Below are 111807 nucleotides of genomic sequence, written 5' to 3' on the forward strand. Positions count from 1 at the left end.
ACTGAATTTGATCTGTTTTGCTGCCATTGTTGCTCCTCAGAATTTGAAAGAAATGGAAATTCGCTTGTCTGAATCTGGAAATCAGCCTTCCAGGATCGCCATAATGTCGTCTTCGCGCATCACCAGCAGCTCTTCGTCGTCGATGATGACCTCGGTGCCGGCGTACTTGCCGAACAGCACCTTGTCGCCGACCTTGACGTCGAGGGGACGCACGTCGCCGTTTTCGAGGATCTTGCCGTTGCCGACGGCGAGCACCTCACCCTTGATCGGTTTTTCCTTGGCGGTGTCGGGAATTACAATACCGCCCGGCGAGGTCTTTTCCTCTTCCAGACGCTTGACGATGACTCGGTCGTGCAGAGGACGCAATTTCATGGGCTTCACTCCTTATCTAGGTTGTTGAACTCGGGTTGCCGTGGAATTTGTTAGCACTCGCCTTGTTTGAGTGCTAATAATAGTCGTCCCAGGACGGCTGTCAAGTGCTTTCCCTGATTTTTTCCTTTCGGAGCCCTATGAACGACGAACTCCTGCTTCGCTACAGCCGTCAGATCCTGTTGCCTCAGCTCGACATATGGGGACAGGAAAAATTAATTCAAGCCCGGGTGCTGGTCGTCGGCGCCGGCGGACTGGGATGTCCTGCAGCCATGTATCTGGCGGCCGCCGGTGTCGGGTATCTCACCATCGCCGACGACGATACCGTGGAACTGTCCAACCTCCAGCGCCAGATCGCCCATCACACCGAAGACATCGGCCGCCCCAAGGCCGAATCGGCCGCCGCCACTCTGAGCGCCCTCAATCCCAACGTCAAGGTCGAGGCGCTGTGCCGGCGCCTCGAGGGGGAGGCTTTGATCGAACAGGTGACCGAGGCCGATCTGGTGCTCGACTGCAGCGACAACTTCGCCACCCGCTTCGCCGTCAACCGCGCCTGTGTCCAGACCGCCAAGCCCCTGGTGTCGGGGGCGGCGATCCGCTTCGAGGGCCAAGTGGCGGTGTTCGATCCGCGCCAGCCGGACAGCCCCTGCTATCACTGCCTCTATCCCGACCAAGGCGAAGGGGAGGAACGCTGCGGCCGGAACGGGGTCATCGCCCCTGTCACCGGCATCGTCGGCAGCATCCAGGCGCTGGAGGCGATCAAGGTTCTCGCCGGCATCGGCCATCCCCTCACCGGCCGCCTGCTGATTCTGGATGGATTGCAGATGACCTGGCACTGCGTTAACCTGCCCCGCAACCCTTCCTGTCCAACCTGTGGAGCGCCCTCATGAGAACGATCATCACCGCATGGCTCCTGATACTGCCGGCCACCGCGTTCGCCCACGCCGGCCACTGGCATCTGGACGAGGAAACCCTGGAAAAGATCTTCGGGGCCGCCGACGCGGTCTATCAGTGGTTCGTCGGCAACGCCGTCGTCATCGCCGCCGTGACGCTGGTCGTGCTGACGGTATGGGGCATCGTCTGGTGGCGCCAGCAGGGCAAGGCCGAATAACCTGCCTTTTCGGAGGCCGGGAAGGGCCTGCCGGACCGGAATTCGTCCGTAAATTCAGGCCCGGAGCGGCCTTCCCTGGCCGCAGACAGGCCCTTCCCGGCCTCCTCCCGCAGAAACGATGGATGGCAAGTTCCTGGTCACGGATGGTTGCGCTCCCCCAAAGGGGGTCGTATACTTCGAATCTCGGGAAAATCACAAGATCCTTCAAAGGAGGTACGCGACATGAAGTGGGAAAAGCCCAGCTACAACGATCTGCGCTTCGGTTTTGAAGTCACCATGTACATCTACAACCGTTAATCTCGCGGTTCGATTTTCAGCAAAGGGGTTTCCTCGCGAAGCCCCTTTTTTATTCCCGTAGGACGCCATCATGCTCATCCGTGTGCTCGGCTCCGGCGCCGGCGGCGGTTTCCCCCAGTGGAACTGCAACTGCGACAACTGCCGCCGTCTGCGCCGGGGCGAAATCAACGCCCGCCCCCGCACCCAGTCGTCCATCGCCGTCAGCGAGGACGGGGACAATTGGGTCCTGTTCAACGCTTCCCCGGACATCCGCTTCCAGCTGGAGGCCAACCCACCGCTCCAGCCCAAACGCGGGGTGCGTGACACCGGCATCAAGGCCATCGTCCTCATCGACGCCCAGATCGACCACACCACAGGCCTCTTGATCCTGCGCGAGAGCACCGCGCCGCTGGAGATCTACTGCACCGATCCGGTCCACCGCGACCTGACCTCCGGTTTCCCGGTCCTGGCCATGCTGGGCCACTACTGCGGCGTCAACCGCCATCCGCTGCCCATCGACGGCACCGGGTTCCAGATCCCCGGTTTCGACGATCTGCGCTTTTACAGCCACGCCCTGGTGAGCAGGGCGCCCCCTTACTCACCCCACCGCAACGATCCCCATCCCGGCGACAACGTGGGCGTGATCGTGGAGCAGATCTCCAGCGGCAGAAGGCTCTACTACGCCCCGGGCCTGGGGGAGATCGAGCCCCACGTGTTCGAGGCCATGCAACAGGCCGACTGCGTCCTGGTGGACGGCACCTTCTGGACCGACGACGAGATGAAGCAGGTAGGCAGCGACAAGAAGGCCCGCGAAATCGGCCACCTGCCCCAGTCCGGTCCCGGCGGCATGATCGAAGTCCTGAACCGCCTGCCGCGGGAGACGCGCAGGATTTTGATCCACATCAACAACACCAATCCGATTCTGGACGAAGATTCGCCCGAGCGCCGGCGACTGACCGAGGCCGGCATCGAAGTGGCTTACGACACCATGGAGATTCGCCTATGACGAACCAGCAGCCGTGGTCGCGGGAGGAATTCGAGGCCAAACTGCGCGACAAAGGCAAGTACTACCACATCAAGCACCCCTATCACCTCCTCATGGCCGAGGGCAAGCTCAACGAGGACCAGATCCGCGGCTGGGTGCTCAACCGCTTCTATTATCAGGTGACCATCCCGCGCAAGGACGCGGCGATCATGGCCAACTGCCCGGACCGGGAAACCCGGCGGATGTGGGTGCAGCGCATCCTCGACCACGACGGTCATGGCGACGATCCCGGCGGCATTGAGGCCTGGATCCAGCTGGGGCTGGCCTGTGGCCTGGAGCGGGAGGAGATCACCTCTTTGAGGCACGTCCTGCCCGGGGTGCGCTTCGCCGTCGATGCCTACTACAACTTCTGTCGCACCGCCCCGTGGCAGGAGGCGGTGTGCTCATCGCTGACCGAGCTGTTCGCCCCCACCATCCACAAACAGCGCCTGGCCGGCTGGCCGGAGCTGTATCCGTGGATCAAGCCGGAGGGACTGGCCTACTTCCAGAAGCGGGTCAGCCAGGCCCGCCGTGACGTGGAGCACGGTCTTGCCTTCACCCTCGACTATTTCGGCCAAAGCCGCCAGCTGCAGGAGCGGGCGCTGGAGATCCTCCAGTTCAAGCTCGACATCCTCTGGACCATGCTCGACGCCATGTGGCTGGCCTACATCGACAACAAACCGCCCTACTTCAACATTCAGGAATGAGCCTCGATCCCGACACCCCACTGCGCTTCTCCCCCCTGCACCGGCTGCAGTGGGAGGATGCCCAGCAGCGCCACGTGATCCTCTACCCGGAGGGGCTGGTGGAGCTGAACGCCACCTCGGCGGAGATACTCAAGCTGTGCGACGGCAGGCACTCCCTCAGGACCATCGTCGAAGCACTGGAACGCAAGTACCAAACGCAAGGTCTTACCGACGACATCCGCGAATTTCTGGAGATCGCCCTTGAAAACGGCTGGATCGAAACCGCCGCTTAGCCCGCCACGCTGGCTGTTGGCGGAACTCACTTACCGCTGCCCGCTGCAGTGCCCCTACTGCTCCAATCCGGTGGATTTCGCCCGCTACCAGGAGGAACTTTCCACCGAGGACTGGAAGCGGGTGTTGACCCAGGCCCGGGAGATGGGTGCGGTGCAGCTGGGTTTTTCCGGCGGCGAACCCCTGACCCGCCGGGATCTGGAGGAGCTGGTGGCCCACGCCCACCGCCTCGGTTATTACGCCAACCTCATCACCTCCGGCTACGGCCTCACCGAAGCGCGCATCGCCGCCCTCAGGGAGGCCGGCCTCGACCACATCCAGGTCAGCATCCAGGCCCCGGAAAAGGATCTGAGCGACTTTCTCGCCGGCACCGAGAGCTTCGAGCACAAGAAGCAGGTGGCCCGCTGGGTCAAGCAGCAGGGCTATCCCATGGTCCTGTGCGTGGTGATCCACCGCTACAACATCGAGCACATGGAAGGCATCCTGAAGATGGCGATCGAGCTGGGGGCCGACTATCTGGAGCTGGCCAACACCCAGTATTACGGCTGGGCCCACCTCAACCGCGTCCAGCTGATGCCCACCAGGGCCCAGTTCGAACGCGCCGAGGCCATCGCCCAGGCGTACAAGGAAAAGCTGAAGGGGAAGATGAAAATCTACTACGTCATCCCCGACTTCTACGAGGACCGGCCCAAAGCGTGCATGAACGGCTGGGGCACCACTTTCCTCACCATCGCTCCGGACGGCGCCGCCCTGCCCTGCCATTCGGCGCGGGAGCTGCCCATCGACGAGTTTCCCAACGTGCGGCAGATGAGCGTGCGCGAGATCTGGGAAGAGTCGGAAATCTTCAACCGCTTCCGCGGCTTCGACTGGATGCCCGAGCCATGCCGCTCCTGCGACGAGAAGCACAAGGACTACGGCGGTTGCCGCTGTCAGGCCTACCTGCTCACCGGCGACATAAACGCCACCGATCCGGTGTGCGCCAAGTCTCCCAACCGCCGCCTGATCGAGCAGGCCATCGCCGAGGCGGACAACCCGCCGGAGGCGCCGCTGATCTTCCGCAATCCCCGGACTTCAAAACAGCTGAGCGACGGTTAATCCAATTCCGGTTCCTGCCCCTGTCGGCAAAGTAGACGCTGGAAATGGGTGACCTCCCGCCGGATGAGGGCGGCGTTCCTGCTCGACAAATTGACGAACTTGCCACCGATACGATAACGCCACCCCTTGACGATCGCCCGCACGTTGCGAACCTGCAGATCGAAGGTCAAATGCCGATCCTCACCCACCCGTATCACGCAATAACGGAGTAGATCCAGCTTGCGAATGAACAAATTAGCTTCGAGGATGAAACCGACACCGTTCGGTCCAATATCGTCGATCCAGCCGACGGCCGTCTCCGCCTCAGTATTGTGACCGTGCCCCCGAATATGGATAGGAATCCGCAATTCATGAATCTTGATGCGGAAGAACTCCCGCAACTGTGGATAGAAAACCCGATCAGGGAAAGCGATCCGATAGTGGACCTCATCGCCGTCCTCCTGCACCCCCACCAACCGGCAGTCGAAAGTGATAGTCACGCCCTTGTATTTGCTCATCGCGCGGAATTCCCGCCGGCTTAAAATCACCTCGTGTCCTTCAGGATGGCTGACCTGGTCCAGAAGCAACATGCCCTGCCCTACCCGGAATACCGAAGAAGCGTATTCACTGTCCGGACAATCCGGAAAATATAAAGATACGATTGCACTTTCCCGCTGCAGAGATTCGAGCATCTGCCGTATCTCTTCCCCGTCATAGACGAAATGGGGATTTTCCGATTGATGCTTCGTTTTAGAGGAAACGACAGCCGACTTCCTGCGTCCCCAATTTCGAATCAAACCCAGCAACCTTCCCCCCTCAACTCTCCCCCAGCAACCGGGCACCCGATTCAGTTCGGGACTGCCCATCCGCCCCGTAGCAAACCGGCTGGTGACGCTGCCCGAACAAAATCCCCAGCGCCTGGCGGGTCTGTTCGTTGAGCAACGCGATCATGGCGCCGTTGGCCTCGTTGAGTTCCCGGCAGCGTGCCGTGGCCGTCCTTATCCGATCCCAGACACCCCAGGCATCGGGGACCCCGCGCAGCTTCAGTGCCTCGAACAACTGCTCGATCACGGTTTCCTTCGGCCCTGAAGCAGTGGGCAGCTGGCCGAGACGCTCGTCGATCCGTACCACGGTTTCCTGTTTGGCCTGGGCCAATGAGGACAGCTCGTCCAGCCGCCGGGTTCGCAACACCTCGCACTCCTGCTCCAACAGCGACTGCATCTGCTGAATATCGGCTTCCAGCCGTCCCAACCAGGCCAAAAATCCTTGCTGTCTTTCGTCCATCTGCTTGCTTCCAGAATGATGATTCAGGGCAACTGGCTGTCCAGTTCCAACAGTTTTTCCGCAATCTGCTCGGCATCGATCTGGTAACTGCCATCCTGCAACGCATTGGCTACCCGGGTGACCCGCGCCATATCGATGACATCGGCCCGGCTCAAAGCCTGCTCGGCCTCCTTGAGACGGGTGGCGGTATCGGTCAATGCCAGGGAATCGCTGTCGCTCTGACGGGCCCCCGTTTTGGTTTCGGGCTTGTGCGGCGCCCCTGGCCCGGTATTGGTGGGTTCTAGTTTCCCCGTCAGGGCGCGCAAATTGATCGTCATGTTTACGTCCTCATTGAAGATGTCATCCCGAAGCTTGTAACGGCGGAGGTTGTTGAAAGTTTAGCTCAAAGTTGGACTTGGACTTCGCCCGGGCCTTGAACCACCCCTTCGACGACCTGCCGTGATCGGTCGTTGCGCACCCGTATGCGCTCTCCGCGGGCGCCGTCCATCAACGCATGGCCCTCCATGCTCACTTCGAGCGTTCCCAGGTTCGCCCGGATATGAACCGCCTGGCCCCGGTGCACCAACTTGTCGGCGACCAGCACCTGCGGCTGCAACACGGCACCGGCCGGCAGGGAACGACGCAGCCGCAGGCCGATCACGCGGGACGGATCGGTGAAGTATCCCTGGCGCAGCTTTCCCAGTTCCTGCCGCTGCAACATCACTGCCGCCGCGGTCAAACGCGTGCCCTTGGGAAGTCCCTGACGCAGGGTGATCACCGGCTGGTACACCCGCACGACCGCCTTGGCATAGATCGACCACTGTCTGTCTCCCGGACAGCGCACCCGCACGGACAGGGAACCGGGCTTGACTTCCCCCCGCAAGGGCTCGATCCGCAGTGGTGCTGAGCAAGCGGGAAGATGCAACCGGGGATCGAGGGGCGGGACATGAACGTCAAAATCCTGCCACTGCTGCCGGATGATCGGCGTCAATTGGACAGCGATCGCCTGCCGCACAGCGGCAAGCGATTGCCTCTCGGCCGCCACCGAAACCGTGGTCAAAGGCAGCGACAACAGCAATCCCAGCAAGACCCTTCGCATCGGAAGACCCCTTAACGACGTAAACACACAAGATTTTAAGCAATATATGAGCCATAAAGATCCAACTGAAGCTGGGCCGCCTGCACTCTTGCCAAGCCGGTAGGGGACTTTCACCCCCAACTCCCCCGCGCTACCACAGCTCGGGGAAGTGAACTACAAAAAGAAAGGGGCCTTGCGGCCCCTTTCCCGATACCGAGCAGAAGTTGCTCAGAATTTGAATCCCACGTAACCACCGGCGGTCAGGCCATCGGTGTCGGTATCCTCGACGCCGTTCAGGCTGCTGTCGTCGCCAGGCGTGACGTGGTAACGGAAGTCGGCGCCGATCACGACATTCTTGAAGATATCGACATCGGCACCGGCACCGAACACCAAGCCCGGATTGAGTACCGTCACCCCGTCGGACGGCGGGCTGATGACGTGAATGCCCAGGCCCACTGGAATGATCCATGGCCGAATCATGCTGCCACGCATGAACTTGATCTTGGGAGCAGCAGTCAAGGTAAACTGGGTCACCGTGGAGGTCTCTGGAGTTTTCCCCGGAGCCAGCTGAGTCACCACCACACCCTGGTCGTTATCCGTCAACAAACCAGTTCCCCGGGCAAAGCGCTTATATTCGAACATCACCTCACCGAGCAGGTCGGTCCCTTCCAGAATCGTTCCTTCGGTCATGCCGAACAGATCACGACTCAGAGTGTGCTCGAAACCGGCGCCGATGTAGAAACCATTCTGGCCTTTTGCGGCCCTGGAATTGGGTGAGGGCAGCACATCCTTGGCACGATCGGTCATCATCCGCGCATAACCGCCGCGGAAGAAGATCATGCTTTCACCAGCCGCACCTCCTACTCCGGCCTGTTCCTTCCATTCCTCCAGCTCCATCACTTTCTCGTGATGCATCTGGGAATGGGCCTTGAGATCGGCCAGTTCCTGCTTCAACAGTTTTAGCTGTTCCTCCAGCATGCGGATGCGAGCGTCGGCACCACCGTGATGTTCATGGGCCTGGGCCACCGGCGCCAGGGCGGTTGCGGCGGCTACGGAGCCAGCCATCAGAGCTTTGGTCAGTTTTTTCATTGTCATCCTCCCCTTTGATGGAGTTGTTGTGATCTACCTTTGCTAAAAAGCAACATCCACGCGGGGATTCAATGTAGCAGACAACTTTCATGCTGACAAATGTTTTGTCATAATCTTTCGTACATGCATGCCTGTTTCCAGAGCGCGTGCGAACGCCCCGATCCATACACTGACCGACACGGACTTGTCGCTTAAATACAACGGAGATACCGCGTGCCCACCGTATTACGCAGAGCCTGGTTGGTCTTCATCCACGATCTGATCATGGTCGCCCTGGCCTGGCTGGGCGCTTACTGGCTCCATAACGACCTGCATCCGGTGCCTCCACAGCTGCAGGATCAGGCCCTGCATTGGCTCCCCTGGGTCGTTTGTCTCCAGGGTACGATTTTTTACCAGTTTCAGCTCTACCGCAGCCTTTGGCGTTTCGCCTCCACGCCGGACCTGCTGCAGATCGGCAAAGCCACCTCGATGGGCGCAGGTCTTATCGGCGCGGCCAGTTATATCCAACCGCCTCCATATCCTTTGCCGGCGGCGATCCCGGTTCTTTACGCCTTGCTGCTGTTTCTGGCGGTCAGCGTTCCCCGCTTGATTTATCGCCTGAAAAAGGACAGCCACCGTGAACCGGACAGCGGCAAGCGGGCCCTGGTGGTCGGTGCCGGACGGGCCGGTTATATGTTGATCCGCGATCTGCTGCAAGACAGCGCCCCGGAGTATCGCCCCGTCGCCCTGGTGGACGACAACCCCCACAAACTGGGACGGGAGATACGGGGCATCCGGGTCGTCGGCCCCTGCAGTCAGATCCCCTATCTGGTCCGGCGCTACCACATCGAAACCGTGCTGATCGCCATTCCCTCGGCCAGCGATACCCAGATGCGCCGGATCATCACCCATTGCGAACAGGCCGGCGTCCCTTTTCTAACCCTTCCTTCGCCACGGGAACGCCTGAACCGGAATCAGCCCATTTCCAAGAAAACGCTTCGCCCCGTCAGCATCGAGGATCTGTTGGGACGCGAGCCCACCCGCCTCGACTGGCCTTCGATCCACCGCCACCTGGCGACCAAAACCGTGCTGGTGACCGGCGGCGGCGGATCGATCGGCGCCGAACTTTGCCGCCAGCTGGCGAATCTGCCCATCCACCGCCTGATCCTCTTCGAGCGCTGCGAATATAACCTGTACCGCACCGAGCGTACCTTGCGGGAACACTTTGAATCCACCGAAATCGTTCCTGTTCTGGGCGACATCACGGACAAGGTGGCAGTCAGGGAAGTCCTGGTGAAGTATCGGCCTGAGGTGATCTTTCATACCGCCGCCTACAAACACGTCCCCCTACTGGAAAACCAGGTCAGGGAAGCGGTTCACAACAATGTGCTGGGAACCGCCCGGCTTGCCGAGCTTGCCGTCGAACACGGAGTCGATAAATTCGTGCTGGTTTCCACCGACAAAGCGGTCCATCCCACCAACGTGATGGGGGCGACCAAACGGGGGGCGGAGGTCATCTGCCAGAGTTTCAACCTATTACAGAAAACCCGTTTCGTCACCGTACGTTTCGGCAACGTGCTCGATTCCGCCGGCAGCGTGGTACCCCTGTTCCGGGAACAAATCGCCAGTGGCGGTCCGGTCACCGTCACGCATCCGGAAATCACCCGTTTCTTCATGACCATCCCCGAGGCCTGCCAGCTGATCATGCAGGCGGCCGCATTGGGTCAAGGGGGGGAGATTTTCGTCCTGGACATGGGCCAGCCCGTCAGTATCCGCTACCTGGCGGAACAGATGATCTTGCTCAGCGGCAAACGGCCGGGCATCGATATCGCCATCGAATACATCGGCCTGCGCCCTGGCGAAAAGCTGCACGAGGAACTGTTCTATCCCGAGGAGGATCTTCAGCCCACGCCCTACGAGAAATTGAAGCAGGCCAGCGCGCCTGCCTGCGATCCGAAAATCATCGTCAAGCTGCTGGCCCAAATCCACAGCGCCTGCCAGGAATTCGACATTCCCCAGCTCTACGTCCTGCTCCAGACCCTGGTACCCGAATACCGTCCGGAAGAACCCTCGAGAGAATCGATTCCGACTCACCCCAATCGTAGGAGAACCCATTCATGACCGTCAAAATCCGCACCCTGGACGAAGCCATCGCCCACGCCAAACGCGGCCTCAAGCTCGTCGCCGAGGTCCGGCTGGCCAAGCGGCCGATCACCCTGAAGGTCCATCCGGATCTGGACATCCTGGAAGAACAGGAAGGCTACCTGCTGGGGGCCCGTTTCGTATTTCGCACCGGTGACGGGGCTCAGATCGTCGACCGAGTCTATGTGCTCGGCTTTCCCACCGAAGATCCGGAGGAAACCCTCATCAACCGCAATCTCGCCAACAGTTTGCTCAAGGAGGACTATCGCCGCCTGAAGGAAGCTGGAATCCGACTGCTCGACGAACCCTACTTCGAGGAATAGGGTTTCATTCGCGCCGGGGTTGCCGCAGCCCGAACAACGCGGAACCGATCCGCACCAGGGTGGCGCCTTCCTGAACCGCCGCTTCCAGATCGGCGGACATCCCCATCGACAGGTCCTCCAATCCCAGCGTGTCCCGAAGCTGCCGCAGCCGCTGGAAAGGCCGCCGTTGCGCGTCGAAGTCGACGGCCGGTGCCGGAATCGTCATCAGCCCCCGCAGGCGCAGATTCGGCAGCTCCCGGATGGCGGCGGCCAGCTCGGCGGCCGCTTCCGGCGCCACCCCGGCCTTGCTCGCCTCACCACTGACGTTGACCTGGATACAGACGTTGAGCGGCGCCAGCCCCTCCGGGCGCTGCTGGCTGAGGCGGCGGGCGATCTTGAGGCGGTCCACGGTGTGGACCCAGTGAAAACGGGTGGCGATGGCGCGGGTCTTGTTGGACTGGATCGGGCCGATGAAATGCCAGGTGATGTCGCAATGCCCCAGGGCCTGCTGCTTGGCCAGGGCCTCCTGGAGATAGTTCTCACCGAAATGGCGCATTCCCAGCTGCCAGGCTTCGAGCAGCACCCTTGCAGGCCAGGTCTTGCCCACCGCCACCAGGGTCACGTCATCCTGCCTGCCGGTGGCGTGAAGGGCTTCACCGATCCGCCGCCGGATGCGAGCCAGGCGCTGGGCCAGCGGAGATTCTGAACTATACTTGCCGGTATTCATTCGATCCGATCGCGCTGAGGAGTGATTCATGGACATCGCCGAACTGCTCGCCTTTTCCGTCAAGAACAACGCCTCCGACCTCCACCTCTCCGCCGGCCTGCCACCGATGATTCGCGTTGACGGCGACATCCGCCGCATCAACGTGCCGCCGCTGGAGCACAAGGAGGTCCACGCGCTAGTTTACGACATCATGAACGACAAGCAGCGGCGCGATTACGAGGAATATCTGGAAACCGACTTTTCCTTCGAGCTGCCCGGAGTGGCCCGTTTCCGCGTCAACGCTTTCCATCAGGACCGGGGGGCGGCGGCGGTGTTCCGCACCATTCCCTCCAAGGTACTGACCCTGGAGGATCTGGGCTGCCCACCCTTCTTCCGTGACGTGACCCAGAAACCCCGCGGCCTGATTCTGGTCACCGGCCCCACCGGCTCCGGTAAGTCCACCACCCTGGCGGCGATGATCGACTACATCAATTCCAACAATTACTCCCATATTCTCACCGTCGAGGACCCGATCGAATTCGTCCATCAGAGCAAGAAATCCCTCATCAACCAGCGCGAGGTCCACCGCGACACCCTCGGCTTCAACGAAGCCTTGAGATCGGCGCTGCGCGAGGACCCGGACGTGATCCTGGTGGGGGAAATGCGCGATCTTGAAACCATCCGCCTGGCCCTGACCGCGGCCGAGACCGGCCACCTGGTGTTCGGCACTCTGCACACCTCCTCGGCGGCCAAAACCATCGACCGTATCATCGACGTGTTCCCGGCGGCGGAAAAGGCCATGATCCGCTCGATGCTGTCGGAATCCCTGCAGGCGGTCATCGCCCAGACCCTGCTGAAGAAGATCGGCGGCGGGCGGACGGCCGCCTGGGAGATCATGGTCGGGACCCCGGCGATCCGCAACCTGATCCGTGAGGACAAAGTGGCGCAGATGTACTCGGCGATCCAGACCGGACGCAAGGACGGCATGCAGACCCTCGACCAGCACCTGCAGGAACTGGTGGACAAAGGCGTCATCTCGCGCCAGACCGCCCGCACCAAGGCCGTCAACAAGGCGGCGTTTTAACGGAGGCGGGCCATGAACGTGGAATCCATGCTCACCCTGATGGTGCACAAGAAGGCCTCGGATCTGTTCGTGATCGCTGGCCGGCCGCCGTGCATCAAGGTCAACGGCCGCCTGGAGCCCATCAGCCCCAAATCCCTCAGCGAACCCATGGTGCGCGAGCTGGTGCTCAGCACCATGGACGCGCGCCAGCGGGACGAGTTCGAAAACGCCCGCGAGTGCAACTTCGCCATCGCCATGGAGAACCTGGCCCGCTTCCGCGTCAGCGCCTATTACCAGCGCAACAGCCCGGCGATGGTGATCCGGCGCATCCAGGATTACATCCCCGACGTGGAGGAGCTGAACCTGCCACCGATCCTCAAGGATCTGGCGATGACCAAACGCGGTCTGATCATCTTCGTCGGCGCCACCGGCACCGGCAAGTCCACCTCCCTGGCGGCGATGCTCAAATACCGCAACCACAACAGCTCCGGGCACATCATCACCATCGAGGATCCGATCGAGTACACCCACCAGCACGCCGGCTGCATCGTCACCCAGCGCGAGGTGGGCACCGACACCGAATCCTACGAGGTGGCCCTGAAGAACACCCTGCGCCAGGCCCCGGACGTGATCCTCATCGGCGAGATCCGCACCCGGGAGACCATGCAGCACGCCATCACCTTCGCCGAAACCGGGCATCTGTGCCTGTCCACCCTGCACGCCAACAACGCCAACCAGGCTCTGGACCGCATCCTGCACTTCTTCCCCGAGGACATGCACAGCCAGCTGTTCATGGACCTGTCCCTCAACCTCAAGGCCATCGTCGCCCAGCAGCTGATCCGCTGCGCCGACGGCGAGGGCCGCTATCCGGCGGTGGAGATCCTCATCAACACCCCGCTGGCCTCGGACCTGATCCGCAAGGGCGAGGTCCACAAGCTCAAGGACTTGATGAAGCGCTCGCGCGAACAGGGGATGCAGACCTTCGACCAGTGCCTCTACGATCTCTACAAGGCCGGCAAGATCAGCTACGAGGACGCCCTGGCCGCCGCCGACTCGCGCAACGAGGTGCGGCTGATGATCAAACTGGGGGAAACGGGCGACCTCGACCGGTACGCGCCCGGCGAAGACAAGATGCGGCTGGTGGAGGAGGACGACTGATCTCAGCCCGGGTGGACGATGCGGCCGCCCACCAGGGTGTAACGCACTTTTCCCTTCAGGGTCTGGCCCCAGAACGGGGTGTTGCGGCCGCGGCTGTGCCAGTGGTCGGCATCGACGGGCCAGCACGCCCCGGTATCGATGACGATCACGTCGGCCGGAGCGCCCGGCTGCAACCGCCCGCCCTCCAACCCCAGCACCCCGGCCGGACCTGCGGTCAGCCGGGCCAGGGCCTGAGGCAGCGTCAGGATCCCCTCGTCCACCAGGGCCAGCAGCAGCGGCAGCAGCGTCTCCAGGCCGGCGGCTCCCGGTTCGGTGGCGGCGAAAACGTTCAGCTTGGCGTCTTCCTCGTGGGGGCGGTGATCGGAGCAGACCGCCGTCACCGTCCCTCCGGCCAGCGCCCGGCGCAGCCCGTCGCGGTCGTCCAGGGTGCGCAGCGGCGGCGCCAGATGGACGCTGGCGTCGAAGCCTTCCAGCGCTTGTTCGGTCAGATGGAGCTGGTGGGCGGCCACATCGCAGGTGACCGGCAGGCCGTCAGCGGCGGCAGCGCCGACCATCGCCGCCGCCCGGGCGGTGCTCAGGCAGGAGAAGTGCACCCGGGCGCCGCTGTCGGCCACCAGGGCCAGGATCTGCGCCACCGCCACCGTTTCCGCGCTCGCCGGAATACCCGCCAATCCCAGCCGGGTCGCCACCTCCCCTTCGTGGGCGCAGCCACCGGCCGCTAGCCAGGGATCCTGGGGCCGGACGAACACGGTCAGACCGTAGGTGGCGGCGTATTCCAGGGCCCGGCGCCAGACCAAGGGGTTGGCCAGCGGCCGGCCGGCGTTGCCGACGGCGCGGCAGCCGGCCTCACCCAATGCGTGCATCTCGCTCAGACGCTCGCCCGCCAGCCCGCAGGTCAGCGCCCCCACCGGCACCACTCTAGCCCGGGCGGCAAGTTCGGCGCGTTCGCGGATCAGCTCGATGACCGCTGGGGTGTCCGCCACCGGCTGGGTTTCCGGCAGAGCGCAGACGGTGGTGACGCCGCCGGCTACCGCCGCGCGGGTTTCGCTGGCGATGGTGCCTTTGGATTCGAAACCCGGTTCCCGCAGGCAGACGCTGAGGTCGATGAGACCGGGAGCGATGACGCCACCGCGGGCATCCAATTCCCGCTGCGGAGTGAAATCGGGCGGCGGCGAACCTGTGGCGACGATCTTGCCCTCGGCGATCCAGACGCCACCGGGCGTCAGAGTTTCAGCGACCGGATCGCACACCAGGCCGTTGACGATGGCGAGCTTCATCCCTGAACCGCCCCCAGAGCCAGCGCCATCACCGCCATGCGGATGGCGATGCCGTGGCCTACTTGCTCAAGAATCACCGAGCGGCTGCCGTCGGCCACCTCCGAGGCGATCTCGACCCCGCGGTTGATGGGGCCGGGATGCATCACCAGGCAATCGGGTCTGGCCTGCCGCAGCCGGGCGGCAGTCAGCCCGAAACAGCGGTAGAATTCCCGCTCGCTCGGCAGCAGCGCTCCCTGCATGCGCTCCTTCTGCAGCCTCAGCATGATGACCACATCGACATCCTCCAGCCCAGCGTCCAGATCGTGGCAGACGCGCACGCCCAAGCGCTCCACCGCCACCGGCAGCAGCGTCCGCGGCGCCACCACCCGGACTTCCCGGGCGCCGAGGGTGTTGAGGGCGTGAATCTGGGAGCGGGCGACGCGGGAATGGAGGATGTCGCCGACGATGGCCACGGTCAGACGGGAGAAATCGCGCTTGTGGCGGCGGATGGTGAACATGTCGAGCATGGCCTGGGTGGGATGGGCGTGGCGGCCGTCGCCGGCGTTGACGACGCTGACGTGGGGGGCGACGTGGCGGGCGATGAAATGGGCCGCCCCGCTTTCGGCGTGGCGCACCACGAACATGTCCACCCCCATGGCCTCCAGATTGCGGACGGTGTCGAGCAGGCTTTCGCCCTTGGCGGTGGCCGAGACCGCCACGTTGATGTTGAGCACGTCCGCCGACAAGCGTTTGGCCGCCAGCTCGAAAGTGGTGCGGGTGCGGGTGCTGGTTTCGAAGAACAGGTTGACCACGGTCTTGCCGCGCAGCAGCGGCACCTTCTTGACCTTCTGAGCGGCCACGCTTTCGAAGGATTCGGCGGTGTCCATGATGCGCTCGAGCCAGTCCCGCCCCAGCCCTTCGATGGTGAGGAAATGGCGCAGCCGGCCGCCGGCGTCCAGTTGCAGGGTACGGCTCATGGGGCCTCGACGGTGTGAATCTCCAGTTTCAGGGGATCGGGACCGGTCAGCTTGATGCGCTGATCGGGCCCCAGGGAGACGCGGCCGCCGACGCAGTCCGGCTGGATCGGCAGCTCCCGCCCGTCGCGCTCGATCAGTACCCCCAGGATCACCTGGCGCGGCCGGCCGTAGTCGAACAGCTCGTTGAGAGCGGCACGGATGGTGCGGCCGGTGTAGAGCACGTCGTCGATCAGGATCACGTCGCGGTTTTCGGTGCTCGGCAGCTGGCTCGGGCGCACTTGGGGATGCATGCCGATGCGGGAGAAGTCGTCACGGTAGAAGGCGATGTTCAGCCGTCCCAGAGGCGTATCGATCCCCAGGCGTTCGCGCAGCCGCTCGGCGATCCAGACCCCGCCGGTATGGATGCCCACGAGCAGCGGGTCGTGCAATCCCCGGGTTTCGATCTGGCGGCGCAGGCAGTCGGCCAGATTCTGCAGCAGGGTATCGATGTCCAAAGATTCGGCACTCACGCAGGCGTCTCCTGATGATTGAGCCAGGTCTGCAGGATCAGACGGGCGGCGACCTGGTCGTTGTAGCGGTGCACCTTGCCGGCCCGCAGCCCCACCTCCTCGAACAGCAGCTGGCGAGACTCGAAACTGGTCAGGTACTCGTCCATCACGTGAACAGGACGATGATACCGCCCTTCCAGCTGGCGGCAAAACTTGCGCATCAGCGGCGTCACCGGATTGTCGCCGCCGTCGGCCTGATACGCCATTCCCACCACGAAACCGGCCGGCCGCCAGGTCTGTACCAGACGATCGATCGCCTGCCAGCGCACCGCCTTCTTCTCCGAACGGATCGTCTCCAGGGGGGAGGCGGTGCCGGTGAGGCGCTGACCCACGGCCACCCCCAGTCTGCGGGTGCCGAAATCGAAGCCCAGCCAGGTTTCCGCCTCAGCCATGTCCCACCTGTGACGACATGCGGTCGAGATCGATCCCCAGCCGGGCGGCGGCGGCCTTCCAGCGCTGCGCCGGCGGCAGGTCGAAGAGGATTTCCAGGTCGGCCCGGACGTTGAGCCAGGCGTTTTCGAGCATCTCCCGCTCCAGCTGGCCTGCACCCCAGCCGGCATAGCCGAGGGCGACGAGGAACTTTTCCGGTCCGCGGCCGGCGGCGATGGCCTCCAGAATGTCGCGGGAAGTGGTCAGCCCCACCCGATCGTCGACCGCCAGGGTACCGTGCCAGTCACCCACCGGGGTGTGGAGCACGAAACCGCGCTCCGGCTGCACCGGGCCGCCCAGATAGACCGATTCTGCGGCGATGGCTTCGTCCTCGGGCTCGATCTGCATCGAAGCCAGGATGTCCCTGAGGCGCATATCCTCCAACGGCCGGGAGATGACAATCCCCAGCGCCCCCTCCTCGCTGTGCTGGCAGATGTAGGTGACCGTATGGGCGAAATTGGGATCCTCCAGGGTCGGCATGGCGATGAGAAACTGTCCGGTCAAAGCGGTATGCGTCTTCATGGTCCCATCCTTCAGCGGCCCATGGCCAGGCCGTCGTCGTTGAAGAAACTCCAGGTGCGGGTGATCACCAGAACGTCGGTCTGCTGCGCCAGCTCCTTGGGAAACGGCGCGAACGGCGAGGCCAGACGGACGATCCGCACCGCCGCCGCGTCCAGGACCTTGTAACCGGAGGAGCGGCGGATCTTGATCTTCTTCACCGTTCCGTCCTTGGCCACCCAGACGCTCACCAGCAATTTCCCCGACAGCCTCCGGCGCCGGGCTTCGTCAGGATAGTTGAGGTTGCCGATGCGTTCGACCTTCTTCTGCCAGGCGCGCTCGTAAGCGGCGGCGACGTATTTGTGGGCCCGAATGCGCTCGATGGGGGTCACCCGCTCACCGGCGAAGCGCATGCTGCGGCGGGGCTTTACGTCCAGTTCGGCGATCTGCCGGGCCAGCAACCCGGGATCGAGACGGGGGCTGGGCTGCGGCTGGGGGTTCGGGCGCTGGGGCACCGTCTGTCGTGCCGCCTGATGGGTCAGCACGCGGCGTGGCCGCGGGCGTGCCGGCGGTGGCGGCTGCGGCACGCCGCGGGGGCGGCTTCGGGGTGGCGGCTGCGGCCTGCGGGCCTGCTTGCTGGCGCCGCCGTCGCTGTTTCGGTCTGCCAGATAATCCGCCTTCTCGGGACGCCGGCCATCGGCCTCGGAGACCAGCTCGATGTCCAGGGTGCGCCGCACCGGCGGCGGCGCCGGCAACCGGAAGCGTACCCCGAAAAGGATCGCGGCGTGCAGCACCAGCGCGACCAAGAGCGCCACCAGGAAGCGGTCGCCGGGACTGCCGAAACGGGTCTCCAGGGTCATGGGGACAGACGGGCCTCGATTTCGTTCATCAGCTGGGCGCTGATGTTCAATCCGAATAGTTTATCCAATTCCTGAATGCAGGTGGGGCTAGTGACGTTGATCTCGGTGAGATAGTCGCCGATCACGTCGATGCCGGCGAAGATCAAGCCACGGCGGCGAAGTTCCGGTCCCACCTGATTGCAGATCCAGCGGTCGCGCTCGCTCAGGGGCCGGCCCTCGGCCCGGCCGCCGGCGGCCAGGTTGCCCCGCAACTCCCCCCGGGCGGGAATCCGCGCCAGAGCGTAGGGAACCGGCTCGCCATCGATCAGCAGGATGCGCTTGTCGCCGTCCTTGATTTCGGGCAGATAGCGTTGGGCCATCACGAAGCGGCTGCCGTGGCGGGTCATGGTTTCGAGGATGACGCTGACATTGGGGTCCTCAGGATGCAGATAGAAGATCGAAGCGCCGCCCATGCCGTCCAGAGGCTTCAGTATGATCTCCCCCTGCTCGGCCAGAAAGGCGCGGAAACGCTGCGGATCGCGGGCCACCAAGGTGGGGGCGCAGCACTGGGGGAACCAGGCGGTGAACAGCTTTTCGTTGGCGTCGCGCAGGCTCTGGGGCTTGTTGACCACCAAGACGCCCTTTTGTTCGGCACACTCGAGCAGATAGGTGGCATAGATGTATTCCTGGTCGAAGGGCGGATCCTTGCGCATCAGGATCACGTCCAGGCAGTCCAGGGACTGCACCGTTTCACCCTCGAACGCGTACCAGCGTTGCGAGTCGCGTCTGAGCACAAGACGGCGCATGCGGGCGAAGGTGCGGCCGTCGCGCAGATACAGATCGCCCAGCTCCATGTACTCGAGTTCCCACCCCCGCGCCTGGGCCTCCAGCAGCATGGCGAAACTGCTGTCCTTGTGGATGTTGATGTTCTGGATGGGATCCATCACGATCCCCAGCTTGATTCTCGCGGCGGTCATCGTTTCGTTCGCATTCCATGTTGATCGGGGGCGTCCCATGATAACACTTTCCGTTTTTTGCCCCGCACCACAACTTGCGCTAGAATTGCTCGTTTGAATCGACTGGGTATATCGGGGTTTAGAAATGTCCAGAGTATGTCAAGTGACGGGCAAACGTCCCATGACCGGCAACAACGTCTCCCACGCCAACAACAAGACCAAGCGCCGCTTCCTGCCGAATCTGCACACCCACAAGTTCTGGGTGGAAAGCGAGGGCCGCTGGGTGCGCCTGCGGGTTTCCAGCCAGGGCATGCGTATCATCGACAAGAAGGGCATCGACACCGTGCTTGCGGAAATGCGTCAGCGCGGCGTCAAGATCTGATTCTGATCAGGCCATAAGGAGGATTGAAACAAGCCATGCGCGAAAAGATCAAACTGGTGTCCAGCGCCGGCACCGGCTACTACTACACCACCACCAAGAACAAGCGTAACACGCCGGACAAACTGGAATTCAAGAAGTACGATCCGGTGGTGCGCAAGCACGTGATCTTCCGGGAAGCCAAGATCAAATGACCTCGAACCCCGCCGCGGCGGGGTTTCGTTTGCCTCTGACATCATTCGGCGAACAGGTCTTCCTCCTCGGGCGGCGCCCCGCCGGCGGTCGCTGCACCTTGCCCCTCTCCCGGTTCTGCGGCGAAAAGATCCTGGTCTTCGGGCAACTGCATCTGTGGTTTCCCTTCCGACTTCGGCGCCACCGGCGCTGATTCCTCCGCCATCCGGCCGTCCCAGAGCCACTGCGCCAGCCAGCGGCGGCCACTTTCACTCTGCAGCCCGATCCCCAGCAGCGCCAGGCTCGCCAGCGCGCCTACCAGGGCCCACAGCAGCGGCCCAACCCAGCCACGCCGAGCCGTCTCCCCTTCGCCGCGGGGAATGGGCTGGATCAACGGCAGATCCTCGGGCTCCAAGGCCGTCCAGTCCGCCGGTGGACGCCAGGTCACATCCTTCCCGCCTTCCTGCGCCAATTTCCGGCAACGGGCCTGCAGCACCTCGACCTGCCGGCGCATCGCCGCCACATCGGCCTCGGCCTGCTCCCGCACCATCTCCAATTCCGTCTGCAGCGCCTGGACCCGGTCGTCCCCCTCCATCTCGGCCGCGGCCTCGCAATAATCGCGGATCACCGCCTCCAGTTCGGCGACCCGCCGGCGCAGGGTTTCCGCCTCGGCCTCCAGCGCCGCCTTCTCCTCGGTCCCCGCTGCCTGGGACGCCAATCGGGCCGACAGGGCGCTGTTCTCGGCTTCCAAATCTTCCAGCCGCTGTCGCAGCTGCCGGTTGTGCCGCTGCAATTCCTCCAGCGCCTGGTTATCCTTCTCCGCCGTAAGCACCACCGGTGGCGGGGCTTCGACCCGCCCGGTCTCCTCCCGGACCTCGCCGTTCAGACACTTGGGAGGGACGCTGCCCAATCCGCCTTCGAGCACCGCGGCCTCGAAACCGTGCTTCAGCAGCAGAAAAGCGGCGGCGGCGGCAAGGCGGCCGTCTTCGGAAACGGTGATATAGCGCTGTCCCCGCTGCAATCCGGTCAATTGCATACGCAGGGAAAAGAAAGGAATGTTGAGACTGCCGCGAATGTGACGCCGCCGGAATGGGTCCGGGTCGCGCACGTCCAGCCATTGCGCCCCCTGCTCGGCCTCGCGGAAGGCTGCTTCGAAATTGAGCGAATCGAGCACGGGCTCGGCAAGCAGCTGCAGGAATCGTTCTGGAGAAAGGCGCAACACGACCCCGTCAGTCGCCATGGTCACCGTGACCGCCCGCGCCTGACCGGACAGAATCGCATCCTCCCCGAACATGTCTCCGGGCTTCAGGGTTCCCAGTTTGAACACCTTCCCGCCGGGACGGGGCTGACGGCTGACCTCACACTGTCCGGACCGGAGGATGAAGACGCTGTCGGCCACCTCTCCCTGCAGGATCACCGGTGTGCCGGCCTCCAAGGCCTTCTCCTCCAACCGCTGCAGGATTTTTTGCAGGTTACTGGCCGGCAGCCGTTGGAAGACCGGCGACTTCAACAGCCGGGTCATCCAGTCGCCTTGGGTTTTCTCGGGGTTGCTGTCTGTCATCCTCGTCTCTTCCTGCGGCAGTGCCGGCTTGATGCGCTGGGGATCGATACGGATATAGCGAAGCGTCGTGAGCGCGCGCGCCGTCACCTTACGGGGGCTCTGATGCGCCAGGGGGAAACGGGCGTTGGCGTCACCGGCCTGGAGCTCTTCCATCACGATGCCGCCGGCCTCGAGGGAAACCCTGCCTTCGAGCAGATAGATCCACTCGTGGGCGATCTCCCCCCGTTCGAACAGGATTTCCCCGCTTGACGCTTCCCTTGGGACCAGCGTGTCACACAATCGTTTGCAACTTTCCTGCGGCAGCAGGTGCAGCGGAATGAGCCGGCGAATCTCGGCGTAGTGCACGGAAGGCGTATCGCTCATCGGTTCATACCGCACTCCGCCTGCATCCTGCGAAACCCATTGACTCCCGCTGTTTCCCAAGTAATTCTAGCCCACTCCCGCCAAACGAGCGGTTATCCGATTCACAACCAGGAGTTTCGACATGCGACCGAGAGCCATTTTCCTGCTTTGCTTTGCCGTGGCGGCGATGACCCTACCCAAATTCTTCAACGCCCTGTATGCGATCTTCGTCACCCCGGGGCTGTACTCGGCCGTCTGGCTGATCAGCAACGCGCTGGTGCTGATTTCCTGCTACGGCCTGTGGCAGATGCGCCGCTGGGGCGTCTATCTGTTCCTGGTGGGCTGGGGGCTGAAACTGGCCGGGATCCTGTGGTTCCCGGTGACCCAGGGCCGAAGCCAGTGGCTGTTCTGGTTCCCGCTCATCGTTATGCTGGTGTATCTCGCCGTGGTGGCCCACTACTGGCAGGACATGGACGGCAAGGCGCGGGAAACTGATTGAACGGCTAGTCGGCATCCGGACGGAAGAAGTGGGCAGGACGCTCTATCTCGGGGCGTTCCCCCTGCCGGGGAAGCCGGCCGGCCTGCTGCAATTCCTCCAGCCACAGATCGTGATGCTGCCGGGCCCAGGACAGATCGACCTTCCCTGAGATCATGCCTTCCAACGCGCCCTCGGTGCCCAGGGTGCCGATGTAGATGTGCCCCAGAGAGGCGGCCATGACGATCAGAGCCGCGGCGACGTGGAGGATATGGCTCAACTGCAGGGATTCGCGCTCGAGGCCGAACAGGGGCAGATCGAGAAGCAGGCCGGTGACCGAGACCACCGCCCCCACGGTCATCAGCAGCCAGAACCAGGCTTTCTCACCGGCGTTCATGCGCCCGGCATGGGGATGGCCGCCGCCGAACAGGCCGCCGAAGGACTTGAACCAGTCCCAGTCGATCTTCCGCCACAGGTTGTCGCGGAACCAGGTCAGGCCCATGACGATCAGACAGGCGACGAACAGGGGGCCGATGAGATTGTGGGTAAATTTGGCGATGGCGAGATAGGCGGCGAAGGTCTCGTGACCGATCAGGGGGATCAGCAGCCGGCGGCCGTAGAGCAGGCTCAGGCCGGTAAGGCTCAGGAGGATGAACAGGACCGCAGTAGCCCAGTGCAGCACCCGCTCCCCCAGGCTCCAGCGCAGCACCCGGATGCCGGTGCGGGGCTTTTCCAGCCGCTGGGGACCGTGAAGCAGATGAAACAGCCCCAGAATCAGCACCACACCACCGAGCACCAGCCCTCCGGCCCAGGACAGTGGCCCGTTGCGCCAGCGGCGCCAGACCTCGCCGGAGGCCTGGATCAGCTCGCCGCTTTCCAGGCCACGCACCGCGCTGTAGCCTTCCACCCCTTCGCGCACCTGGCGCCACAGCTCGGCGCGGGGGTTGTTCCAGTCGACGGTCGCCGCCACCAGCCCCACCGACAGCAGCAACAGGACCAGCCCGGTGACCTGCCAGAGTCTGCGGTTTCGTATCGATGACATCACGGCAGCCATGGTCAGCGGTCCGTCTGTACCATCAGCGCCCGTTTGCGCAGGGTTGCAGCATCGGGATAGTGTTCGTGGACATCCGCCTTGCCGGCATACTCGGGATTGCGGTCGAAAACCCGGTCGGCTTCACGCTCGCAGGCAGCCAAGCCGGCAACCACTCCCAGCAAAAGGGTAAAAGCACAGCGCCGCCAAGCGTCTCCGGCCGTCCGGCTGGAGGGCATACCCGGCCTGGATGGCCGGGTTTCGAGCCTACAGGGACGTACGTGCGGCGTCCCGGAAGCCAGACGGCCAGAGACGCTTCCCCACCACTTCATGGTTTCTTCTCCCCATAAGCCGGCCCCCACCCCCACGGCACCTTGGGCTGGGCCGGTTTTTCGTCGCGGTCGGCGCGGCGCACCACCCGCTCGCGGAAGATGTCGGCGATGACGTCGCCGTCGCCTGCCAGCAGGGCCTTGGTGGAACACATCTCGGCGCACAGCGGCAGCTTGCCCTCGGCCAGACGGTTGCGGCCGTACTTCTCGAATTCGGCCTCGGAAAAGTCTTCCTCGGGGCCGCCGGCGCAGAAGGTGCATTTGTCCATCTTGCCCCGGACCCCGAAGGTGCCGTTCTGGGGGAACTGGGGGGCGCCGAAGGGGCAGGCGTAGAAACAGTAGCCGCAACCGATGCACAGATCCTTGTCGTGCAGCACCACCCCGTCCTCGGTGACGTAGAAGCAGTCCACCGGGCAGACGGCAGCGCAAGGTGGGTCGGAACAGTGCATGCAGGCCACCGAGATGGATTTCTCCCCCGGCTGGCCGTCGTCAAGGGTCACCACCCGGCGGCGGTTGACCCCCCAGGGCACTTCGTGCTCGTTCTTGCAGGCGGTGACGCAGGCGTTGCATTCGATGCAGCGCTCGTCGTCACAGAGAAACTTCATCCGCGCCATGGGACTCCCCCTTGCTGTGCCGGGAAAGGGGTTCCAGGGACGCCGCAAGTACATCCCTGTAGGCTCGAAACCCGGCCATCCAGGCCGGGTACGCCCTTCCACCCCTTTCCCGGCACACCAACGCCAGCCCGGTGCCGAGACAGGGAAGGGGAGCCGTTTTTCGGGGTGTACGCGGCCCGGACGGCCGCGTACAAGCCTCCAGGTAAGGATTCACGGCGTCCCCGAAAAACGGGTCCCCTTCCCCACCTTGTCAGAAACTGCTGGCCCATGGGCATCAACCTCCCCGCTTGAGCCGGCACAGGGACACCTTGGTCTCCTGCATCATGGTGACCGCATCGTAGCCATAGGTGAACACCGTGTTACAGGCCTCCCCGCGCACATAAGGGGCAGTGCCCTCGGGATAGCGGGGCTTGAGGTCCATCCCCTCCCACCAGCCGCCGAAGTGGAATGGCATGAACACCGTCCCCCGCGGCACCCGGCGGGTGACGAAAGCCGTCACCAGGATGCGCCCCCCCTCCGGCCCCTCGACCCACACCTTGCCCCCGTGGCGCAGGCCGGCATCGTTGGCGTCGGCCGGATGCACCTCCACGAACATCTCGGGCTGGAGCTCCGCCAGCCAGGGATTGGAGCGGGTCTCCTCGCCCCCGCCCTCGTATTCCACCAGCCGCCCGGAGGTCATCACCAGCGGAAACTCGCGGGAAAAATCGATCTCCTGGATCGAGCGGTACCGGGTCGGCAGGCGGTAGAAACGCTTGCGGTCAGGATAGGTGGGATAGTCCCGGACCAGATCGCGGCGGCGGGTGTAGATCGGCTCGCGGTGAACCGGGACGGGATCGGGGAAGGTCCAGACGATGCAGCGGGCCTTGGCGTTGCCGTAAGGGGCGCAGCCGTGGGCGATCGCCACCCGCTGGATGCCGCCGGAAAGATCGGTCTTCCAGTTCCGCCCTTCCGCCTCCCGCTTTTCCTCCGGCGTCAGGTCGTCCCACCAGCCCAGTTTCTTCAACAATTTGTCGGAGAATTCGGGATAGCCGTCCCGGATCTCCGAACCTTTGGTGTAACTGTCCTCGGCCAGCAGGCTGACGCCGTTGCGCTCCACCCCGAACCGGGCCCGGAACGGCAGCCCGCCTTCGGCCACCGGCTTGCTCAGGTCGTAGAGAATCGGCGTGCCCGGATGCTTGAGTTCCGCTTTGCCCCAGCAGGGCCAGGGCAGGCCGTAGTATTCGCCGTCGCAGGGGCCGCCCTCGGCCTTCAGGGTGGTGGTGTCGAAGGTGTGCCAGTGCTGCTGCTGGTTTTTCAGGCGCTCAGGGCTGATGCCGGTGTAACCGATGCTCCAGGCGCCGCGGTTGATCTCCCGCAGGACGTCCTCGATCACCGGTTCGTCACCCTCGACGCGGATGTTCCTGGTCAGCTCGGCGGCGAAACCCAGCTTTTTCGCCAGCCGGTACATCGTCACGTGATCGGGCTGGGACTCGAACAACGGCTCGATCACCCGATCGCGCCACTGCACCGAGCGGTTGGAGGCGGTCACCGAGCCGCGGGTTTCGAATTGGGTGCAGGCCGGCAGCAGATAGGTGTCGTTCTGGCGCGCGTGCATCACCGCCGACACCGTGGGATAGGGGTCGATGACCACCAAAAGGTCCAGCTTCTCGAAGGCCCGCTTCATCTCCGGCCCACGGGTCTGGCTGTTGGGGGCGTGGCCCCAGAAGATCATGGCGCGGAGGTTGTCCCGCTGGGACAGGTTGGCCTTGTCCTCCAGCACCCCGTCGATCCAGCGCGACACCGGGATGCCGGGCATGAACATCGTCCGGCTCCTGCCGCCCTTGCCGTCCGGGTATTCGGCCGGGTCGAAGCGGGACGAAAGCCAATCGTAGTCCACGTTCCACACCCGCGCCCAGTGGCGCCAGGCCCCTTCCGACAGGCCGTAGTAACCGGGCAGGGTGTGGGCGTTGGGCCCCACGTCGGTGGCTCCCTGGACGTTGTCGTGGCCGCGGAAGATGTTGGTGCCGCCGCCGGCCACCCCCATGTTGCCCAGGGCCAGCTGAAGGATGCACAGGAGGCGGGTCTGGTTGGTGCCGTGGTGGTGCTGGGTGATGCCCATGCACCAGACCACGGTGCCGGGGCGGTTTTCGGCCAGCGTCTTGGCCACCTGACGCACCTGCGCCTCCGGTACCCCGCAGACCCGCTCCACCTCCTTGGGCGACCACTTTTTCGCCTCCTTACGGATCGCCTCCATGCCATAGACCCGGCGGCGGATGAAATCGGTATCCTCCCAGCCGTTCTCGAAGATGTGCCACAACAGACCGTAGACGAAGGCAACATCGCCGCCGGGGCGGATGCGCACGTACTGGTCGGCATGGGCGGCGGTACGGGTGAAGCGGGGATCGACCACGATCAGACGGGCGCCTTTTTCCCTGGCGCGGAACACGTGCTGCATCGACACCGGATGGGCCTCGGCCGGGTTGCCGCCGATGACGAGGATGGCGCGGCTGTTGTGGATGTCGTTGTAGGAATTGGTCATCGCCCCGTAGCCCCAGGTGTTGGCCACGCCGGCGACGGTGGTGGAATGGCAGATGCGGGCCTGATGGTCGACGTTGTTGGTGCCCCACAGGGCGACGAACTTGCGCAGCAGATAGGCCTGCTCGTTGTTGTGCTTGGAGGAGCCGAGCCAGTAGACCGAATCGGGCCCGGATTCCTCGCGGATATGCAAGAGCCTGTCGCCGATCTCGTCGATGGCCTGCGCCCAGGTGATTCTCCGCCACTGACCGTTCACCTTCTTCAGCGGATACTTGAGGCGCTTGTCCCCCCGGCCATGATCGCGCACCGAGGCCCCCTTGGCGCAATGGGCGCCGAGGTTGAAGGGATGGTCGAAGGCCGGCTCCTGCCCCACCCAGACGCCATTTTGGACCTCGGCGATCACCCCACAGCCCACCGAGCAATGGGTGCAGACGCTGCGCACCTGTTTGACTTCGGGCTGGGATGCGACCGACTCTTCGGCCCCGGCCTTGCGCATGAGCTTGAACGGCAGGGCGGCGGCCAGGGATGCGCCGCCGACGGTCACGGAAGTGCGCTGTAGGAAGGTGCGGCGGTCGATGCGTCCGGGGGTGCGGCGTTTCAGCGTCATCATCCCCTCGCGGTCCGATAGTAACGGCGGATGTGGTCGGTCTCGCGGTAGCCGGACGGCTTCTCCACGCCCGGTCCGCCGGGGATTTCCTCCCGGCGCCTTCCCAAAGCCGCGGTGGTGACGGCAACCCCTCCAGCCCCGAGCAGGCTCTGTAGAAAGCGGCGACGTTTCATAGGCGCGCTCCTCCTCGGTTTTTGCCGTCATTAAACCGCCACGGCCACACGGCGTCAACGGCGTTTGCAGTCCTCTCCACGATGTAGCAAACTTTGCCGATTTCCATTTTCCGCAAGGAGATACCATGCTCGACCCCAACCGCTGGTTCACCGAGATCGACGAGGACAACCACAGCGCTTTTTCCCTCCAGATCAAACGCAAACTGCACGAGGAGCAGACCCCGTTCCAAAAGATCGAGATCTACGAAACCGTCGGCTTCGGCAACCTGATGGTGATCGACGGCTTCGTCATGCTGTCGAGCCGCGACAACTTTCTCTATCACGAGATGATGACCCACCCGGTGCTCTACAGCCATCCCGACCCCAAACGGGTGTGGATCATCGGCGGCGGCGACTGCGGCAGTCTGCAGGAAGTCCTCAAACACCCGGAGGTGGAAAACGCCATCCAGATCGAGATCGACGAGCGCGTCACCCGCCTTTCCGAGCGGTACTTTCCGGAGCTGTGCCAGGCCAACGACGACCCCCGCGCTCAGTTGAAATTCGAGGACGGCATCCAATGGGTCAGGGAGGCGCCGGCAGGCAGCGTCGATGTCATCATCGTCGACAGCACCGACCCGCTGGGACCGGGCGAAGGGCTGTTCACGGAAGGCTTCTACCGCGACTGCCTCAGGTGCCTGGGCGACGACGGTCTGTTGATCCAGCAAAGCGAATCGCCCCTGTTCCATCCCCACATCCTCCATCCCATGCGCAAGGCGATGAAGGCGGCCGGTTTCCGGGAGGTGAAGACCCTGTTCTTCCCTCAACCGGTATACCCGTCGGGCTGGTGGAGCGGGACGGTGGCCGCCAAGACGGCCATCGGCCAGCCACGGGAGGCGGACATCCTGGATAAGCCCTTCCCCACCCGCTATTACAATCTGGACATTCACCGCGCCGCCTTCGCCGCGCCCAACTGCTTTCTGGAAGCGGTGGCAAGGGAAGAAAACTGAGAAAAACGGGCGGCCTGCGCCGCCCGTTCAGTCGGGTTTCAGGGACAGGGTTTCAGACTGCTGTAAAAGGCCGCCAGATCGGCGATGTCCCCCTCGCTCAGGCCGGCGGCCATGCCGTTCATCAGCGGGGCCTGGCGGGTCTTGTCGCGGTAAGCCTTCAGGGCCTTCTCCAGATAGGGGGCCTTCTGGCCGGCAAGGTTCGGATAGGAAGTGCCCGGCGCACTGATCCCATTGACGCCATGACAGCCGATGCAACCTTTGCTCTGGGAAATCTTCCGCCCCGCGTCCGCATCGGCGCAAAGGACAGCATTTCCCCACAGGCTGCCGACCATCAATGCTACAATGGAAAAGGCTTTTCTCATCGTTCCTCCTCAATGGACACCCTGCATATGAAGACTGCTGAAGTTTACAAATATCTGGAGCGCATCGACAATCTGCTTCGCGCCGAGGTCCGCCAGGGCGATACCAAACTCCAGCCGGTACAGCTGGAAATTCTCCACTATCTCAGCATCTGCAACCGTCACAGCAACATCCCGGCGGCCGTCACCGAATACCTGGGGCTGACCAAGGGGACGGTCTCCCAGACCCTGACGGTCCTGGAATCCAAGGGACTGATCGAGAAAGTTCCGGACACCCGGGACCGCCGTGTCGTCCACCTGTTCCTGACCGAACAGGGCAAGGCCGTGGTTGCCACTTCCCTGCCGCCGACAACCCTGAAACAAGGGCTGGGCTTCATGGCGCCGGAGGCACGCGAACAGCTGGCCCGGGGGCTGGCCGCTTTGCTGGAGGGGATGCAGGCCGCCCGCCAATACAAAGCGTTCGGCGTCTGTGGCGCCTGTGCGTATCTGCGTGAAACCGAAACCGGCCACTGCTGCGATCTCACCGGCCTGCCGTTGGAAACTGAACAGCTGCGGCAGATCTGCCGCGAATTCCAGCCCGCCGCAGGCGAGGGCGAACAGGCGGCCTGACGCGCCCGGCCGCCGGTGCCGGAAAAGGCCGGCTTGTCGCCGGCCTTTTCGCATCCCTCAAAGGTGATAGGCAGTCTCCTCGTGTTCGGTGATGTCGAGCCCCTCGGTTTCCGCCTCCGGCGTCACCCGCAAACCCAAAAGCCCGTCGAGCAGCTTCAGCAGGGCGAAGGTCCACAACCCGCACCAGGCCCCGACGCTGACCAGCGCCAGCACCTGCACCCCCAGCTGCTGACCGATCGTATGATCTTCGGCCAAACCGAAGCCACCCAAGCTTTCCGCCGCCAGCACGCCGGTCGCCAGCGAGCCGAAAATGCCACCGACGCCGTGAACCGGGAAGACATCGAGGGAATCGTCGATGTGCAACACCCGCTTGATCCACTGGGTGGCGGTGAAGCAGACGCCCCCGGCGAGGATACCCAGCACCAGGGCGCCCGCCGGTCCGACGAAGCCGGAGGCGGGCGTGATGGTGCCGAGCCCGGCCACCATGCCGGTGACCATTCCCAGCACGCTGGGTTTGCCGAAGCGCCACCATTCGATGAACATCCAGGAAAGCACCCCGGCGGCGGCGGCGATGTGGGTGACGAACAGGGCCATGCCCGCCGCTCCGCTTGCGGCCAGGGCGCTACCGCCGTTGAAGCCGTACCAGCCGACCCACAACATGCCCGCGCCCGTGACGGTCAAAGTCATATTGTGTGGCGGCATCGGCGTCTGGGGGAAACCGCGACGCGGCCCCAGCACCAAAGCCGACACGATGGCCGCCACCCCGCAGGTCAGATGCACCACGATCCCGCCGGCGAAATCCATCACCCCCAGATCCGCCAGCCAGCCGCCCCCCCAGACCCAATGGCACACCGGCACATAGACCAGCAACAACCACAGGGCGCTGAACCATAGCACCGCCGCAAAGCGCATGCGCTCGGCGAAACCACCGACCACCAGGGCCGGCGTGATGATGGCGAAAGTCATCTGGAAGGCGACGAAGACGATTTCCGGCAGCGAGCCGCTCAGGCTGTCGGTCCCCACCTGACGCAGAAACACCTTGTCCAGGCCACCGATGAACGCATTGGCCGCACCGCCCTCCCCGAAGGCGAGGCTGTAGCCGCCGATCAGCCACAACACCGACGCCAAAGCGGCGATGGCGACGCACTGCCCCAGAATCGACAGCACGTTCTTGGAACGCACCAGGCCACCGTAGAACAGCGCCAGCCCGGGCAGGGTCATGAACAGCACCAGCGCCGTGGTGGTCAGAATCCAGGCCGTGTCGGCAGCGCTGAAATCGTCCGCCCCTGCCGCCGGCGGCAATGCCAAAAGCAAAACAGGCAATCGTTTCACCATGTCTTCCCTCCGTCAAAGCGCATCCGGGCCGGATTCCCCGGTGCGAATACGGACGACGTTCTCCAGCGGGGAAACGAAGATCTTGCCATCCCCGATCTTGCCGGTACAGGCGGCCTTGGCGATGGCCTCCACCACTTCATCGGTGCGGTCGTCGGTCACGGCCACCTCCAGTTTGACCTTGGGCAGGAAATCCACCACGTACTCGGCGCCCCGGTACAGTTCGGTATGGCCCTTCTGGCGCCCGTAACCCTTGACCTCGGTGACGGTCATGCCGGCGATGCCCAGGTCCATCAGGGCTTCGCGGACGTCGTCGAGCTTGAACGGTTTGATGATTGCGGTAACGAGTTTCATGACACACTCCCCCTTTCGTTGCAAACGGTTCAATATGCCGCAAAAGGGCGGTGAACTCAATTGGCCCGCCGACAGGGCTTGCGCTATGCTTGAAGCATCCACCCTTTTGGAGAATCCCGATCATGCTCGACCCCAAACGTCTCGACGAACTCGCCCAGCGCCTGAGCCAGACGCTGCCCCCCGGCCTCCAACATCTGCGCGAGGACATGGAGAAGAACTTCCGCGCCATCCTGCAAAGCGCCTTTTCCCAGATGAATCTGGTCAGCCGGGAGGAATTCGAGGTTCAGGCCGAACTGCTCAAACGCACCCGCGAAAAACTGGAACGCCTGGAGCGCCAGCTGGCGCAGCTGGAACAGCAACTGGACCAGCACGAATGACATGAGCCTCGCCCGGGTCTACAGCCGGGGACAGAGCGGCATCGACGCCCCGGAAGTGTGCGTCGAGGTGCATCTGGCCAACGGCCTGCCGGGGCTGTCCCTGGTCGGCCTGCCGGAAACCGCGGTCAAGGAAAGCAAGGACCGGGTCCGCGCCGCCCTGGTCAACTGCGGCTTCGAATTCCCCGCCCGCCGCATCACCGTCAACCTGGCCCCGGCCGATCTGCCCAAGGAGGGCGGCCGCTTCGATCTGGCCATCGCTCTGGGAATTCTGGCCGCTTCCGGCCAGCTCCCCGGCGACCGCCTGGCGGATTACGAATTCCTGGGAGAACTGTCCCTCGGCGGCGAGCTGCGCCCGGTCCGCGGCGCCCTGTCGGCGGCGCTGCGGTGCCGCGGGGCCGGCCGGGATCTGATCCTGCCAACGCCGAATGCCGCCGAGGCCGCCCTGGTGAACGACTTGGCCGCGTTCGGCGCCGACCATCTGCTGGGCGTCTGCACCCATCTCCAGGGACGCGACTCCCTGACACCCGCCACAGCGCCTCCGGCAATCGCGGCGGCCTGGCCCGTCGATCTGGCCGAGGTCCGCGGTCACTATCAGGCCAAGCGTGCGCTCCAGGTGGCCGCCGCCGGGGGACACAACCTGCTGATGGTGGGACCGCCCGGTTCCGGCAAGTCGATGCTGGCTCAGCGCCTGCCGACGCTGCTGCCGCTGCTGGACGAGGAGCAGGCCCTGGAGAGCGCCGCCATCGCCTCCGTGAGCGGCCAGCCCTTCGATCCCGCCCGCTGGCGGCTGCCGCCGTTCCGCCATCCCCACCACAGCGCCTCGGCGGCAGCGATGGTGGGCGGCGGCGGGGGTTCGTCCCTGCGTCCCGGGGAGATCTCCCTGGCCCATCACGGCGTCCTGTTCCTGGACGAGCTGCCGGAGTTCAGCCGCAAGGTGCTGGAGACCCTGCGTGAGCCGCTGGAAAGCGGGCGCATCACCCTCTCGCGTGCCGCCCGCAAGGTGGAATTTCCCGCCCGCTTCCAGCTGATCGCGGCGATGAACCCCTGCCCCTGCGGCTTTCACGGCGATCCCGGCAACCGCTGCCGCTGCAGCCCGGCACAGATCCAGCGTTACCGGGACCGCCTCTCCGGCCCGTTGCTCGACCGCATCAACTTGCACCTGGAAGTGAACAGCCAGTCCGGCGACCTGCTGCTCTCCACCAGGCAAGAGCGGAGCAGCACCGAGCTGCGCGAGGAAGTGGTCCGGGCGCGGGAAACCGCCCTGGCGCGCGGCGGCTGCCTCAACGCCCATCTGCCGGTGGCGGACATCGAACGCTTCTGCCTCCCGGACCCCCAGGGCCAGGCCCTGCTGCAGCAGGCCATCGAACGCCTGGGCCTGTCCCACCGGGCCCTGCACCGTGTCCTCAAGGTCGCCCGCACCATCGCCGACCTCGACGGCAGCGAGACGGTGCAGGTCAGACACGTGAGCGAGGCCATCGGCTACCGCCGCCTCGACCGCCGCCCCCTGCCTCAGGCCGCCAGTGCGATCCGGTAACCGGCGAACTTGCGGATGTTGATGACGCCGGTGTCGAAGATCAGATACTGGCCCTTGATGCCGGTGAGGGTGCCTGTGACCTGCGCCTGCCTGTCGAAGTTGAAGGATCTGACCTTGTCCGGATAGCGCAGGACCGGGTAGCGGATGCGGGTTTCGGCCGCCGCCAGCCGCGCCAACCCCGCCCCGATCGCAGCCAAATCTTCGGCCACCCGTTGCAGCAGGCGGTCGCGCTCGGCCGCCAGATCGATGGCCGGCGCCTCGCCCCGGAGCATCTTCTGCCACTGGGTCCGGTCGCTGACGTGCCGCTTCAACGTCACCTCCGCCCGCCCGGCCAGCAACCGCTCGCCCACCTGCAGGATCGGCAGCGCCTGGGTCGCGCCCTGGTCGATCCAGCGGGTGGGAACCTGGACGGCGCGGGTGATGCCCACCTTCAGCCCGGAGGAATTGGCCAGATAGACCACATGGGGGCGCAGGCAGTTGTCCCTGGCCCAGTCCGGCTCGCGGCAGGTCCCCTGATGATAGTGGCATAACTCCGGTTTGACGATGCAGGTGTCGCAGCGCGCCAGTTTGCGCACGCAGGGGAAGCAATAGCCCTGGTTGAAGCTTTTGCGGGTCTTGCGACCGCAGTGGATACAGTGGATATCCCCGGTCCATTCCAGCTTCAAAGACCGGCCGATGAGTGGCGCCAGGGGAATGTCGCACCCCTCCCCCAGAGGCAGACGGTATTCGGCCGTGCCGTCTTCCAGCAGGCGGGTCTTCATTTTGCGCAGGTCGCCGCACTCGTTCATAATGGATGATTTTTCATGGACTTTAAGCGAAGGAGAACCCAGTGGCATTGATGAACGTCTCCTCCGGGGCCAACGTACCCCACGATATCAACGTCATCATCGAAATTCCAGCCTACAGCGACCCGGTCAAGTACGAGATCGACAAGGAAACCGGCGCCCTGTTCGTGGACCGCTTCATGGGTACGGCGATGCAGTATCCCTGCAATTACGGCTATGTGCCTCACACCCTTTCGGAGGACGGCGACCCGGTGGACGTGCTGGTAATCTCCCCCTGGCGGCTGATCTCCGGTTCGGTGGTGCGCTGCCGTCCCATCGGGGTGTTGCAGATGACGGACGAATCCGGCGTCGACGCCAAAGTGCTGGCGGTGCCGGTGGACAAACTCACCCCGCTGTACGCCAAGGTGGATTCCTTCCGCGACATCCCCGAATCCCAACTGGCCCAGATCGCCCACTTCTTCGAGCACTACAAGGACCTGGAGCCGGGCAAGTGGGTCAAGGTGGAAGGCTGGCTCGGGGTCGAGGAAGCCAAGCAGGAAATCCTCGCCAGCATCGAACGCTACAACCAGGCCAAGGAAAAGCCCAACTTCTAAGCCAGCGCCGGGCCCCTCAGCCCGGCGTATTCTTCTCCACCCAGCGCGCCCCGCGCGGGGTCACCTCCTTCTTCCAGAAGGGAGCCCGCTGCTTCAGCGCCTCCATCAGCCAGCGGCAGGCTTCGAAAGCCTCGCGGCGGTGTTCCGACCACACGCCCACCAGAACGATGGGTTCCCCCGGCCGGATGTGCCCCACCCGGTGGACCACGAGCACCGCCGCCAACGGCCAGCGCTGCCGGGCTTCCGCCGTCAGCCGCTCCAGCTCCCGTTCCGTCATGCCGGGATAATGCTCCAGAAACAGAGCTTCGACCTCATCCCCCTGGTTGAAGTCCCGCATGGTGCCGACGAAACAGGCCGTCGCCCCGAAACTGCCGGGCGGCAGGCGCCGCTGCTCGGCCTGCAGGAGCGCCCAGGGATCGAACTCACCCTCGACCAGTTGCACCGCCATGGCTCAACCTCCCGTCACCGGTGGAAAGAAGGCCACCTCGTCGCCGTCGCGCACCGGCGCATCGGGGCCGGCATGGTTCATGTTGACCGCCGCCAACACCTCGGGAGGCAGATCGTCGCCGGTCAGCCGGCGCCAGACATCGGCGACACAGCCGATCCCCTCCGGCGCTATTTCCGTCTGTTCGATGCCCAACCGCTCCTTCAGACTGGCGAACACGCGCACCCGAATGGCCATGACTTCCCCTTTTTCCGATAATTACGCTAAGCTTTGCACCTATTTAAGCACAGGAACGACGATGGCAGAACTGACCCACTTCGATGCCAGCGGCCGGGCCCACATGGTGGACGTAGGCGACAAACCGGCGACAAAGCGCCGGGCGGTGGCCGAAGGCTCAATCGCCATGCAGCCGGCCACCCTGGAACTGATCCGCCGCGGCGGGCACGAAAAGGGGGACGTCCTCGGCATCGCCCGCATCGCCGCCATCATGGCGAGCAAGAAGACCGCCGACCTGATCCCCCTGTGCCATCCGTTGCCGCTCACCCGGGCCGAAGTGACCTTCGAAGCCACGGAGAACCGCATCCGCTGCCAGGCGACGGTGGAAACCACCGCCCCCACCGGGGTGGAGATGGAAGCCCTGACCGCGGTGCAGATCGGCCTGCTCACCATCTACGATATGTGCAAGGCGGTCGACCGCGGCATGACGATCACCGACGTCCGGCTGCTGGAAAAATCCGGCGGCCGCAGCGGCCATTGGCGCCGCGAATGCGCGAACCCGGAATCTCCTTAGCGGTCCAATGACTATCTCTACCAAGTAGAAAAAACAAGGAATCACCCATGATAAAACTCCCCTTGAGCCTTCTCAGCCTGCTGTTGACGGTCGTTTTCGTCATGGCCCCGTTCCAGGACGCCGAGGCCAAGCGCTTCGGCGGCGGGCGCTCCTTCGGCGGCCGGCCGCTGTACAGCATGCCGTACAAACGCTCGGCGATCCCCAAGAAGCCCCTGTACAACCGCCAACAGACCGCACAACGGCAGGCGACCGCCCAGCGCAATCAGGCCGCCCGCCAGTCCTGGCGCAATCGCGGCGGCCTTCTGGGCATGCTGGCCCCGTTCCTGATCGGAGGGCTGCTGGGTGCGCTGTTCTTCGGCGGCGCCTTCGAGCACATCAACCTGGCCGACATCCTGGTTCTCGGCGGTCTGGCGTTTCTGGCTTTCAAACTGCTGGCGCGCCGCCCCCGGCCGGCGGCGGAAAGCCCTTACGGCGGAAGCGGTTACGATCCCAGCCCGGAGGCCTCCCCAACCGGCGGCTTTCGGGCCACGGAATCGACCCCCCGGCGGCCGTTCGACACCGACCTGCTGTTCGGCCGCAAGGGCGCCCGCACCGTGGAGGCCCCGCCGCCGGAACTTCCGGCCGACTTCGACGCGGACGCCTTCCTGGAAGATGCCAAATCCCTGTTTCTGCGGCTCCAGGAAGCCTGGAACCGGGGTGAGATGGCCGACATCCGCGAGCTGACCACTGACGAGGTGTTCATGGAGATCAAGGACCAGTGGCAACAGGAAGGCAGCGGCGAGCCGACCGAAGTGCTGGAACTGGACGCCCAGCTACTCGACTACCGCCGCGACGAGGACGGCGAAGAAGCCGCGGTCCTGTTCACCGCCTTGCTGAGGGAAGGACGGCAACCCCCCGAGCGGATCGAGGAAATCTGGCACTTCGTCCGCCCCCAGCGCCAGTTCAACGCCGGCTGGCGGCTGGACGGCATCCAGCAGGTGGAGGACTGAACGACGGCCGGTTGCGTTTTCCGTGATCGGCCGCTATCATATGCGTCTTCCCGCCACGGGCCGTTAGCTCAGTCGGTAGAGCACCGCACTTTTAATGCGATGGTCGTTGGTTCGAATCCAACACGGCCCACTCCTTTCCCTCTCCCGCCCGCAATCTGCCACCGTTATCAGCTAGAATAGTTCCAGGACCGACAAGCACTGGAACTTCGATGAAGCAAAGCCTGCAACTGCGCCAGGGCCTGCAGCTGAGGATGACGCCGCAGCTGCAGCAGGCGATCCGTCTGCTGCAACTCTCCTCCGTGGAGCTCAAACAGGAGATCCAGGAAGTTCTGGAGAGCAACATCATGCTCGAGCTGGCGGAAGAGGAGCAGGCGCAGGTCCAGACGGCGCCCCAGGACCGCAGCGCCGAAACCTCGGTGACCGCGGCGAATCCGGACATCCCCGAGGAACTCCCCCTGGACACCCACTGGGAGGACGTCTACGACAACGTTCATACCGCCTTGAGCGGCACAGACGACCCAGACCACGATTTCCTGCTCCAGCGCAGCGCCCCCGAAGGGTTGCACGAGCACCTGGAATGGCAGATGGAGCTGTCGCGCTTCAGCGAACGGGACCAGCTCATCGCCATGGCCCTCATCGACGCCATCAACGAAGAGGGCTACCTCGAAGCCTCCCTGAGGGACATCCTCCAGGCGCTGGAAAACGAGTTGCCGGCCCTGGAAGTAGACGAAGTCGAAGCGGTGTTGCACCGTATCCAGCAGTTCGATCCTCCCGGCGTCGCCGCCCGCTCCCTGGGAGAATGCCTGGCGATCCAGCTGCGCCAGCTTCCGGAGGAAACCCCCTGGCGCCAGGAAGCCTTGATCATCGTCACCCGCCACCTGCGGGAACTGGAGAAACAGAACATCGGCGCGCTCAAGAAAACCTTGGGGCTCGATGAAACGCAGCTGGACGAGGTCATCGCCCTGATCCGGACCCTCAATCCCCATCCCGGCCTCGTCTACTCCACCCGGGAACCGGAATACGTCATTCCCGACGTCTTCGTCTTCAGGCGTGGTGAGCGCTGGGTGGTTTCCCTCAATCCGGAAACCGCCCCCAAACTGCGCATCAACCCCTACTATTCCGGCATGATCAAACGGGCCGACAAAAGCCCGGACAACGTCAGCATGCGCTCCCATCTGCAGGAAGCGCGCTGGTTCCTGCGTAGCCTGCAGAGCCGCAGTGAAACCCTGCTGAAAGTGGCGCAGTGCATCGTCGACCGCCAGCAGGGATTTTTCGAACACGGCGAGATCGCCATGAAGCCGATGATCCTGCGCGATGTCGCCGAGGAACTGGGACTGCACGAATCGACGGTTTCGCGGGTGACCACCAACAAATACATGCATACGCCCCGCGGCATCTACGAATTCAAGTACTTTTTCTCCAGCCACGTGGGCACCGAATTCGGCGGGGAGGCCTCGGCCACCGCGATCAAGGCGCTGATCCAGGAACTGATCCAGCACGAGAATCCGGCCAAACCCTTGAGCGATCTGAAGATCGCCAAGCTGCTGCAGGAAAAGGGCATCCACGTCGCCCGCCGCACCGTGGCCAAATACCGTGAGGCCCTGGGGATTCCCGCCTCCAGCCGGCGCAAACGCCTGTTATGAGCCAGGTCATCATCGTCAGCGGCCTGTCCGGGGCTGGCAAGAGCGTAGCGCTGACCACATTGGAGGACTGCGGCTATTACTGCATCGACAACCTGCCGGTGCGGCTGCTGGAACCGTTCGCTCGGGATCTGTGTGAAAACCATCCCTTCGACCGCACCGCCATCAGCATCGACTGCCGCAACCTGGGCAGTGGCGACGACCTGTTCGACCAGACCCTGGAAATCCTGTCCCAGTTTCAGATCCCACACCGTATCCTGTTCCTGACCGCCGACACCCGGACCCTGATCCAGCGTTACAGCGAAACCCGGCGCCGCCATCCGCTCGGTGACCGGCCTCTGGCTGACGCCATCGAGCAGGAACGCCGCCTGCTCGAATCCATCGCCGCCCGCGCCGATCTGGTCATCGACACCAGCCGTACCAACATCCACCAACTGCGCCAGGAAATCCGCCAACGGCTGGGAGAGTTGGACAACCGCCGTCTGTCGCTGTGCTTCACCTCGTTCGGCTTCAAACACGGCCTGCCCCTGGACGCCGATTTCGTCTTCGACGCCCGCTGCCTGCCCAATCCCCACTGGGAGCCGCAACTGCGCCCCCTGACCGGCAAGGATGACGGCGTCATCGCCTATCTGGAGAAATATCCCGAGACACAACGGTTCCTCGACCAGATCGAGACCTTCCTCCGCGACTGGCTGCCCCGCTTCGAGGCCCAGAACCGCAGCTACCTGACCGTGGCCGTCGGCTGCACCGGCGGCCAGCACCGTTCGGTCTATCTGGTGGAACGATTGAAACGGGCGTTCTCGGACGCCCCCTATCCGGTTCTGACCCGTCACCGCGAACTGGGCTGAAACCATGACGCGCGATTACAGCAAACCCGATCCGGAAACCCTGCGCCGCCTGCTGACGCCGCTGCAGTACGAAGTCACTCAGAACGACGGCACCGAGCCGCCGTTCCAGAACGACTACTGGAACGAAAAGCGCGACGGCATCTACGTGGACGTGGTCAGCGGCGAACCGCTGTTCTGCTCCCTGGACAAATACGATTCCGGCAGCGGCTGGCCCAGCTTCAGCCGCCCGCTGGAACCGGACAACCTCGTCGAGCGCGAGGACACCCGCCACGGCATGCGCCGCATCGAGGTCCGCAGCCGTCACGCCGATTCCCATCTGGGACACGTGTTCACCGACGGCCCGCCACCGACCGGCCTACGCTACTGCATCAATTCGGCAGCGCTGCGCTTCATTCCCAGGGAAAACCTGGAACGGGAAGGTTACGGCGACTATCTGAAACTGTTCGAACAGGAGAGACGCTGATGGCAACCATCTTCGAGAAGATCGTCAAGGGGAAACTGCCGGCGGACATCGTCTATCAGGACGATCAGGTCACCGCTTTCCGCGACATCCACCCGGCCGCCCCCACGCATATCCTCATCGTGCCCAACAAGCCGATCCCGACGGTCAACGACGTCCAGCCCGAGGACGAGCCCCTCCTCGGCCACATGATCTACGTGGCCAAACTGCTGGCCGAGAAGGAAGGCATCGCCAAGGACGGCTACCGCCTGATCATCAACTGCAACCAGCACGGCGGCCAGGAAGTCTACCACCTGCACCTGCACCTGATCGGCGGCCGGCCGCTGGGGCCGATGGTGGTGCGTAAGTAGTATCCCCACCACTGGAAGGCAGCGGGTGGAACGGGGATTTCAGGGCGTACCCGGCCTGGACGGCCGGGTCCGAGCCTCCAGGGATGGATCGACGGCGTCCCTGAAATGCCCGTCCCACCCGCTGCCACTCAATGGCGGAAGTGGCGCATGCCGGTGAACACCATGGCGATGCCCGCCTCGTCCGCGGCAGCGATGACCTCCTCGTCTCGGATCGAACCGCCGGGCTGGATGATCGCCGTCACCCCGGCCTCGGCAGCCGCATCGACCCCGTCGCGGAAGGGGAAGAAGGCGTCGGAAGCCATCACCGAACCGGCAACGCTCAAGCCCGCTTCCTCGGCCTTCAGAATGCCGATCCTGGCGGACCACACCCGGCTCATCTGCCCGGCGCCGATCCCCAGCGTCTGACGCTCCCTGGCGTAGACGATGGCGTTGGACTTGACGTACTTGACCACCTTCCAGGCGAACAGCAGGTCCGCCAGCTCCGCCTCTGTCGGCTTGCGCCGGGTGACCGCCTTGAGATCCTCAAGGGTCACCATGGCGATGTCCTTGTCCTGAACCAGCAGGCCGCCGGAAATCCGCCGCAGCTCCAGTTCCGGGGCCGGCGGCTCCCACATGCCGCAGGCGAGCACCCGGACGTTGGGCTTGGACGCCAGCGCCGCCAAGGCTTCTTCGCTGACGGCCGGGGCGAGGATCACCTCTACGAACTGGCGCGAGACGATGGCGGTGGCGGTGTCGCCATCCAGCGTCTGATTGAAGGCGATGATGCCGCCGAAGGCGGAGGTGGGATCGGTGGCGTAGGCACGCTCGTAGGCGGCCAGCAGGGTGTCGGCCTCGGCGACGCCGCAGGGATTGGCGTGCTTGACGATCACGCAGGCGGGACGCTCGGCGAAGGACTGGACGCAGGCCAGGGCCGCATCGGCGTCGGCCAGATTGTTGTAGGAAAGCGGCTTGCCCTGCAGCTGGCGGGCGTGTCCCAGGGTGCCGGACGGGGGTTCCTGCTCCCGATACAGGGCCGCACGCTGGTGGGGATTCTCGCCGTAGCGCAGATCGCGCACCTTGCGGGCGCTGATTTCTAAGGCCTGCGCCAGACTGGCGTCGGGATCGACCACCCTGGCCAGATAGGCGGCGATGGCGGCATCGTAGGCGGCGGTGTGCTGGAAGGCCCTGACCGCCAGCTGCAACCGCAGAGCGTCCGGCAGGGCATTGAGGTTGAGCTTGAGGGCTTCGAGCACCTGGCCGTAGTCCTCCGGATCCACCACCACGCCGACGTCGCGGTGATTCTTGGCCGCCGCCCGGATCATCGCCGGGCCGCCGATGTCGATGTTCTCCACCGCCTCTTCGAAGGTGCAGCCGGAACGACGGGTCACCTGGGTGAAGGGATAGAGGTTGACGACCACCAGGTCGATGGGTTCGATGCCGTGCTCGGCCATTACTTCATCGTCGATGCCACGGCGGCCGAGAATGCCGCCGTGGACCTTGGGATGCAGGGTCTTGACCCGGCCGGCCATGATCTCCGGAAAACCGGTGTACTCGGACACCTCGGTCACCCGGACGCCGTTAGCCTCCAGCAACTTGGCCGTTCCGCCGGTGGAAAGGATTTCGATCCCCAGCTCCTGCAATCCCTCGCAGAATTCCACCACCCCGGTCTTGTCCGATACGCTTACCAGCGCGCGCTTGACTTTGTGCATGGTCATTCGATCTCGTATTGTTGAATTTTCTTACGCAGGGTGCTGCGGCTCATGCCCAGCACCTGGGCCGCCTTGCTCTGATTGCCGCCGGTGTGGTTCAGCACCGCCTCGATCAAGGGCTTTTCCACCTCGGCGATCACCATGGCATGGAGCCCGACCACGGTCTCCCCGTCGAGCTGGGCGAAGTAGCGCTCCACCGCGATCCGCACCTGCTCTTTGAGGACGATTCCCTGTCTCGACAGCTGTCGATTGTCCTGGGTCATGACATTCCTGTGCTTGCGATTGGAAGATTCAGGCGGCCCGGTGGGCCTGAAGCAGACCGGCCAGGGCATCGTGCTGAGCCGCTGCCGTCTCCAGCTGCAACAGCGGCCGCCAACAGGCCGCCGGCCATCCCAGCCGCTCCAGATACCAGCGGATGTGCTTGCGGGCGATCCGCACCCCCGCCTGGGGACCGTAGAACTCGTGCAACGCCTGGACGTGCTCCAGTATCACCGCCGCCTTTTCCGTCCAGGCGGGCTCCGACAACCGCCGCCCCGAAGCCAGATAGGCACCGACCTGGCCCAGCAGCCACGGCTGTCCCTGGGCGGCGCGACCGATCATCACCACATCGGCCCCGGAGTGATCCAGCACCCGGCGGGCCTTTTCCGGGCTGTCGATGTCGCCGTTGGCCACCACCGGGATCGACACCGCCCGCTTGACCGCGGCGATGGTGTCGTATTCGGCCGCGCCGCTGAAGCCGCAGGCCCGGGTACGACCGTGCACCGTCAGCATCCGGATGCCGGCGTCCTCGGCGATGCGGGCGATGGTGACCGCATTGCGATGGGCCGGGTCCCAGCCGGTGCGGATCTTCAGGGTCACCGGCACCGAAACGGCCTGTACCACCGCCGTCAGGATCGCCGCCACCCGCCCCTCGTCACGCAACAACGCGGAGCCGGCGGCCACCCGGCAGACTTTCTTGGCCGGACAGCCCATGTTGATGTCGATGATCTGCGCCCCCAGAGCCTCGGCGTTGCGGGCGCAGGCCGCCATTTCCTCCGGATCGACTCCCAGGATCTGCACCGCCCGCGGCTCCGGCTCACCGCGATGATCGGCCCGCTGGCGGGTGCGCCGGTGGTGCCGCAGCTGCGGTCGGCTGGAGATCATCTCCGACACCGCAAGTCCGACCCCGTAACGCCGACACAGGCGGCGGAAGGGCAGATCCGTCACCCCGGCCATGGGGGCCAGAATCACCGGCGAGGACAGGGCGTAAGGTCCGATGCGCATGGTCTGCTGTCTTCAGGCTGGGAGCCGATCAGTTTAGCCGATGGCGCCGCCGATACCCAAGCGTGAATCGCCCAGCACTGCAGGGATCTGGGACAAGGTTTTGAAAATACAGGTCGGCTCCACGTCCCGGCAGCCGGGATCGTCCTCGCGCAGCCGCAGCGAACGGGCGTCGCCGGCATAGAGACCACCGGCCATCCCCACTTGGACGGAGGGGCGGATGTCGTTGCGGATGTCGTTTCCCACGTAGAGTACCTCGCCGGCCCCCACCCCGTGGCGCACCAACGCCGTCAGGGCGGCCTCGAACGGCCGGGTCGAGGGCTTGGCCACCCCCAAGCGCCAGGAAAACAGGCACAATTCCGGGAGAAAGCCTAGTTCCTCCAACGATTTCCCCACCAGGGCGGGGAACAGCAGCGGGGTGAAGAACTGGGCATTGGAGACGATGCCCATCAGGTAACCGCGTCCGGCCAGCCAGGCCAGGGTTTCGGCCAGATCGGGCATGGGCCAGACCGGATTGACCCGCAGCTCGTATTCCAGCGCCAGGCGCCGGGCCATCTCCAGCGGCGCCTGCAGCCCCAGTTCCGCCAGCACCGCCTGCCAGATGGCGATGATGTCCACTTCCGGATAATCGATCCCGGCCGCGCGTTTGCGGGCGTGTTCGGCCTGAATCGCCGCGGTGAGCAGCGCGGAACTGCCCCGGGGCGGCAGTCCCACGGCGGCCAGGGCCTCGGCAAAGGCCTGGTCGCTATCCACCGCCAGGCCGACGCCGATTTCCCCGGCGGCGGAAACGAACAGAGTGCCGTAGATGTCGAACAGCACCGCCCGCACCTGCGCCAGCCGTGGCAGCCGGGCCTCGATGGCGGTGGGCAGGGGTTCGAGCGGGCGGGACAGGGCCCGGATGCGGGCGATCAATTCATTATCGTTCACAGGCGTAGCAGACACAGACGTTCGGGTTGCAGAAACCGGTGCAGCAGCGCCGCCGCGTCCAAGGCGCCGGGCGGGGTGCAGGGGGCGGCCAGCAGGGCGGCGTAAAGGCTTTCCAGGCGCGCGCCGTAGTGGCGCAGGTCGTAATGCCGAAGGGCCACGGTTCGGTTGCGGGCCACCGTCTGCGGCGACGGGACCGGCAGCCGCCGGGGCAAGGACTGGCGGGCGGCGGCGCTGCGGTGAAGGTGGCGGATGACCCGGGTCTGCAGGGGTTCGTCGAGACGGCCGAAATCCACCCGTCCCTCCCGCACCCAGGCAGCCCAGGCCCGAGCGCATTGGTCGGCCGTCGGTTCGGGGAGTCCGTAGGCCCGATACAGCGCCCTCAACCCCTCCGCCAGGCGCTGCCGCAACGGTTTTTCCCCCAGCCATTCGAGCGGAACCTCCAGACGGGGGTAGAGGTGGTCCAGATCCAGCCCGGCCTCGCGGAAATCGGCGGTGATATCCGGCAGATCGCGGCCGCTGACCGGCCGCTCCAGCAGCCAGGGTTCCAGAAACGCCATGCCGAAACCTTCCGCCACGCTGGTGGTTACCAGACAGTGGGCCGCCCGCACCATGGCCGGGAAGGACCAGCCGGTCCGGTGGGCCAGATCGAAACTCAGCGGCAGCGCCAGCTCGCGGGCCAGGGCCTCCCAGTGACGGTAGAAATGCTGCTCGCGCGGGTTCTCCGGCGCCAGCGAGGTGGCGAAATGATCGCCCGCTTCGGCCAGCGTGGCCCACAGCAGCAATTCGCCGACGTTCTTGCGCCGGATCGCCCGGGTGGGATACAACCACAGGCGTCCTTCCGGCCAGCGCCTCTCCTCCCCGTCCTGCGGCGGCAACCAGACCGGATTGGGCAAAAGATGCAGCCGTTCGGCCGCCACCCCGGCACCGGCCAGAAAGGCGCGGTCGCGGCTGTTGAGCACGGCGTAATGCACCTGGGGGGCGGACGGGTAGCAGGCGGCGAAATCTTCGCCCAGGAAGCGGCGCAGGCGCTGGTAATTGTAGGGGCGGAAATCCTCGGGAAAATCGTGGATCTGCAGCAACAACCGCGCCCCTGCGGCGGCCAGCCGGGCCACGACCGGCGGCAGGGCCAGATTCTTGCCCAGGTGATGATTGTGGAAATGCCACACGTCCGGCGCCCCGCCGAGAGTGGCCGCGGCAGCATCCGTCAGCGCCGCGTGCAATCGGCTGACGGCGACCGGCTCCCTTCCCTCGTCGTAGGCCAGCTCCTTCACCACCCTGACCGGCACCGGGAAGTCTCCCGGAGCCTCGGCCGCCAGCACCACCGCCTTCCGGCCGGCGTCGCGCAGCAGCCGGCCGGCATGTTCGATCACCCGGGTGACGCCCCCGGGACGCAAATGGTAATGAACGATCGCGATCCGCACGGTCTTCCTGACAGTTTTTTATTCCATTATGCCTGCCACCCCCTTGGAGCCGCAAAATCCTTATAATGGCGCTCGGTTTGAGCGCTATCCTTAAGAATGAAACACGCCAACGAACCCATCCTCCATGGCAGAAAACATCGGCTTCGTCTCCACCCGCTTCGCCGGCACTGACGGCGTCTCCCTGGAATCGGCCAAATGGGCCGAAGTGTTCTGGGAGGATCGCCACATCAGCTTCTGGTACGCCGGCCAACTCGACCGCGCCCGGGAAATCAGCCTATTGGTGCCGGAGGCCTACTTCGGCCATCCGGACAACGAATGGATCAATCGGCAGCTGTGGGGCCGCACCCGCCGCACCACCGAGGTGAGCCGGCGCATCCGCGATCTGGCCGAACACCTCAAAGGCACCCTCTATGAATTCGTGGATCGCTTCGACATCACCCGCCTAGTGGTCCAGAACGCCCTCACCATTCCCATGCACGTTCCCCTGGGGGTGGCGATCATCGAATTCCTGATGGAAACCAAGATCCCTACCATCTGCCATCACCACGACTTTTACTGGGAACGGGAGCGGTTCCAGATCTCCCCCATCGCCGATTATCTGGAGATGGCCTTCCCGCCCCGCCTGCCGGAGATGCAGCACGTGGTCATCAACCAGGCCGCCCGCGAGGAGCTGGCCTGGCGCAAGGGGCTGTCCTCGGTGTTGATTCCCAACGTCCTCAACTTCGACCGCCCGCCGCCGGGCATCGACGACTACAACGCCGACATCCGCCAGGAACTGGGGCTGAGCGAGGAGGATATCCTGGTGCTGCAGCCGACCCGGGTGGTGCCCCGCAAGGGCATCGAGCACGCCATCACCCTGCTGCGGCGCCTGAACGATCCGCGCTGCAAGCTGATCCTGTCCCACGGCGTCGGCGACGAAGGCATGGAATACTTCAACCGCCTGATGGACCTGGCCCGCGACGAGGGAGTGGACGTGCGCTACTTCGGCGACCGGGTCGAGGACAAACGCCGCCTTGACGAACACGGACACAAAATCTACACCCTCGACGACCTCTATCCCCACGCCGACCTGGTGACCTATCCGAGCCTGTACGAAGGCTTCGGCAACGCTTTCCTGGAGGCGGTCTACCACCGCAAACCGATCATGGTGAACCGCTATTCCGTATTCGCCCGCGACATCGAGCCCAAGGGTTTCCGGGTGCCGGCCATGGACGGCTTCGTCGACCGCCACGTGGTGGAGGAAGTGCGCCGGGTCCTGGACGACGCCGACTACCGCTGGCAGATGGTGGACCACAACTTCGCCCTGGCGCGGGAATACTACAGCTATCCGGTGCTGCGTTACGGCCTGCAGACCCTGATGAGCAACTTCATCCACGCCATGTAGTCCGCAGGCTCGCTCTCAGTCGTAGTTGCGGCCGTAGAAGATCTCGTCCATCTCCTGCTGCACCTTCCGCCATACGGCCTCCCGCTCCTCGGGAGAAAGCACGACGTCGTCGGGCGCGAACAGGTAGTCGTCGAGATCGAACTCCTTGAGCTTCATCTTGGTGTGGAAGATGTTTTCCTGATAGACATTGACGTCGATCATCTGGTAGCGGGCCCTGGTGTCCTCGGCGAGGAAATTCTGGATCGAGGTGATTTCGTGGTCGATGAACAGCTTGCGTCCGGTGACGTCGCGGGTGAAGCCCCGCACCCGATAGTCCATGATGACGATGTCGGACTCGAAGCTGTGGATCAGGTAGTTGAGGGCCTTGAGGGGGGAGATCTTACCGCAGGTGGCCACGTCGATGTCGGCGCGGAAGGTGCTGATGCCTTCGTGGGGATGGCTTTCCGGATAGGTGTGGACGGTGATGTGGCTCTTGTCGAGATGGGCCAGAATGGTGTCCGGCAAAGGACCTGGGGTTTCGGCATTGCAGCTGCCGTGACCGACCGGATCCTCGGAGATCAGCATGGTGACGCTGGCCCCCTGGGGGTCGTAGTCCTGATGGGCGATGTTGAGGACGTGGGCGCCGATGATGTCGGCCACGTCGGTGAGAATCCTGGTCAGCCGCTCGGCGTTGTAGGCCTCGTCGATGTATTCGATATAGCGCTGCTGGTTCCTGGGGCTGGTGTAGCAGATGTCGTAGATATTGAAGCTCAGACTCTTGGTCAGGTTGTTGAAACCGTGCAGTTTCAGTTTTTCCATCGGCTGGTGAACCTCGAACGACGTTAATCTTGGGCCCCGGGATCGACCACCTCGAAACTGTGGCTGACTTCCGCCGCTTTGCCGAGCATGATCGATGCCGAACAATACTTTTCCGCCGACAGGGATACGGCGCGGCGCACGGCCGCCTCGCTCAATCCGCGGCCGCTGACGACGAAATGGAGGTGGATGCGGGTGAAGACCTTAGGGACGGTATCGGCGCGCTCGGCCTCGACGCGGACTTCGCAGTCGCTGACCGGCTGGCGGCCTTTTTTGAGAATGTGGACCACGTCGAAGGCCGAACAGCTGCCCACCCCCAGCAGCAACAATTCCATCGGCCGTGGCCCCAGGTTGCGGCCGCCATGTTCAGGGGGACCGTCGACCACCACCCCGTGGCCGCTGCCACTCTCCCCCAGAAACAGAACGTCTTCGATCCATTTGACCCGTGCTTTCATTCTTCCTCCGCTACACATTCTTCAAGCGGCGGTAAAATATCACAAATATCCAACCGATGGGCTGCTTCATCCTCCGACACAACGACGTCGTCCTCAGCACGCATTGGTTCGCCTGGGAAGCCCTTACAAGGACACCCTGTCACAAACCCCATGTCAAGCCAGCATTGGGCCATATGGCTTTTCGAACGATCCAAGACAGATTAGAATTAGTAGATTTTGAGCTCATAGCAATCTCAGGAGTCGATATTTCATGAAAGCAGCCACCCTGACCCTGATCCGTCACGGTCAGTCGATCTGGAATCTGCAGAACCGTTTCACCGGCTGGATCGACGTCAGCCTCAGCCCCCAGGGGCTGCAGGAAGCCCGTCAGGCCGGCGAACGTCTCGCCGACCAGCGCTTCGACGTCGCCTACGCCTCCACCCTGATCCGCTCCCAAGAAACCCTGTACGAAATCCTGCGGCTCAACCGGCATTGTAGCGGTTACCGCCGGGTCCACGAAGGAGACAGCGCCTGGTACGAGCACTTCAAACCCGGCCCCGAGGACGAGGACACCCTGCTGATCCACTTCGCCGAGGAGCTCAACGAGCGCTTCTACGGCGACCTCCAGGGGCTCAACAAGGATCAGGCGCGCCAGGAGTTCGGCGCCGAGCAGGTGCACATCTGGCGGCGCAGCTACGATACCCCGCCGCCCAACGGCGAAAGCCTGGCGGCGACCGCCGCCCGGGTGATCCCCTTCTTCAAGGACCGCTTGGCGCCGATCCTGCGGGAAGGGCGGAATCTGCTCATCGCCGCCCACGGCAATTCCCTGCGGGCGCTGATCATGCACCTGGAAGACATGACCCCGGAGCAGATCCTGGCCTACGAGCTGGCCACCGGCGTTCCGATTCAGTACCGTCTCGACGGCGCGCTGAACGTCCTGGAAAAGACGGTTTTCGACTGATGCGGACCTGACAGTCCGGCTTCCGGGGCGGGGAAGGGTCTGCCGGACCGAAATTCGTCCGTGAATTTAGGCCCGGCGCGGCCCTCCCTGGCCGCTGACAGACCCTTCCCCGCCCTTGCAAGCTCATAAGCCGCTACGACGAAAAAGCCCCTTGAACCGAGGGGCTTTTTCGTCACGACCGGGCTTCGGTCCAGTCGGGATAGATCACCAGATGCCGCAGCGGGTCGGAGCCGACGCTTTCGGCCACCAGATGGTAGCGGTTGACGATGTGGTGCTGGATCTTGCGGACTTCCCGTGGTTGCGGCGCCAGGGCCACTTCCACCGCTTCCTCCAGAACCTTCTGCACCGCCGCCTCCGCCTCCTTCACCGCCGCGTCGATGTCGGCCTCGGCCGTTTCCTCGGCCTGGCTGAAGACGTGATTGAGCAGGCGGCGGATCTGGGCGGTGCTGCTTTTCTTCACCGTGTGCAGCGGCAGACCGGTGGCACCCAGGATGCGGCGCAGGCGGCCGTCATCGGCGCGGGAACGCAGCGCCAGGATCATGTCGGCCCGCTCTGGGCTGGAGACGGTGCGGGCGTCGAAGCGGAAGCTGCGGATGACCCGCTCCACCAGGTCGCGGCTGACCGCATAGGGGTAGATGCGGACCTCCCCTTTCAGCGCCTCGGACGACAGCGGCTTGCCGGCGGTTTCCGGCGCCGGGGCTTCCACCCGGCTTTCGCCGTCAGGGGTGCGGCGAATGCCGCCGGCGTCCTCGCCGCGGAGGATACTGTCCACCGCCGCCGCGGTGTCGGTGTGGACGATCAGCTCGTCCCGGCCCACCAGCTCCACCACCTGTTCGAAGGTGGGCGGGGCCTTGCGTTCGGCGACGGTCTTCTGGGTGCCGCGGAAACGGGCCTCCTCGTCCCCCAGAGTCACGGTCTGCACCCCGCCCACCAGATCCGACAGGGTCGGGTTCTGGACCAAGTTCTCCAGGGTGTTGCCGTGGGCGGTGCCGATAAGCTGGACGCCGCGCTCGGCGATGGTGCGGGCGGCGAGGGCCTCGGCCTCGGTGCCGATCTCGTCGATGACGATCACTTCCGGCATGTGGTTCTCCACCGCCTCGATCATCACCGCGTGCTGCTTCTCCGGCCGCGGCACCTGCATGCGCCGGGCACCGCCGATGGCCGGATGGGGGATGTCGCCGTCGCCGCCGATCTCGTTGGAGGTGTCGATCACCACCACCCGCCTGCCGTAATCGTCGGCCAACACCCGCGCCACTTCGCGCAGCTTGGTGGTCTTGCCGATTCCGGGACGGCCCAGCAGCAGCAGGCTGCGGCCGGAGGCGATCAGGTCGCGGATCAGTTCGATGGTGCCGCTGACGGCGCGGCCGACGCGCAGGGTCAGGCCGATGACGTCTCCCTTGCGGTTGCGGATCGCCGAGATGCGGTGCAGGGTGCCCTCGATGCCGGCGCGGTTGTCGGCTCCGAACTCGCCCACCTGGGCGACCACGTGGGCGATGTCCTCGCGGCCCACCGGCCGGTCCTCCAGAACCTCCACACGGTCGGCATAGCGGGCCTGGGGCGGGCGCCCCAGATCCATGACGATCTCCAGCAGGCCGTCTTCCGGCAGGGTCGCCAGCCGCTCGCGCAGCGCCAGAGGCAGCACGTCGACGAGCAGCGCCAGTTCGTCACTGAAGGGCGTGGTCATGGAAGTCTCGCGTGGGTGGGTTGGCAGGATCGAAGTTGCGTGTTGCATTATTTCAGGGGCCAAAGGCCGTGTAAACTGTGGTCGCACATAAGACGACGGACTTGGCGCCGGGTTCCTGGCGAGGGGGTAAAGAAATGCACTGGTCGTTGCAACTGACGCTGATCGCCACCGCCCTGGGCGGTCTCTACGCCCTCGGCTGCGCGTTGTGGATCCTGCGCCAGCCGGAAGGCGATACGGCCCTGCGGCGGCCCTATCTGGCCATCCGTGAAGGGGCGGCCGCCTTCATGCGCATCCAGTACGGCACCATCGCCGCGGTGGGGGCGGTCATCTTCGCCCTGCTGTGGTGGATTCCCCGCTTCGGGCCGGTCACCGCCTGGGGCTTTGCGCTGGGCGGCATCGGTTCGGCCCTGGCGGGGCTGATCGGCATGGCGGTGGCGGTACGCGCCAACGTCCGCACCGCGGCCGCCGCCCAAACCCGCCTGGGCCGGGCCCTGCAGATCGCCTACCGCAGCGGCGCGGTGACCGGTTTCCTCCTCGGCAGCCTGGCGCTGGCGGCTGTCCTGGGATTCCACCTGTGGCTGCAGGCCCGGGGGGAAAACCTGGCACCGCTGGCGGGCCTGGGATTCGGCGCCTCGCTCATCAGCATCTTCGGCCGGCTCGGCGGCGGCATCTTCACCAAGGCGGCGGACGTGGGCGCCGACCTGGCCGGCAAGATCGAGCAGAACATCCCCGAGGACGATCCGCGCAATCCGGCGGTGATCGCCGACAACGTCGGCGACAACGTGGGCGACTGCGCCGGCATGGCGGCGGACGTGTTCGAAAGCTATGCCGTCACCCTGGTGGCGGCGATTCTGGTGGCCGCCTGGCGCACCCCGGAGACGCCGCTGCTGCAGACCTATCCGCTGGCCCTGGGCGGGGTGGCGCTCCTGGCCGGTCTGGTCGGCGGCCAGTTCCTTTGGCTGGGGAAATCGCGGCAGGTCGGAGCCGCTCTGCTGCGCACCGTGGTGATCGGCCTGATTCTCAGCGCCTTCGGCTTCTGGTGGCTGACCCGTGCATTGGCGCTGCCGCCGGCTTTGTTCCAGGCCGCCCTGGTCGGCCTCGGCGTCGGCCTGGGGCTGGTAATCGACACCGCCTATTTCACCGCCCTGCGCTTCCCGCCGGTGCAGCGCATCGCCCAGGCTTCCTGCCGGGGCCACGCCACCAACATCATCACCGGCCTGGCGGTGGGCATGAAATCCGCGGCGTTCCCCGCCCTGCTGGTGGCGGTCGGCGTCATCACCGCCCACCAGCTGGCCGGCATCTACGGCATCGCCGTCGCCACCACCGCCCTGCTGGCGCTCACCCCCACCATCATTTCCATGGACGCCTACGGCCCGGTGGCCGACAACGCCGGCGGCATCGTGGAAATGGCGGGCCTGCCGGAATCGGTGCGCGGCGGCACCGACGCCCTGGATGCCGCCGGCAACATGACCAAGGCCCTGACCAAGACCTTCGCCATCGGGTCGGCGGGGCTGGCCGCCCTGGCGCTGTTCGCCGCCTACCGGCTGGAATTCGGGGTGCGGGGACAGGGACTGGTCTTCTCCCTCGACGATCCCTTCGTGCTCGGCGGCGTTTTCTGCGGCAGCCTGCTGCCCTTCCTGTTCAGCGGCCTGGCGCTGGAAGCCGTGGGGAAAGCCGCCGGCCGCGTGGTCGAGGAAGTGCGGCGCCAGTTCCGCGAGCGCCCCGGCATCCTCGAAGGCCGGGAAGCGCCCGACTACGCCCATGCCGTCGCCATGCTCACCCGGGCCGCCATCGCCAGCATGCTCGCGCCGGGGCTGCTGCCGGTGGCGGCCCCCCTGACGGCGGCTCTGCTGGCCCCCTGGCTGCCGCCGGGAAGCATGGCGCTGCTGGTGGGGGGGATGCTGATGGGGGCGGTGGCTTCGGGACTGCTGCTGGCCCTGGCCATGAGCATCGGCGGCGGCGCCTGGGACAACGCCAAGAAATACATCGAGGCCGGCCACTACGGCGGCAAGGGTTCGCCGGCCCACCACGCCGCGGTCACCGGCGACACCGTCGGCGATCCCTACAAGGACACCGCCGGGCCCGCCATCAATCCGATGATCAAGGTGCTGAGTCTGATGGCGGTGCTGCTGGCCCCTTTCCTGCTATAGCGCCAGCGAAGCCTGGGAAGCGGGAGGCTCGTCCCCGCCCTCCTGCTTGGCCGGGTGCTGTTTGAGGGTCGCCATCATCGCCGCCAGCGCCCGGTCCATGAGCGGCACCTTGCCGTCGATGCGCTTGGCCTCGCCGCGGCGAAACACCGCCGCCAGCCCCGGCAGGGTGTATTCGGCCACCTTGACGCCACGGCGGTTGACGAAAATCCTGACCCCGGTCACCTTGCTGACCCAGGACAGTTTGGCCCGGACGGTCTTGCCGCGTGGGTCCTTGAGTTCTATCCAGTCCCCCACTTCCAGGCCGCGGGCCTGGGCGAGGAATTCGTCACCTTCCTCTTCTTCAATCCCCTCCTCCAGCATGACGATCTCTTCCTCGATGTCAGCCTCGTCGAAATCGGTCAATTCGCTGACTTCGATGTCGTCCACCTCGGGCAGATTGGTGGCAATGACGTCCAGTTCCTTCGCCAGCCGGGGATCGACGGCCGCATCCCCGGCGGGATCGAGAAGAGGACGATGGGCCTGCTCCAGCTCCCGAAAGAACAGGGCGATCTGCTTCGGATCCAGGGAAACCGCCTCCAGCTCCTGGCGCAGGGCCCGCAGCAGACCCGGCAGGCGTTTCAGCATTCGCTTGCGCTCACCGTCATTCGCAGGCAGCCGCAGACTCGCCAGCAGGGTGTCGGTCAGGGCCAGCTTGGCCTCCCAGAGTTCCGGTTCCTTGTCGCGCCGCAGGCAGGCCACCAGGAGAATATCCTTCCAGGTGTGGGTGAGAAACTGGCGCAGATACGCAGGCAACTCCCGTCCCTGGAGACGGTGGCGGATCTCCCCGGCCACCTCCTTCTTGGCCAGCGCCAGATGCTCCTTGCTCTGGGTCGCCTGGCGGGTGCGCTCCTCCAGCAACTGGCTGCGCCGGCCTTCCTCTTCCATGAAGCGCTCGAAATCCGTGAGGATCTCCTGGAACAGATCGACGTTCTGGGTGAACTCCTCCAGAATCCGGTTGACCGAGGCGGAAATCTGCCGGAACACCGAATTGGCCTCCAGGTTCTCGTCCCCCGACAGGCCGATGCCGGCGTGGGCGAGGCGGTTGAGCAACACCCGCGCCGGGTGGTTCTTCTTGGAGAAGAAGGACTTGTCCAGAATCGCCACCTTGACGATGGGGATCTGCAGGCGGCCGATCAGGGCCTTGACCGTATCCGGCAGGTTGCGGTCTTCGAGGATGAAGTCGAAGATCATCCCGATCATGTCGATGATGTCCTCGTCCACCTGGGCCAAGGCCCGCTTGTCGCCGTGGATCTCACTCAGCCGCTCGGCCAGCACCAGCTTGAGATTGACATCTCCGCCGCTGGCCAGCGCCTCGGTGAGCTTGGCCACCTGCTCCGGGTCCTGGAGCGCCGACAGCGCGCCGACCACCTCGCCGCTGTCGCTGACGGTAGCGTCCGGATGGGCGCTGGCCGACAGGGACGGCAGGCCCACCTGGGAACGCCAGGCCGCCAGCAGCGAGTGCATCGCCTGCACCGCCTGGACGTAGACGGCCTGATCTTCGGCGGACACGCCGCCGGCAACCGTTTCCCCGGCCTTGGCGGCAGCCGGGGCGGCCGCCGCTTTCCTTTTCTTCACCTTCCTGGAGATCTCCGGCAGCACCCCCTTGGCGGCGAGCAGCTCGTTCAAGCCGTCGTAGATGTCCTCCAGTTCAGGAAGGACCGTCTGCTCGTAGAACTTGAAGATGACGAGACGGACCTTGAGCTCCAGGGTCAGGGGTCTTAGCACCTCGGCGAAACGCTGCCCCAGTTGCTGGGGGCCGAAGGGGTTGTCCTCATCGCCGATTTCTTTACGGTCGGCAAGTCTGGCGAACCGCTGGTTGAGGGCGAACAGTTCCCGATGGTAGAGGGTGTTGCCTTTGTTCGCCAGAGTGGAAACCGCCAGTTCCTCCTCCAGGTTCTCCTCCTCCACCAGGGAGAAATCGTCCTCGTCCAATTCCAGCGAGGCGGCCGGTCTGGCCTGCGCCGGCTGCGAGGCATTCCAGAATTCGTCGTAACCGCGCAGCAGGGCGTTCAGATAGCTTTTCTGAATGTTTTCCCGTTCCCGGCGCAGATAGCGCATCGCTTCGAAGTATAATTCCTGCAGGGTGCTGCTGACCGCCTTGTCGGACAGGGCGAACAGCTCATCGTCCAGCCTGGCGAAGAAGCGCTCCAGGAGCGGCTGGTATTCCTTCTGGAAATACGACCGGCATTCGGCGATGATCGGCCCGGCCTGGGCTTTGGAGATCCGGCCGGCGGTATGGATTTCGACGACTTTTTTGGCATTCATGGGCTGCACTCCGGGAATCGAACGGGCGACGACCACTGACACGGGCCGTCGCAGGCTTTGCACCAAGCTTAATCGGCGGCGCGTGAAAATGCCGTGACCGGCTTCCCAAAACCACAATTCCGACGCACAGGATCGTCACATCCATGACAAAACTGTCCATCGAACACGGCTGGCTGACCCCGGTCCGGCGCCGCCCCAGCCCCAATCAGGACGCCCGCCCCGCAGGGGAGATCTCCCTGGTGGTGATCCACAACATCAGCCTGCCGCCGGGACGGTTCGGCGGCGGCCACATCGACGCCCTGTTCAGCAACCGTCTCGATCCGGCTGCCGACCCCTACTTCGCCGCCATCGCCGATTTAAAGGTTTCCGCCCATGTGCTCATCGACCGCGCGGGCGAACCGACCCAGTACGTCCCCTTCCACCGCCGCGCCTGGCACGCCGGCCGCTCCTGCTTCCGGGGACGGGAACGCTGCAACGACTTTTCCATCGGCATCGAACTGGAGGGGTGTGACGACATTCCCTACGAGGAGGCGCAATACCGGCGCCTGGCCGAGATCGTGGGCCTGCTCCTGGAACGCTACCCCGGCCTGACCCCGGAGCGGATCACCGGCCACAGCGACATCGCCCCGGGACGCAAGACCGATCCCGGCCCCGCCTTCGACTGGGCCCGTTTCCACCGCTGTCTGGAACGGTGCCGAAAGCTGTCCTGAACCATCTGCTGGAACGCCTGCTGCTGTTGCCGGGCGGGCCGATCCTGCTGATCGCCGCCGGCCTGATCCTGTGGCGCAGCCGCGGAGTCGCCTGGGTGGCGGTCCTGGGGCTGGGGTTGCTCTATCTGGCTTCGCTGCCGGCGACCACCCGGCTGCTGTGGACTTGGATGGCCGTTCCCCCACCCGTAGATCCAAAGACCGCCCGGAACCGCGCCGAGGCCATCGTCATCCTCGGGGCGACCCGCTATTCGCGCGCCCCGGAATACGGCGGCCGCGACAACCTGGCGGGACTGGGGCTGGAACGGGTGCGTTACGGCGCCTGGCTGCAGCGCCGCACCGGCCTGCCGGTTCTAGTGAGCGGACGGGGCTGGCGCGCCCCCGGCGAACGTTCGGAAGCGGCCATCATGGCCGACATCCTGGAACACGAATTCCGCGTCCCGGTAGCCTGGAAGGAGGAACAGAGCCGCTCCACCTACGAAAACGCCCGCTACAGCAGCCGGCTGTTGCAGCAATTGGGAATCGGACGCATTCTCCTGGTCACCCACGCCTATCACATGCCCCGCGCCCGCGAAGCCTTCGAGGCCATGGGGCTGACGGTGGTCCCGGCACCAACGGTCTATTTCCAGACCTTCAGCGAATACGCCGTTTTCGACTGGCTGCCGGAAATGCGGGCCCTGCGCCGCAACCGCCTGCTGGTGCACGAGATCGTCGGGCGCTGGTGGTACCGGTGGCGGTATTATTGAACTATTCCAGCATCTCCAGCAATTCCGGCCGGCTGGCCTGCTGCTCGCCGTCGATTTCGACCACGTAGTCGAAGTTGCCCTCCCCCACGCGCTCGGTCAGGCGTTCGAGCACGTAGCGGACGGTCTTCATGTCGTCGTTGGGGCCCTGGACGTAACAGGGCTTGCCATCGTGACCGTAGGTGTATTCCGTCTCGCACCGGGACGGGTCGGCATCGCCGAAGAGCTTCTCTGCGCGCCAGTATTCCTCCGCCGGCTCGAAGCCCAGTTCCTTGGCGTACGCGGCCGCCCCCTGCAGCAGCTTGCGGGCGCAGCACAGTTCCACCGGATTGACGCCTTCAGCGTGGGTGTTGGTGAGCATGGGCTTGAGCTTGCTCAGATAATCGGCCTTGCGCATCACGGTGAAGAAAGCCTCGCGCACCCCCAGGCAGTAGGTGTCCACCACGAAAGCGCTGACGGCGACTTCGGCATACGGGGTTTCGCGCGCCAGCAGCACGCTGCCCATGCCGACCTTGTCAACGCTTGCGCCCACCAGACAGTCGATGATGGGATGCTCCAGGTACTTCTCCGGCCGCAGGCCCTTGGCCTGCTTCTTGACGACCGTTTTCCGCTTGCGTTTCTGCGCCTTCTTCTGCAATTTCTTCTGGCGCTTTTTGGGGTCAACCGCCATGTCGCTCCTCAGGTTCTCGGGTTGATTCGGAAGAAAAGAAACTCTGCCACAACAACAGCCCCACCCCTACGGTGATCGCCGTGTCGGCAAGGTTGAAGGCCGGCCAGTGCCAGCCGCCCAGATGGAAATCGAGAAAATCGACCACGAAGCCGTAGCGAATGCGGTCGATGAAGTTGCCCAGGGCCCCGCCGAGAATCAGGCTGACGCCGGCGGCCTCCAGCCACCGCCCCCTGGGCAGGCGCCAGAGCCACACCGTCAGGATCACGCTGGCCCCCAGGGCCAGGGCGACGAAGAACCAGCGCTGCCAGCCGCCGGCGCCGGCGAGAAAGCTGAACGCCGCCCCGGTGTTGTGGACGTGGACCAGGCGGAAGAACGGCAGCAGTTCGACGGCGTGGCGGTAAGGCAATCCCGCCACCACCCACGCCTTGGTGAGCTGGTCGAGGATCACCACGGCCGCCGCCAGCGCCAGCCAGCCGAGGCGCTCACGCATACCGGCGCACTTCGCCGGAACCGGCCACGTTTTCCACGCAGCGGCCGCACAACTGCGGATGCTCCGGGTGGCTGCCCACGTCCTCGCGCCGGTGCCAGCAGCGCACGCACTTGGGATGGGGAGAGGGTTCGGCCAGGATCTTCAGCCCTTCCAGCTCCTCGGCCGGTTCGGCAGCCGCCGGCGCCTCCGCCAGGGGCCTGACCTCGGCCCTGGAGGTGATGAGGACGAAGCGCAGCTCGTCGGCCAGCCGCCCGAGGATTTCCTGCAACGCCTCGTCGGCGTAGAGGGTGACTTCCGCCTCCAGGGACGAGCCGATGCCACCGCGCTCGCGCAGCTTCTCCAACTCCTTGGACACCGCCTCGCGCACCGCCAGCACCTGTTCCCAGAAAGTGCGGTTCATGGGCTGGTCCTCCGGCAGCGCCTGCAGCCCCTCGTACCAGGTGGTGAGGAACACCGATTCCTCCCGCTCGCCGGGCATGAACTCCCAGATCTCGTCGGCGGTGAAGCTCAGGATCGGCGCCAGCCAGCGCACCAGCGCCTCGGCGATGTGGTACATGGCGGTCTGGGCCGAACGCCGCGCCAGGCTGTCGGCCTGGCAGGTGTACTGGCGGTCCTTGATGACGTCGAGATAGAAACCGCCCATGTCCACGGCGCAGAAATTGTGGACCTTCTGATAGACGCGGTGGAACTGGTAGTCCTCGTAAGCGGCGATCACCTCCCGCTGCAACTGCAGGGCCCGGTCCACCGCCCAGCGGTCCAGGGGCAGCATGTTCTCATAGGGCACTTTGTGCGCGGCCGGGTCGAAACCGACCATGTTGGCCAGCAGATAACGGGCGGTGTTGCGCAGGCGACGATAAACGTCGGCGGTGCGGCCCAGGATCTCGTCGGAAACCGCCATCTCGCCGCGGTAGTCGGTGGCCGACACCCACAGGCGCAGCACGTCGGCACCGAGCCTGTCCATCACCTGCTGGGGGGCGATCACGTTGCCGCGGGACTTGGACATCTTGTAGCCCTTCTCGTCCACGGTGAAACCGTGGGTCAGCACCTGGCGGTAGGGGGCGGCATCGTTGATGGCCACCGAGGTCAGCAGCGAGGACTGGAACCAGCCCCGGTGCTGGTCGGAGCCCTCCAGGTACATGTCGGCCGGAAAGCCCAGTTCCTGGCGGCGGCGCAATACGCACTCGTGGGTGACGCCGGAGTCGAACCAGACATCGAGGATGTCGGTGACCTTGTCGTACTGCCCGGCTTCCTCGCCCAGCAGTTCTTCGGGATCGAGCTCGAACCAGGCGTCGATCCCCTTTTCCTCCATGCGCCGGGCGACTTCCTCGATGAATTCCTGGGTGCGCGGATGCAGGTCCCCGGTTTCCTTGTGGAGGAACACCGCGATCGGCACCCCCCAGTTGCGCTGGCGCGAGATGCACCAGTCGGGGCGGTTTTCCACCATCGCCTCGATGCGGGCCTGGCCCCAGTCGGGAATCCAGCGCACCTTTTTGATTTCTTCCAGCGCCTTTCGCCGCAGCCCCTGTTTGTCCATGGCGATGAACCACTGCGGCGTGGCGCGGAAGATGATCGGGGTCTTGTGGCGCCAGCAGTGGGGATAGCTGTGCTCGATCACCTCGGCGTGCAGCAGGGCGCCGCGCTCGCGCAGCACCTCGATGACTTTGTCGTTGGCGGTGAACACGTGCTCGCCGGCGAACAGCGGGGTGTTGGGCAGGAAACGGCCGTCGCCGCCGACGGGATTGTCCACCGGCAGGTCGTATTTGCGCCCCACCAGATAGTCGTCCTCACCGTGGCCGGGGGCGGTGTGGACCGCGCCGGTGCCGGCCTCCAGGGTGACGTGCTCGCCCAGGATGACGGGCACCTGGCGGTCGTAGAAGGAATGCTGGAGCTTGACGCCCTCCAGATCACGGCCGCGGCAGTAGGCCACGACGCGGTAGTCGTCGATGCCGTAACGGGCCATGACCTCCTTGAGCAGCCCCTCGGCCACCACCAGACGTTCCGGTCCCTTATCGGTGCGGCACTGGACCACGGCGTATTCCAGCTCCGGATGGATGGCGACCGCCTGGTTGGCGGGCAGGGTCCAGGGGGTGGTGGTCCAGATCACTACCGAGATCGGCCCCTCCCCTTCGTGGTCGGGCACCCGGTGGCAGCGGGCCAGAAAGTCGGCCTCGTCCACCACCCGGAAGCGCACGTCGATGGCTGGCGAGCGCTTGTTCTCGTATTCCACCTCGGCTTCCGCCAGCGCCGAGCCACAGTCGGTGCACCAGTAAACCGGCTTGGCGCCGCGGGTGACGTGGCCGTGGGCGAGGATCTTGCCGAAGGCGCGCAGAATGTTGGCCTCGAACGCCGGCGCCATGGTGAGGTAGGGGTGCTCCCAGTCCGCCAGCCCGCCGAGGCGGACGAAATCCTTGCGCTGCAGCTCCACCTGGGAACGGGCGTAGTCGCGGCAGGCGGCGCGGAACTCGGCGGGGCTGACCTTGACCCCGGCCTTGCCCACGGTCTTCTCCACCTGCTGCTCGATGGGCAGGCCGTGGCAGTCCCAGCCGGGCACGTAGGGGGCGTCGAAGCCGCTCAGGGCCTTGGACTTGACGATGAAATCCTTGAGGATCTTGTTGACCGCATGACCGATGTGGATGGGACCGTTGGCGTAGGGCGGGCCGTCGTGGAGCACGAACTTGGGGGAGCCTGCGAAACGCTCGCGCACCTTTCGGTACAGCTTCATTTCCTGCCAACGGGCCAGGCGCTCGGGTTCGCGCTTGGCCAGATTGGCGCGCATGGGGAAATCGGTCTTGGGCAGGTTCAGAGTGTGTTTGTAGTCCATGTGGGTTCCTTGTCTTCGAGCCACTGGCGGGCCTGGGCCGCGTCCTGTTGAATCTGGGCACGCAACGCCTCCAACGAGGGAAAGCGGCGCTCCTCGCGCAATTTGTGCCGGAAGAACACTTCCAGCTGGCGACCGTACAGATCGCCGTGAAAATCGAACAGATGCACCTCGAGCCACACCCGGGTGCCGGCGACCGTGGGACGGACACCGACGTTGGCCACCCCCGGCCAGGGCCGTTCGGCCACGCCGGTGACGGTGACGGCGAACACCCCGCTGACCGGGCTCTTGCGGCGGAAGGGGTCGATGTTGGCGGTGGGAAACCCCAGGTCCCGGCCCCGCTGGCGCCCGGCGGCCACCCGACCGCACATGGAATAGGGCCGGCCGAGAAATTCCGCCGCGGTCTCCATGTCCCCCCGCTCCAGCGCCTCGCGCACCCGGGTGCTGCTCACGCGCACGCCTTCGAGGGTGAACGAGGGGGCCTGGACCACCTCGAAGCCCCGGGTTTCACCGACCCGGCGCAGCAGGGCGAAATCCCCTTCCCGCCCCCGGCCGAAGCGGAAATCGTCCCCCACCACCAGATATTTCACCCCTAGCCCCTGGACCAGCACCCGGTCGATGAACGCCGCAGCCGGCAACGGCGCCAGCCGCCGGTCGAAGCGCAGCACCAGGACCCGATCCACCGGCAGCTCGGCCAGGCGGGCGACCTTCTCCCGCAGGCGGGTCAACCGCGCCGGCGCCGCGGCGCCGCGGAAATACTCCTGCGGCTGGGGTTCGAACAGCACCACCGTCACCGGCAGCCCCATCCGCGCCCCCACCGCCGCCAGACGGTGGATGACGTAGCGGTGCCCCAGGTGGACGCCGTCGAAATTGCCGATGGTCGCCACCGTCCCGGGTGCCGGCAGGTTATGGAGGCCGCGGATCAGGCGCATCGCATCAATGATCGAACAAAGCAGGGCATTTTAGCAAATTCGCCGCCGTCAACGGGCCTCGACGGTCAGATCGAGCGTCCCGCCCGGCAGATCGACGAGGACGCCGGGACGGCCGGCCGGAAACCGCAACCGGAGCGGGCGCTTCCCTTGCAGGCGGCAACCGATGACTTCGCCTTCCCGCCACGGAATCACTGCGGTCGGATTGGCCTCCCCCCGCAACGCAGGCTTCAGCACCAGCAGGAAACGGTCACGCTTGCGGGCCGCCGGCGGCACCACCTCCACCCGCCAGCGCCCCGGCTCCGGTCTGGGCTCCCGGTGGGCCGCCACCTTGCGCCAGACCTCGCCGCTCTCATCGTAATTCCGACCATCCACCCAGAATTCGAAGCCGGGGCCACCGCTGGGATTCAGATAGGCTTCCTTGGGGAACAACACCTTCGCCTCCAGGTATCCGCCGCGGCGGTGCAGTTGCGGCTTCGGCGGAACATCGACCCGAAAACCGCCCTCACCGAGCCTCGGTCGTTCGAGGGTGTGAATCAGAAGGCGCTTGATGAAAGCGGGGTCGGTGGCGGTCACGTCGTCGTGGATCACCACCACGTCGTTGCGGCGGTCGTAGAGGAAAGTGCGCCAGTAGCGTTCGACCCGGCAGGTGCGGTCGAAGAAATTGCCTTCGCCGCAACGGTGGTTGGTATAGGCCGGCGTCAGTTCCGCCACCGCCACCACCAGACCGTCGCCGGCGTGATAACGGGCGATGCGGCCGGTGTGGTAAGTCTCGTAGTCCTCCCGCCATTCGTCCAAATCGATGGGCGCCCGCTTCCCCCACCCGGAGCCGACCCGGCGCTGGCCGCCGTCGTTGGCGATGAGACGCGGCGGTTTCTCGTCCTTGCCTGGCATCGGTGCGGTGTCGTCCGGATCGGTCACGGTGACGACGTTGTGGGCGATGGTCTGGTAGCTGTAGTTCATGTGGTGGTCGGACCCGTATTTCGGTCCGTAGAGGCCACTGTCGATGACCAGTGGCCCGCCCTTGTAGAGGGTGAAGCTGCCCTGGTCCAGGTGAGTGTGGGACCAGTAGTTGTCGCCGGCCTTAAAGGTGACGTAGGTGGCATCCCTGCGCCAGTCGCTGCGGGCGATGACCATGCCGATGCCGTCGAAGTGTTTCTGCAGCGGCAGGGTTTCGACCGCCTCCGGGCGGCACAGGGAATCGTCCGGCAGCGGCCCCCAGGGCCAGGCGGTGGGGCGGAGCCGGCGGGGACAACCGAAGAAGGTGTAGGCGGCAGCGTCGCGGTACTCCAGCGCCAGGGCGTAACGCTCCGGCACCCGGCGGTCGAAGTGGCCGGCATCGCCCCAGCGCATGTGGGTCCGATCGGGACGGTGGCGGTAGACGAGAAAATCCAGAAATCCCCGAATCCCAGGCTCCCGGAACAGGTCCTCCCCCGTGGCCCGGCGCCACATCGACGGTACGCTGTACGCCGCCCGACCGATGCCGATCCCCACGTATTCTCCGCCTTCGTGCCAGCCCCCGGTATGGCCCATCACCTGGCGCCAGACCGGCAGGACCCGGTGTTTCCACAGATCGTAGGCGAAAGCCATGCACTGCTCGCCTTCAGGATGATCCCCATAAAGGGCGATGGCCACCGCCATCAGGGCCTGGAACGGGGCGTTGTAGAGATAGACGTTGTAAGGCGACAGGGCGGCGCTTTCGATGTAGTCCCTCAGATAGCGGCAGCCTTCGGCCAGTCTGTCCTGCAGCCGGCGGCGCTGGGCCGGGGAGAGGCGGGGATAAAGCCAATCGTAGGCTTGGGCGAGCGGCATCGCCTGACGGTGACCGCGCCCCCGGTAGGCCAGGCCGGACAAGCGGCGAACGAGGGCATCGATCTTCTTCGGATCGGGATGCAGATGGGCTTTCAGAATGGTGGAATAGAAACCCGCCACCCCCGCCAGCGCGTGCTGATCGATGGGCGGCAGCGCTTCCTTTAGACGCTGCCTCTCCGCCGCCGTCGGCACCGGCAGGCGCGGATGGGAGAAACGGAATCCCGCCAGCTCGCCTTCGGCGGCCGGCAATGCCGCCAGCAGGCCGAAAACAGCGAGGAGGAAAAGGTATCGCACCCTGAGAGCCGCTATAATCATCCCATCCATCCCCGGAAGCCGTCATGCATCCCAGTGCCGAACACCGCCGCCTGCTGCGCTATCTCTGGCTCTACCTTGGCTTCGTCGTTTACGGCAGCCTGATTCCCTTCCAGCCCCGCCCCCTGAGTCTGACCCAGGCGCTGGAAAATTTCCAGCACCTCGCCTATCTGCAACTGGGACCAGGTTCGCGCGCGGACTGGATCGCCAACATCGTACTTTACATTCCGCTTGCCTTCCTCGCCTGTGGCGCCTTCCTGGGGCTTCGGCAGGTACGCCCCCGTCCGTCGCCGGCCTTGGCTCTGATCTTCGGCGGCTGCCTTGGGGTGGCGGTCGCGGTGGAATTCGTCCAGCAGTTCTTCGCCCCACGCACGGTGTCCCTCAACGATCTGATCGCCGAGGGCCTCGGCAGCCTCGGCGGCATCCTGCTGTGGTGGCGGGGACGGTCCTTCCTCGTCCGCCTCGGCGACGCCTTCACCCGCGGCGGCCGGGAATCGCTGCAGGCCGCCGCCGTCGCCTACCTGTTGGCCTATGTCGCCCTGGCCCTGTTCCCCTACGACATCGCCCTGTCCCCGGCCGAGCTGGGCGCTCACCTTGCCTCCGCCAACGTGGGCTGGCTGGTGACGCCGGGCTGCGGCGGTCCGCTCCGCTGTGGCGCCCGCCTGGGGGTGGAAACAGTGGCGGTCGCTCCCCTGGGCCTCCTGCTGGGGCTGCTGTGGCCTGCCTTCGGCCTGCGCCGCCTGGCCGTGGCGGGCCTGCTGTTGGGCGCCGGCCTGGAGCTGGTGCAGCTGTTCATCCTTTCCGCCACTGCCCAGGGCATTTCCCTGATGACCCGCGCCCTCGGCCTGGTCGCCGGCGGGATGCTGGCCAACTGGCTCCGCCGCCAGAGCGTGGACGCCCTCGCCCACATGCTGAACCGCGTGCTGCCGTTGCTGGCGTTCCCCTACCTGTTCGCTCTGCTGCTGGTCAACGCCTGGTTCACCGCCGGCCGGCTCCCCTTCGGCGTCGGTCTGGCACGCCTCGCCGACCTGCATTTCACGCCCTTCTATTACCACTATTACAGCTCCGAGCCGATGGCCATGGCCAGCCTGCTGGCCAACCTGGCCCTGTATGTCCCGATCGGTATCGCCGTCTGGTGCCGGCGGCGGGCGCGCCGGCTTCCCGAAGCCGGTGGCGCCGGGACCGCCGCCTGGCTCGCCGCGCTGCTGGCCCTGCCGGTGGAGACGGGCAAGCTCTGGCTCGCCGGCCATCACCCCGATCCGACCAACCTGCTGATCGCCGCCGCGGCCGCCGCCCTGGCCTACGGCGCGACCGCCTGGCTCGCCCGGACCGTCGATGGCAGAGCTCAGGCCCCTCCATCACCTCTCCCGTCCGTGGCCACCCCGGCCCCGACACCACTGCCCTCTGGAAAGACCCTGGCGGCTACGGCCATCGCCACAGCGATACTGTTCACAGGACTGGCCGGGATCCCCCATGCCGGCATCTGGGTGGGAATCGTGGCGGGTTACGCCCTGCTCCTGTGGTTTCAGCCCCTTGCCTGGCTGTTCGTGCTGCCTTTCTGCCTGCCGCTGCTGGACCTGGCCCCCTTCGAGGGCCGGCTGCCGCTGGAGGAATTCGACCTTCTGGTGCTGGCCACCCTGGCGGTGGTTTCCCTGCGTCTCAGGCAGCCACCGCGCCCCTGGCCCGGCGCCGCCGCAAAGTGGGCCGTGGCGTTGCTGTGGCTGAGCTGGCTGGCCGCCACCGCCCGGGGACTGCGGGGGCTGGATTTTCACGAACCGTTCGGGTCCCATTCGCCTCTGAACGCCTGGCTGGAGGGCAAGGGGCTGCTGTGGCCGCTGCTGCTGCTCCCGTTGCTGCGGCGGATTCCCGAATCGGAGAGCGGATCGGCCCGCTGCCTCGTCTTTCAGGCGGTCGTCGCCGCCCTGGCGGTCGAAGTGTTGGTGGTGATCCGGGAACGCTTCCTCTTCGTCGGCCTGACCGACTTCGACAACGTCTTCCGCGTCACCGGCACCTTCGCCAGCATGCAGACCGGAGGCGCCTATCTCGAGGCGTTTTTGGCGCTCGCCTTGCCGTTCCTGCTGGTGGGGATCCTGCGCCACCCCTCCCCCTGGGTCCGTCTGGCGGGTGCGGGGCTGGCAGGGCTGAGCGCCTATGCCATGCTGGTCACCTTCTCCCGCGGCGGCTACGCCGGCATGGCGATAGGCTTTCTGGCGGTGGCGCTCGGCGCACGGCGGCGCTGGCCAGTGGCGATCGCCCTGGCGGCGCTGCTCGCTCTGATCGCCGCCCCGATTCTGAGCGACGGCTTCGCCCGCTATCGCCTGCAACGTTCCGGCCAGGATCTGACGATCCGCTGGCATCATTGGCAGCGGGCGCTGAACCTGATGGACGCCGGCTGGCCGGCCCGCCTCGTCGGCAGCGGCTTCGGCCGCTATCCGCTCAACTATCTGCTCTACGGCGACTACGACCGTCCGCCGGGCGGCTATCTCGTCCGCCGCGAAGGACGGCAGCATTTCCTCCGGCTGCTGCCGGGCGAGTCGGTCTACCTGGACCAACGGGTCGCGCTCGCTCCCCACACCCCTTACCGCCTGCAAGCCCGTCTGCGCGTCTCCGCCGCCGGAGACGCCCTGACCGTACCCCTATGCGAGAAGGCGCTGTTGTATTCCTTCCGCTGCCACTGGCAACGGCTGCAGCCTGAGCGGCCGTCCCGCTGGGAACCGGTAACCCTCGTCCTTCACAGCGGCGAACTGGGGGACGGCCGACGGCCGCTCAAGCTTTCCCTGTACAACGCCGGCGACCATCCCATCGACGTGGACGACATCCATCTTCTAGCCCCCGCCGGCAACGATCTGCTCCGCAACGGCGGTTTCGAACGCGGCGACACCTTCTGGCTGTTCGTCACCGACCGCGACCTGGCCTGGCACATCCACCAGGCCGGCATCGAGGTATACTTCGCCCAGGGCTGGCTGGGGCTGCTGGGGGCCGGACTACTGCTGTATGCGGCCGCCCGGCGGCTGTGGCCCGGCTGGCGCGAGGGTCGGCCCTGGGAACTGGCGTGCCTGGGGGGGCTGGCGGGCTTCGTGACGGTCAGCCTGACGGGCAGTACGATGGATGCGGCGCGGGGGATGATGTTGTTTTACTTCACGGTACTTTGTGCCATAGTTGTCAAGACAGATCCACCAGAAGCAAGAAGGAGGTCCGACAAATGAAACTCTCCACACACATAGCCCTTCTGTTCACCGCTTTGTCTTTGGGCGGACTGGCCTTTACCGCGTCCGCCGATTGCGCCTCTCCGCCAGTAGGCGATGCCGCCACCGTGCTTCGCGGCAAAACGATCTGTGTGACGGATAGCAGCACCGGGGAAAAATGGCAGGAATACCACGCTCCCAGCGGTGCTTTGATCGACTACAAAAAAGGACCCTCCGATCCGGTGGATCCTTCCAAAACGGTGGGCAGCTGGAGCACATCCGGCGCACAAGTGACATACACATACGGCCAAGCTTCTTACAGCTATACCGTCACAGGCGATGCAACGAGCGGCTATAGCCTCTGTGGGGCAAAAAATTTCACCAACGTAACCCTACTGTCGGGCCAGCAGCCTTGTCCATAATTGAATTTTGCACCGATCGGCCTCCAGCTTCAGCTGGAGGCCGAGGATTCTCCCTTTAGATGCCGGAATCGCAATCCAACAATCCACAAACCGCTGCCGTAAACAAGCACCCCCAGCCCGATCAACCCCGCCAACTGCAACAAGCGAATCTCCAGCAGCCCCTCCCAGGAAAATTCCCGGGCGGCGTAATACAAGCTGGCCGCCATCATTCCATTGACAACCACCACCCGCAGCAACAATCCCCACCACCCCGGCCCGGCCCGATAAACCCCCAACCGCCTCAGCCGCATCAACAACAGCCCTCCGTTGACACAGGCCGCCAGGGACGTCGCCAGGGCCAGGCCGGCGTGGGCCAGCCAGCCGATCAGGCCCAGGTTCAATACGATGTTGACCACCATCGCCGCCACCCCGAAGCGTACCGGGGTGCGGGTGTCCTGGCGCGCGGTGAAACCGGGCACCAGGATCTTGACCAGGATGAAACCGATCAGACCCACGGCATAGGCCGTCAGGCTCAGACTGGCCATGTGAACGTCGTGGGCGGTGAAGGAACGGTACTGGAACAGGGTCGCCAGAATGGGCCTGGCCAGCACCGCCAGGCCCACCGCCGCCGGCAGGCCGATCAGGACCACCCAGCGCAGCGCCCAGTCGATGGCGCGGGAGAAATCCTCCCGGCGGCCGGCGGCCCAGTCCTTGGACAGATTGGGCAGGATCACCGTCGCCAGGGCGATGCCGAACACCCCGAGGGGAAATTCCACCAGGCGGTCGGAATAGTATAGCCAGGAGATGCTGCCGTGGGGCAGGAACGAGGCCAGCAGAGTGTCGATCAGCAGGTTGATCTGGGTCACCGACACCCCGAACAGCGCCGGCAGCATCAGCTTGAGGATCTTGCGCACGCCGGGATCGTGGAAGCCCCAGCGCAGTCTGGGCAGCAGTTTCAACCGCCACAGCGCGGGAAACTGGAACAGCAGCTGCAGGCTGCCTGCGGCGAACACCCCCCAGGCCAGGGCGGTGACCGGCTGCGGCAGCTGCGGCGCCAGCCACCAGGCGGAAGCGATCAGGCACAGATTGAGCAGCACCGGGGTGAAGGCCGGCACCGCGAAGCGGTTGAAGGTGTTGAGAATCGCTCCGGCCATGGCGGTGGAGGCGATGAAGAACAGATAGGGGAAGGTGATCCGCAACATCTGCACCGCCAGCGCGTACACCTCCCCGGAACGGGCGAAACCCGGCGCGAACACCAGGATCACCCACGGCGCGCCGATCACCCCGAGCACCGTCACCGCCATCAGCACCAGGGCCAGGGAACCGGCGGTACGGTCGAGGAAACGCTTGAGCTCGACCCGGCCCCGCTGTTCCTTGTACTCGGCCATCACCGGCACGAAGGCCTGGGAGAAAGCCCCCTCGGCGAACAGGCGGCGAAGAAAGTTGGGGATCTTGAAGGCGACGAAAAAGGCGTCGGTGGCGGCGTTGGCCCCGAACAGATAGGCGATGACCACGTCGCGGACGAACCCCAGCACCCGCGAGATCAGGGTCATGCCGCCGACGACGGCGGTGGAACGGAACAAACGGCGGCTCAAGCGATTCCCCTGGCGCAATATGGATCAACGGCACAGCCCACTATACCCGAAATCCTGACATGCCCGGTACCGCTGCAGCAGGTACTGGCCGACGGCCCGGACCGGGTCACTGGCCACACAGCGCTTGCGATAACGACGTTTGTTTTGCAAGATACAGCGGCCAACCGATCGAACAACTCCACACCCCGAAAAGTGTTCAGCAATTTTCATCGGCGTACCTGCCTGTTTTTTCTGCTGTTTCCCGTAGCCTTTAACGGCTTGGCGATTGATACACAACAGCTGAATCCCGGCTTCTATCCAGCACTACAGATCGGCTATGCCTGGCTGGACAATGTGTTACGAAGCGAGAAGCGGGAAAAAGCCGACACTATGTTCCAGGCCCGTCCCATGCTACACTGGAAAGCAGGCACAGTCGTTTATGACCTCAATGTACGCTATGAGGGGGATTATGGGGTCTATCGCGTGCTGGACGAGCAGGATTACATGGACCACGCCATGTCCATCGGCTTCGGCTTCCATCCCACGGAAAAAATGGGGCTGGAACTGAGCGATCGTTACAAAATCGGGCACGATCAACCCGGCGTATCGGGAACCCAGGTGTTTGCCCCCCCAAAACCCAACCGCTGGCACGACAATCACTTCCGCGCCCAGTTCACCTATGGCCGCCGGATCGCTACAGCCCAGCTGCAACTGGCCTACGAGGAGATCTCCCGAAGATTCCAGAACAATCAACGCGAATTCTCTGACAGAAATCGACACATCGGTACCGCCACCTGGCTCTATCATGTACTGCCAAAGACCTGGCTCGTAACCGAATTCCAGTACCAGATCAATGACTTCCAGATGAACAAAACCTTCGACCAGGATTTCGACCAATGGCACGTCTTCCAAGGAGCCAGTTGGGAAATCAGCGCTGTCACCCAAGGCGAGATTCTTCTGGGCTACATCCGCAACACCCCCAAGGACCAGCGATTCTTCAAGCCTTTTTCCGGATTTGGCGCCCGCGTGTCGATCAATTGGCAGCCCAGACCTTATTCCAGAGTCACCTTGAGAGCCAAACGGATGCCCCAATTGAGCAGCACTGCCAGCACCCTTTTCCTGGCCAACCGGATCGGCCTGACCCTGCAACACGAACCTACCGAACGCATCCGCATCCGAACCAGCGCAGGTTACGAAAAGGATGACTATACCTTCAACAAGTTCGGCCCGAAACGGCGGGACCGTTTCCTCAATTTCGGGTTTGAGATAGACTATGCGATGCTGCACTGGCTGAATCTCGGCCTGAGATACCGCCACGATACCCGTGATTCGTCTTTGCGGCTGAGTGACTATGCCGCCAACATCATAAGCTTCCATGTTCAGATACTGCCCGAATATGCCCGTAATCCTTAAGATCATTGGCTTTCTTTTCGCTTTCCTTCTGCTCGATCCGCTGCTGGCAGGAGAGGACGACGAAAGTTACCAGGTCGCCCCTGGTGACGTCCTGACCATCCGGGTGTTCGGTGAACCGGATCTCAGCTTCAATGAGATACCGATCAATCCAAACGGCATACTCTCGTTTCCTCTGATCGGGGATGTCGAGGTTGCCGGTCTGTCCACCAAAACGATCGAAAAGGAGATCGAACGGCGCCTTGCGGACGGATACCTGAAGAAACCCATCGTCACCGTCTCCATCAAGCGCTTTCGCAACATTTATATCCGCGGCGAAGTCAAAAGACCGGGGGCCTACCCTTACGAGAAAGGCCTGACGGTGGAAAAAGCCATCTCCATGGCCGGCGGCCTGACACCCAGGGCTTCCAAAAGTGCCATCACCCTGAAGCGGGAAAAGGGCCAAAAAGAAATCGATGCGGACATGCAAACCCCGTTGCGCCCGGGTGACATCGTCACCATCGGCCAAAGTTTCTTTTGATTCAACCACACGTTAACGCAGATTGCCCTATGCAGTATCCGGTCCCGAAATTGACGCCATTGCCCGCCGACACCCGGTCAAACACCGCCTTGTTGCCTCATCCCATTCCAGACGAGGAGGAAGAAATCAGCCTCCTCGACTACTGGCTGATTCTCAAACGCCACAAATGGGGCATCCTTGCCTTCGTTCTGCTTGGGTTCTTCATCGCCTTTCTGATTGCTTTCAATGCACAACCCCTTTACAAGTCCCGCGTCCGGCTCATCGCCGAACCGGTCATGCAGCGTGTTGCCGACCAAGTCGGTCCTTACCAATCGGTCAACACGGCCTGGGTGTTCTACAAGACCCAGTACGAACTGATCGCCAGCCGCGCCATCGCCGAAAAGGTCATTCGCCAGCTGGATCTGGTCCATAATCCCACCTTCACCGGCGCCAATCGCAAAAAACTGTTTGAACTGCCAAAAATCGACTGGCGTGCCTGGATTCCCAAAGCCTGGCTGCCGGAAACGCCGGAAAAAGAGGGGGCGGAAATCCGGGAAATGGACCCGCTGGCGCCTTATGTCGATCTGCTGCTTTCCAACCTCAAGGTGACGGGGGATGAGGAAAGTGCCGTCATCACCGTCGAATACACCGCCCCGGATCCGGTTTTGGCCGCCCAGATCGCCAACGCCATCGCCCAGGCCTATATCCAGTTCTCGGTCGAATCCCGAATGGAGACCACCCAAGCGGCGACTCAGTGGCTCAAAGATCAGCTCAAAGAGGTGCGAAACAAACTGAAGGCCTCCGAAGAAGCCCTGCAGCGTTTCCAGGCCCAGGAAAACCTTATCGATACGGAAAACTCCCAGAGAATCGCAGCAACCAAGCTGGCATCCCTTTCGGCTGAATTGGTCCGGGCCCAGGCACAGCGCAGCGAACTGGAAGTCCGCTACCGCCAGGTCAAAGCGATTCTCGACAGCGGCACCAGTCTGGAATCCGTCAGTTCGGTCCTCAACAACCGGGTGATCGAACAGCTCAAGGCCCAGTTGGTCCAGAGATTGCAGGCAGTCCGCGAAATGTCGGAGCGCTACGGACCCAAACACCCCAAAATGATCGCGGCCAATTCCGCCCTCGAGGAAGCCCGTAAAGCCCTACGTCAGGAAATCGACAAGATCGCCGCCAACTTGCGCAAGGAACTGGAGGTAGCGCGGGCGCGAGAGCAGGAATTGAAACGATTGATCGCAGACCAGGAGAACGCCATCATCCGCTATCAGGACAAAAGTTTCAAGCTGGCCCAACTGGAACGCGACGTTCAGACCCAACGGGAACTTTATGAAAACCTTCTGGAGAAAGCCCGCCAGCTGGAAGCCCAGCACAATTACAACCTCCCCAACATCACCGTGATCGAAAAGGCACACCCGGCCCTAAAGCCATTCAAGCCGAAGAAAGCCCAGATCCTTTTTGTCGGTTCCGTGCTGGGGGGATTTTTGGGGGTATTGATCGCATTCCTGAGGGAATATCTGGACAACACGGTCAAAACGGAAGAAGACGTCGAGAAAAAAATCGGGGTGCCACTGCTCGGCGTCACCCCCCTGCTCGACAACAAAGAATTGCATGGCTCGCCTCCAGAGTGCGTTTACCGCAGCGGCCAGCCGCATAAATTCGTCGAGGCAATCAACTATATAAGAACCGGGGTGCTGTTTTCCAATCTTGACCGCCCCCCACAAACCATCATGATTACCTCCTCCGTACCCAACGAAGGAAAAACCACGCTGGCGTGCAATTTGGCCATGGCCTTCGCCAAGCTGGACACCACCTTGTTATTGGAAACCGATCTGCGCAAACCCAGACTGGGGGAACTCATAACCAAGGCGCCCAAAGGCCTGACCGAGGTCCTCCTGGGGGAGGCCCGCCTGGAAGAAGTACTGGTTCAGGACAAGCAGGAAGGCAACCTTTATTATCTGGCCGCCGGAATGACCCCGCCACACCCCCTCGAAGCGCTGTCGTCCCATGCCTTCCAGGAACTGGTAGCGAAACTGAAACAACGATTCGCCCATATCGTCTTCGACACCCCGCCCATCAACGCGGTCAGCGATCCGTTGGTCATCGCGCGCCTGAGCGATGCCATCGCCATGGTCGTCAAAGCCGACGATACGCCGATCAATTCAGTGATGGCCGCCCTGAAACGGCTACAAACCGTGGAAAAACGGCCGACCGGTATCATTCTCAATCAGTTGGATCTGGAAAAAGCCGCCTATTACGGCTACCACGGCTACTACGGCGGGACCTACGGGGATTATCAATACGCCCGGATCACCCCCTCTGGCAGTGCCTGAGCGACTGATTGACATCCACAGTCACATTCTCCCCGGTGTGGACGATGGAGCGTCCACAACCGAAGAGGCACTGGCCATGCTTGAAACGAGTCAAAGGGAAGGCATCGGGATTCAATGGCTCACCCCCCACCTGGGACGCCCACCCTTCGATCTGCCATGGCCGGACCTGCAACAGCGTTTTCGGGCTTTCCGGCAACAGGTCGTCCAGCACGGACTGGCCATCGAGATCCGTTTGGCCGCCGAAGTGCATATAGGCCCGCATATCCTGACATTGGCCCGGCAAAACGCCCTGCCCTGTTGCGGCCAATGGGAAGGGGAACCCGCCTTTCTTCTGGAACTGCCTTTCGAGCGGATTCCCCATGGCACGATCAATCTGATTCACTGGCTGACCCGCCAGGGTATCCGCCCGATTCTGGCGCACCCGGAACGCCTGCGCCCGTTGCAAACCGATCCGGGCAGACTCGAAGCCTTTATCGAGGCCGGCTGCCTGATTCAGGTCACGGCGGCCAGCCTGACCGGAATCTTCGGTGCCCACACTTATGAAGCGGCCAGGATCTTCCTGCAAGCAGGTCAGGTCCACTTTCTGGCCAGCGATTGTCACAATCTTCAGCGGCGCCCCCCGGGACTGCGCCATGGACTTGCCGTCGCCACGGATCTGATCGGAGAAACCGCAGCCAGACGCCTGGTAAGCGACAACCCTGCCCGGCTGTTGTCTTCCGTGTGCGCGTGAATGTCCCGTCCGATAATGCGCCTTGCCCCTTTACGACGCTGGTTCCCCTTTCTGCGTCCGGTATGGCCGCACATCGCCCTGGGAATCGGATTGCAAGGCCTCGCCCAGGGCGCACTCCTGGTCGCCCCCTGGATCGCAGGACGCATCACCGATGAATTGCTGCAGCCGCAAACAGCAGACGCCATCCCCTGGCAATCCCTTGCCCTGTTCCTGGCGCTGCTCCTGATTCGAAACCTGCTGAGTTTCTTCGCTTCCTGCCTCATCGGCACCGCCCACGAAAACCTGCTGGCCCGGCTGCAGGAAAAGATCCATGCCCATTTGCTGTCACTGCCCCTGGGTTTTTTCCATCAGCATTCACGGCGCGATCTGAGCGTGCTGCTCCACCACGAAGCCGCCCATGTCGCCGGTTTTCTGGCGCTCACGCTCCCTCCCCTGCTGCCTCATACACTTCTCTTGCTGGCGATCATCGGCATACTGACCGCTTTGGCCCCACTTCCAGGACTGGCATTGGCCCTCTTGTTACCAACAGGTTATGGAATCAGCCGCTGGTTCGGAGGAAAACTGCACCGGCTGGCCGACCAAATCCTTACCAGCTACGACGAAGCCCTCACCTGCGCCCGCGACAACCTGGCCCGCATTCAGGAAATCAAGGCTTTCCATCGCGAAACTTTCGAAAACGTTCGTTTCCGCGATTGCTTACAGCAGGTCTTCCAGCGCAGTCGCCGTTACGTAATCGGGCAGGCATTATTCACCCTGGCGATCCAGAGCGCCATCGCCGCCGCCCTGGTGGCAGCCGTTGCCTGGAGCGCTCTGGAAACGGTCAACGGGCGGCTGAATACGGCCCGGCAATTCAGCTTCCTGATGTATGCCCTGCTGCTGTTCTATCCCCTCAATTCCCTCAGCGGCATTTACGGCAAATTGCAGCAGGCCAGCGCCGCCGCCCGGCGGCTGAACGCGATCCTGGAGACCCCACCGGAGAGACATCACGGTTACCGGCTCCGGCGCCGGGACGCCGAAGGCGACATTCTCTTCAACCGGGTATCCTTCGCTTATCCCGGTCAGACGCCAGTCCTGAATGACCTGACGCTCTCCATCGAGGCGGGAACCACCGTCGCCCTCGTCGGCCCCAACGGCAGCGGCAAAAGCACTCTGGTGGCCCTGTTGCTGCGCTTCTACGATCCTGACAGCGGCATCATTACCATCAACGGCCGCAGTCTGACCTCATGCAGCCCGGCAAGCGTCCGCCAACAAATCGCCTATGCCGGCCAGCACACCCGTCTGTTCCATGACACCCTGTTCGCCAACATCCTGTACGGCAATCCGGAAGCGGATCGCAGACAGCTGGAAGCCGCCTGTGCGGTCGCTCAACTGGACGCGCTGATCGCCTCGCTGCCCAGGGGAGGCGAGACCGAAATCGGCCCCGATGGCGTACGATTGTCCGGCGGGCAGCGTCAGCGCGTCGCCCTGGCCCGGGCATTGATCAAGGACGCCCCCATTCTGGTATTGGACGAGGCCACGTCCCAGTTCGACCCCGAAGGGGAACGCCGTTTCCTCCAGGCGGCACGCGAGCGCTTCGCCAAAAAAACCGTGATCCTCGTCAGCCATCGCCCCCATAGCCTGGAAATCGCCGACCGGGTGTTTCGGATGGGAAAACCATGAGGAGAGCGCAAAAACTGCGCTTCGTTTTGCACCAACTGCCCTGGATCGCCGAAGCCTGGGGGCGGTTGCTGCTGGCCCGCTTCCGCCGGCGGCCGTTTCCTCCCCCGGCACCCCGGGGAAAATCCCCTTCCCTGGATGTCCTGGTACGTTGCTTTCAGATCGCCGCCGCCCATCATATTTACCGTCCCACCTGCCTCCCCAGAAGCATTGCGCTGCATCATTTCCTGAAACGCCACGGCCACCCGGCGGTATTGCGGATCGGGGTCCGCAAGGAAAAGAAAGGCATCAAAGCCCACGCCTGGGTCGAGGTCGATGGGCGGATCGTGGACGACGATCCGCTGAACACCCAACGCTATCAGCCTTTACGAACCCGCCACGATGATCCGACGGAACCGGAATGACCCTTTGTATGCGGCCTTCCTGGCCCTGGTTTTCTTGCTGCCGTTACCCATGGGGGGCAACCGCATTCCTTTCCGCAGCGTGTTGGCAGGTGCCGTTTTTCTGCTGGTCGCGGTCTGGTTGTGGCAATGGTACCGGGGAAACCGGCCCCTGACGCCAGCCCTGCGGGCGGCCAGGCCCGCCCTGATCACATTGGCGTTATGGTCCCTTTATGTGGCATTGCAGCTATTGCCTCTGCCTGTCTCGGTTTTGGCGCGGATTTCACCAGAGGCGGCCAAAGCATACCTTGTCCTCCATCAATCAACCGCCCCGCTCACCCTGGAAAACCACGCCACCCGACTGGGATGGTTGCAAACCTTGGCCTACACCGGCATCTTCCTGTTGACCCTGGCGCTCATCGACAGCCGTAAGCGGGTGAAAACCCTGGTCTTGGTCCTGGTGACCGCCGGAACCCTGCAAGCGCTTTATGGCACCTTCATGGTGCTCTCCGGATTGGAATGGGGGTTTCCAGGACCCAAGCCAACTTTCTGGCACCGCGCCACCGGCACTTTCGTCAGCCGGAACAACCTGGCCAATTACCTGGTGTTATGCCTCTCCGTCGGCCTGGGACACCTGCTGGCTCAAAGCGCTCCGAACCCCTTCCGCCGATCCTGGCGCCAACGTCTGCGGCACCTGTTGGACTGGTTCCTCGGCCCTGGCATGCGCCTGCGACTGATGCTGTTGGTCATGACCGTGGCATTGGTCATGACCCGTTCGCGGATGGGCAACGCCTCGTTCTTTTTCGCCCTGCTGTCGACCGCATGCCTCATGCTCTTTTTCGGCAAACGCCGAGTTTCGCCCGCGGTATTGATTCTGATCTCCAGTCTGTTGATTGTGGATGTCTTTTTCATTGGCTCCCTGGTCGGATTGGACAAGGTCGTCCACCGCCTGGAACAGACGGAAAACATGGGGGAACGCGGCATCCTCGATACCTGTTCCCTCCGTTATTGGCAGGATTATCCCTGGTCCGGTTCCGGACTGGGAAGTTACTATGTGTCAAGCCCCGTGAGATTATATACACGTTTTTTGAAGAGCTCCGGCCGCTTCTTCTGCCAGTCTTTGAGGGCCTGTACTGGTGAGATGTGTCCCAGGGCCTTCTGGGGGATCTGATGGTTGTAGACGCTGGCATACTGCATCAGGGCCCGATCCAGATCCTGGCTGCTTTGGAAGCGAGTGGTTTTGAGGATTTCGGCGATCCGACCGTTGAAGCGTTCTACCATGCCGTTGGTCTGGGGGTGTTTGGGCGGGATGAGGCGGTGCTCGATGCCATGGCATTGGCAGACCTGGTCGAAAAGGTGTCGGCCGGTCGGTTCGCGCTCCCCGGTGGCACAGAAGCGGTCGGTAAACTCTTTGCCGTTATCGGTCAGGACCTTGGTGATTGTGAAGGGGGCCTTGGCGATCAGGCGCTCGAGGAAGGCGGCGGCGACCCTGGCTTCCTTGGTGGGATGGATTTCCAGGTAGACCCAGCGGGTGGCCCGATCGATGGCGACGAAGAGGTAACGGCCCCGGCTCTCGTCGGGCATCTTAGGCAGGTACTTGATGTCGATGTGGACAAACCCGGGCTCGTAGTCCTTGAAGCCCTTCTTCTTGCCCTTGGAAGGGGCGTTCTCTCCTTCCTTGGCGGCGATCAGTTCTTTGAGGTTGGAAACCCCATGGCGGCGCAGCAGCCGGTCCAGAGCCGAGCGGGACATCTCGGGATAGATGAAGCGATGAACGACCGCCAGCAGGTCATCCAGGGGCAACAGCAGGGTTTCGCGCAGACAGACGACGATCGCTTCCTGCTGCGGGGTCAGGGTGGCATGGATGCGATGGGGCCGGTGCGAGGCGTCCTCGACCGAATCGCGCTGGCGCCACTTGCGGATGGTATGACGATGAACCCCGTATTTCCTGGCCAGAACCGTGGCCGGCAGCTTGGAGTTCTGGATCTCCCGGCGGATCTCGGGCGTGGTGCGGGCTTTCTTGTGGAGACGGATGACCATGACTTCCTCCTCGTCCATCAAGCTTGAGTCGTCTTTCCGGCCTGGGACTCTGCCATCAGCTCGCTCAGAACATCCCAAGCACGGAACAAAGGATAGCTCCTCTTGGGAATATGATCACACGGGACCCAACAACTATGCCGTCGTCCCCCGCTACTTCCAGGCCGAAATTTCAGGCATCTGGAGCCACGCGCACAACGATTACCTGCAGTTCCTCAATGAAGTCGGTATCCTTGGCGTCGCCTTGCTCGGCGCTTTTCTGTTATTTTGTCTCAGACAGGCCTGGCAGGCGATCAGCTCTCCTTCCCCTTGGCGCCGCGGCTACGGATTCGGCATCCTGATGGCGTCCATCGCCACTTTGATGCACGCCACGGTCGAGTTCAATCTGCAGATTCCCGCCAATACGGCCACCTGGCTGACCCTATTGGCCCTGGCCTGGATCGTATCCAACGAACGGGATGAAAAATGCAGTCACCGGGCACAGCCTCCTTACTCCCCCGATCATACCCATGACCGCTCCCGGATGGCTACCACCCTCGCCCTGACCGCAATCGGACTTTGTCTCGCCCTGGCTTTCACTGCCCTGCGTTGGGGAACCGCCGACCTGCTCACCGAGATCGACGAAGCTGCACTGGACGAGTCCTCGCCCGAACAAATCCTCCCACGCCAACGACTGGCCACCCGGCTCGATCCGGCCAACCATCACGCCTGGTTCACTCTGGCCAGGGTCCATTTGTATCAGGCCGACACTACGGGCCAACATTCCGGGCCTCTGGCCAGCGCCCGGAAATATTCCCGCCAGGCGCTGAGGCTCGCCCCCAGCGAGGCCGGAAACTGGCTGCTTCAGGCAGCGACGCTCGCATTTCAAGGACAATTCGGCCCGGATTTCAGCATCGCCCTCCATCGAGCTTTTCACCACGCCCCCTGGAAAACCAAAATCCTGTTGGGCATCGTCCACTTGGGGGAATCGAGCTGGCCCAGGCTGACCCAACGGGACCGGCGGGTCGTCACCGAAGCGGCCCTGCACGCCCTGATCCGCCGCCGTCACCGCAAAGGTATCGCCATCCCCGGCGGGGCCATGTTGCTGTCGCAGTTCTGCCGTACACACCGTGACGAATACGCTGAGCTCGCCAAGGCATGCCGGAAGCTCAAATCATCGTCTTCCGATCCGAGGCCTTTTTCCATCCTGAGGATTCCGAGTACCCGACCGTTGGACGGTTTTTCCGGCTTTACGCCTCACAGAGCACTAAACTATTGAGAGGGGGAGAATGAGCAGACCGATTTCCAATTGGTCGTTCCATTGCTTCCTCGCCCTGCTGGTGTGGATTCCCCTGCCCCGGGCCAGCAACCGCCCGGAAGCATGGGGTCTGCTGGAGATGCTCACTTTTCTTCTGCTCCAGGTCTGGCTGTGGCACCAGCTGCGTCACCGCCAGCCTCTGCCTGCCGCGATCCGGACCGCAAAACCGGCTTTGTGGCTTTGGGGGGCATGGCTGGTCTGGGGACTGATCCAGCTGATTCCCCTCCCCCCCGAACTGTTATCCCGGCTGTCTCCCAAGACCGCCGAACTGCAGTACCTTCCACCGCTTGCAGCCGAACGCTGGGCATCCCTGTCCCTTTCCCCCCACGACACCTTCGTCCAATGGCTCAAGGGCCTGTGCTACGCCACCTGGTTCTTTTTGACCCTGGCCCTGGTCAACTCCCGGCGCCGCTTGCGCCTGCTGGCTGGCGTCATCGCCGCCAGCGCCGCCTTGCAGGCGGTGTACGGAACGGCGATGACGCTCACCGGCCTGGAACTGGGATTTCTGATCCCCAAATTCGCCTATGTCGGCACCGCTACCGGCACCTTCGTCAACCGCAACCATTTCGCCAATTACCTGGCTCTGGCCGCCATGGTGACCGTAGCCGCGATCCTGGCCCAGTTGGAGGACAGGCAGCGGCCGGTCTCCTCCCGCATTCGCTGGCGCAATCTGTTGAACTGGCTGACAGGCAACAAAATCTGGCTGCGCCTTGCCCTTCTGGTCACCGCCATCGGCATCGTGGCCTCCCGCTCCCGCATGGGCAACGGCATTTTTTTCCTCGGCCTGCACCTGGCGGGAATCCTGGCCTTCATCCGCTGGCCCCGCCCGACCCGGCCGGCCATCCTGATTCTGATCGCCAGCATGATCATCCTGGATGTTTTCATCATCGGCTCACTGGTGGGCCTGGAGCGGGTCGCCCAACGGATGGAACAGACATCCCCAGCCAGCGAAGGACGTGACGAAATCGCCCGCGACACCCTGCACTACTGGCGGGACTTCCTCTGGACCGGCTCCGGCCTCGGTACCTACGCCGTCATGCTGCCGGCCTACAAACAGGGCGATGTCAAAGGATTTTACGACCATGCCCACAACGACTATCTGGAGCTGGCCGCCGAGGCCGGATTGACCGGCATGGCGATTCTCGGATCGCTGGTCATCCTTTCCCTGTGGCAAGGCTGGATCGCCTTACGGCGCAGCCGCCATCCCTGGAAACGGGCCATGGCGCTGGCTTCGCTCACCGCGATCCTGATGATGCTGTTGCACGCCACCGTGGATTTCAGCCTGCAGATCCCCGCCAACGCGGTCTTGTTCACCCTCCTGCTGGCGCTGGCATGGATCTGCGCCACTCCCGCTTCGGCCGAACCGGCATCCCCCCTGCCCCGTCCGTTGTGGGCGCTCCTCCTCCCCGGCCTGACCACCCTGCAGGTGCTGGCGTTCCGTCTGTCAGCCTCCGATTACATCAGCAACGAATCCCACGCCCGAACTCAAAGCTGGCAGGCCGCCGGAACCGTCCCCCGGAGCACATGGCAGCGAACCTACCGCCTGCAACAAAAGGCCGTTGCGCTCGCTCCCGGCAACGCCTGGGCCTGGGTCAACCTGGCCCGGCTCAATCACTGGCGGCACGCTTTTACCAACGGGCCAAACCCAAAGATCGACCGGGTTTCCCTGCAATGGCTGCTCCGCGCGGCGGCGGCGCAGCCTGCCGACGCCAGGATCTGGCTGGCCATCGCCACCATCCGGATCGCCCAGGGACGGATGGACGCGCTGTTCCGCCACTCGGTGCACCACGCTTTCCAACTGGCTCCCTGGGAATCGAAAATCCAATGGTCCCTGCTCCGCCTGCTCCTGGCGGTCCACCCTCATCTGCAGGGCCCCGAGAGGAACCTGCTGTATGAAACCTTGCGCCACAACCGGCAGCTGCAACCGGAGCGCATCCATCGCCATCTCCCCGACAGCGACATTCCGGCCGGACTGTGTGCAGAAACCACCGCCGGGGCCACACATCCCGATGTCTCCTGAGTGTCAGTTTTTTTTACACTCGAAAGCCCGACAACAAGCCCTCCGATACAGTTCAAAATAAAATCACCGACATATGCAAACGGCGTTAAAATTGCTTGTGTATGTTCATGCCGCTGTTACTGAATCTGGAGGTAACAAGATCATGCGCCGACAGCTTCTGACCGTCACCCTGACCCTGGCCCTGACCCGACCGGCGGCCGCGTTCGACATCGCTTTCGATTACACCTACGGCGATTCCTTTTTCGATGCCTCCATCCAGAACATCCTCGACAGCGCCGCCGCCGTGTACGAAAGCCGGATCACCGACACCCTGGCGGATACATCGGGTCTAAGCGCATCCATCGCCAATCCTTCCGACCCTAACCAACAGGTAACTGTCCAGGCATCACCGGCGGACACGCTCACCATCTATCTCGGCGCCCGGGACCTGGGATCCGGCACTCTGGGCCTGGGCGGTCCTGTGTGGTTCGAAGGCGACAATCTTCCAAGAACCGTCTCCGACAGCGAATTCGAGCCTGCATTTGGAACCATCACCTTCAACAACGCCTTCAACAACTGGTATATCGACCCAGATCCCAGCACCACCGAATCGTTCAGCGGCTACGATTTTTACTCGGTCGCCCTGCACGAGATCGGACACGTCATGGGCATCGGCAGCGCCCCATCCTGGGATGCTCAGATCCAGAACGGTACGTTCACCGGACCGGCCGCCACGGCTGCCAATAACGGCGCGGCGCCAAACGTCACCAGCGACGGCGGTCACTGGGCCGAAGGCACCCAAAGCACGGTCAACGGCCAGCCCCAGGAAGCGGCCATGGATCCCACCATCGGCAACGGCCAGCGCAAACAGTTGACCGATCTGGACTGGGCCGCCCTGGACGATATCGGCTGGGACGTACAAAGCAATTCAGTGAGCCCGAACTCATGAACCGACACCAGCGTTACCACATCCCCGATCACGTATTGTTCCAAAAACTGGAAAACGAGACCGTCCTGCTCAACCTGGAAGACGGCCATTACTACGGCCTCGATGACCTGGGAACCCGGATCTGGCAGATGTTGAAGCGAGGCGACAGCCTGGGCGAATGTCTGGAATGGATTCTGGAAAACTATGAGGTCTCCCCCGAGCAGGCCGAAAAGGATCTCAATGCGTTGATCCGGCACATGACCGAAAAGGGGCTGATCGAACCCGCCGGCCCATGACGCCCCACTTCCATTCACTTTACGGTCTGAACCTGGCCAGCGACTTCGACCTCGGCCTGCCCCCCGCCCGGGGAAAAACGGATCTGTGGATCTATCGCGGCGAAGGCCGCGGGGCACGCCTTCAGCTGACGACCGGACGGGCCTGGCTCGACCCGCAGGCCGGAACGATCCACTTCCAGCCCGGACCACGGCTGGACGCCGAAGCGATCCGGCAGGTCATCCTCAACGTCCTGCTGCTGGAAATGCTGCCCCGGCTCGGTTACGTCTGCCTGCACGGCAGCGCCGCCACCCGCGACGGCTGCACCCTGGCGGTGCTCGCCCCCCAGGGCACCGGCAAGTCCACCTACGCCGCCGCCCTGGCGTCCCAAGGCTGGCGACTGCTCAGCGACGACCTGCTGATCATCGAGGCGGAGAAGCTGACCATTCAGCCTGGCATTCCCCAGATCCGCCTGTGGCGGGACAGCATCGAAACCCTGGGCTGGCAGCGCCGCCCCCGGGATCCCGACCGTTACCGGCCCGGAAAGTTCGCCCTGCCGCTGCAGACCGACCCGCACCCCCGACGCCCCGACGCCATGATCGTGCTGGCGCGGGGACAAGGGGAGATCAGGCGGCTCGCCCCCGCGGAGGCCTTCTTCAGCCTGCTCAACAACAGCTTTCCCCTGCAGATTCCGGACCGCCGGGCCGAGGCCCTGCGCTTTCAGACGCTCAGCCGCCTGAGCCGCGATCTTCCGGTTTACCGCCAGTCCCTGACGCCCCGCATCCTGGAAAACGCACGCCGGGCGCTGGACGCCGTCGTCCCGGCAAGCGCGAAAACGACTCCATAAAGAATCCCGCTCTTGGAGCGGGATTCTTTATACTGGGCTTCTTTCTAGGGAGAGGGCGGCTGGAACCCGCCGCCTCCGCCAGAGCCGATATCGCCCGGCCCCGGCGGGTTACCGGCGGGAATGGAAGTACGCCCCAGGGTCAGATGGGAGACCTCCCCAAAATCGGTCAACTTGGGAGGTTGATAGGCCTGTTTCTTAGCTTGCTGATCCATTTTCATCGTCGATACCTCACAAAAAACTCATCCGATTTTCAGTATGGCACATTTGCCCCTGTGCCGCACGATCAGTCCGAGCAGCCCGACACCCACCAAAAAGAGGCTGCCCGGCTCCGGCACGGTGAATTTCCAACCCTGGATAAAAACACCGTTGACGTAGGAATCCACCTGCCACTCACCCCGCTCGTCCAGCACCACAGGGTCGGTGAAGAACTGCCATCCGGGACCCAAAGAGCTGGAAAGACTGCTCCATGGCACCTGGACATCGTTGTGGTATTTGCTGGTGTCAGGATCGGCCATGGTGGAAGGGGCGTTCCACACCACGGTCCAAACCAAGGTATCAACTAAAGATGATCCCCAGTTGCTCAAAGCGACATTGAGAGCTGTTTGAGTCAAGTAGGTGAAATCGAACAGCTCACCCGCCCGGACCGTATCGCCAAAGGAAAACGCGTCCAAAGCCGCCGGACCGCCGCTTTTCTGCGGCACCGGCGTTCCAGAGCCGGTATCGAGATAAGTCACGATCCCTGGCGGGACCGCGTTTTCCGAGATGGTGATGACGTCGGTCCCGTCCGGCACCCCGGCCACCCCACTGGCCCCTGTCGCCGCACTCCCATCGATGTCGCAGTAGGGATAACTCCCTCCGCAATTTACAGGGGTCGCCCCCGCAAAACTGCCGGCCAGCAGCAAGGCCAGCCCAAAACATAAACGCATTATCTTCATCATCACTGATTCTCCTTATAGGATCAAACCCAGATATCACTATGCAACAATCAGACCTTAATAGAAAAATATATTACATTCAATCTCTTGAACACCCTCTGACGATTCCCAACACGCAACCACAGCCGAATTGTAAAAAATTCTGACAGCTACAACCGCTCCCGCTTGGAATCATAATCCGGATCGCCCCAAGCTTTCAATCCCGCAGGCAACTTGCGCAGCAGACAGACCACCCGGGCCGGGAGATTTTGCCAGCCCGGCGCATAACAGATGTTGCGCCAGGCCCAGGGCAGCATGTTCAGGCGATAATAAGCCGTCAGCGTCATGCGCCATAGCGATTCGCCCCAACCGGCCGTTTCCACCGGTACCGAAAACCGCAGCCCCATCAGCAGGCGCCGCGCGTTCCAGCGCACCCGACGCCCGGCCTGTCCCGTCAACGGCGTTTCCGTCCCGAACAGCTCCCCGGCCAACACCGCATACGCCAACAGCGGGGTGCGAAAACCCTGGCGTTCGCACAGGGAAAGCAGCGCCTGCCAGTCGATCCATTCCCGGTAACGCGCCACCAGCCAGGCGAATTCCGCCATCTGCATCAGATTGATCCGGGATGTCAGATACTCCTTTTTGAGGGCATGCACCACATTGTGCAACACCCTTTCGGTGGGGGCCGGAATGGCCGTCCGCTGTCCCTCCCAAAGTACCGTCTGCCGACGTCCCCAGACCCGCGCCGTCGGGAGAATGCGATTCCCCTGGCCGTAACAGACCCGGTAGTGGAGCTCGATCACCACCTGATGGCGGGCATCGTAGAACGGCGGCAGGTGATGGTGGCGACGGTCGAACACGTCCCCCGCCAACACCGCCGCCGGCGGGCATTCCTCGCGGAAACCGTTCTCCAGCAACACCCGCCGGGCCCGCTCCTTTTGGGACTCCGGCACCAGAATGTCGAGATCCCCCATGGCCCTGGCGCCGGAATCGCCATACAGATCGTCGCAGAAGGTCGCCGCCCCCTTGAGCAACAGGGTCTCGATCCCCGCTCGTTCGAACAAGGCCAAGATCTGCCTGAGGCAGTGACGGTGACGCAGATAGCGCACCGTGTCACGACGGTAGGCCCCCTTCAGCGCAACCGCCATCTCTGTAGGCAATCGCGCCAGCAGCCCGTGGCGTTTGAGATTGACATACAACAAGGAAGCACAACCGTGGGCCTGTGCATAGGCAAGCCCCAGGGGTGACAACAGCGCGGAATCAGGATTGAGCCCCCCAGACAGATCAGGGGCCAGCAACCTGGACAACGACCTCACCGCGCCACCACCGGGCATCTCAGGTAAAAAATCACACATCAGACGGATTTGCTATCATGCCCGAAGCCCAATGACAGAACCTTGCCAAAATCATGCATGTCCCCATCGAAATCTACCAACTCCTGGAAGACCGGCTCGGACGGGAGGAAGCCAAAAAAGTCGCCGAATCGATCGAGGTCAGCCTCGCCCATCTCGAGGAGCGCAGCCGTGAAATCGCCGCGCAGCGCAAGCTCGAAGCCAAGGAAGAGCTCAAGCACGAACTGCGCAACGAACTGGCCACCAAGGAAGACCTGGCCAACCTGCGCACCGAACTCAAGGAAGACATCGCCAATGTCCGTACCGAACTAAAAGAAGACATCGCCAACCTGCGCACCGACGTAATCCGCATGGAAGCCCGCCTGGAGCGTAAATTCACCATTCTCTGGCTGATCACCCTGTTCACCATCGTCTTCCTCAACCAGAACGCCCTGCACTTTCTGGCGCGTCTGCTGGGCCTGCTGAAATGAGGCTCCCCATCAGCCACCAATCCCAAACTCCGCCTTGAACCAACCCCAGATCCCCAGGGAAAACCCCGGAATCAGGTCGATCCCCAGAGCCGATTTGACCAGATACAGCACCAACAACCCGAACAACGTCGCCACTGTCACCAAGACTCCCAGAAACACCGCCTCGGTCCAACGCATCGCCCGCTCGATCCGACGCGGCAGACGCCGGCGCTCGCGCCCGAGCAGGATCACGTAGTAAAAACGCCACCGCCACAGGGAAATCGTGCCGCGCAAATCCACCGGATGGAGCTTCCACCGCCGCGCCCCCAGGGCAATCTTGAGGCCAAGGAGCTGGTCGTCGCTGAAGCTGTCGCGCAGTTCCGTCGGCAGACGGGACAGCAGACCACGGATGAAGGGATCGTTGCGGATATCGGCAGGATCAGGAACGTTCATGGAGCAACTGCTTTCCGGCCAGCAACAGAAATCTGGGATTCAGAAGCAAATACCGCCGCCACAGCCGCCGCGGCTCACACATCAACCGGAACGACCATTCCAACCCCACCACCTGCATCCAACGCGGAGCATGGGGCTTGACACCGACGAGAAAATCGAAAGCCGCCCCCACACCCAGCATCACCGCCTGCACCTTGCCTTTCTGCCCCGCCATCCAAGGCTCCTACTTGGGACATCCCAGGCCGACGAACAAACGGTCTCCGTCGCCCGAGGTAAAGATCAGTCTTCAACTCAAGAACACGCACTCTCTCGCGCATCTATAGGCTCTTGGGAGAACCGTCTTGGCAAGGCCATGAATGCGCAGTCGACACTTTATCGGCTAAACAACGCTTCATAGGCCCTCAGAAGCTTTGGGGCCTCATACTTCCACTCAAGCTCATTTTCAATACGCTTCTTTCCATATTCGCCCATCTCTTTCCGAAGATCTGGGTTATCCAAGAGATGGAGTATTTTTTCCGCCATATCCTCTGGGGAATTCCATTTTGCATAAAGCGAAGCCTTTTGTGCCGAGAATTTTCCCTCTGTTAAATCAAACTGCACGATAGGCTTGCCAAGCGCCATATACTCCATAATTTTATTCATTGTCGACTTGTCATTCATTTCATTGCCAACGTCCGGATTGACGCATACGTCTGCCGTATTCAGCATCTCAAGCATTTCCTTGTCCGGCACCCGACCTGTGAAGGTCACGTAATCCGATATTCCCAACTCCTTTGCTAATGCCTGCATATCGCTAAGAGCCGGTCCAGAACCAACAATCCCAAAATGCACGTCCTTACGACCTTTCTTGTTGATAATGTAGTTTGCGGCCTGCAGCAAATAGTCGATGCCCTCTTGGTTTCCAATGACACCTACATAACCCACCAGATATTTCCTGCCATTCTTGAGCGTTTCCACGGGTGGCAATATTTTCAACCGATCTAGAGTGGGGCCGCTTCTGACAACGAACACATCCTCTGGATTCATTCGCCCACGCTCTATCGCAATCTTTTTATATGATTCATTCGTAGCAATTGATATGTCGGCTGTCATAAAGGTCAGACGCTCCCACCATCTTATGATGTGGTAGAAGAGGTCTCGTTTACCAAACTTTGCCTCATACAGTTCAGGGTTTATATCATGATGATCGAAAACAAACTTCTTTCCTAGCAGTTTGAATATCAACCCTATCAAGAAGATATTGTCCGGAGGATTACATGCATGAATAACGTCAAACCCCCTGGTGAAGAAAACCTTCCAGGCTAAAATAAATTCCCAAAATAAGGCTATAGAATACTCGACCAGATAACCGAAAGCACCTTTTGCCTCCACTGGCAAGGGATGCCGATAAATATGAACCCCCTCCAATATTTCATATCGTTTATCGTAACCCTTGCCTACCGGACATATAATGGAAACCTCGTAACCATTCTTCTGCAGAGTCGTTGCCTCCTGCCAAACCCGCCTATCAAAAGGACAGGGCAAATTCTCCACAATAATCAATATACGTCGACGGGATCGTTTATTCTTCATAAGAATCACCAACAAATCCCGTCATAATTACCGGCAGATGACCGATCAACGATCCTAACCAAATCGATGATAACCTGACCATCTGAGATCATTTTAGGAACGTCCCGAAACTCTTCGGAGGTATTGCCAATTACAATGACATCCGCATGTTGTAATACCGCATCGATATCATCCACCATTAGCTTGGAAATGTGAGATATGTGATTGAGTATGTAGTCTCTGTTGGCGCCAATCAGACTGGCGATCTTGACATTCCTATCGTAAATACGCACATCGTAGCCCTTTCCTATCAATCGCTCGATGATCTCAACTAAAGGGCTTTCACGCAAATCATCGGTACCAGCCTTGAAACTAAACCCAAGGATGCCTATCTTCTTGCGGCCCTTTTCAGTGATCATGGACAGTCCCTTCTCGATCTGCCTCTGGTTACTAGGCATAATGGCGTTGAGAATAGGCACATCCAGATCCAGAGACTTCGCCTTGTAGGTCAAAGCCCGCACATCTTTGGGAAGACAGGAACCACCAAACGCAAATCCAGGCTTCAAATAACAAGGAGACAAATTCAGCTTCCTATCCTGACAAAAAATCTCCATCACCTCATGGCCATCAATACCTACCGCCTTACATATGTTACCGATTTCATTGGCGAACCCAACCTTCAACGCATGCCAGACATTGTCCGCATATTTAACCATCTCGGCCGTTTCTATACTGGTTCTTATCAGCGGGGCATCCAGCCTATCATAAATATTCACCAACAGGTCTCCGGCCTTCGCGTCCGTTTCCCCGATCACAATTTTTGGGGGATGATAATAATCATATACGGCGGTTCCCTCCCTCAGAAATTCCGGATTATTGCATACCCCAAAGTCAGTGCCTGCCTGTTTTCCAGAATATTCCTCGAGCGTCGGGATCACTATGGAGCGCATGCTTCCAGGCAGCATGGTGCTGCGAACAACCACCACATGAAAGTCATCCTTGTTCTGCAAAGCCGTGCCGATCTCCTCACATACCCTTCTGACGAACTTGAGATCAAGGTTACCATTGGACTGGCTGGGCGTCCCCACGCAGATCAGGGACATATCCGATGCCAAAACAGCTTCCTCGGCGTCCTGCGTAGCACGCAACAGTCCCTTGGAAACCGCTTTTTCTATAAGCCTATCGATATCCTTTTCAACGACGGGGCTCCTTCCCGAATTGATCAAGCCCACCTTGGTTTCATTTGGATCAACTCCGACAACCTCGTGCCCCTCGTTCGCAAGACATCCTGCCGACACGGCACCCACGTATCCAAGACCAAATATACTAATCCTCATAGCTACTACCATCCTTTATCTGAATAATGGTTTTTATTTCAACAGGCGGTACAACATGATAATGACCACGAAGCGTGATGGCCGGTTGTTTCATACCCAACCCAGACGAATACCATCCACCAATAGGGTTCTCCCTACCCCGCACCGTCCACCATTCTCCATCCTCGGGCCGAATCACAAGTCGAGTATTCTTTCCTGGCCAAAACGCCAACCACCCTCCCTCCACTGGACGCACCTCAATCTGGGGAGCGAAATGAAAATGCAGCGAGACCGATTGCTCCGATCGACCCACCAGCCGATCCCAAATCTCTAACCGGCGGCTTGCTACATCCAACCTGACAGTCCGGCAATGCTTCCAACCCAACCTTGAATAACCGTCATGACAGCCACCGCACCATTGAACATCCCCTTCCCGACCCACTTCCTCAAGCCAGGCATTCGCCTTCCGCAGCCACAGGAAAGGACCGCCGATGACAGATTGATCCCTACCGGCCACCTGAACCGTGTTATGCGCTGCCGTACCCCGGAAATAATTCCGCCATTCGGGTTCACCGTGATAGGAATAGGTTCCCGGGTCCACCAACCACCAGTCGCCATCCACAGCCAGACAGAAACTCAAGGCATCGGCATGGCCGTGAGCCGCAATGCTCAAATAGCCAAGCGGTCCCGCATCGAACACCAGGTGCAGTCCGTTGCCCCCCAGGACGACATACCCCCCTTTCCGGTAGGAAACGGGATATTTCCTTTGCCATATCTCCGAGCGTTCCCTCTCATCACTACGCTTTCCGGCAATCGCCGCATACCAGAAGCTTTTTTGCCAAGATGGCTGGGCATTTCCGAACACCACATCGACTGCCTCCAACACCTGGCGATAAGGATGCCGGGGCCAAAACGGATCGAACCGGGCGACACAGCCGTCGTCCGAATCCCCGACATGAGGTGGATCACCTCCCGGGGGGGATATATCCCGCAAAAAATTGCTCATGGCGATCATCCGGTCCCGGAACCGTCGGGAAAACGATTGCCCCGAACGCGCACCCACGACCCAGGAAAAAAGAAAGTATTCCAACACTTCCAGATGGTAATGGAAGGCCTGTTCCTTATTGACACCATCTTCGTAAACCTGACGGAACATTTCCCGCTCCAAGCCCCGCCGGGCCTCTTCACGCCATAATTCGCCTTCCCTGCCAAGCTCGAAAACAGTCGTGGCCACCCATAGACCGCACAACTCACCGATCAGATGATTGTTAGCGGAAGAAAATAGGGAAAAGTAATGACGTATGAACCAGGCCTGCTGAAAGATCGACTGCCCTATCGCTTCGGGCACAGCACTTGCCGCGAAGATCCCCTGGGCACCATCCCGGAGGGCAAACAAACTGTGAATCAATGCCCAGGAAATCAGTCGCAACGCCACTTCCAGCGAACTGCACCAATGAATTCCCACCGCAAAGGGATTCTGGGCGATCCAGGCTTCGATCTGCTCCAATACCGCCGTCCGGTAGGATTCATCGCCGGACACCGCATAGGCCACGGCAAGCGGCACCAGGTGCTGATGGCGCCCGAGTTCCCAGACGAACTTGATATTGCCAACCTGCGACTCGTCACGGTAATTAATATATTTGCCAAACTCCAGTGGCGAAGTGATCCCAGTCAGGGGATCCCGGTGCCACTGCACCGGATTACCCACATCCATGGGCTCATGGGCAAAAAAGTCGATCCGGCCCTGCCGATAAGGCTCATACGCATCCGGATCGAACCGAAAACAGGCATGCCAGCGCTCGATCAAAGAGCAATCCAGGTCAAACAGCAAAGTTCGGGGGGCAACCGGTCGCTCCGGCAAGGGTTCCCAGCCTTGTCGTACCCGCCATCTTTCCCATCTCTGCATCAACGCCCGCCGAGTGCGAAATCCCACTTCCCGTATGGACATCGTTCGCAAACGGTTTATTTTCCAAAGCAATCCACCCGTCATATCGCCAATCCATACCTTGGGATGTCAGTTTCCAGGTTGAACAAAATCGGAAGCAGAGCAGCTTTTTCCATGCCGGCAACATACATTTCAGTTCAACTCGATGCAACCAAGGAACCAAGCCGGCGGACCAGGTAAGGCACAATTGGCCCCCGAACAGCCCGGTTGGCCCGAAGTGCCCGCCACAGCGCAAAAGGGGTCGATGCAATACAGACAGCAACCTTTAGCTGCGACACTTTAATGGATTCCAACCGGTAGCCGAGTTGCTCCAGCTCAGGGCCGGCGATGGCCTGAGCGATGGCGATTTCCTCCGGAGCAAGATCAGTACGCCAACGGTCGATGGAGGAAGAAAATATTCCCTTGGCAGCAAGCGCATTGGAACTGTTGTGACTATCCACCTCCAACATGGCCGGTTCAAATTCTTCTTCGACAGTGCGGCAAAGCCGACGGACCGAGGCTTCAGGATCTCTCACCAGATCCTCGTAACGCATGATGAGGAGGTTCTTTTGCGGAACCGCCTTCTGGATGGCCGGAAGCCGTCTCATACTGGATTTCCATAGAAACGAAGTAATGACCGGATGATACAGGGCCTTCAAACGATCCACATTCTCTCGACGGGTAATTCTCCATTTACCTTTGTAGGAAAGCAGAAATGCCCGGATGTCACGAACGCAGACGATAAACTTGGCATCAGGAAAGAAACGGAGAATTTCCTCGACCCAGAACAGATCCCGGGGCACATTATTGCCCCACCTCGATTTCCCTTCACGGTCACATTGAATCTCCATGAAGCGGGCAAACAGATCGCCATAGGACTGACAACCTACCAGCGCTTTCTCCAAGGCATCGGGTGTCGGGAAAATTCCCTCGATTCGCTTTTGGTCGAACGGTTCATTGTAACGCTCATAAAGGTTGAATAAGCGTTGGCTGATCTTTTTCACTGCTTGCGGGCTATCCAGTAGTCCTAATTCTTCTGCCCGTGAGTAAATGTCCTCGAAGAAATGAGTCTCCCCCGGCATGAACAGCTTGGAGTGCCGACCAAGGATTCTAGCCGTCAGGGTAGTACCGGATCGGGGAGTTCCAACAACGAAAATCGGTCGATCGGATTTACACTGAGTTTTGGTCATGACCATCCTTCGCCACGGTAAAGCCGCTCAAAACGTCTTGCCACCTTTTCAGCCTCGTATTTTTCCCATGCTTCCTTCCGGTTCAGCTCACCCATACGTTTCCGAAGCTGCGAATCTGTGACCAAGCGCCTGATCCCGTCAGCGATATGCCAAGGCGTCACTTCCGCCAGAAGGAAACCGTGCTTTCCGTCCTCAACGATATGGGGAATTCCCCCCACCGGCGTGGTGATCACCGGCAGCCCGGCAGCCATGGCCTCCAACAGGGAGACCGGACAGCCCTCACCATAGGATGATGGGAGTAAAAAAATATCGGAACTGTAAATCAATTTCCATTTGTCCCCCCCCCGGCAATAACCGGGAAAACGCACCCGACCTTCAAGACCCAGTTCGACGACGCGCTGTCTTACGACATTTTCTTCCGATCCAGTACCAGCTATTACCAATTCGAGACGACCATCTTCTCTGCTCAAGGTAGAGAATGCCTCCACCAATTCAAAAATGCCTTTTTCACGAATAATCCGTGAGAGATATAAAAGTCTGATTGTATCTCCTGAAGGGTCAGTAGAGTCAACAGCCGACTTGGCTTCATCGCCATCAAACATGGTGGTAAAGCGGTGAATCCGTTCGGCGGGCAGGCCCTGCGCTACCAACCAATCTCGGAAGCTGTCAGCCAGCACCAAAATATGGTCGGGCCAGCCGAAGACCGTCCTGAACAAGAATCGAGACAAATGATTGTTTTCGATCGCCCGAGCGGTTGACGGTTCCCAACCGTGAAAACTCACGACAACGTTACGCGCCTTGAAGCAGCGCAGAATCAACAAAAACAATCCATCCCGAATCAGAGATGCAGGATTCAGGGAAGGATTCACATGATAGGAATCAAAACGCTCCCGGAAAATTAGCGTAGTCAAGCAAATCGCATCCACCAAAGGAGTCAGATACTTGGAAATGGGCAGCGGATTGCCTGGCCGTTGCCCAATGGTAAAATTATAATATTCTACGGTTTTCTTCGTCTCCTTCTGAAGAGCAGCGAGAAAATTGACGACACCACCAAACCATGCCGGATCACGCCCAAAAAGCAAGATTCGAGGTCTTAAAAACATCTCCATATCACTGTATAGATACATGAAGCCTACTATATTCATACATAGCCGGTGTCGGCTCCAACCCTGCGTCAAACAAAGATTCCCGCACACGACTACGAGCAATATTCTGCGTACCTGGAAACCAGTTGAACCAGAATACCCTTTTCACTCCTTGTGACCGGGCCTGCATATAGATCTTCGGCATCTGCCGGGCCGGCTCAAATAGATTAAATGGTTTCAACCAGGCTACCGGCCCCCCATCAGCACCAAGCCTGTCCAACCTGCCATCATCACTGGACCAGGGCACACCCCGTTCCGTATCCCACAGCGGCAGGTTCTCATAACCCGTTTTGTTTAGCAGCTTCCTAATGCGCACAGCGTAATCTGTCAATGGATCAGACCAATCCTCCTTACCTAAGAAATTAAAAGCATGCCTGCTATGGTAGGAAATTACATCGACATGTTTTCCACCACCAAGACGCAACATATCCTCTAGAAACCCCGGAAATTCCCCCCTCCGGCGGCCATGCCCAAACATCGGATAAGCCGTACTGCTGAACCCCACCAAACGGCTATCTGGAGCATATCGCTTCTGAATTTCCCGGGTAATCCTGACGATACGAATGAAATCCTCCGGGAGGAATTTGTGACCGGGCTCATTCCAGATCTCAAAATTTTTTACCCTGCTACCAAGATGGGCAAACAATCGCTCCAGGTAACTACGGTATTTTTCCAAATCCAAATAGGGAGTCTTGTCATAGCCCTTCTCCTCGAACGCTTTCCTCTGATAATCGAAGCGCATTCCTTTCCGCAAATCGATGGTTTCCTCCCCAGGATGGCTGGTCAACAACCACTTGGGCAGGCGCGACAAACGATTAGAACCCAATTCCAAAAGAATTTCCATACCGTACTTATGAGCGGTCGTTATGGCTGCATCCAGAGCATGAAAATCATAATGAACACCATCCTCAGATAATTCATTCGGCATTGCCGGATTGAACATCCTTACACTGCCCACACCAATATCGCGCATCAGGCGGTACAGGTCATCCGCCGTGGCCACCGCCGGCACAAAATCGGTCAAACCCTCTTCCTCCGTACACATACCGAAGAATCTGCGCCGCTTTGGAGGGAGCCGAACCGGCTCGACGACCACATAAGCCCGCTTGACATATTCTTCCTTACCATCCTGATCCCGCAATCGTACCAGTATCCGGAAATATCCGGATTGCCCGGTCGGCAGAGGAATGCGCCAAACCTGAGAAGGGGTTCTCTCACCATCCAATGGAGAAACCTTCACGATTTCCCCAGACACATCCTCCACCCTGTAGTCTACCGGTATTTGATCTGGCGCGGGCAACAATCTCATCTGTCCTTGCTGGCCCCGGCGATAGACACCCAAGGCGACATCGGGTAACAACAGGGCGCGATGACCGGAAACCACTGAATGGCCTTTATCATCCAGCAAAGCAATTCGGTTTATCCAAACATTCTGCTTGCTACGGACCCACAGCTTCAGTACATGAACCGCCTTCTGACCGTTCACCCACCGTCTCAGAACATCAATGACCCCGCCACCTCCAGGTACCGGTTGGTCATCGGCTTCAAAGACCAGCTCAATTTTGCCGCTATCGATTATGCTGGCATATTCAGAGGCCAGTTTCTTAGTCCCGGCGAACACTTCGGCGGTCACCCCCACTGTTCCCGTGGAAGTCAAAGAAACGGCAAAACGATAGACACGGCCGGCTCGCAGTGCCAAAGGCTCGAAGGTGATGCGGTAGCCTCCTTCCGGAAAGCCAGGCAATACGAGCGTGCGGGAACGGTCCTGGTTTACCAACAACCGTGGAAAAGCTCTAACGTGATCATGTGGATAGCGGGGATAACGCTGAATCTCGAATCTGGCATCGAAAACGCAGCATTGCCCCAGGGGAACGGGATTGATCACGGTATTCCCGGCGATGGCACATCCTTCCAGGCAAAATAGCAAGGAGAAAACGATAAAAAATGCCCTAGGCATAACCGTAACGGTCCAACTCCGAACGCATGACCTCGGTAATCCTGTCTACCGTTTCTTCCCCCAAGTTGGTCAAATACTTATCTCTGAAATCCAAGATGGGAACCTTTCCCAAGGCACGCTCCATCAACCCAGGGTATACCTCCAAACCTGCAAATTCATATATTTCCCAATAATCACCAAGCCATACAAGTGCCCGGTGAGCAGCGAAAGCCTCGAAAATGATAGTCGTTCCGCTTCTCGGAATACCGACTAGCTTCTTCAGGCAGGAGCCCTGGTCACTTCTTTGCACTAGCCTCCTCCACGACTTGACAGAGCAGATCGGCAGTCCGGGCAAGCATCTGGCTTTCGGTAAAACGCTCGGCCACCCATTCCTGAGCCATTTCCCCCATATCCGAAGCCTGGTCGGGATCATCCACGATCCGTTGCATTCTCTCAGTCAAAGCACTGACATCTCCAGCCGGAAACAACAACCCGGTCCGGCCCTGAATCACCGCCTCCGGTAAGCCGCCAATTTCCGGGGCAATGACTGGAACCTCCATGGCCATGGATTCCAGCATGGCCATAGAAAAAGTTTCCACCGCCACGGAGGCCAACACCGTAGCATTACAGGCGGCGATGACCGGACGACTGTCTTCCACCTGCCCTAGAAAAACGATCCGCGCAGCCTTTCCAACCCTGGACGCACGCGCTTCCATCTCCGCTTTCAACGGTCCGTCGCCTGCCAGCAGCAACCAGGCATCCCCCTCGATCCGGTCGAAGGCTTGCAGCAGCAGATCATGGGCTTTCTCGGGGCGAAAGCCGGCGATGCAACCAAAGACCACCGCCTGTTCAGCGATACCGTACCGATCCCGCAACGTCTTTCCCGCCGAAACAAACTGGCTCCTCCGGAATCTCTCAGGGGGTATGCCATTATGAATCACCCAGGAACGGTCCCTGAGTTCAGGGAATCGGGAAAGCCAATACCCGCGCTGATTGTCACAGACAAAAATCACCCTCGCGCAGCGCCGCAGCAAACGTCGGTACAGCAAACAGGTTTGCCACTCCTCCTTGGCATTACGGCTGACCGTGGTATGCAGGGAGGCCACGAGGGGCGGCTTCCGACGGGCCCGGAGGCGTCCCAGCCACCCGGCCAGCAGGGCAAACTGCAACGTGGTGTGGATGAGCTGGATACCGTATCGATCGATCACCCGGGCGATCTCCCGGGTATAGCCGAAATCGAACTTCCAGCGGCGGCGGGCAACATGATGGTGAACCCTTTCATGCAGCCGCCCAGCCTGATCCAGATGGCGTTCAAAGGTCAGCAGATGGACTTCATGCCCCCGAGCCGCCAGGCCGTTGACCAGGGCCACCACCTGGGTTTCGGCTCCCGCCCGCCTGAGCGAGGGCACGATGAACAGACAGCGCATCAGTTCCGCTCCAGAAGCGGTCTGAACAAGGCCTCGTAGCGGTCGACCACCCCAGGACCATGATGGGCCAAGGCATACGCCCGCACTTTCCGGCTCAGCCGCTGCCAACGCTCAGGCTGCGACAACAGATCCCGAATCACTTCGACCGCTTGCGGGACACTCGAGACCACGACCCCTAAACCTTCCCGTTCGATGATGCCGTCGGGATCGAAAAAGGCCACCACCGGGGTTCCCGCCATCCAAGCCTGCAGATAGGTGTTGGGAAAACCCTCGCTGTCGGAAGTGGACAGCAGCAACTTCGCCCTAGCAAACATTCCCCGGCTTTGGTGATAAGGCAGGAAACCACTCCACTCCAGGTTACTGAGGGTTTGTGCCTGACGTTGCAAGTCCGCATACAGTTTTTCACTCCCAGGACAAGCACCACCTATCACCCGGAAACTCAGATCAGGCAACCCCGCAGCGATCTCCAGCACCCGCTGCGGGCATTTGACCGGGCGGATGTTGTTGACCCACAAAACGTCCAAGTGCCGTGCTTCCAACCCTGTAGACCTTTCCAACTCCTCCACCAGCATCCCAGCCATTTCACTATCAAGTCCATAATGCCGGCGCAGCAACGCCTGCTGTTGGCAGCTTTGGGCCACGATCAAATCGGCCTGTCTCAGCCCCCATTCGTAGAGCTTACGATCACGCCAATAACGGATGAGCTGCCGACCGGGAATGCAATCCGTATCGCTGGCCACTCGGTAGACAAACGGACGCCGGTGACGCCGGCAATGCCAGGCGGTCAGCGCCGTGGCCACGCCGGCACAGGACTGGTAATACAAGTCGGCATCGGCGCGCGCCAGCGCCGCCAACAGACCGGTGGCGCGGGGATGAACGAACCGCAGCACCGAGATCCCGGCCTGGGGGGAAAAGGCCTTCCACAGGCGGATGCCGTCGATGACTTCCCCATCGGGCTGGCCATGGTCCAGTACGACCATGTGGACCTCGTAACCGCGCCGGACGAAAGCCCGGGCCAGCAGGGCCTGCTGGACACCTTCGCCCCCATGATGCCCCCCCTTTTCAGGATTGAATACTGGATAGGCCTCCAGCCCCACGAAACAGAGTCGTTTTTTCATGGCGCTTTTTTCCAATTGCGTGTTTTTTTCCTGTCATTGGCACCATCCCGGCATGCCTCTGCTTTGGCAACCGTCCCAGAGCCAGGCACAAGGCCGGAACGAACCAGAAAAGAACGATGTAATTGAGGGAATGAAAGAAGGCCACGGGAAGGGTGGCCACCAGCGCCCCCGCTAAGGCCGTCCCTTCCTGGCGATAGCCCCGGTGGATGGCCCGCACTGCGGAAAAATAGGCGCGCCCGAGGACAGTCAGGAAGACCCCCAGACCGACCACCCCGGTTTCCGCCAGGACATTGACGAAGGTGTTATGGGGGTCGGCAGGAAATCCCACATGGCGATCCACCGCATTCGGCCCCCCACCCAGAATGGGTGATTCCTCCCAGGCGGCCAATCCCATCTCCGCCAGCCTGGGCCGATTCCTGGCGGAATCATCGATGGTCGTGGCATGGGTCAGCATCGCCAGGGCCGCCTCGTGCAAAGGGGGAATCACGACGGTCAGCACCAGGCTCAATACCAGCATGGCCCCCACCGCTGACAGAGTCCGGACGCTCCGCCGGCGCCACAAAACATCGATGCCCCCCAGGACCGCCCCGATCAAGGCGGCACGCAACACGGCAAACACCACCCCCGCCAGGCCGATCAAGCCCAAAACCACCGCCAAAATCCTCTGACGCAGATTCCCCGCAAACACGAACAGGGTCGCCGCGATGGGAAAAACGACCACGGCGTACAATCCCGCCATGGCAAAATGGCCAGAAAGTCCAACCCCACGGACAAAGCCCCCCGCCTGAGCCACCTCCAGCTCACTGGGCAGATAGGCCCACATGAAACCAGCGCGCTGCAGTCCCTGTACAATGGTGTTGACCAGAATCAGAAGGACATACACCCATAACAGCCGATAAAGCGCCGGCCGGGAATGGATGCTGAGATAGATGAGCAGGGCGAAAAAAACCGGCACAAGAGCCGATTTTACCTCCCAGAACGAAAGGCCATTGACGAGAATGGCCATGGCGATGCAGGCGGCGTAGGCCAACAGCAGGGCCACGTCAACGAGTTTGACGATGGTTTTCCTGATCAGCATGGACGCCAACAGCGGCGGGCCGAAAATCAGCAGCGTCAACTGCCCGGTGGGAATCTTTTTACCGCCGAACGCCAGATCCACGAGGGCAGGCATGAAAAAGAAAAAAGCTAGCACCAAGGCGGCGATCCATTCAGGATGCTTCACCAACCAGTAGAAGCCCAGCAGCCACAGCAGCAAGGCGGCGACGAGATAATGGAGGGGAATATTGAGGATGACTTCCATTTCAACGCGTGACTTGAGCAAGCTGGCGGTTTCTTTCTTGTTCGAGAGCCTTCCTCACCGCATCCGGGGAATAGGGACCACAGCTATCCATCAAGAGCCGGACACCACGGAACAGAAGGTCGCCTTTGTTCCTGACCCGGTACATGGCCGGGTCGCGCCGGTCCACCATCGGCCTGGCGGTGAAGCGACGCAGGCGTTCCAGCTCTTCATCCCCTTGCATGAGGCGCTCGTAGTTCAGTAGTAGAAAATCCTTCCCCAACGGTCTGCCAAAATTCAGTATCGCCGTGTTGTACTCACACCACTGGCGCAAATGAACGAACGCCCGCCAGCCGTTGACATAACGGCGCCGGTATCCCCGCCAGCGGTGCCGGGGCCAGTTGCCGGCCGGATCGCGGTAAACCGCGATCAGCCGATGCGGTGGCAACAGATTCTTCCAGAGCGGATAGGTGACCACGGTCCGCGGGTCCTTGAACCCCCAGTCCTGATACCTCTCCTGTTGATTTGCGATCAGTCTTCGCATGCTTTCCTGCTGGTCAGGCGATAACGCTTTGGGACAATGGCGGGGACGCAGATGCCTGACCTGGTCGTCGGCCAACCCAAGCAGGGCCTTGTTGACCGCCTGGAAGGCCGGATGCTCGTACTTGCCCCCCGCGTCGTAGTTGTCGTCGTCCACATCGATCATGCGAATGCCACTATGATGGAGCAATTCGCTCACCAAAGTGGTCCCGGAAAATCCCACCCCCAAAACGACGTAAATCAAGTTTCCACCTCCTGTACTCGAGCGATCGTTCCCAGCTTCGGAGCTCCTGCAACCACGGCCATGTATAGGATCAGACCGAGGAGCATGATCCCCCGGGCCAGCGCACAGCCCCACAACAGCGACAGGACATCCCCCCCCAGGTAATATCCCAAAGCCATGCCCCCCAGTTGCATCGCTAGGATTCCGTGCTGGAACAGCAACCAGAAACGCTGCCTGCGCAGAGTGACCACCAGAGCGGAAGCCGGAACCGCCGTCCACTGCATCAGCAACCAGGGCATCAGCGCCGCCGCATAGACACCAGCCTCGGCCCATTTTTCCCCCAGTACGACAGCGAACAACCATTGGCCATACACCATGACCAGAGCCACCGGCCCCGCTGCAACTAGAAACATCAATGCGGTCACGGTGAGAAAATCCTTTCTCAATTTCCCTTCAAGTCCCCCTTGCGTCGTCCGATGCAGATAAGAGCGGCGGACCGACTCGCCGATCACCGTCAATGCCGTCACCAGCAGAGCATTCACCATGGCATACTGCCCCGCCTCGCGAGCGGTGAACAGCCAGGTGATCACCAGCAGCGGCAATTGGGTATTAAAGGCGCGCAACAAGGCCGCCGGGGTATTATACAGGGGAAAGTGGCGGTATTCCGCCACCATCCGGCGTAGGTCAATCCACCTCAAGGAAACAGCCTGCCGGACGATACGAACCACATGAAAACTATAAATGAGGACCCGCAGCAACTGGCCGGCCAGTACGCTGGCCATCAGCGGCCACAATTGCGCTCCCAACAGGTAACCGCCCCCCACGCGCATGCCGCTGGTGGTCCCGGACTGCAACACGTCCCCCAGGGAACTGAGGACGAAACGGCGCCGGCGGGTCATCCATCCCTCGCAACCCATGATGATGCCTTGCAGCAGCACCCCCAGCGGCAACAGCCACAACCAGTCGCCCAGTTGCGGCAATATTTCCATGCCGAAACAGGTGGAGACGCCAATCACCATCCACAACAGGATCGAGAAAACCATAACCGCAAGGAAGGCAAAAAGCGCCAGCCCCACCGCTTCCTGTTCTTCTTTCGGCAGGACGATGGCCTGGGGAAAGGAAAGAACGGCAACCGGAACCAGAATGCCGACCAAAGAAACGAACAAGGCTGCGATTCCATATTGATCCGGCAGATAGATCCGGGAAACGATGGGTACCAAGCCGATACGAAGCCCCGTGGAGACAGCCTTGCCACCACTGAGAATTACGATGTCTTTGAGAAATCTCTTCCTGCTCACAAAAACTTCCAGGCAAACCGGCACAAGGGTCAGATGCGATTTAGCATCAGCCCTGGCGCTGGCTTAACTTTCTTTGGTCTTTTTGCAACCCACAACGACTTCCCTGATTTATGCAAGCACCGCAGCTTTTAGCACTCTTGCAAAGTCCACAAATTACCGGACACCATTTTTAAGCAAAAGGCAAAATCCATGCTGCTTCTGCGACCGATTGACAGCTGTCACATTGTGCTCCTTGATTTTCGACTCAGTAGGCATTGGGCGAACGGAATCCCTTGAAGATCGTCAGAAAAATGATCTTTAGATCCAACCATAAAGACCAGTGGCGGATATATTCGATATCGTGGCGTACCCGCATGGCCATTTTATCCAGCGTGTCGGTCTCCCCCCGGAAGCCGTTGATCTGCGCCAACCCGGTGATGCCGGGTTTGACTTTGTGGCGCAGCATGTATCCTGGAATCAGCCTGCGATACTGTTCGTTGTGGGCCACCGCATGGGGCCTTGGGCCGACGATGGACATGGTGCCCTGGAGGACGTTGATGAACTGGGGCAGTTCGTCCAGCGACGTGCGGCGCAGGAAAGCGCCGAAGCGGGTCACCCGCGCATCGTTCTTCTTGGCCTGTTTCACGTCTTCACCATCTTCGCACACCGTCATGGTACGGAATTTCCACACGATAATTTCCTGGCCGTTGAAACCGTAGCGGCGCTGCTTGAAGATGACCGGCCCGGGAGACGACAGCTTCACGCCAATGGCAATGATCAACATGGGCAGGCTGATCAGCAACAGAATCAAACTCCCCAACACCAGATCTTCCGCCCGTTTGAGCGCCCCCTCCACGCCACGGAAGGGCGTATCGTAGACGCTGATCACCGGGATCCCCTGCAGCATGTCCCAGCGGGACTGGATCAGATCGAAAACGAAAAAGTTGGGCACGTAGAAAACCGAAATGGTGCTGTCGCCCAGATGGGAAAGGATACTGCGGATACGCTTCTCGGCACTCATGGGCAGCGTGATGAAAAGACAGTCGATGCGGTTGTGGCGGGCATCTTCATAGAGACGCTTCAAATCGCCCAGTAGGGGAGTGCACGATTGCAGCAGCCGGCCCGGTTCCCGGTCGTCATAGTACCCGACGAACTGGTATCCAAGCCAGGGCATTTCCGCAATGGCTGTCTGCAAACGCTTTCCCAAAGCATTCGCCCCGACGATCGCCACGGTTTTCCTGTTCCTGCCCCGGTTGCGAAAGAAGGCAAGCAGCAGACGCCGCCCGCCATATAAGCCGATGAGCAATACCAATGCGGTCACGAACCATAAAAGAACCACCTTACGGGAAAACAGAGTGGCGGTCTTGGTAAGAAACAAGACGGCGATCAGGACCGCAATGGCGCAAATCCAGGCGAAGGCCAGCCTGCGCGCCTCCCGGTAAAAGGAAGAACCGCGCCAGGACTGATATACCTCCAAAGCTTCGGCAAAAAATCCGAAGAGAAAGCTTCCGCCTATTCCAAGCCAGATATAGGGGGAGGTAACAGGCGTTTCCGTCCATTCCAAAAGGAAAAGTAAAGACAAGAATATGGCAGCATTATCCAACAACCGGACCAGTGCGGTCAGCTTGGAATGGTGCGGACGAATGACACGGTTTACTGAGCTTTCATTCACTGGAGTTCCAGTTCTTGTGTTTTTTCACTCAATGCGAGTGGAAACAAACGATAAAAATTATCCCGGCTGGTTTCACCCACCCGTTCCAAAGTCGTTCCCCGCAGCTCGGCGATCTTCTCCGCCACTTTGCGGACGTAGAAAGGATAGTTGGGCTTGCCGCGGTAGGGAACCGGCGCCAGATAGGGGGAATCGGTTTCGATCAGGAAGCGGTCCTCGGGCACCTTTTGCGCCGCCTCCTGGATGGCCTGGGCGTTTCTGAAGGTGACGATGCCGGAAAAGGAGATGTAGAGGTTCAGGTCCAGGGCCCGGCGGGCCATGTCCCAGTCCTCGGCGAAGCAGTGGAGCACGCCACCGACCTCCATCGCCCCCTCCTCCTGCCAGATCCTGAGGGTGTCCTCTTTGGCGGCGCGGCTGTGGACGATGAGGGGTTTGTTCAGCGTTTTGGCGACCTGGATGTGCTGGCGGAAACGTTCCTGCTGCCAGGTCAGTTCCCCCTCGCTGCGGAAATAGTCGAGACCGGTCTCGCCGATGGCCACCACCTGTCGGCGGCGCCCGTATTCCAACAGCCGCTCCACGTCCAGAGGCTGGCCCTTGCTGTCGTTGGGATGCTCACCGGCGGAAAGGGAGATTTCCTCAGGATGACGGGCCGCCAGTTCGGCGCAGCGCTCGAAGGTGGACAGGTTGATGCCGACGCAGAGCATGTGGCCCACCCCTTCCTCCCGGGCCCTGGCCATGAAGCGGTCGAAATCGCCTTCGAAAGGCTTGAGGTCGAGACGGTCGAGATGGCAGTGGGAATCGATCAGCACCGGTCGGCCGGCCTCCAGTATCCAAAACGGGCTACATGGTATGGGTTGGCTTCTCGGATTGCAAGGTTCCGGCGAGATGGGTTTCGATCTTGCCGCGGGTCCTGCCCTGGTCCTCGTCGCTGAATTCGACCCCCACCCCGGCGCTGCGGTAGCCTTCCGCCCCTTTGGGGGTGATCCACACCACCCGACCGGCCACGGGGATCCGCTCCGGTTCGTCGAGTAGGCTCAGCAGCATGAAGACTTCGTCCCCCAGCTGATACTCGCGACTGGTGGGTATGAACAGGCCGCCGTTGTTCAGAAACGCCATGTAGGCGGCGTACAGAGCGTTCTTGTCCTTGATGGAAAGCGACAGGATGCCTTGTTTGGGTTTCGGTTTGGTCATGATCGGAGCCGATGGATTTCCAGAAACAGCGCTTCCACCTGCAGGGTCTGGTTGAGTGGCGCCTCTACCCTTTGGTGCAAGGTCAACAGCCGCTGCCAGAAAGCGAACAGCTGCTCTAAGTCTAGTCGCTGGGCCCAGGTCTGCAACCAGTCGCGGCGGTCGGGATTGCGCAGCCTTTCGCCGACGCCCTGGCGCAGACAGATCCAGTCGGCGGCGATCGCCGTCAGGTGCAGGAGCAGGGTATCGAGCGGGCTTTCCTGCCAGGCGGCCACCAGCATCACCGGATCGCGGCGGCCGCCAAGAATAGCCTCCAGGGTTTTGAACAGCCGCTGGCGCAGCTCGAAGGCCTCGCCTTGAAGCCAGGCCAGCGCCGCCAGAGGGGCGTCGGCGTTGAGGGCCAGGGCCAGTTCGGCCCGGTTCCGGTCGATCCCCTGCGCCGCCAGCCAGGCGATTCCCGCCGGTGGCGGAGGCGGGCACAGGCGGAAATGCTGACAGCGGCTGACGATCGTCGCCGGCAGGCGGGCAGGCTGCTCGCACAGCAGCCACAGACTGGTATCGGGAGCCGGTTCCTCCAGCGTCTTGAGAAAGGCATTGGCGGCGGCCGGATTCATGCGCTCCGCCGCCTCGACGATCACCAGCCGCCCGCGGTCGTATTGGGGGGTCAGGGTCAACTGCCCGCTGAGCTGGCGGATCCGCTCGACGGTCAACGGCTTGCCCGGTTCCGGGGCGATACGGCACAGATCCGGGTGACTGTCAGCGGCCAGCAGGCGACAGGCGGCACAGGTCCCGCAGGCGCTGCGCGTTTCACACAACAGCTTCGCGGCAAAATCATGGGCCAGCCGCCCCTTGCCCAGGCCGCGGGGACCGCTGAGCAGCACGGCCGGGGGCACCCGTCCCTGCCTCAGTCCCGCCATCAGCCGGCGCCAGACCGGCTCGTGCCAGGGATAGCGCGGCAGGCTCATCGCTCACCCAGCAACCGTTGCAGTTCCGCCGCGATCGCCTGCTGGACCTGCGCCAGCGGCAGGGTGGCGTCCACCCGGCGGATGCGCTGCGGCGCCTGACGCCAACGGCGCAGATAGGCCTGACGCACCCGTTCCAGAAAGGCCACGGTTTCCTCCTCGAAGCGGTTGGTGTCCCCCCGGGCCCGGGCCCGGGCCAGACCCACCTCCACCGGCGCGTCGAGCAGCAGCGTCAGGTCCGGCTGGCGGCTTACCAGCCAGCGCTCCAGATATTCGATCCGTTCCCAGTCCAGTCCCCGGCCGCCTCCCTGATAGGCGTAACTGGCATCGACAAAGCGGTCGCACACCACCCAGCGTCCGGAGGCCAGGGCCGGTTCGATGAGATCGCGCAAATGCTGGACCCTGCCGGCGAAGATCAACAGCAGCTCCGCCTCCGCCGCCAGCCCCTGCGTCTCCAATACCAGCGTCCGCAGGGTTTCGGCCACCGGCACCCCCCCGGGCTCGCGGGTGATAACCGCCTCGATCCCCCGCTGCCGGAGGAAATCCCGGATGAAGGCCAGATTGGTGGTCTTCCCCACGCCCTCGCCCCCCTCCAGGGTGATGAAACGGCCACGCTTCACCGGCGCCTCAGCTGGTAACGGGCCACGGCGCGGTTGTGCTGGCGCAAGGTGGCGGAAAAATAATGACTGCCGTCCCCCTTGGCGACGAAATACAGCGCATCTCCCGCCGCCGGATGCAGGGCCGCCTCGATGGCGTCGCGTCCCGGCAGGGCGATGGGCGTCGGCGGCAGACCGGGATGGACATAGGTGTTGTAGGGGGTGTCGGCCTTGAGATCACGACGCCGCAGATTGCCGTCGAATCTGTCCCCCAGACCGTAGATCACGGTGGGATCGGTCTGCAGTTTCATGCCTTTCCGCAGGCGGCGGATGAAGACCCCGGCGATCTTCGGCATTTCGTCCCGGCGGGCGGTCTCCTTCTCGACGATGGAAGCCAGAATCAAAGCCTCGTAAGGGGTCTTGAGCGGCAGATCGGAAGCGCGACCGGCCCAGGCCCCGGCCAGCACCTGTTCCATGCGCCGGTAGGCGCGGCGCAGGATGTCGCGGTCGCTGGCGCCGCGGGTGAAAAAGTAGGTGTCGGGGAAGAAGCGCCCTTCCGGATGTCCCGGCGGCAGCCCCAGTTCCGCCAGCAGCCGTGACAGGGGAACGTCATTCAGGGTATGGCGCAGGGCCGGTTCCGCCGCCAGGGCCTGCAGAGCCTGCCGCACCGTCCAGCCCTCCACCAGGGTGAGGCGGTGCTGGGCGACCTTGCCGGATACCAGCAGCGCCAGCAGGGACTTGGGCGTCAGCCCCGGGGTCAGGCGGTATTCGCCGGCGCGGACGGCGGCCGCCTCCCCCCGCTGGCGGGCCCACCACAGCAGCCAGCGGGGCTGGGGCAGGATACCCTCACGATGCAGACGCTCGGCCACCGAGCGCAGGGATTCCCCGCGCCGCACCTCGAAACGCAGCGGCAGCTCCAAGGCCAGAGGGCGCTCCAGGGCCTGACGGTAGCTGCGCCATACCCAGGCGGCCCCGCCGGCCGCCACCAGGCTCAACACGATCAGCCCCCACACCAGCCGCTTCATGACGACCACACCCTTTGCAATCTGCGCGTCGTCTCCCCCACCGGCCAGTCCCGTGCATCCTGCCAGCGGATCACCGGGACGATGCCGATGACGCTGTTGGTCAAAAACACCTCCTGCGCCTGCAGCAGAGCCTGCGGATGCGCGCGCACCTCCAGGACTTGGAGGCCCCAGGCTCGCAGGCGATCCATCACCCAGCGCCGCACCACACCGGCCACCCCGCAACGGTCGAGACGGGGGGTCAGGACACGTTCTTTCTCACGCCAAAACAGGTTGGTCATCACCCCCTCCACCAACCGGCCCTCGGTATCGCACATCAGCCCTTCGTAAATGTCCGGGTCGCGCCACTCCCGCCGGGCCAGAACCTGTTCCAGGCGGTTGCAGTGTTTGAGACCGGCGAGCGCCGGATTGATCCCCAACGGGGTATGGCAGAGGCGTACCGCCACCCCCAGGCGGCGTCTCTCTTCCAGTCCGGCAGGAAGCGGGTGCAGGCTGAACACCCGGGTGGGGCGGGGATCGGCGGGCGGGGCATAACCGCGGCCGCCGCAGCCGCGGGTCAATTGCAGCTTGAGCACGCCGGCAGCGACGCCACGGCAGGCGGCCAGGGCCTCCCGCCACAGGGTTTCCGGCGCCGGCAAGGGGATGCCCAGACGTTCGCACCCCAGGCGCAGCCGCGCCAGATGGGCCTCCCAGAGGCAGGGGCGTCGATCCCGGATCAGAAAGGTCTCGAACAGAGCGTCGCCGTACTGGAAGCTACGGTCACAGACGGAGACGCTGTCTTCCCTGCGACCGTCGATCCAGACCGGACCGGCCATGGCGGAAGTCTCAACCGTCGAAGCGCTTGAAGACGAGGGTGGAATTGGTACCGCCGAAGCCGAAGGAATTGGAAATGGCGATATCGACCTTGGCCTCGCGCGCCGTGTGCGGCACGTAGTCGAGATCGCACTCCTCGTCCGGTTCGTCCAGGTTGATGGTGGGCGGCAACACCTGGTCGCGCAGCGCCAGGATGGTGAAGATCGCCTCGATCCCCCCGGCGGCGCCGAGCAGATGCCCGGTCATCGACTTGGTGGAACTGACGGGGATGCGGTAGGCCGCCTCGCCGAAAGCCTGCTTGATCGCCCGGGTTTCGGCCAGATCCCCGGCCGGCGTCGAGGTGCCGTGGGCGTTGATGTAATCCACCGCCTCCGGGGCGATGCCGGCGTTGTGCAGCGCCCGGCGCATGCAGCGGGCGGCCCCGTCGCCGTGGGGCGGCGGCTGGGTCATGTGATAGGCGTCGGCGCTGGCGCCGTAACCGATCAGCTCGGCGTAGATGCGGGCGCCGCGGGCGCGTGCGTGCTCGAGGGATTCGAGCACCACCACCCCGGCCCCTTCCGACAGCACGAAACCGTCGCGGTCCTTGTCCCAGGGGCGGCTGGCCCGCTGGGGATCGTCGTTGCGCCGCGACAGCGCCCGGGCGGCGGCGAATCCCCCTAAGCCGGTCGGCGAAATGGGATATTCGGCGCCGCCGGCGATCATCACCTCGGCATCACCGGTGCGGATGATACGGGCGGCCTCGCCGATGTTGTGGTTGGAGGTGGCGCAGGCCGAAACTACCGCGAAGTTGGGGCCCTGCAAGCCCTTCATGGTGGCGAAGTTGCCGGAGATCATGTTGATGATGTTGGCCGGCACGAAGAACGGGGAAATGCGCCGCGGCCCGCCCTTGAGAAAGGCGCTGTGGCCGTTCTCGATCCCGGTGATGCCGCCGATGCCGGCGCCGATGGCCACCCCGATCATCTCGGCGTCGGCCTCGCGCACCTCCAGCCCGGCATCGTCGAACGCCTGGCAGGCGGCGGCGATGCCGTAATGGATGAAGGGATCCATCTTACGGGCTTCCTTGGCCGGGATGTATTCGGTGACGTCGAAATTCTTCACCGTTCCGCCGAAGCGGGTGCTGAACTGGCTGACGTCGAAATACTCGATCGGCCCGATGCCGCTTCTGCCGGCCAGGATGTTCTCCCAGGCCTCGGCGACGCTGTTTCCCACCGGGCAAAGAATTCCCAGCCCCGTAACGACGACCCTTCTCTCGCTCAATGCTCTCACCTGGATATGAAAGCCCGCAGGAGGTGCCTGCGGGCGGAGACTCAGTGATTCAGATGCTTTTCGATGTAGTCGATGGCTTCCTGAACCGTGGTGATCTTTTCGGCTTCCTCGTCGGGAATTTCGCAGTCGAACTCCTCTTCCAGCGCCATCACCAGCTCCACGGTATCGAGGGAATCGGCCCCCAGATCGTCGACGAAAGAGGCGTCGTTGGAGATCTCTTCCTTCACGCCCAGCTGTTCTGCCACGATCTTCTTCACACGTTCTGCCACGTCGCTCATGAATGATTACCTCGGTCGGTTTTGTTGTCGTTGATCCAAAAACCAGGAAGCGGGCATTTTAATGGCCACCTCCGGCAAACACAATGTTTATGGGCCGCAGTCTTGGCACCTCTCAATTTGCACTTCCGGGGGCCGGGAAGGGTCTGCCGGGCCGAAATTCGTCCGTAAATTTAGGCCCGGCGCGGCCTTCCCTGGCCGCTGACAGACCCTTCCCGGCCCCCTCCGATAGAGGGAAAACAGGTACTGAAGGCCGAGGTCTTAAGGCATGTACATGCCGCCGTTCACATGCAGGGTTTCGCCGGTGATGTAGCCGGCCCGGTCGCTGCACAGGAAGGAAACCGCATGGGCGATCTCCTCGGCCTCGCCCAGGCGCCCCAGGGGAATCGCGCCCAGCAACGCCTCGCGCTGGGCCTCGGGCAACGCCCGCGTCATGTCGGTGTCGATGAAGCCGGGCGCGACGGTGTTGACGGTGATGCCCCGCGAGCCCACCTCCTTCGCCAGGGACTTGGTGAAACCGACCATGCCGGCCTTGGCGGCGGCATAGTTGGTCTGACCGGAGTTGCCGGTCGCCCCCACCACCGAACCGACGTTGACGATCCGCCCCCAGCGCGCCTTCATCATGCCGCGCAGGCAGGCCTTGCTGAGGCGGTAGACCGAGGTCAGGTTGGTGTCGAGGATCGACTGCCATTCCTCGTCCTTCATCCGCATCAGCAGATTGTCCCGGGTGATACCGGCGTTGTTCACCAGCACCAGAGGGGCGCCGAATTCCTCGTTGATACGCTCGACGATCTGCTGCACCTGAGCGGCATCGGTCACGTCCAGCACCATGCCGGTCCCTTCCCCCACCTCACGGAGGGCGGCGGCGATGCGCTCGGCACCGGCCTGGCTGGTGGCGGTTCCCACTACGGTGAGTCCGTCGCGGGCCAGTTGCAGGGCGATGGCGCGGCCGATGCCGCGGCTGGCACCGGTCACGAGGGCGACTTTGGCGGTCATACGATTTCCTCCAGGCTTGCGGCCAGCGTGGCCGGATCGAACACCGGCAACGTCCGGCATTCCTTGACGATACGTTTGTTCAGGCCGGTGAGCACCTTGCCCGGCCCGGCCTCGACGAAGCGGATGACTCCCTGGTCGCGCAGGAAACGGATGGTGTCGCTCCAGCGCACCGGTGAATACAGCTGCTGAGCGAGCAGGGCGCGGATGACTTCCGGGGCCGCATGGGTGCCCACGTCCACGTTGTGGATCACGGCGATCTTCGGCATCTCCACCGGAACCGCTTCCAGCAGCGCCGCGAAGCGTTCGGCCGCGGGCTTCATCAGCTCACAATGCGACGGCACGCTGACGGCCAGTTTGAGGGCGCGCTTGGCACCCGCTTCCCTCGCGGCCTCACAGGCGCGCTCCACCGCGGCCGTTTCCCCGGCTATCACCACCTGGCCGGGGGCGTTGAAATTGGCCGCCGCCACCCGCTGTCCGGTCTCCTCGCTCACCTTGCGGCAGAGCCCGACCACCACATGGTCTTCGAGCCCCAGAATCGCCGCCATCGCCCCCTCGCCTTCGGGAACGGCGGTCTGCATCAGGCGGCCGCGCTCGGCCACCAGCTTGACCGTATCCGGGAACGGCAGCGAGCCGGCACAGACCAGGGCGGTGTATTCCCCCAGGCTGTGACCCGCCATCCAGGCGGGACAGGCGTCCGTCTGCGACTGCCACACCCGCCATACGGCGACACCGGCCGCCAGCAGCGCCGGCTGGGTGTTGACGGTCTGATCGAGCTTTTCTGCAGGGCCTTCCTGGACCAGACGCCAGAGATCGAAGCCCAGCGCCTCGGAGGCCTCGGCGAAGGTTTCCCGGACCTGTGGGAAGGCGGCGGCCAGATCCTGCAGCATGCCGACCGCCTGCGACCCCTGACCGGGGAACAGGAATGCCAAATCGGGACGTTGTCTTTCTTCTTCCATCTTTCAATACCTGATCAAAGCGGAACCCCAGGTGAATCCCCCGCCGAAAGCCTCCATCAACAACACCTGACCCCGCTGGATGCGGCCGTCGCTGACCGCCTCGTGCAGCGCCAGCGGCACCGAGGCCGAGGACGTGTTGCCCTGACGCTCAATGGTGACCACCACCCGCTCCATGGACATCTTGAGCTTGCGAGCGGTGGCGGCGATGATGCGGATGTTGGCCTGATGGGGCACCAGCCAGTCCACGTCGGACTTCTCCAGACCGTTGGCCGCCAGAGTCTCGTCCACGATCCGCCCCAGGGTGTTGACGGCGATCTTGAACACGTCGTTGCCCTGCATCCTGATGTAAGGTGGCTCGCCGCTGATCCCCATCTCGGGGTTGGGGAGATAGAGCAAGTCGTGGAAGTGGCCGTCGGCATGGATGTGGGTAGAGAGGATGCCGGGGGAGTCAACGGCTTCCAGCGTCACCGCGCCGGCACCGTCACCGAACAGGATGCAGGTGGCGCGGTCGCTCCAGTCCACTAGGCGGGAGTTGATCTCGCTGCCGACTACCAGGGCCCGACGGGCGCTGCCGGCGCGGATGAACTGGTCGGCGATGCTGAGGGCGTAGATGAAGCCGGCGCAGGCGGCCTGAACGTCGAAGGCGGGACAGCCGCGGATTCCCAAACGCTGCTGCAGCAGGCAGGCGGCGCTGGGGAAGATCCGGTCCGGGGTGCTGGTGGCCATGATCACCAGATCGACCGTCTCCGGTTCCCAGCCGGCGGCCTCGATGGCCTGGCGGGCGGCGACCTCCCCCATGCTGGAGGCGGTTTCCTCCGGGGCGGCGATGCGGCGCTCGCGGATCCCGGTGCGTTCCACGATCCAGGCATCGGTGGTGTCCACCATCCGGGAGATGTCGTCGTTGGTGCGGACCGTGGCGGGCAGGTAGCCACCGGTGCCGGCGATGCGGGCGTAACGGTTCATGCGCGATTCATCCGGGTGGTGTGGGGGGCATCTTCGTGAATGCCGGCCCCATTGGCGAAAATGGTGGCCACCCGTTCACCGATCCGTTCGGGAACGGCCTTGTCGATCTCCAAAAGCGCCATGCGAATGGCGTTGGCGAAGGCGGCGCGGTCGGCGTTGCCGTGGCTCTTGATCACGATGCCCTGCAACCCCAGCAGAGTGGCGCCGTTGTAACG

At 62.7% G+C, this 111807-nt stretch carries 116 protein-coding genes, 1 tRNA gene and 1 pseudogene (2 of these 118 running past the window's edge); 46 read left to right on the forward strand and 72 right to left on the reverse strand.

All coding sequences use genetic code 11. From position 1 onward, the window contains the following. Together groL and groES are read right to left on the reverse strand one after the other, a co-directional pair. Window positions 1-27 carry the 5' portion of a chaperonin GroEL gene (gene groL, locus MIN45_RS00250; protein WP_286292618.1) on the reverse strand. The gene continues 1611 nt to the left of window position 1, outside the view, so only the first 27 of its 1638 coding nucleotides appear in the window; it begins with the start codon at window positions 25-27; the stop codon falls past the left edge of the window. 54 nt (window positions 28-81) lie between these two features. Continuing rightward, on the reverse strand, window positions 82-372 hold the full coding sequence (groES, locus tag MIN45_RS00255) for a co-chaperone GroES (RefSeq protein WP_286292619.1): 291 nt from the start codon (window positions 370-372) through the stop codon (window positions 82-84). 137 nt (window positions 373-509) lie between these two features. Here groES and MIN45_RS00260 point away from each other — a divergent pair, with 137 nt between their 5' ends. From MIN45_RS00260 to pqqE, 7 genes are all read left to right on the forward strand, one after another. After that, a complete protein-coding gene (locus MIN45_RS00260; RefSeq protein ID WP_286292620.1) occupies window positions 510-1259 on the forward strand; it encodes a HesA/MoeB/ThiF family protein in 750 nt (249 codons plus the stop codon). Beyond that, complete coding sequence (locus tag MIN45_RS00265; protein ID WP_286292621.1) at window positions 1256-1480, forward strand: hypothetical protein; 225 nt, start codon at window positions 1256-1258, stop codon at window positions 1478-1480. Before MIN45_RS00260 ends, MIN45_RS00265 begins: the two co-directional genes overlap by 4 nt. Window positions 1481-1702: 222 nt before the next feature. Then, window positions 1703-1777: a pyrroloquinoline quinone precursor peptide PqqA gene (pqqA, locus tag MIN45_RS00270; protein WP_205434686.1), complete on the forward strand. Its 75-nt coding sequence runs from the start codon at window positions 1703-1705 to the stop codon at window positions 1775-1777. A 70-nt stretch (window positions 1778-1847) separates the two neighbouring features. Continuing rightward, window positions 1848-2762: a pyrroloquinoline quinone biosynthesis protein PqqB gene (pqqB, locus tag MIN45_RS00275; RefSeq protein WP_286292622.1), complete on the forward strand. Its 915-nt coding sequence runs from the start codon at window positions 1848-1850 to the stop codon at window positions 2760-2762. Next, entirely contained in the window at window positions 2759-3487 is a 729-nt protein-coding gene (pqqC, locus tag MIN45_RS00280; RefSeq protein WP_286292623.1) for a pyrroloquinoline-quinone synthase PqqC, read from the forward strand. Before pqqB ends, pqqC begins: the two co-directional genes overlap by 4 nt. Beyond that, complete coding sequence (gene pqqD, locus MIN45_RS00285; protein WP_286292624.1) at window positions 3484-3759, forward strand: pyrroloquinoline quinone biosynthesis peptide chaperone PqqD; 276 nt, start codon at window positions 3484-3486, stop codon at window positions 3757-3759. The genes pqqC and pqqD overlap by 4 nt, the downstream gene beginning before the upstream one ends. Further along, a complete protein-coding gene (gene pqqE / locus MIN45_RS00290; protein WP_286292625.1) occupies window positions 3728-4852 on the forward strand; it encodes a pyrroloquinoline quinone biosynthesis protein PqqE in 1125 nt (374 codons plus the stop codon). The genes pqqD and pqqE overlap by 32 nt, the downstream gene beginning before the upstream one ends. Here pqqE and MIN45_RS00295 read toward each other — a convergent pair. From MIN45_RS00295 to MIN45_RS00315, 5 genes are all read right to left on the reverse strand, one after another. Beyond that, a complete protein-coding gene (locus MIN45_RS00295) occupies window positions 4849-5697 on the reverse strand; it encodes a flagellar brake protein (RefSeq protein ID WP_286292626.1) in 849 nt (282 codons plus the stop codon). The genes pqqE and MIN45_RS00295 overlap by 4 nt on opposite strands. Next, window positions 5648-6115, reverse strand: coding sequence for a flagella synthesis protein FlgN (locus tag MIN45_RS00300; protein ID WP_286292627.1), 468 nt, complete (start codon window positions 6113-6115; stop codon window positions 5648-5650). The genes MIN45_RS00295 and MIN45_RS00300 overlap by 50 nt, the downstream gene beginning before the upstream one ends. A gap of 23 nt (window positions 6116-6138) precedes the next feature. Further along, a complete protein-coding gene (gene flgM, locus MIN45_RS00305) occupies window positions 6139-6432 on the reverse strand; it encodes a flagellar biosynthesis anti-sigma factor FlgM (protein ID WP_286292628.1) in 294 nt (97 codons plus the stop codon). A gap of 65 nt (window positions 6433-6497) precedes the next feature. Next, window positions 6498-7193 carry a flagellar basal body P-ring formation chaperone FlgA gene (gene flgA, locus MIN45_RS00310; protein ID WP_286292629.1) on the reverse strand — a complete coding sequence of 232 codons (696 nt, stop codon included), beginning with the start codon at window positions 7191-7193 and terminating at the stop codon, window positions 6498-6500. 207 nt (window positions 7194-7400) lie between these two features. After that, a complete protein-coding gene (locus MIN45_RS00315; RefSeq protein ID WP_286292630.1) occupies window positions 7401-8261 on the reverse strand; it encodes a porin family protein in 861 nt (286 codons plus the stop codon). Between the two features lie 213 nt (window positions 8262-8474). On the opposite strand from MIN45_RS00315, the gene MIN45_RS00320 reads away from it, so the two are divergent. Next, window positions 8475-10361: a polysaccharide biosynthesis protein gene (locus tag MIN45_RS00320; RefSeq protein WP_286292631.1), complete on the forward strand. Its 1887-nt coding sequence runs from the start codon at window positions 8475-8477 to the stop codon at window positions 10359-10361. After that, complete coding sequence (locus tag MIN45_RS00325; RefSeq protein ID WP_286292632.1) at window positions 10358-10705, forward strand: hypothetical protein; 348 nt, start codon at window positions 10358-10360, stop codon at window positions 10703-10705. Before MIN45_RS00320 ends, MIN45_RS00325 begins: the two co-directional genes overlap by 4 nt. A 4-nt stretch (window positions 10706-10709) precedes the next feature. Here the strand turns inward: MIN45_RS00325 and MIN45_RS00330 are convergent, their stop codons facing one another. Continuing rightward, entirely contained in the window at window positions 10710-11411 is a 702-nt protein-coding gene (locus tag MIN45_RS00330) for a YggS family pyridoxal phosphate-dependent enzyme (protein WP_286292633.1), read from the reverse strand. A 28-nt stretch (window positions 11412-11439) separates the two neighbouring features. Between MIN45_RS00330 and MIN45_RS00335 the strand changes: the two genes are divergently transcribed. Further along, entirely contained in the window at window positions 11440-12474 is a 1035-nt protein-coding gene (locus MIN45_RS00335; RefSeq protein WP_286292634.1) for a type IV pilus twitching motility protein PilT, read from the forward strand. A gap of 12 nt (window positions 12475-12486) precedes the next feature. Then, window positions 12487-13611, forward strand: coding sequence for a PilT/PilU family type 4a pilus ATPase (locus MIN45_RS00340; protein WP_286292635.1), 1125 nt, complete (start codon window positions 12487-12489; stop codon window positions 13609-13611). Window positions 13612-13613: 2 nt separating this feature from the next. Here the strand turns inward: MIN45_RS00340 and MIN45_RS00345 are convergent, their stop codons facing one another. From MIN45_RS00345 to gshB, 7 genes are read right to left on the reverse strand one after another with little or no spacing between them, the layout of a single operon-like run. Then, complete coding sequence (locus tag MIN45_RS00345; protein WP_286292636.1) at window positions 13614-14888, reverse strand: dihydroorotase; 1275 nt, start codon at window positions 14886-14888, stop codon at window positions 13614-13616. Further along, window positions 14885-15844, reverse strand: a complete 960-nt coding sequence (locus tag MIN45_RS00350; protein ID WP_286292637.1) for an aspartate carbamoyltransferase catalytic subunit — start codon at window positions 15842-15844, stop codon at window positions 14885-14887. The genes MIN45_RS00345 and MIN45_RS00350 overlap by 4 nt, the downstream gene beginning before the upstream one ends. Then, window positions 15841-16353 carry a bifunctional pyr operon transcriptional regulator/uracil phosphoribosyltransferase PyrR gene (pyrR, locus tag MIN45_RS00355; protein ID WP_286292638.1) on the reverse strand — a complete coding sequence of 171 codons (513 nt, stop codon included), beginning with the start codon at window positions 16351-16353 and terminating at the stop codon, window positions 15841-15843. Before pyrR ends, MIN45_RS00350 begins: the two co-directional genes overlap by 4 nt. Further along, window positions 16350-16784 (reverse strand): Holliday junction resolvase RuvX, encoded by a 435-nt coding sequence (gene ruvX, locus MIN45_RS00360; RefSeq protein ID WP_286292639.1) that lies wholly within the window; start codon window positions 16782-16784, stop codon window positions 16350-16352. The genes pyrR and ruvX overlap by 4 nt, the downstream gene beginning before the upstream one ends. Next, window positions 16777-17343: a YqgE/AlgH family protein gene (locus MIN45_RS00365; RefSeq protein WP_286292640.1), complete on the reverse strand. Its 567-nt coding sequence runs from the start codon at window positions 17341-17343 to the stop codon at window positions 16777-16779. The genes ruvX and MIN45_RS00365 overlap by 8 nt, the downstream gene beginning before the upstream one ends. An 11-nt stretch (window positions 17344-17354) precedes the next feature. Further along, a complete protein-coding gene (locus MIN45_RS00370; protein WP_286292641.1) occupies window positions 17355-18179 on the reverse strand; it encodes an energy transducer TonB in 825 nt (274 codons plus the stop codon). Then, window positions 18176-19135, reverse strand: a complete 960-nt coding sequence (gene gshB, locus MIN45_RS00375) for a glutathione synthase (protein WP_286292642.1) — start codon at window positions 19133-19135, stop codon at window positions 18176-18178. The genes MIN45_RS00370 and gshB overlap by 4 nt, the downstream gene beginning before the upstream one ends. A gap of 124 nt (window positions 19136-19259) precedes the next feature. Here gshB and rpmB point away from each other — a divergent pair, with 124 nt between their 5' ends. Both rpmB and rpmG read left to right on the forward strand, forming a co-directional pair. After that, entirely contained in the window at window positions 19260-19496 is a 237-nt protein-coding gene (rpmB, locus tag MIN45_RS00380) for a 50S ribosomal protein L28 (RefSeq protein ID WP_286292643.1), read from the forward strand. Between the two features lie 35 nt (window positions 19497-19531). Next, window positions 19532-19687, forward strand: coding sequence for a 50S ribosomal protein L33 (gene rpmG / locus MIN45_RS00385; RefSeq protein ID WP_317706309.1), 156 nt, complete (start codon window positions 19532-19534; stop codon window positions 19685-19687). Window positions 19688-19728: 41 nt separating this feature from the next. Here rpmG and MIN45_RS00390 read toward each other — a convergent pair whose 3' ends face one another. After that, window positions 19729-21588, reverse strand: a complete 1860-nt coding sequence (locus tag MIN45_RS00390; protein WP_286292645.1) for a cyclic nucleotide-binding domain-containing protein — start codon at window positions 21586-21588, stop codon at window positions 19729-19731. Window positions 21589-21709: 121 nt separating this feature from the next. Here MIN45_RS00390 and MIN45_RS00395 point away from each other — a divergent pair, with 121 nt between their 5' ends. After that, window positions 21710-22066, forward strand: coding sequence for a hypothetical protein (locus MIN45_RS00395; protein WP_286292646.1), 357 nt, complete (start codon window positions 21710-21712; stop codon window positions 22064-22066). 4 nt (window positions 22067-22070) lie between these two features. Here the strand turns inward: MIN45_RS00395 and MIN45_RS00400 are convergent, their stop codons facing one another. The 5 genes from MIN45_RS00400 to MIN45_RS00420 all read right to left on the reverse strand — a co-directional run bounded on the left by MIN45_RS00400 (window position 22071) and on the right by MIN45_RS00420 (window position 27309). Continuing rightward, window positions 22071-23084 (reverse strand): formate dehydrogenase subunit gamma, encoded by a 1014-nt coding sequence (locus MIN45_RS00400; protein ID WP_286292647.1) that lies wholly within the window; start codon window positions 23082-23084, stop codon window positions 22071-22073. A gap of 14 nt (window positions 23085-23098) precedes the next feature. Further along, entirely contained in the window at window positions 23099-23236 is a 138-nt protein-coding gene (locus MIN45_RS00405) for a hypothetical protein (RefSeq protein ID WP_286292648.1), read from the reverse strand. Between the two features lie 164 nt (window positions 23237-23400). Next, entirely contained in the window at window positions 23401-24015 is a 615-nt protein-coding gene (fdh3B, locus tag MIN45_RS00410; protein WP_286292649.1) for a formate dehydrogenase FDH3 subunit beta, read from the reverse strand. Window positions 24016-24289: 274 nt separating this feature from the next. Beyond that, entirely contained in the window at window positions 24290-27139 is a 2850-nt protein-coding gene (locus tag MIN45_RS00415; protein WP_286292650.1) for a formate dehydrogenase subunit alpha, read from the reverse strand. Continuing rightward, the gene (locus tag MIN45_RS00420) at window positions 27136-27309 is read right to left on the reverse strand and encodes a hypothetical protein (RefSeq protein WP_286292651.1); all 174 of its coding nucleotides are present in this window, start codon (window positions 27307-27309) and stop codon (window positions 27136-27138) included. Before MIN45_RS00420 ends, MIN45_RS00415 begins: the two co-directional genes overlap by 4 nt. Window positions 27310-27434: 125 nt before the next feature. Between MIN45_RS00420 and speE the strand changes: the two genes are divergently transcribed. Next, window positions 27435-28295 carry a polyamine aminopropyltransferase gene (gene speE / locus MIN45_RS00425; protein WP_286292652.1) on the forward strand — a complete coding sequence of 287 codons (861 nt, stop codon included), beginning with the start codon at window positions 27435-27437 and terminating at the stop codon, window positions 28293-28295. A 38-nt stretch (window positions 28296-28333) separates the two neighbouring features. Here the strand turns inward: speE and MIN45_RS00430 are convergent, their stop codons facing one another. Further along, a complete protein-coding gene (locus MIN45_RS00430; protein WP_286292653.1) occupies window positions 28334-28657 on the reverse strand; it encodes a c-type cytochrome in 324 nt (107 codons plus the stop codon). A gap of 27 nt (window positions 28658-28684) precedes the next feature. Between MIN45_RS00430 and MIN45_RS00435 the strand changes: the two genes are divergently transcribed. After that, entirely contained in the window at window positions 28685-29263 is a 579-nt protein-coding gene (locus tag MIN45_RS00435) for a MarR family winged helix-turn-helix transcriptional regulator (protein WP_286292654.1), read from the forward strand. 57 nt (window positions 29264-29320) lie between these two features. On the opposite strand, the gene MIN45_RS00440 is transcribed toward MIN45_RS00435, so the two are convergent. Together MIN45_RS00440 and glnK are read right to left on the reverse strand one after the other, a co-directional pair. Beyond that, window positions 29321-30598, reverse strand: a complete 1278-nt coding sequence (locus tag MIN45_RS00440; protein ID WP_286292655.1) for an ammonium transporter — start codon at window positions 30596-30598, stop codon at window positions 29321-29323. Between the two features lie 12 nt (window positions 30599-30610). Then, window positions 30611-30949 (reverse strand): P-II family nitrogen regulator, encoded by a 339-nt coding sequence (gene glnK / locus MIN45_RS00445; protein WP_286292656.1) that lies wholly within the window; start codon window positions 30947-30949, stop codon window positions 30611-30613. Between the two features lie 122 nt (window positions 30950-31071). Between glnK and ubiK the strand changes: the two genes are divergently transcribed. Together ubiK and MIN45_RS00455 are read left to right on the forward strand one after the other, a co-directional pair. After that, window positions 31072-31326 (forward strand): ubiquinone biosynthesis accessory factor UbiK, encoded by a 255-nt coding sequence (gene ubiK, locus MIN45_RS00450; protein WP_286292657.1) that lies wholly within the window; start codon window positions 31072-31074, stop codon window positions 31324-31326. 1 nt (window position 31327) lies between these two features. Continuing rightward, a complete protein-coding gene (locus MIN45_RS00455; protein WP_286292658.1) occupies window positions 31328-32860 on the forward strand; it encodes a YifB family Mg chelatase-like AAA ATPase in 1533 nt (510 codons plus the stop codon). Here the strand turns inward: MIN45_RS00455 and MIN45_RS00460 are convergent. Next, a complete protein-coding gene (locus tag MIN45_RS00460; protein WP_286292659.1) occupies window positions 32836-33648 on the reverse strand; it encodes a DUF2797 domain-containing protein in 813 nt (270 codons plus the stop codon). The genes MIN45_RS00455 and MIN45_RS00460 overlap by 25 nt on opposite strands. A gap of 50 nt (window positions 33649-33698) precedes the next feature. Between MIN45_RS00460 and ppa the strand changes: the two genes are divergently transcribed. Beyond that, window positions 33699-34238 carry an inorganic diphosphatase gene (gene ppa, locus MIN45_RS00465; protein WP_479691245.1) on the forward strand — a complete coding sequence of 180 codons (540 nt, stop codon included), beginning with the start codon at window positions 33699-33701 and terminating at the stop codon, window positions 34236-34238. Window positions 34239-34254: 16 nt separating this feature from the next. On the opposite strand, the gene MIN45_RS00470 is transcribed toward ppa, so the two are convergent. Further along, window positions 34255-34686 (reverse strand): molybdenum cofactor biosynthesis protein MoaE, encoded by a 432-nt coding sequence (locus tag MIN45_RS00470; RefSeq protein ID WP_286292661.1) that lies wholly within the window; start codon window positions 34684-34686, stop codon window positions 34255-34257. A 3-nt stretch (window positions 34687-34689) separates the two neighbouring features. Continuing rightward, entirely contained in the window at window positions 34690-34920 is a 231-nt protein-coding gene (locus tag MIN45_RS00475) for a MoaD/ThiS family protein (protein WP_286292662.1), read from the reverse strand. A 61-nt stretch (window positions 34921-34981) separates the two neighbouring features. Here MIN45_RS00475 and moaC point away from each other — a divergent pair, with 61 nt between their 5' ends. The 7 genes from moaC (at window position 34982) to MIN45_RS00510 (ending at window position 39760) form a co-directional block, all read left to right on the forward strand. Further along, window positions 34982-35473, forward strand: a complete 492-nt coding sequence (gene moaC / locus MIN45_RS00480; protein ID WP_286292663.1) for a cyclic pyranopterin monophosphate synthase MoaC — start codon at window positions 34982-34984, stop codon at window positions 35471-35473. A gap of 47 nt (window positions 35474-35520) precedes the next feature. Continuing rightward, window positions 35521-36462 (forward strand): Tim44 domain-containing protein, encoded by a 942-nt coding sequence (locus MIN45_RS00485; protein ID WP_286292664.1) that lies wholly within the window; start codon window positions 35521-35523, stop codon window positions 36460-36462. 57 nt (window positions 36463-36519) lie between these two features. Continuing rightward, window positions 36520-36592 (forward strand) — tRNA-Lys (locus MIN45_RS00490). A 79-nt stretch (window positions 36593-36671) separates the two neighbouring features. Further along, window positions 36672-38105, forward strand: a complete 1434-nt coding sequence (locus MIN45_RS00495) for an RNA polymerase factor sigma-54 (RefSeq protein ID WP_286292665.1) — start codon at window positions 36672-36674, stop codon at window positions 38103-38105. Next, window positions 38102-38950: an RNase adapter RapZ gene (gene rapZ / locus MIN45_RS00500; RefSeq protein WP_286292666.1), complete on the forward strand. Its 849-nt coding sequence runs from the start codon at window positions 38102-38104 to the stop codon at window positions 38948-38950. The genes MIN45_RS00495 and rapZ overlap by 4 nt, the downstream gene beginning before the upstream one ends. Window positions 38951-38954: 4 nt before the next feature. Then, window positions 38955-39413 carry a peptide-methionine (R)-S-oxide reductase MsrB gene (gene msrB / locus MIN45_RS00505; protein WP_286292667.1) on the forward strand — a complete coding sequence of 153 codons (459 nt, stop codon included), beginning with the start codon at window positions 38955-38957 and terminating at the stop codon, window positions 39411-39413. After that, window positions 39413-39760, forward strand: coding sequence for an HIT domain-containing protein (locus MIN45_RS00510; RefSeq protein WP_286292668.1), 348 nt, complete (start codon window positions 39413-39415; stop codon window positions 39758-39760). The genes msrB and MIN45_RS00510 overlap by 1 nt, the downstream gene beginning before the upstream one ends. A gap of 128 nt (window positions 39761-39888) precedes the next feature. Here MIN45_RS00510 and purH read toward each other — a convergent pair whose 3' ends face one another. From purH to MIN45_RS00535, 5 genes are read right to left on the reverse strand one after another with little or no spacing between them, the layout of a single operon-like run. After that, complete coding sequence (gene purH / locus MIN45_RS00515) at window positions 39889-41454, reverse strand: bifunctional phosphoribosylaminoimidazolecarboxamide formyltransferase/IMP cyclohydrolase (RefSeq protein WP_422732666.1); 1566 nt, start codon at window positions 41452-41454, stop codon at window positions 39889-39891. Further along, window positions 41451-41711 carry a helix-turn-helix domain-containing protein gene (locus MIN45_RS00520; protein ID WP_286292670.1) on the reverse strand — a complete coding sequence of 87 codons (261 nt, stop codon included), beginning with the start codon at window positions 41709-41711 and terminating at the stop codon, window positions 41451-41453. The genes purH and MIN45_RS00520 overlap by 4 nt, the downstream gene beginning before the upstream one ends. A gap of 28 nt (window positions 41712-41739) precedes the next feature. After that, entirely contained in the window at window positions 41740-42711 is a 972-nt protein-coding gene (gene dusB, locus MIN45_RS00525) for a tRNA dihydrouridine synthase DusB (RefSeq protein WP_286292672.1), read from the reverse strand. A gap of 33 nt (window positions 42712-42744) precedes the next feature. After that, window positions 42745-43620, reverse strand: a complete 876-nt coding sequence (locus tag MIN45_RS00530; RefSeq protein ID WP_286292674.1) for an HAD family hydrolase — start codon at window positions 43618-43620, stop codon at window positions 42745-42747. An 11-nt stretch (window positions 43621-43631) separates the two neighbouring features. Beyond that, complete coding sequence (locus tag MIN45_RS00535) at window positions 43632-45056, reverse strand: glycosyltransferase (RefSeq protein WP_286292676.1); 1425 nt, start codon at window positions 45054-45056, stop codon at window positions 43632-43634. A 124-nt stretch (window positions 45057-45180) separates the two neighbouring features. Between MIN45_RS00535 and MIN45_RS00540 the strand changes: the two genes are divergently transcribed. Then, complete coding sequence (locus MIN45_RS00540) at window positions 45181-46440, forward strand: glycosyltransferase family 4 protein (RefSeq protein ID WP_286292677.1); 1260 nt, start codon at window positions 45181-45183, stop codon at window positions 46438-46440. A gap of 15 nt (window positions 46441-46455) precedes the next feature. On the opposite strand, the gene speD is transcribed toward MIN45_RS00540, so the two are convergent. Then, the gene (speD, locus tag MIN45_RS00545) at window positions 46456-47238 is read right to left on the reverse strand and encodes an adenosylmethionine decarboxylase (RefSeq protein ID WP_286292679.1); all 783 of its coding nucleotides are present in this window, start codon (window positions 47236-47238) and stop codon (window positions 46456-46458) included. Window positions 47239-47261: 23 nt separating this feature from the next. Beyond that, entirely contained in the window at window positions 47262-47690 is a 429-nt protein-coding gene (locus MIN45_RS00550) for an OsmC family protein (protein WP_286292681.1), read from the reverse strand. Window positions 47691-47940: 250 nt separating this feature from the next. On the opposite strand from MIN45_RS00550, the gene MIN45_RS00555 reads away from it, so the two are divergent. Then, the gene (locus MIN45_RS00555) at window positions 47941-48630 is read left to right on the forward strand and encodes a 2,3-bisphosphoglycerate-dependent phosphoglycerate mutase (RefSeq protein ID WP_286292683.1); all 690 of its coding nucleotides are present in this window, start codon (window positions 47941-47943) and stop codon (window positions 48628-48630) included. A gap of 172 nt (window positions 48631-48802) precedes the next feature. Here the strand turns inward: MIN45_RS00555 and MIN45_RS00560 are convergent, their stop codons facing one another. Beyond that, complete coding sequence (locus MIN45_RS00560; protein ID WP_286292684.1) at window positions 48803-50314, reverse strand: R3H domain-containing nucleic acid-binding protein; 1512 nt, start codon at window positions 50312-50314, stop codon at window positions 48803-48805. 134 nt (window positions 50315-50448) lie between these two features. On the opposite strand from MIN45_RS00560, the gene MIN45_RS00565 reads away from it, so the two are divergent. After that, window positions 50449-52464, forward strand: coding sequence for a sodium-translocating pyrophosphatase (locus MIN45_RS00565; protein ID WP_286292685.1), 2016 nt, complete (start codon window positions 50449-50451; stop codon window positions 52462-52464). Here the strand turns inward: MIN45_RS00565 and MIN45_RS00570 are convergent. Then, window positions 52459-54768, reverse strand: coding sequence for a DUF1631 domain-containing protein (locus MIN45_RS00570; protein ID WP_286292686.1), 2310 nt, complete (start codon window positions 54766-54768; stop codon window positions 52459-52461). The genes MIN45_RS00565 and MIN45_RS00570 overlap by 6 nt on opposite strands. 143 nt (window positions 54769-54911) lie before the next feature. Here MIN45_RS00570 and ampD point away from each other — a divergent pair, with 143 nt between their 5' ends. Further along, window positions 54912-55478 (forward strand): 1,6-anhydro-N-acetylmuramyl-L-alanine amidase AmpD, encoded by a 567-nt coding sequence (ampD, locus tag MIN45_RS00575; protein ID WP_286292687.1) that lies wholly within the window; start codon window positions 54912-54914, stop codon window positions 55476-55478. Next, on the forward strand, window positions 55460-56221 hold the full coding sequence (locus MIN45_RS00580; RefSeq protein WP_286292688.1) for a YdcF family protein: 762 nt from the start codon (window positions 55460-55462) through the stop codon (window positions 56219-56221). The genes ampD and MIN45_RS00580 overlap by 19 nt, the downstream gene beginning before the upstream one ends. A 1-nt stretch (window position 56222) precedes the next feature. On the opposite strand, the gene MIN45_RS00585 is transcribed toward MIN45_RS00580, so the two are convergent. Genes MIN45_RS00585 through MIN45_RS00605 form a run of 5 tightly spaced genes read right to left on the reverse strand, consistent with a single transcriptional unit; the run spans window position 56223 to window position 63231 of the window. Then, window positions 56223-56888, reverse strand: coding sequence for a hypothetical protein (locus MIN45_RS00585; protein WP_286292689.1), 666 nt, complete (start codon window positions 56886-56888; stop codon window positions 56223-56225). Then, complete coding sequence (gene lspA / locus MIN45_RS00590) at window positions 56878-57378, reverse strand: signal peptidase II (RefSeq protein WP_286292690.1); 501 nt, start codon at window positions 57376-57378, stop codon at window positions 56878-56880. The genes MIN45_RS00585 and lspA overlap by 11 nt, the downstream gene beginning before the upstream one ends. Next, the gene (gene ileS / locus MIN45_RS00595; protein WP_286292691.1) at window positions 57371-60199 is read right to left on the reverse strand and encodes an isoleucine--tRNA ligase; all 2829 of its coding nucleotides are present in this window, start codon (window positions 60197-60199) and stop codon (window positions 57371-57373) included. The genes lspA and ileS overlap by 8 nt, the downstream gene beginning before the upstream one ends. Next, window positions 60178-61128 carry a bifunctional riboflavin kinase/FAD synthetase gene (gene ribF / locus MIN45_RS00600; protein WP_286292692.1) on the reverse strand — a complete coding sequence of 317 codons (951 nt, stop codon included), beginning with the start codon at window positions 61126-61128 and terminating at the stop codon, window positions 60178-60180. The genes ileS and ribF overlap by 22 nt, the downstream gene beginning before the upstream one ends. Before the next feature lie 48 nt (window positions 61129-61176). Next, window positions 61177-63231 carry a DUF4962 domain-containing protein gene (locus tag MIN45_RS00605; protein ID WP_286292693.1) on the reverse strand — a complete coding sequence of 685 codons (2055 nt, stop codon included), beginning with the start codon at window positions 63229-63231 and terminating at the stop codon, window positions 61177-61179. 44 nt (window positions 63232-63275) lie between these two features. Between MIN45_RS00605 and MIN45_RS00610 the strand changes: the two genes are divergently transcribed. Both MIN45_RS00610 and MIN45_RS00615 read left to right on the forward strand, forming a co-directional pair. Next, window positions 63276-66455: a VanZ family protein gene (locus MIN45_RS00610; protein WP_286292694.1), complete on the forward strand. Its 3180-nt coding sequence runs from the start codon at window positions 63276-63278 to the stop codon at window positions 66453-66455. Beyond that, window positions 66452-66856: a hypothetical protein gene (locus MIN45_RS00615; protein WP_286292695.1), complete on the forward strand. Its 405-nt coding sequence runs from the start codon at window positions 66452-66454 to the stop codon at window positions 66854-66856. The genes MIN45_RS00610 and MIN45_RS00615 overlap by 4 nt, the downstream gene beginning before the upstream one ends. 29 nt (window positions 66857-66885) lie before the next feature. On the opposite strand, the gene murJ is transcribed toward MIN45_RS00615, so the two are convergent. Beyond that, on the reverse strand, window positions 66886-68430 hold the full coding sequence (gene murJ / locus MIN45_RS00620; RefSeq protein ID WP_286292696.1) for a murein biosynthesis integral membrane protein MurJ: 1545 nt from the start codon (window positions 68428-68430) through the stop codon (window positions 66886-66888). Window positions 68431-68574: 144 nt separating this feature from the next. Between murJ and MIN45_RS00625 the strand changes: the two genes are divergently transcribed. From MIN45_RS00625 to MIN45_RS00655, 7 genes and pseudogenes are all read left to right on the forward strand, one after another. After that, entirely contained in the window at window positions 68575-69822 is a 1248-nt protein-coding gene (locus tag MIN45_RS00625; RefSeq protein WP_286292697.1) for an outer membrane beta-barrel protein, read from the forward strand. After that, on the forward strand, window positions 69806-70339 hold the full coding sequence (locus MIN45_RS00630) for a polysaccharide biosynthesis/export family protein (protein WP_286292698.1): 534 nt from the start codon (window positions 69806-69808) through the stop codon (window positions 70337-70339). Before MIN45_RS00625 ends, MIN45_RS00630 begins: the two co-directional genes overlap by 17 nt. 29 nt (window positions 70340-70368) lie before the next feature. Continuing rightward, the gene (locus MIN45_RS00635; protein WP_286292699.1) at window positions 70369-72648 is read left to right on the forward strand and encodes a GumC family protein; all 2280 of its coding nucleotides are present in this window, start codon (window positions 70369-70371) and stop codon (window positions 72646-72648) included. After that, the gene (locus MIN45_RS00640; protein WP_286292700.1) at window positions 72641-73378 is read left to right on the forward strand and encodes a tyrosine-protein phosphatase; all 738 of its coding nucleotides are present in this window, start codon (window positions 72641-72643) and stop codon (window positions 73376-73378) included. The genes MIN45_RS00635 and MIN45_RS00640 overlap by 8 nt, the downstream gene beginning before the upstream one ends. Beyond that, window positions 73379-75037 (forward strand): ABC transporter ATP-binding protein, encoded by a 1659-nt coding sequence (locus tag MIN45_RS00645; RefSeq protein ID WP_286292701.1) that lies wholly within the window; start codon window positions 73379-73381, stop codon window positions 75035-75037. Beyond that, window positions 75034-75438 carry a lasso peptide biosynthesis B2 protein gene (locus MIN45_RS00650; protein ID WP_286292702.1) on the forward strand — a complete coding sequence of 135 codons (405 nt, stop codon included), beginning with the start codon at window positions 75034-75036 and terminating at the stop codon, window positions 75436-75438. Before MIN45_RS00645 ends, MIN45_RS00650 begins: the two co-directional genes overlap by 4 nt. A 724-nt stretch (window positions 75439-76162) precedes the next feature. Continuing rightward, window positions 76163-76450 (forward strand): annotated as a pseudogene (locus MIN45_RS00655) (O-antigen ligase family protein); the annotation flags it as partial. A 14-nt stretch (window positions 76451-76464) separates the two neighbouring features. On the opposite strand, the gene MIN45_RS00660 reads toward MIN45_RS00655, so the two are convergent. Further along, window positions 76465-77454 (reverse strand): IS481 family transposase, encoded by a 990-nt coding sequence (locus tag MIN45_RS00660; protein ID WP_286292703.1) that lies wholly within the window; start codon window positions 77452-77454, stop codon window positions 76465-76467. A 337-nt stretch (window positions 77455-77791) separates the two neighbouring features. On the opposite strand from MIN45_RS00660, the gene MIN45_RS00665 reads away from it, so the two are divergent. The 5 genes from MIN45_RS00665 (at window position 77792) to MIN45_RS00685 (ending at window position 82795) form a co-directional block, all read left to right on the forward strand. After that, window positions 77792-78709, forward strand: coding sequence for a tetratricopeptide repeat protein (locus MIN45_RS00665; RefSeq protein WP_286292705.1), 918 nt, complete (start codon window positions 77792-77794; stop codon window positions 78707-78709). A gap of 10 nt (window positions 78710-78719) precedes the next feature. Then, complete coding sequence (locus MIN45_RS00670; RefSeq protein ID WP_286292707.1) at window positions 78720-80768, forward strand: O-antigen ligase family protein; 2049 nt, start codon at window positions 78720-78722, stop codon at window positions 80766-80768. Window positions 80769-80910: 142 nt separating this feature from the next. After that, window positions 80911-81696 carry a peptidase M10A and M12B matrixin and adamalysin gene (locus MIN45_RS00675; RefSeq protein ID WP_286292708.1) on the forward strand — a complete coding sequence of 262 codons (786 nt, stop codon included), beginning with the start codon at window positions 80911-80913 and terminating at the stop codon, window positions 81694-81696. Beyond that, window positions 81693-81971 carry a PqqD family protein gene (locus MIN45_RS00680; RefSeq protein WP_286292709.1) on the forward strand — a complete coding sequence of 93 codons (279 nt, stop codon included), beginning with the start codon at window positions 81693-81695 and terminating at the stop codon, window positions 81969-81971. The genes MIN45_RS00675 and MIN45_RS00680 overlap by 4 nt, the downstream gene beginning before the upstream one ends. After that, complete coding sequence (locus MIN45_RS00685; RefSeq protein ID WP_286292710.1) at window positions 81968-82795, forward strand: hypothetical protein; 828 nt, start codon at window positions 81968-81970, stop codon at window positions 82793-82795. The genes MIN45_RS00680 and MIN45_RS00685 overlap by 4 nt, the downstream gene beginning before the upstream one ends. Window positions 82796-82839: 44 nt before the next feature. On the opposite strand, the gene MIN45_RS12405 is transcribed toward MIN45_RS00685, so the two are convergent. The 3 genes from MIN45_RS12405 to MIN45_RS00695 form a co-directional block, all read right to left on the reverse strand. Next, complete coding sequence (locus MIN45_RS12405; protein ID WP_422732667.1) at window positions 82840-83013, reverse strand: lasso RiPP family leader peptide-containing protein; 174 nt, start codon at window positions 83011-83013, stop codon at window positions 82840-82842. A gap of 21 nt (window positions 83014-83034) precedes the next feature. Beyond that, window positions 83035-83733 (reverse strand): PEP-CTERM sorting domain-containing protein, encoded by a 699-nt coding sequence (locus tag MIN45_RS00690; RefSeq protein WP_286292711.1) that lies wholly within the window; start codon window positions 83731-83733, stop codon window positions 83035-83037. 146 nt (window positions 83734-83879) lie between these two features. After that, window positions 83880-85016 carry a nucleotidyltransferase domain-containing protein gene (locus MIN45_RS00695; protein WP_286292712.1) on the reverse strand — a complete coding sequence of 379 codons (1137 nt, stop codon included), beginning with the start codon at window positions 85014-85016 and terminating at the stop codon, window positions 83880-83882. A gap of 101 nt (window positions 85017-85117) precedes the next feature. Between MIN45_RS00695 and MIN45_RS00700 the strand changes: the two genes are divergently transcribed. Beyond that, entirely contained in the window at window positions 85118-85531 is a 414-nt protein-coding gene (locus MIN45_RS00700) for a serpin family protein (protein ID WP_286292713.1), read from the forward strand. 9 nt (window positions 85532-85540) lie between these two features. On the opposite strand, the gene MIN45_RS00705 is transcribed toward MIN45_RS00700, so the two are convergent. From MIN45_RS00705 to plsX, 26 genes are all read right to left on the reverse strand, one after another. Further along, entirely contained in the window at window positions 85541-85963 is a 423-nt protein-coding gene (locus MIN45_RS00705) for a hypothetical protein (RefSeq protein WP_286292714.1), read from the reverse strand. Further along, window positions 85950-86177, reverse strand: a complete 228-nt coding sequence (locus MIN45_RS00710; RefSeq protein WP_286292715.1) for a WecB/TagA/CpsF family glycosyltransferase — start codon at window positions 86175-86177, stop codon at window positions 85950-85952. Before MIN45_RS00710 ends, MIN45_RS00705 begins: the two co-directional genes overlap by 14 nt. 158 nt (window positions 86178-86335) lie before the next feature. Beyond that, window positions 86336-87535: a glycosyltransferase family 4 protein gene (locus tag MIN45_RS00715; protein ID WP_286292716.1), complete on the reverse strand. Its 1200-nt coding sequence runs from the start codon at window positions 87533-87535 to the stop codon at window positions 86336-86338. A gap of 5 nt (window positions 87536-87540) precedes the next feature. After that, window positions 87541-88851, reverse strand: coding sequence for a nucleotide sugar dehydrogenase (locus tag MIN45_RS00720; protein WP_286292717.1), 1311 nt, complete (start codon window positions 88849-88851; stop codon window positions 87541-87543). Then, window positions 88841-90637 (reverse strand): alginate lyase family protein, encoded by a 1797-nt coding sequence (locus MIN45_RS00725; protein WP_286292719.1) that lies wholly within the window; start codon window positions 90635-90637, stop codon window positions 88841-88843. Before MIN45_RS00725 ends, MIN45_RS00720 begins: the two co-directional genes overlap by 11 nt. Window positions 90638-90912: 275 nt before the next feature. After that, complete coding sequence (locus tag MIN45_RS00730; protein ID WP_286292720.1) at window positions 90913-91944, reverse strand: sulfotransferase family protein; 1032 nt, start codon at window positions 91942-91944, stop codon at window positions 90913-90915. After that, complete coding sequence (locus tag MIN45_RS00735; protein WP_286292721.1) at window positions 91941-93047, reverse strand: glycosyltransferase family 4 protein; 1107 nt, start codon at window positions 93045-93047, stop codon at window positions 91941-91943. Before MIN45_RS00735 ends, MIN45_RS00730 begins: the two co-directional genes overlap by 4 nt. Window positions 93048-93054: 7 nt before the next feature. Then, window positions 93055-95046: a beta-galactosidase gene (locus tag MIN45_RS00740; RefSeq protein ID WP_286292722.1), complete on the reverse strand. Its 1992-nt coding sequence runs from the start codon at window positions 95044-95046 to the stop codon at window positions 93055-93057. A 275-nt stretch (window positions 95047-95321) separates the two neighbouring features. Next, on the reverse strand, window positions 95322-96452 hold the full coding sequence (locus MIN45_RS00745; RefSeq protein WP_286292723.1) for a glycosyltransferase family 4 protein: 1131 nt from the start codon (window positions 96450-96452) through the stop codon (window positions 95322-95324). Further along, window positions 96452-97570, reverse strand: a complete 1119-nt coding sequence (locus MIN45_RS00750) for a glycosyltransferase family 4 protein (protein ID WP_286292724.1) — start codon at window positions 97568-97570, stop codon at window positions 96452-96454. The genes MIN45_RS00745 and MIN45_RS00750 overlap by 1 nt, the downstream gene beginning before the upstream one ends. After that, entirely contained in the window at window positions 97515-98870 is a 1356-nt protein-coding gene (locus MIN45_RS00755; RefSeq protein ID WP_286292725.1) for an O-antigen ligase family protein, read from the reverse strand. Before MIN45_RS00755 ends, MIN45_RS00750 begins: the two co-directional genes overlap by 56 nt. 1 nt (window position 98871) lies before the next feature. Continuing rightward, a complete protein-coding gene (locus MIN45_RS00760) occupies window positions 98872-99630 on the reverse strand; it encodes a sulfotransferase (RefSeq protein ID WP_286292726.1) in 759 nt (252 codons plus the stop codon). Then, window positions 99627-100931, reverse strand: a complete 1305-nt coding sequence (locus MIN45_RS00765; protein ID WP_286292727.1) for a lipopolysaccharide biosynthesis protein — start codon at window positions 100929-100931, stop codon at window positions 99627-99629. Before MIN45_RS00765 ends, MIN45_RS00760 begins: the two co-directional genes overlap by 4 nt. Window positions 100932-101151: 220 nt before the next feature. Beyond that, complete coding sequence (locus tag MIN45_RS00770) at window positions 101152-102558, reverse strand: undecaprenyl-phosphate glucose phosphotransferase (RefSeq protein WP_286292728.1); 1407 nt, start codon at window positions 102556-102558, stop codon at window positions 101152-101154. After that, on the reverse strand, window positions 102555-103364 hold the full coding sequence (locus MIN45_RS00775) for a TatD family hydrolase (protein WP_286292729.1): 810 nt from the start codon (window positions 103362-103364) through the stop codon (window positions 102555-102557). The genes MIN45_RS00770 and MIN45_RS00775 overlap by 4 nt, the downstream gene beginning before the upstream one ends. Window positions 103365-103395: 31 nt before the next feature. Next, complete coding sequence (locus tag MIN45_RS00780) at window positions 103396-103746, reverse strand: PilZ domain-containing protein (protein ID WP_286292730.1); 351 nt, start codon at window positions 103744-103746, stop codon at window positions 103396-103398. Further along, a complete protein-coding gene (gene holB / locus MIN45_RS00785) occupies window positions 103743-104708 on the reverse strand; it encodes a DNA polymerase III subunit delta' (protein WP_286292731.1) in 966 nt (321 codons plus the stop codon). The genes MIN45_RS00780 and holB overlap by 4 nt, the downstream gene beginning before the upstream one ends. Beyond that, window positions 104705-105325: a dTMP kinase gene (gene tmk, locus MIN45_RS00790; protein ID WP_286292732.1), complete on the reverse strand. Its 621-nt coding sequence runs from the start codon at window positions 105323-105325 to the stop codon at window positions 104705-104707. Before tmk ends, holB begins: the two co-directional genes overlap by 4 nt. After that, entirely contained in the window at window positions 105322-106326 is a 1005-nt protein-coding gene (gene mltG, locus MIN45_RS00795) for an endolytic transglycosylase MltG (protein WP_286292733.1), read from the reverse strand. Before mltG ends, tmk begins: the two co-directional genes overlap by 4 nt. Continuing rightward, window positions 106323-107138 (reverse strand): aminodeoxychorismate lyase, encoded by an 816-nt coding sequence (gene pabC, locus MIN45_RS00800; RefSeq protein WP_286292734.1) that lies wholly within the window; start codon window positions 107136-107138, stop codon window positions 106323-106325. Before pabC ends, mltG begins: the two co-directional genes overlap by 4 nt. Before the next feature lie 10 nt (window positions 107139-107148). Beyond that, complete coding sequence (fabF, locus tag MIN45_RS00805) at window positions 107149-108393, reverse strand: beta-ketoacyl-ACP synthase II (protein WP_286292735.1); 1245 nt, start codon at window positions 108391-108393, stop codon at window positions 107149-107151. A 50-nt stretch (window positions 108394-108443) separates the two neighbouring features. Then, window positions 108444-108680 carry an acyl carrier protein gene (acpP, locus tag MIN45_RS00810; protein ID WP_286292736.1) on the reverse strand — a complete coding sequence of 79 codons (237 nt, stop codon included), beginning with the start codon at window positions 108678-108680 and terminating at the stop codon, window positions 108444-108446. 258 nt (window positions 108681-108938) lie between these two features. Next, the gene (gene fabG, locus MIN45_RS00815; protein WP_286292738.1) at window positions 108939-109673 is read right to left on the reverse strand and encodes a 3-oxoacyl-ACP reductase FabG; all 735 of its coding nucleotides are present in this window, start codon (window positions 109671-109673) and stop codon (window positions 108939-108941) included. After that, window positions 109670-110629, reverse strand: coding sequence for an ACP S-malonyltransferase (gene fabD / locus MIN45_RS00820; protein ID WP_286292739.1), 960 nt, complete (start codon window positions 110627-110629; stop codon window positions 109670-109672). Before fabD ends, fabG begins: the two co-directional genes overlap by 4 nt. Window positions 110630-110632: 3 nt before the next feature. Beyond that, entirely contained in the window at window positions 110633-111592 is a 960-nt protein-coding gene (locus tag MIN45_RS00825) for a beta-ketoacyl-ACP synthase III (protein WP_286292740.1), read from the reverse strand. Continuing rightward, window positions 111589-111807, reverse strand: the final stretch of a protein-coding gene (gene plsX / locus MIN45_RS00830; protein ID WP_286292741.1) for a phosphate acyltransferase PlsX. 852 nt of this gene lie beyond the right edge of the window; the window shows 219 of its 1071 coding nt (coding positions 853-1071); its start codon lies beyond the right edge, outside the window; it ends in the stop codon at window positions 111589-111591. Before plsX ends, MIN45_RS00825 begins: the two co-directional genes overlap by 4 nt.

This window comes from Methylomarinovum tepidoasis, assembly GCF_030294985.1.
Taxonomy (GTDB): Bacteria; Pseudomonadota; Gammaproteobacteria; order Methylococcales; family Methylothermaceae; genus Methylohalobius; species Methylohalobius tepidoasis.

Bases quoted from the DNA above. Each gene is read 5' to 3' on its own strand.
- MIN45_RS00435 (WP_286292654.1), top strand. From the start codon at position 28,685: ATGAAGACTGCTGAAGTTTACAAATATCTGGAGCGCATCGACAATCTG.
- MIN45_RS00390 (WP_286292645.1), bottom strand. From the start codon at position 21,588: ATGAGCGATACGCCTTCCGTGCACTACGCCGAGATTCGCCGGCTCATT.
- MIN45_RS00395 (WP_286292646.1), top strand. From the start codon at position 21,710: ATGCGACCGAGAGCCATTTTCCTGCTTTGCTTTGCCGTGGCGGCGATG.
- pabC (WP_286292734.1), bottom strand. From the start codon at position 107,138: ATGGCCGGTCCGGTCTGGATCGACGGTCGCAGGGAAGACAGCGTCTCC.
- MIN45_RS00300 (WP_286292627.1), bottom strand. From the start codon at position 6,115: ATGGACGAAAGACAGCAAGGATTTTTGGCCTGGTTGGGACGGCTGGAA.
- MIN45_RS00475 (WP_286292662.1), bottom strand. From the start codon at position 34,920: ATGGCCATTCGGGTGCGCGTGTTCGCCAGTCTGAAGGAGCGGTTGGGC.
- MIN45_RS00345 (WP_286292636.1), bottom strand. From the start codon at position 14,888: ATGAAGCTCGCCATCGTCAACGGCCTGGTGTGCGATCCGGTCGCTGAA.
- gshB (WP_286292642.1), bottom strand. From the start codon at position 19,135: ATGACCGCCGCGAGAATCAAGCTGGGGATCGTGATGGATCCCATCCAG.
- speE (WP_286292652.1), top strand. From the start codon at position 27,435: ATGCTCGACCCCAACCGCTGGTTCACCGAGATCGACGAGGACAACCAC.
- MIN45_RS00710 (WP_286292715.1), bottom strand. From the start codon at position 86,177: ATGGCGGGGCAGAAAGGCAAGGTGCAGGCGGTGATGCTGGGTGTGGGG.
- MIN45_RS00330 (WP_286292633.1), bottom strand. From the start codon at position 11,411: ATGAATACCGGCAAGTATAGTTCAGAATCTCCGCTGGCCCAGCGCCTG.
- MIN45_RS00745 (WP_286292723.1), bottom strand. From the start codon at position 96,452: ATGCGCTGTCTGTTCATCGTGCCCTCGCTCAGGCGGGCGGGAGCCGAA.
- msrB (WP_286292667.1), top strand. From the start codon at position 38,955: ATGACGCGCGATTACAGCAAACCCGATCCGGAAACCCTGCGCCGCCTG.
- fabD (WP_286292739.1), bottom strand. From the start codon at position 110,629: ATGGAAGAAGAAAGACAACGTCCCGATTTGGCATTCCTGTTCCCCGGT.
- MIN45_RS00665 (WP_286292705.1), top strand. From the start codon at position 77,792: ATGGCGTCCATCGCCACTTTGATGCACGCCACGGTCGAGTTCAATCTG.
- MIN45_RS00555 (WP_286292683.1), top strand. From the start codon at position 47,941: ATGAAAGCAGCCACCCTGACCCTGATCCGTCACGGTCAGTCGATCTGG.
- MIN45_RS00680 (WP_286292709.1), top strand. From the start codon at position 81,693: ATGAACCGACACCAGCGTTACCACATCCCCGATCACGTATTGTTCCAA.
- MIN45_RS00735 (WP_286292721.1), bottom strand. From the start codon at position 93,047: ATGTTTTTAAGACCTCGAATCTTGCTTTTTGGGCGTGATCCGGCATGG.
- lspA (WP_286292690.1), bottom strand. From the start codon at position 57,378: ATGCGTGAGCGCCTCGGCTGGCTGGCGCTGGCGGCGGCCGTGGTGATC.
- MIN45_RS00705 (WP_286292714.1), bottom strand. From the start codon at position 85,963: ATGAACGTTCCTGATCCTGCCGATATCCGCAACGATCCCTTCATCCGT.
- MIN45_RS00690 (WP_286292711.1), bottom strand. From the start codon at position 83,733: ATGATGAAGATAATGCGTTTATGTTTTGGGCTGGCCTTGCTGCTGGCC.
- MIN45_RS00495 (WP_286292665.1), top strand. From the start codon at position 36,672: ATGAAGCAAAGCCTGCAACTGCGCCAGGGCCTGCAGCTGAGGATGACG.
- MIN45_RS00440 (WP_286292655.1), bottom strand. From the start codon at position 30,598: ATGGTGAAACGATTGCCTGTTTTGCTTTTGGCATTGCCGCCGGCGGCA.
- MIN45_RS00485 (WP_286292664.1), top strand. From the start codon at position 35,521: ATGATAAAACTCCCCTTGAGCCTTCTCAGCCTGCTGTTGACGGTCGTT.
- ubiK (WP_286292657.1), top strand. From the start codon at position 31,072: ATGCTCGACCCCAAACGTCTCGACGAACTCGCCCAGCGCCTGAGCCAG.
- MIN45_RS00350 (WP_286292637.1), bottom strand. From the start codon at position 15,844: ATGAGCCGTACCCTGCAACTGGACGCCGGCGGCCGGCTGCGCCATTTC.
- MIN45_RS00400 (WP_286292647.1), bottom strand. From the start codon at position 23,084: ATGTCATCGATACGAAACCGCAGACTCTGGCAGGTCACCGGGCTGGTC.
- MIN45_RS00510 (WP_286292668.1), top strand. From the start codon at position 39,413: ATGGCAACCATCTTCGAGAAGATCGTCAAGGGGAAACTGCCGGCGGAC.
- ileS (WP_286292691.1), bottom strand. From the start codon at position 60,199: ATGGACTACAAACACACTCTGAACCTGCCCAAGACCGATTTCCCCATG.
- MIN45_RS00675 (WP_286292708.1), top strand. From the start codon at position 80,911: ATGCGCCGACAGCTTCTGACCGTCACCCTGACCCTGGCCCTGACCCGA.
- MIN45_RS00570 (WP_286292686.1), bottom strand. From the start codon at position 54,768: ATGAATGCCAAAAAAGTCGTCGAAATCCATACCGCCGGCCGGATCTCC.
- fdh3B (WP_286292649.1), bottom strand. From the start codon at position 24,015: ATGGCGCGGATGAAGTTTCTCTGTGACGACGAGCGCTGCATCGAATGC.
- MIN45_RS00610 (WP_286292694.1), top strand. From the start codon at position 63,276: ATGCATCCCAGTGCCGAACACCGCCGCCTGCTGCGCTATCTCTGGCTC.
- acpP (WP_286292736.1), bottom strand. From the start codon at position 108,680: ATGAGCGACGTGGCAGAACGTGTGAAGAAGATCGTGGCAGAACAGCTG.
- MIN45_RS00715 (WP_286292716.1), bottom strand. From the start codon at position 87,535: ATGAAGAATAAACGATCCCGTCGACGTATATTGATTATTGTGGAGAAT.
- MIN45_RS00565 (WP_286292685.1), top strand. From the start codon at position 50,449: ATGCACTGGTCGTTGCAACTGACGCTGATCGCCACCGCCCTGGGCGGT.
- MIN45_RS00520 (WP_286292670.1), bottom strand. From the start codon at position 41,711: ATGACCCAGGACAATCGACAGCTGTCGAGACAGGGAATCGTCCTCAAA.
- MIN45_RS00325 (WP_286292632.1), top strand. From the start codon at position 10,358: ATGACCGTCAAAATCCGCACCCTGGACGAAGCCATCGCCCACGCCAAA.
- mltG (WP_286292733.1), bottom strand. From the start codon at position 106,326: ATGAAGCGGCTGGTGTGGGGGCTGATCGTGTTGAGCCTGGTGGCGGCC.
- fabG (WP_286292738.1), bottom strand. From the start codon at position 109,673: ATGACCGCCAAAGTCGCCCTCGTGACCGGTGCCAGCCGCGGCATCGGC.
- MIN45_RS12405 (WP_422732667.1), bottom strand. From the start codon at position 83,013: ATGAAAATGGATCAGCAAGCTAAGAAACAGGCCTATCAACCTCCCAAG.
- MIN45_RS00265 (WP_286292621.1), top strand. From the start codon at position 1,256: ATGAGAACGATCATCACCGCATGGCTCCTGATACTGCCGGCCACCGCG.
- MIN45_RS00365 (WP_286292640.1), bottom strand. From the start codon at position 17,343: ATGAAGACGCATACCGCTTTGACCGGACAGTTTCTCATCGCCATGCCG.
- MIN45_RS00685 (WP_286292710.1), top strand. From the start codon at position 81,968: ATGACGCCCCACTTCCATTCACTTTACGGTCTGAACCTGGCCAGCGAC.
- groES (WP_286292619.1), bottom strand. From the start codon at position 372: ATGAAATTGCGTCCTCTGCACGACCGAGTCATCGTCAAGCGTCTGGAA.
- MIN45_RS00750 (WP_286292724.1), bottom strand. From the start codon at position 97,570: ATGAAAAAACGACTCTGTTTCGTGGGGCTGGAGGCCTATCCAGTATTC.
- MIN45_RS00670 (WP_286292707.1), top strand. From the start codon at position 78,720: ATGAGCAGACCGATTTCCAATTGGTCGTTCCATTGCTTCCTCGCCCTG.
- MIN45_RS00370 (WP_286292641.1), bottom strand. From the start codon at position 18,179: ATGACCCTGGAGACCCGTTTCGGCAGTCCCGGCGACCGCTTCCTGGTG.
- MIN45_RS00730 (WP_286292720.1), bottom strand. From the start codon at position 91,944: ATGACCAAAACTCAGTGTAAATCCGATCGACCGATTTTCGTTGTTGGA.
- rpmB (WP_286292643.1), top strand. From the start codon at position 19,260: ATGTCCAGAGTATGTCAAGTGACGGGCAAACGTCCCATGACCGGCAAC.
- glnK (WP_286292656.1), bottom strand. From the start codon at position 30,949: ATGAAACTCGTTACCGCAATCATCAAACCGTTCAAGCTCGACGACGTC.
- ribF (WP_286292692.1), bottom strand. From the start codon at position 61,128: ATGCGCCTGATCCGCGGCCTCCATAACCTGCCGGCACCCGGGACGGTG.
- MIN45_RS00650 (WP_286292702.1), top strand. From the start codon at position 75,034: ATGAGGAGAGCGCAAAAACTGCGCTTCGTTTTGCACCAACTGCCCTGG.
- MIN45_RS00635 (WP_286292699.1), top strand. From the start codon at position 70,369: ATGCAGTATCCGGTCCCGAAATTGACGCCATTGCCCGCCGACACCCGG.
- MIN45_RS00420 (WP_286292651.1), bottom strand. From the start codon at position 27,309: ATGAAACGTCGCCGCTTTCTACAGAGCCTGCTCGGGGCTGGAGGGGTT.
- MIN45_RS00550 (WP_286292681.1), bottom strand. From the start codon at position 47,690: ATGAAAGCACGGGTCAAATGGATCGAAGACGTTCTGTTTCTGGGGGAG.
- MIN45_RS00335 (WP_286292634.1), top strand. From the start codon at position 11,440: ATGGACATCGCCGAACTGCTCGCCTTTTCCGTCAAGAACAACGCCTCC.
- ppa (WP_479691245.1), top strand. From the start codon at position 33,699: ATGAACGTCTCCTCCGGGGCCAACGTACCCCACGATATCAACGTCATC.
- MIN45_RS00585 (WP_286292689.1), bottom strand. From the start codon at position 56,888: ATGGCGGTTGACCCCAAAAAGCGCCAGAAGAAATTGCAGAAGAAGGCG.
- dusB (WP_286292672.1), bottom strand. From the start codon at position 42,711: ATGCGCATCGGACCTTACGCCCTGTCCTCGCCGGTGATTCTGGCCCCC.
- MIN45_RS00825 (WP_286292740.1), bottom strand. From the start codon at position 111,592: ATGAACCGTTACGCCCGCATCGCCGGCACCGGTGGCTACCTGCCCGCC.
- MIN45_RS00630 (WP_286292698.1), top strand. From the start codon at position 69,806: ATGCCCGTAATCCTTAAGATCATTGGCTTTCTTTTCGCTTTCCTTCTG.
- pqqB (WP_286292622.1), top strand. From the start codon at position 1,848: ATGCTCATCCGTGTGCTCGGCTCCGGCGCCGGCGGCGGTTTCCCCCAG.
- moaC (WP_286292663.1), top strand. From the start codon at position 34,982: ATGGCAGAACTGACCCACTTCGATGCCAGCGGCCGGGCCCACATGGTG.
- MIN45_RS00470 (WP_286292661.1), bottom strand. From the start codon at position 34,686: ATGGCGGTGCAACTGGTCGAGGGTGAGTTCGATCCCTGGGCGCTCCTG.
- MIN45_RS00455 (WP_286292658.1), top strand. From the start codon at position 31,328: ATGAGCCTCGCCCGGGTCTACAGCCGGGGACAGAGCGGCATCGACGCC.
- rapZ (WP_286292666.1), top strand. From the start codon at position 38,102: ATGAGCCAGGTCATCATCGTCAGCGGCCTGTCCGGGGCTGGCAAGAGC.
- MIN45_RS00315 (WP_286292630.1), bottom strand. From the start codon at position 8,261: ATGAAAAAACTGACCAAAGCTCTGATGGCTGGCTCCGTAGCCGCCGCA.
- MIN45_RS00295 (WP_286292626.1), bottom strand. From the start codon at position 5,697: ATGGGCAGTCCCGAACTGAATCGGGTGCCCGGTTGCTGGGGGAGAGTT.
- MIN45_RS00755 (WP_286292725.1), bottom strand. From the start codon at position 98,870: ATGGAAGTCATCCTCAATATTCCCCTCCATTATCTCGTCGCCGCCTTG.
- flgA (WP_286292629.1), bottom strand. From the start codon at position 7,193: ATGCGAAGGGTCTTGCTGGGATTGCTGTTGTCGCTGCCTTTGACCACG.
- MIN45_RS00700 (WP_286292713.1), top strand. From the start codon at position 85,118: ATGCATGTCCCCATCGAAATCTACCAACTCCTGGAAGACCGGCTCGGA.
- MIN45_RS00460 (WP_286292659.1), bottom strand. From the start codon at position 33,648: ATGAACGAGTGCGGCGACCTGCGCAAAATGAAGACCCGCCTGCTGGAA.
- ruvX (WP_286292639.1), bottom strand. From the start codon at position 16,784: ATGGCTGAGGCGGAAACCTGGCTGGGCTTCGATTTCGGCACCCGCAGA.
- holB (WP_286292731.1), bottom strand. From the start codon at position 104,708: ATGAGCCTGCCGCGCTATCCCTGGCACGAGCCGGTCTGGCGCCGGCTG.
- MIN45_RS00740 (WP_286292722.1), bottom strand. From the start codon at position 95,046: ATGCCTAGGGCATTTTTTATCGTTTTCTCCTTGCTATTTTGCCTGGAA.
- MIN45_RS00645 (WP_286292701.1), top strand. From the start codon at position 73,379: ATGTCCCGTCCGATAATGCGCCTTGCCCCTTTACGACGCTGGTTCCCC.
- MIN45_RS00780 (WP_286292730.1), bottom strand. From the start codon at position 103,746: ATGACCAAACCGAAACCCAAACAAGGCATCCTGTCGCTTTCCATCAAG.
- ampD (WP_286292687.1), top strand. From the start codon at position 54,912: ATGACAAAACTGTCCATCGAACACGGCTGGCTGACCCCGGTCCGGCGC.
- pqqD (WP_286292624.1), top strand. From the start codon at position 3,484: ATGAGCCTCGATCCCGACACCCCACTGCGCTTCTCCCCCCTGCACCGG.
- MIN45_RS00260 (WP_286292620.1), top strand. From the start codon at position 510: ATGAACGACGAACTCCTGCTTCGCTACAGCCGTCAGATCCTGTTGCCT.
- MIN45_RS00560 (WP_286292684.1), bottom strand. From the start codon at position 50,314: ATGACCACGCCCTTCAGTGACGAACTGGCGCTGCTCGTCGACGTGCTG.
- MIN45_RS00415 (WP_286292650.1), bottom strand. From the start codon at position 27,139: ATGATGACGCTGAAACGCCGCACCCCCGGACGCATCGACCGCCGCACC.
- MIN45_RS00540 (WP_286292677.1), top strand. From the start codon at position 45,181: ATGGCAGAAAACATCGGCTTCGTCTCCACCCGCTTCGCCGGCACTGAC.
- MIN45_RS00340 (WP_286292635.1), top strand. From the start codon at position 12,487: ATGAACGTGGAATCCATGCTCACCCTGATGGTGCACAAGAAGGCCTCG.
- speD (WP_286292679.1), bottom strand. From the start codon at position 47,238: ATGGAAAAACTGAAACTGCACGGTTTCAACAACCTGACCAAGAGTCTG.
- MIN45_RS00615 (WP_286292695.1), top strand. From the start codon at position 66,452: ATGAAACTCTCCACACACATAGCCCTTCTGTTCACCGCTTTGTCTTTG.
- rpmG (WP_317706309.1), top strand. From the start codon at position 19,532: ATGCGCGAAAAGATCAAACTGGTGTCCAGCGCCGGCACCGGCTACTAC.
- MIN45_RS00720 (WP_286292717.1), bottom strand. From the start codon at position 88,851: ATGAGGATTAGTATATTTGGTCTTGGATACGTGGGTGCCGTGTCGGCA.
- flgM (WP_286292628.1), bottom strand. From the start codon at position 6,432: ATGACGATCAATTTGCGCGCCCTGACGGGGAAACTAGAACCCACCAAT.
- purH (WP_422732666.1), bottom strand. From the start codon at position 41,454: ATGACCATGCACAAAGTCAAGCGCGCGCTGGTAAGCGTATCGGACAAG.
- MIN45_RS00660 (WP_286292703.1), bottom strand. From the start codon at position 77,454: ATGGTCATCCGTCTCCACAAGAAAGCCCGCACCACGCCCGAGATCCGC.
- MIN45_RS00430 (WP_286292653.1), bottom strand. From the start codon at position 28,657: ATGAGAAAAGCCTTTTCCATTGTAGCATTGATGGTCGGCAGCCTGTGG.
- pqqC (WP_286292623.1), top strand. From the start codon at position 2,759: ATGACGAACCAGCAGCCGTGGTCGCGGGAGGAATTCGAGGCCAAACTG.